Consider the following 81,128-nt stretch of genomic DNA (forward strand, 5'->3'; position numbering starts at 1 on the left):
TCCCGGAACCTTCGGTCTGCATTCAGTACCCCAGATGATTTATGAAACAGGATAATATTCCTGACAGATGGGTCGGTGTTTTCCTTTGGCTTTTGTGCAGAACTGAACAGTATTCCATCGAGATCGTAGCGTTCAGAAGTTGAAAGATAATCTGCGATAGCTTGTGTCAGCAGGTAATTTGCTTCTTCAAGTTCAGGAACTACCGGCATAACAAGCTTTCTGGAGAGATTCTTAATAAAACTACTGCGTTCATATCGAAGAAGATACTCAGGGTCAAAACGGCTAAACCCATTAACAGCCAGCCCTCTGAGACTGGACAAGTCGAGTAATCGGACTGTCCGCAGCAAAGCGAACTCTGCAACTGCTACATAACTCCCTACAGGTGGTCGCACTTCGGATATGGCATTTTTTTTGGACGTGGCGCCATAGAAGACTGAGATACCTCTTGCATTCATTCTACCAGATGGAGTCAGTTCGGGGGGAGGAGGACCAAAACTCGACTCGGGCATTCTTAATGCAGCTTCAAGTGCCTCTTCTGACTGAAAAATTCGGCCACGGAAAATTGATGTATTTGGCTCAAAATCAATAAATGCTGAGGGATGATTTTCATGAAGATAGCCAAAAACCTCTTCAAAAGTTGCCATCGCATCCATATTAAAGAATCGATTACTCTCCCGAAGTTTCCTTTCCATTGAATTCCATTTCCTGGACAGGTTTCCTGAGATGGTTACAGCTTCAACAAAATGCGGCTCATCACCATATGTTCTTTCATGTGAGCTCCAGTCAAACCATAACTCGTCGAGCAGTTCCGCTAAGTCATTGATGATATTATCATTGACTGTGACCTCTTGCTCCAGAACAGAGAAGAGAGGTTCACCTTCATACTCTTCCAGATAATGGTTATATTCTCCGCCCCGATAATAATTTTCAATCAACCAGTTGACCTTTTCAGCCAGTGTTTCCATCGACATCGTCATCTCTTCGGAGTCACAATAATCGCATGCTTCTGAGGCATCAGGATCGCTTGCGATGATGTTGTTCAGATAACGGTCATCGTTCAGACACTGCCTGCAAATTCTCTTTGAACCCGGCACTCTGTTTATTCCTTAGGTTAGACAGATTTCGCATGCGAAATCTTTTGATTTAATCACGTCGATGCAGCTGTATAAGAGCCTCAGAAGGACGATAGTGCTGCTTTGCCCACCGCCCGTAATTATTAACGGACTCATACTGACGTTCTGCAGCACCATCACGGTAATACAGTATATGGATAATTCCATGAAGCTGCAGGTAACTGGCTACCGTGGTTACATTATTACGAACGAAGCGCGTGTGGCTCTGGAAGGTATCAAGATCAACTCCATCCTGTCCGTCATCAAGCGCATCAAGAATAAAAGCGATTAATGCAGAAGCAATAGAACGTCTGCCAGAGCCTGCGATACAAGCATCAAGCTCTTGAAAGGTCATGTGGATTTCCTGTTGTAACGGTAGCTGGCATCCTCTTCAATTGCTGCCACGAACCATCCGGTAGCAGTTTGCCTGTCTATGCTATCAGGCAAGGAAGCGACTAACTGCTCAAGTGGAAGTCTACGATTAGCTCTGAATATCAGCGCCGACATACCACACCAGTCCTGGTTACTTTCGGGCTTCCAGCCGATGCTGAGCATCAATGTTAACGCCGTCTGAGCTGCCCACAACGGAGTTTCAGCTGGGTTAGAGGTCCATGAAAGTAACGCCGCGCCGGGTACGGGCCTGCTTCTTGTAACGTATCCTAGATTGATAGCCGCTTCTGTTAATGCGGCAGCTGCTTCGGATTGCGTTCCGGGATAACGAAGCGCCCAGTGGCGGACAATTTGGCCACGGAATGCCGTGGCCATTTCGGTGAACGGGGTTGATTTCATCACTGAGAGCGCATCCCTTTGACGCGTAGTTCAGAAGCCTCAACTGAAATCTCACCAATGTCCATTTTCACCCACACATACCCCGCTTTGTCTGGCGCACGGTCAGTCATTATTACCCCTTGCTGACCGTCTATCTCGACAACGACCTGCCAGGTTTTTACATCTGAATTGCTGTCCAAAGGCTTGGTAGGCTTTTTGTTCCGAGCCTTAGATTTCGCATGCGAAATCTCACCTTTGCTTTTGTTCTTCACTTCATCAAGAACCGCTTTAACCTGCGCGCGTGAAATACCAGACACCCGCGCAGCTGCAACAAGCTTCTCGGCCTCTTCGGGAGACTTTTCATTTACCTGTATCAGTGTGTATGCCAGATCGACATCGGATGTGACTTTATCCCGGAGAAGGGCGGTAACATTTTCTGGTGCATCAATGAGACGAAGGTGTTTACTGACAAATGAGGTAGGCTTACCCATTGTTTTTGCGATTTGCTCACCCGTCATATTGAACTCATGCTTGAGCTCATAGAACGATTTTGCAGTCGCTAATGGTTTCAAACCAGACTGCTGCAGGTTTTCAATGAGCTGACCGATAATGCGTTCTTTTCTTTCCCGTGGTGGTTTACCAACATAAATATCAATGTGGGTATCACCACGTTTGCGGGCAGTGCGAACACGCGTTTCGCCTAACCATATTTGGTAGCCACGTCTGTCACGAGGATAACAACGAGGTGGGGTAAGCATCCCTATCGTTTCGAAGGTATCAGACATACCATCAATGATATCTTCCTCGAAGTCTTCTTCAGGTCGCACTTGTTCTTCAGCATAAACCAGATTTATATCTACGCGGATTATCTGTCCATCAGGTTCGATATCCGGGCGGGCAATATCCGCCATAATCTTGTGCGCAGCTATATCATGGCTCTGCTCATCTGGCTGTTTATTTGCAATGACCTGTTCAATATCAGAAACAACGGCAGCATTTTTTTTCATTTCCTGCTGCGCCTGGAGTCGCTTCATAAAAGGTTTCTTGGCCATTACTTACCTCCTGCGAGCATAATAATTTTCTGGGTAAGTTCTTTATACTGAATTGCAGGAAGACACTTAGGGTCATATTCATCAAAGGAGAGACCAAGTTCGATCGCTTCTTTTGCAGCAGCAGGTACAAATGATATATAGGCGAGAATGTATTCTTCGGAATAGCCTTTTCCTTGAAGAATCTCGATGAGGAGATTTAGATTCAGTGTATCAATGGGCCCCAGATATCCTTCTTTAAGCGGTTTTTTATAATTTTTCACCTGCGTCTGAGTCACATAAGTCCCCATGAATTGCAGCGAAGGATTATAGTTCCGCTTAATTTTCTGCATATAAGTAAGTTGTTTACCAACTGCATTACGGGCCTGCTTCTCCAGCAGGGTAGGTATAAGAAGGTAATCAGCTGACATATGCGCTGCGATCATAACATTTGAATATGATGGCGCTGAATCAGCAATAATAAAATCAAACTGTTTCTTCAGTTCTTCAATACGGTCCCTGAAGTCGAACATGCAGTCGCTGTTGCGGTAGTTAATTTCATTAAGTTCACTGGTTGCACCGATAAAGAAACGCCCGCCAGGAAGTTCAATCGGTCGAACCTCTGTTTCCGGAAAGAAAAGCTGATATGTATTCGCCTCGCCGGGTGAAAAACTGTTACTTAAAGGTTCGCGTTCTATCTCGTAAGGTAAGTCATCGGGGAAAGCTCTCTCCGTCAGACCAGTTGTCCAGTCCATATCAATTTCAAGCACGCGGAAACCAGCTTTACGAAGATCATGTGCAATTTCACTGGATGACTGCGATTTAACGATTCCGCCCTTCTGACTACATACAACGATCAGTTTTCCGATAGGTCCAATTTTCAGTGTCATGTAACAGTCCTTAAGATTTCGCATGCGAAATGTTTGAGAAGGGGCGGCACGGCTTGAAAGAGTATTTCAATAATGAAATGAATTCATTGCGGGATTTCATACACACTCCTGTGAGTCAGGCGTTTCGCCAGGTGCAGAAGCAGCTATCTGCCACTGCGTTTGTTGTCGAGCTTTCATGACGACATAAACAGTATACAGACAAACATTAGAGTATCAATAATGATATGCAATAGATTTCGCATGCGAAATCACATTTTGATTATTTCTGGTGATCGTAATTGATTTTGTTGACCCACTACGCAAACCGTGAGTCTGTTCAGAGCTTGCATCTGAGCAGGCGAAGGGTTGGACAAGCCCGGTGGGCGCGTCAGCATGTCACATTTGGGTATACTCTATATATACCATCCAAAAAAATACCAGCGAATGTTATTGTTACCACATAAGTGATACCATCATAAGCAAGACCACTTAAAAGTTACCAGAAGGACAAAATATGTTCGTTTTTGGTTACCTCCGGGCATCCACTTCAGAGCAGGATGCCAGCCGGGCAAAAAATGCACTGAAGGCATTTGCAAACCAAAATGGCCACCGTATTGCTGGCTGGTATATCGATAATGTCTCCGGTACGACAATGAACCGTCCTGAACTGATCAGGCTTCTTGGTGATGCGGAACCTGGTGATGTGATTCTCATAGAACAGGTCGACAGGCTTACCCGCCTGGATGATGCAGGCTGGGAGACACTCAGAAAGCAAATTACCGATAAGCAGCTGGCCATCGTCAGTCTTGATCTACCGACCAGCCATCTGGCGCTATCAAGCACAGTAAGTGATGACTTTACCCGAAGCATGCTGAAGGCCGTAAATGGCATGATGCTGGATATGCTCGCCGCTATTGCCCGAAAAGATTATGAGGATCGTCGCCGACGACAGAAAGAAGGTGTAGAAAAAGCCAGACAGGAAGGGAAATATGCCGGACGGCAACCTGATATGGCAAAACACGAGTTAATAACAACTTTACGGCTACATAACGGTAAATCCATAAATGAAACGGCGCGACTGGCAGGTGTATCAAGAATGACCGTTATTCGCGTATGCAAAACTAATAAAGGATGCTTAGAATCACAGTCGGAATCTGATGTTGCTTTAATATTAAAATGAAACCCCGAAATTAATCGGAGTTTCATTATTTTACGTTTAACAGGGTCCCGATCTCGGGAGTGATGTAAAAATACGCTTACAGAAGCGGTAATACAAATATTATTTTTGGCTGTCGAGCCATTTATTCATGTGCTCAATTTCACCTTTCTGAGCTTTTATGATGTCCTGCGCAAGCTTTCTCATTTCGGGATCTTTTCCGTATTTAAGTTCGGTCTCAGCCATGGCGATTGCCCCTTCATGGTGAGCAACCATACCTTTTGCAAACGCCTTGTCGGGATCGGACTCATTAACGGCGGCCATCATTTTGGCATGCATGTCTTTCATGCCTGCCATATATTCCTGTGACGATGCCGATGAGGACATATCAGACATTTTCATGTCCGAATGTTCGGCGGAAATGGCGGGCAGGGATAACATTAATATAACAAAAAGGCTGTTTCTGATTTTCATATAAAAATTCCTTTCAGGTAGGTACCGGTAAATTGTAGCTGAGTCAGTTAAAAAAGCCCCCTGGCGGGGGCAAAAAGAAGCAACAAATCCGGTAAAGGAATAATCTATCAGGGAAAAGGTAACAGCACGGATACTACCGTCGCATTCAGCCTGCATTGATCATGCGGCGGTGCGCTTCGGCCATGGCCTGATGTGGGCCGGATTGCCCGTTATTCATGAATTCATGGGCAACCGCTGCTCTTTCATGCTCATTCATCGCCGCGTAAGACGTTGACGGGACGGTCGTGGATACCGTGTTATTTCCCATCATCTTCTGATGACTTTCCACCATTTTCTGGTGCGCATCCGCCGAGCCGTTCGTCATGGTTTCATGAGCAATAATGGCCTGTTCATGCTGGTCCATACCGGTCATACGAGGAGCAGTCCCCTGGATCCCGACAGGAGCCGCAGCAGACTGCATCTGGTGAGCAGGAGCCTGTGCATTGTTGACGCGATCATGGATATTCACGGTTTCAGTGGCCCAGGCCGATGAAATTAAACCAAAGCCCAGCAAAGATGCTAATACGATATTTTTCATGATAACTCTCCATTTCTGAATTAGTGATGTCCGGGGAAGTACAACCGGTGTTTTCAGTTCCATAACTGAAACAAGTTCGGCAGCGTTTATTTCTCCGGAAGAGGGCTGGATATTCATTTCCTGGCGTACTCTGACGCCGGGTATTGATGAAGCAATCCAGCCTTCCTGATAAGTTGCACTAATTATATCGAATGGCTTCTGTTTGCTGCATGACAGGCTAATGACATCTTTGTCATTTACATCTTTATTTTCAGCATTGGGTTTCCGGGATCATTTTCTCCAGTCTGGGCACGGATAAGATAAAACGCGTGGAGCGTACGTCTGATTCCACCTGCACTCTTCCGTGATGTGCTTCCACGATTGACTTCACAATCGCAAGGCCGATGCCGCTGCCTTCTCCTTTTCGTTGTCTGGATGGATCCACCCGATAAAAACGGTCAAACAGCCTTGATAAATGTTCTTCAGGGATCGGTTTCCCTGGATTTTCAATCACAAGGTCAAAAAAGCTCTCCTGCTTTCTTATTGAGACGGTGATGGCCTGTCCCTCCGGGGTATAACGCAGGGCATTGGATAACAGATTATTGATCGCTCTTCTGAACATTTGTGGATCTCCCTCGACCAGACAGGGCATCCCGTTAAATTTGAGCGTGATATTGCGTTCTTCGGCCCAGGCTTCGAAAAACTCGAAGACTTTCATGACTTCCGCTCTGAGGTCAAACATGACCCTGTCAGGTATCAGCTGATTATTATCTGCCTGTGCCAGGAACAGCATATCGCTGACCATTTTGGTCATCCGGTTATACTCTTCAAGACTGGAATAGAGGACATCCTCAAGTTCCCTCTGTGTTCGATCCTGACTCAGTGCGATTTCAGTCTGCGTCACCAGATTGGTGATGGGCGTTCTGATCTCATGCGCGATATCGGCAGAGAAATTGGCCTGGCGGGTAAAGACATCCTCAATCTTTCCAATCATATGATTGAACGAGATAACCAGTTGCTCCAGCTCAATGGGAACGCGTGTCGGTTCCAGTCGCGCATCAAGATTCTCGGAGGTGATGTTTTTAATGGCATTGCTGACATTACGAAGGGGCAGGTGCCCCTGACGGACAGCGATTCGAATGATCAGAACAATCAACAGGCTTATCACGACGGCAATCGCAATCAGGTTCTTTTTCAGCGCATCGAGGTAATGGAGATGGAAATTAATGGATAGGCCAGTCAGCATGACATAGTTCTGCTGTTTGCCCTGAAATATCGCCTGACCAGAGGAGGCGATAATCCTGTATGTTTCCATCTTCATTTCGGACCCGGTATCCATCGGTCCCGCAGGATCCTCCACCGTCCAGAGAAAGACATCCCGTGCGCGGCTGTGCTCGCTAAAATCTGCTGAATTCACTGCCGGGCGTAGTGCCGCCCCCTGAGCTGAGCTAAAGAGCACTTCACCCCTGGGATTGAGGAGCAAAAGGGCAACGTTGCGGTAGCTGGCAATTGATTCCTTTATTTTGCTTATTTTTTTATCATCCGGATCCACCGGGGACTGCAGTATACGGTTCAGTGTGGTGCTGATTTGTTGAAGATCGCTGACATCCTGCTCGGCAAAATGATTTTCAACAGAATGCAGCATAAACCAGGTGAAGGCGATAAAAGCCAGTATCGTGGACAGGCTGATAAAAAAGGTCAGCCGCAGAGCGAGTGAGAAAGGGCGTCTGGAAGGTTTGCTATGCATCCGGGACCTCCAGCATGTAGCCCACGCCCCGGACTGTCTGGATCAGCTTTGTCTCGTAATCGTTGTCTATTTTAGCGCGGAGTCGCTTTACTGCGACATCGATCGCATTAGTGTCGCTGTCAAAATTCATGTCCCAGACCTGAGAGGCAATCAGGGAGCGGGGAAGAACCTCTCCCTGATGGCGAATGAAGAATTCCAGCAGGCTGAACTCTTTACTGGTGAGCACAATGCGGTTTCCGGCGCGACTGACTTTTCTGGAGACGAGATCAATCGAGAGGTCAGCCACCTTAAACTGGCTTTCCGTGATCATCGTGTTTCCCCGCCTCAGAAGGGTTCTCACCCGGGCGAGCAGTTCGGCAAACGCAAAGGGTTTAACCAGATAATCGTCCGCACCCAGTTCCAGTCCTTTGACCCTATGCTCGATCGTGCCGAGGGCTGTCAGCAGTAAGACCGGCATACCCTTTCCGGCAGTGCGCAGCATGCGGATGATATCCCAGCCGTTCACATCAGGTAGCATGATATCCAGAATGACTAAATCATACTCGGCTGTCATGGCGAGATGATATCCGGTAAGACCATTATCAGCGTGATCCACTACGAACCCTGCCTCTGTAAGCCCTTTGCTGAGATATTCACCTGTTTTAATTTCGTCTTCGACGATCAATATTTTCATCTTGCTCCCCGGCTGGCTGCTAATGTCATTCTATTGCGCCCACGATCGTTATCAACGGATTACAGCAAAAATGACAACATTGTCATTATCCTGTCACTCGGCAAACAGAGAGCGTTAGGTAAAGTACCCCTATCAATACTCTGGACTTCATTTGAACCATTTACCAGGTCTGCCTGGACGAGAAGCGTTATGTTCAAATTAAAATTACTCAGCATTAGCACGATATTCATCCTGGCAGGCTGCGTGTCGCTTGCGCCTGAATATCAGCGGCCCGCAGCACCGGTACCCCAGCAGTTTTCACTGTCCCATAACAGCCTGACGCCAGCGGTAAATGGCTATCAGGATACGGGCTGGCGTAACTTTTTTGTCGATCCCCAGGTTACCCGGTTGATCGGTGAAGCTCTGACTAATAACCGTGATTTGAGAATGGCTGCCCTGAAGGTTGAAGAGGCCCGAGCCCAGTTCAACGTCACGGATGCAGATCGTTACCCCCAGCTGAATGCCTCATCCGGGATAACATACAGCGGTGGTCTGAAAGGTGACAAGCCGACCACACAGGAGTACGACGCGAGACTGGAGCTCAGCTATGAGCTCGATTTTTTCGGCAAACTTAAGAACATGAGTGATGCTGACCGCCAGAACTACTTTGCCAGCGAAGAAGCCCGTCGGGCCGTACACATCCTGCTGGTCTCCAACGTTTCACAGAGCTATTTCAGCCAGCAACTGGCGTACGAACAACTCCGTATTGCGCGGGAAACGCTGAAAAATTATGAACAGTCCTATGCTTTCGTTGAGCAACAGCTCGTGACCGGGAGTACGAACGTTCTGGCACTTGAACAGGCGAGAGGACAAATCGAAAGTACCCGCGCCGAAATAGCCAAACGAGAAGGCGATCTGGCTCAGGCAAACAATGCCCTGCAACTGGTGCTGGGAACGTACCGCGCACTTCCGTCAGAAAAAGGGATGAAAGGCGGGGAGATCGCACCAGTAAAATTGCCACCAAATCTATCTTCACAAATTTTGCTGCAGCGACCGGATATTATGGAAGCGGAATATCAGCTGAAAGCGGCTGATGCCAATATTGGCGCAGCGCGAGCGGCCTTTTTCCCCTCCATTACCCTGACCAGTGGTCTTTCCGCAAGCAGTACGGAGCTGTCAAGCCTGTTTACGTCAGGAAGTGGAATGTGGAATTTTATCCCTAAAATTGAAATTCCTATTTTTAATGCTGGCAGGAATAAAGCCAATCTGAAGCTGGCTGAAATTCGCCAGCAACAATCGGTGGTTAATTACGAACAAAAAATTCAGTCAGCCTTTAAGGATGTTTCCGACACGCTTGCGCTGCGCGACAGCCTTAGCCAGCAACTTGAGTCACAGCAGCGTTATCTTGATTCACTTCAGATAACTCTCCAGCGTGCCAGAGGATTATATGCAAGTGGTGCTGTCAGTTACATCGAAGTGCTGGATGCAGAACGTTCCCTCTTCGCTACGCAGCAAACCATTCTCGATCTTACCTATTCCCGACAGGTTAACGAAATTAATCTGTTTACCGCGCTGGGTGGCGGTTGGGTAGAGTAAATTTATTTAATTAATCAGGAAATTAAAAATGCGTAATTCACTTAAAGCCGTTTTATTTGGTGCCTTCTCTGTCATGTTTTCTGCCGGTCTTCATGCTGAAACACATCAGCATGGCGATATGAATGCTGCCAGTGATGCTTCGGTACAGCAGGTTATCAAGGGCACCGGTGTCGTTAAAGACATTGATATGAATAGTAAAAAGATTACCATTTCGCACGAAGCAATCCCTGCTGTGGGCTGGCCTGCAATGACCATGCGCTTCACTTTTGTTAATGCAGACGACGCTATCAATGCCCTGAAAACCGGCAACCATGTCGATTTCTCGTTTATTCAGCAGGGCAATATCTCCTTACTCAAAAGCATTAACGTTACGCAATCCTGATTATCAGTCCGGAGCGAATACATCCAGTGCGCCTGAACATTCATTAAGGGATTACTGTGAATGAATGATCGGGCGCATATGCCAGGTGTTTTGATTTTTCAGCGAGAAATTGTATGGCTTCTTTAAAGATAAAATATGCTGCAATAATTATCAGCAGCCTCATAGCAGGAGGGCTGATATCGGTTACTGCCTGGCAGTATGTAAACTCATCACAAAAAACAGTACAAACCGAACAAAAGGCACCGGAGCGAAAGGTACTTTTCTGGTATGACCCGATGAAACCGGATACCAAATTTGATAAACCCGGAAAATCTCCCTTTATGGATATGGACCTGGTGCCAAAATATGCTGATGAAAGCGGCGATAAAAGCAGTGGCGGGATCCGTATCGATCCAACGCAGGTTCAGAATCTGGGATTAAAAACGCAAAAAGTCACGCGAGGAATGCTGAATTATTCTCAGACAATCCCGGCTAATGTCAGTTACAACGAGTATCAGTTTGTCATTGTGCAGGCGCGCTCTGACGGTTTCGTCGAAAAAGTGTATCCCCTGACGATTGGCGATCATGTGAAGAAAGGTACTCCGCTTATCGATATCACCATTCCTGAATGGGTTGAGGCACAAAGTGAGTTCCTGCTGTTATCCGGTACAGGCGGTACGTCAACCCAGATAAAAGGGGTTCTGGAGCGACTTCGTCTGGCTGGTATGCCGGAAGAGGATATTCAAAGGCTGCGTTCAACCCGCACAATCCAGACCCGTTTTACCATTAAAGCACCTATTGATGGTGTCATTACTGCGTTTGACCTGCGCACCGGAATGAATATTTCGAAAGATAAAGTAGTGGCTCAGATTCAGGGGATGGACCCGGTCTGGATCAGCGCTGCAGTGCCAGAATCTATCGCATATCTGCTGAAAGATACGTCGCAGTTTGAAATTTCGGTACCGGCTTATCCGGATAAAACATTCCATGTCGAAAAATGGAACATTCTTCCCAGCGTGGATCAGACAACCCGTACGCTTCAGGTCCGTCTCCAGGTTTCTAATAAGGATGAGTTTCTCAAGCCGGGCATGAATGCCTATCTGAAACTGAATACCAAGAGCCAGGAGATGCTGCTGATACCAAGCCAGGCCGTTATCGATACCGGCAAAGAACAGCGCGTGATTACTGTTGATGATGAAGGCAAGTTTGTGCCGAAACAGATCCACGTTCTGCATGAATCACAGCAACAGTCCGGCATTGGCTCCGGCCTGAATGAAGGCGATACCGTGGTGGTCAGTGGCCTGTTCCTCATTGACTCCGAAGCCAATATTACGGGCGCGCTGGAACGTATGCGCCACCCTGAAAAAACAGAAAACAGTATGCCAGCAATGTCTGAGCAGCCTGTAAATATGCATTCAGGGCACTGAGGAGACGACGATGATTGAATGGATTATCCGGCGCTCTGTCGCCAACCGTTTCCTGGTCATGATGGGCGCACTGTTTCTCAGCATCTGGGGCACATGGACGATAATTAACACGCCGGTCGATGCGCTGCCTGACCTGTCAGATGTGCAGGTCATTATTAAAACCAGCTATCCCGGACAGGCCCCGCAGATTGTAGAAAACCAGGTCACCTATCCGCTTACCACCACCATGCTGTCCGTACCTGGCGCAAAAACCGTGCGTGGCTTTTCACAGTTCGGTGATTCGTATGTGTATGTCATTTTTGAAGACGGCACCGATCTGTACTGGGCCCGTTCGCGCGTGCTGGAATACCTGAATCAGGTTCAGGGCAAACTGCCTGCGGGTGTGAGCTCTGAAATCGGCCCGGACGCCACGGGAGTGGGCTGGATATTTGAATATGCCCTTGTCGATCGCAACGGAAAACACGACCTTTCAGAACTGCGCTCTCTGCAGGACTGGTTCCTGAAATTTGAGCTGAAAACCATCCCGAACGTGGCTGAGGTCGCTTCGGTTGGCGGCGTGGTGAAACAGTACCAGATTCAGGTCAATCCGGTAAAACTGTCCCAGTACGGTATCAGCCTGCCCGAAGTGAAACAGGCACTTGAATCGTCTAACCAGGAGGCCGGTGGCTCATCCGTTGAAATGGCCGAAGCGGAGTATATGGTCCGTGCCAGCGGTTATCTTCAGAGCATTGATGATTTTAATAACATCGTCCTGAAAACAGGTGAGAACGGCGTGCCGGTTTATCTGCGGGATGTTGCCCGCGTGCAGACCGGGCCCGAAATGAGGCGTGGTATTGCCGAGCTGAACGGCCAGGGAGAAGTCGCTGGCGGCGTGGTGATCCTGCGGTCGGGTAAAAATGCGCGCGACGTTATCACGGCAGTGAGGGATAAACTGGAGACGCTGAAGGCCAGCCTGCCGGAAGGCGTTGAAATCGTGACCACCTACGATCGCAGCCAGTTAATCGACCGGGCGATTGATAACCTCAGTTCCAAACTTCTGGAAGAGTTTATCGTGGTGGCCATCGTCTGTGCTCTGTTCCTGTGGCACGTACGTTCTGCCCTGGTGGCGATTATCTCTCTGCCGCTTGGCCTGTGTATCGCCTTTATCGTCATGCACTTCCAGGGACTGAACGCCAATATCATGTCGCTGGGAGGGATAGCGATTGCCGTCGGTGCGATGGTGGATGCCGCCATTGTGATGATTGAAAATGCGCACAAACGGCTTGAGGAGTGGGATCATCAGCATCCGGGTGAGCAGATTGACAACGCCACCCGCTGGAAGGTGATTACCGACGCCTCCGTGGAAGTGGGACCCGCGTTGTTCATTAGCCTGCTGATCATCACCCTGTCCTTTATTCCTATCTTTACCCTGGAAGGGCAGGAAGGTCGTCTGTTTGGCCCGCTGGCATTCACGAAAACGTACTCCATGGCGGGAGCGGCCGCACTGGCCATCATCGTCATTCCTATTCTGATGGGATTCTGGATCCGGGGGAAAATTCCTGCCGAGACAAGTAACCCCCTGAACCGGGTGCTGATCAAAGCGTATCATCCTTTGCTGCTGCGGGTCCTCCACTGGCCAAAAACAACCCTGCTGGTTGCGGCCTTGTCCATTTTCACGGTTATCTGGCCACTGAGTCAGGTGGGCGGTGAATTTCTGCCGAAGATTAACGAGGGCGATCTGCTGTATATGCCGTCGACCTTGCCTGGCGTCTCTCCGGCAGAAGCTGCAGCGCTCCTGCAGACAACAGACAAGTTAATCAAAAGCGTTCCTGAAGTGGCTTCTGTATTTGGCAAGACCGGTAAAGCAGAGACCGCAACGGATTCCGCGCCGCTCGAAATGGTGGAAACCACGATCCAGCTCAAACCTGAGGATCAGTGGCGTCCCGGCATGACAATTGACAAGATTATTGATGAACTCGACAGGACAGTCCGTTTACCGGGTCTGGCAAACCTCTGGGTGCCGCCTATCCGTAACCGTATTGATATGCTCTCAACCGGGATCAAAAGCCCGATAGGTATCAAAGTGTCCGGGACTGTTCTGTCCGATATCGACGCGACGGCGCAGAGTATCGAGGCGGTAGCCAAAACCGTGCCTGGCGTGGTGTCTGTCCTGGCTGAGCGACTTGAGGGCGGGCGCTACATCGATATCGATATCAACCGGGAGAAAGCCTCCCGCTACGGGATGACGGTAGGTGATGTCCAGCTGTTCGTCTCTTCAGCAATCGGAGGTGCTATGGTGGGTGAGACGGTTGAAGGGGTGGCCCGGTACCCTATTAACATTCGCTACCCGCAGGATTACCGGAACAGTCCGCAGGCGCTGAAACAGATGCCGATCCTGACCCCGATGAAGCAGCAGATCACGCTGGGCGATGTCGCGGATATTAACGTCGTTTCTGGACCAACCATGCTGAAAACCGAAAATGCCCGGCCAGCCAGCTGGATTTATGTTGATGCCCGCGGCAGGGACATGGTGTCGGTGGTTAACGACATTAAGACGGCCATCAGCGAGAAAGTGAAACTGAGACCGGGAACCAGTGTGGCATTCTCCGGACAGTTTGAACTGCTTGAGCATGCCAACAAGAAACTGAAGCTGATGGTGCCGATGACGGTGATGATCATTTTCATCCTGTTGTATCTGGCATTCCGCCGGGTTGACGAAGCCCTGCTGATCCTGATGAGCCTGCCGTTCGCCCTGGTTGGCGGAATATGGTTCCTGTACTGGCAGGGCTTCCATATGTCAGTGGCGACCGGAACCGGGTTTATCGCCCTGGCCGGGGTGGCAGCAGAGTTTGGCGTGGTCATGCTGATGTATCTGCGTCATGCCATTGAAGCGCACCCGGAATTGTCCCGTAAAGAGACGTTCACACCGGAAGGTCTTGATGAAGCCCTCTATCATGGTGCCGTACTGCGTGTCCGGCCGAAAGCCATGACCGTGGCGGTGATCATTGCGGGTCTGCTGCCAATACTCTGGGGAACCGGCGCAGGTTCAGAAGTCATGAGCCGTATTGCTGCGCCAATGATTGGTGGGATGATCACGGCTCCGCTGCTGTCCCTGTTCATTATTCCTGCCGCCTACAAATTAATCTGGCTGCGCAGACATAAAAAAAGCGTGTCATAACCCTGAAAGGGCGCCCCCAGTGGGCGTCCTTCTGCACTGATTCACCCTGACGTCAGGGTTTATATCGATAATATACAGAGGTGAGTATGAAAAAAGTGGTTCTAATGGCCCTGGCTCTCGGCCTGTCACTGCCTGCAATGGCGAGTGAAAAAGTCATTGATATGTACAAATCTGAAAACTGTGGCTGTTGTTCCCTGTGGGGCAAAGCGATGGAAAAAGACGGGTTCGAAGTGCGAACTCACGTCATGAATGATCAGGCGCTGTCAGCCCTGAAAGAAAAGCATGCTGTTCCTGCTGGACTACGAAGTTGTCATACCGCGGTTGTAGGTAATTTGATCATTGAAGGCCATGTGCCTGCGGCAACGATACATAAGGCCATGCAGTCTGGTTCGGGTATATACGGTCTCGCCACCCCCGGTATGCCAGCAGGAAGTCCGGGAATGGAGATGGGGGCCCGAAAAGAGGCTTACGATGTTATCGCATTCTCACCGGAGGGCAGTAAAAAAGTCTTCCAGCGAATCGAATAGTCAGCGGAACGGCTGATAACGGGACGCCGGCAGCAGGCACTCTTATGCCGGCGGCATTCGTGGTAATCGCATCCATGACATATCCTGAAGACAGAAAATGCTTCAGATATGCATAAGGAGAGTTACTGTGAAAAATGACAATGCAGTGGAACATAACAACCAGACTGCTTCTGAGCAGACATCATCCCCGGACGAGAGTCACGCATTGCATAAGGTGAGAGATCCCGTGTGCGGGATGGTCATCCTGCCTGACAAGGCGCACAGCAGCATTCGATACCAGGACCATCAGCTTTATTTCTGCTCCGCCAGCTGTGAGAGCAAATTTAAAGCCCATCCCGATCATTATTTTACCGAAGATGCCAGTGAACATCACCATCACCACGACCACCATGAAGTCAGCCCTGATAAGATAAAACAGTCTCACCGCCAGGCGGAGAAAGAGATTTCTGAAGGTGTGTGGACATGTCCGATGCATCCGGAGATACGCCGTAGTGGTCCCGGAAGCTGTCCTGTCTGTGGAATGGCACTGGAGCCGCTCGTAGCTACGGCATCCACGGGGACGAGTGATGAACTTCGCGACATGACAAGACGCTTCTGGCTGGGGTTGTTGCTGGCGTTTCCGGTTCTGATACTCGAAATGGGTTCTCATCTGTTTCCCGCTTTGAGGAATACAGTACCGCCACAGTACAACACATGGCTGCAGTTACTTCTGGCCTCTCCTGTCGTTTTGTGGTGTGGCTGGCCATTCTTCGCCCGGGCCGGAATGTCGTTACGTAACCGCTCCCTGAATATGTTTACCCTTGTTGCAATGGGGACCGGCGTAGCCTGGGTTTACAGCGTCATTGCAACCGTCTTCCCCTCCTGGTTTCCTGCATCGTTCAGAAACATGGATGGCCTGGTGGCCATTTATTTTGAAGCCGCAGCTGTTATTACGGTGCTTGTTCTGCTGGGACAGGTCCTTGAATTGCGGGCAAGGGAACAAACCTCAGGTGCCATTACTGCGCTTCTTAACCTTGCCCCCAAAACCGCCAGGCGGCTGGATCAAGACGGTCATGAAACGGATATTAATGCGGAAGATGTCCTGCCTGGCGATAAGCTCCGCATCAGACCTGGAGAGAGTATTCCGGTCGACGGTATCGTGGTCGAAGGCAAAACAACCGTTGATGAATCGATGGTGACCGGGGAATCTATGCCTGTTACCAAAACGGAGGGTGACCCTGTCATCGGGGGGACCATTAATCAGACAGGTAGTCTTATCATCCGTGCAGAGAAAGTCGGTGATGAAACGATGCTCTCACGAATTGTTCAGATGGTCGCTGATGCACAGCGTTCGCGGGCCCCCATCCAGAGAATGGCTGACAGCGTTTCAGGCTGGTTTGTTCCTCTGGTGATACTTATCGCGGTTGTTGCTTTCATGATCTGGTCTGTCTGGGGGCCCGAGCCCAGGATGGCGCACGGTCTCATTGCGGCTGTGTCGGTCCTGATTATTGCCTGTCCCTGCGCGCTGGGGCTGGCCACGCCGATGTCGATAATGGTGGGGGTGGGCAAAGGAGCCCAGGCCGGGGTGTTAATCAAGAATGCCGAAGCCCTTGAGCGTCTTGAAAAAGTGGACACGCTGGTTGTCGACAAAACAGGCACGCTCACGGAAGGTTCGCCGACGGTGACAGGGATTATCAGTCTCAATCCGGGTGGGGAAACATCTCTTTTGCGTGTAACGGCCGCAGTGGAAAAAGGCTCGCAGCATCCGCTGGGTATGGCAGTAGTTAAAGCAGCACAGGAAAAGGGGATCGCAATACCCGCAGTCACTCATTTCAATGCGCCGTCGGGTAAAGGTGTCTCAGGCGATGTCGAAGGTCAACGGGTTGTTATTGGTAATGAACTGGCTATGCAGGAAAACAGTATCGTTATTGATAATCAAAAGGCCGTTGCGGATACGTTGCGGATGGAAGGCGCTACCGTTATCTATGTGGCCACAGACGGGCACCTTGCAGGCCTGATAGCTATCTCGGATCCCGTGAAAGCAACCACGCCGGATGCGCTTAAAGCTTTGCGTCAGGCGGGGATCCGCATCGTTATGCTCACCGGGGATAACCAGCTTACCGCTGAAGCAGTCGCACGGAAACTGGGAATAGATGAGGTTGAAGCCGGGATTCTGCCGGATGGCAAAAAAGCAGTGATAACCCGACTGAAAGCGTCTGGCCATGTGGTTGCGATGGCCGGAGACGGTGTGAATGATGCCCCGGCGCTGGCAGCGGCTGACGTGGGTATAGCCATGGGAACGGGTACAGATGTGGCAATTGAAAGTGCCGGAGTCACCCTTCTCAAAGGCGACTTGATGATACTGAACAGGGCCCGTCATCTGTCAGAAATCACCATGAAAAATATCCGACAGAATCTGTTTTTTGCATTTATCTACAACGCACTTGGCGTGCCTGTGGCTGCAGGTCTGCTTTATCCTGTGTATGGAATACTGCTGTCGCCAGTTATTGCGGCGGCGGCCATGGCTCTTTCCTCCGTCAGCGTCATTGTGAATGCGTTGCGTCTGAAAAGTGTCAGGCTCGGGAAATAACACTGAGTGAAGGGGCTGTTACGAACAGAAGGAGTCCAGTATGAAAAGTACCACCTATGCGCTTATTGCTGTCGCCGCGATCGCGGCATTTGCCCTCCTGCGCGAACACTGGTCACATGTGGCAGGTTACTGGCCATATCTGTTATTGCTGGTCTGCCCGCTAATGCATCTTTTCCACGGCCACGGAGGGCATGGAGATCATCAACATCAAGGAAGTGAAAACGATAAAAAAAATTAATCCGGCAGACGGGGCCGCGTCGCGGCCCCGTTATCAGTCCAGGTATCGTTCGTAGTCTCTGGCATGCGCAAAGGCATGCTGTTCAAGTTTGTTATCAGCGGGTGCCGCTGCCCGGAACGCCAGTGAGTTAACAGGATTGTTATTGATGACCAGCTCGTAATGCAGATGAGGACCGGATGAACGTCCGCTGTTACCGGATAACGCAATAGCGTCTCCCCGGGTAACCCTGGCCCCTTTAGTAACGAGTATTTTATTGAGGTGGAGATAGCGAGTTTTAACACCGGCTTTTCCCGTTACTTCAACAAAATATCCCATGGTACTGTTGTATTCGGCCCGGGTGATTTTTCCGTCGATGACGCTGACTATTTTCGTGTTCATGGGCATGGAATAATCAATGCCATTATGGGGACTCACTTTTCCCGATACCGGGTTAAGTCTTGCAGGATTGAAAGGCGAACTGAGTCTTGCTGTGGCCGGTAACGGATAATCGAGACTGCCTTTCCCGGAAGTATCGGAAAGGTTATAGAACTTTTTATCTGATATACGATACGCCGTGTAATTAAATGAACCGGACGTAAATTTATAGGCCACGACACGTGATTTTCCCGCTTTCTTTTGCAGTACGAGTTTTAATGATTCATTTTTTTTCAAATGCCGCAGATTAAACCGGGAAGGCAAGGAGCGCTGAAGAGTAGCGATCTCGTTCGATTCCAGCCCCGAGCGGGTGGCTGAAAGGTAGGCATTTTCTTTTACGACATCGGTAGAATACATTTACTGGAATTCGCCGTTAGCATGAACACTGCGGCGTATGCTAGGGGTTTTCAGGAGGCGTGTCATCTGTCAGTTAATCGGGAGCACCGTTGATGGTCGTCATTTTTGTAACATATCTTGTTTCCCGTTTGCTCCTGAAGCTCTGGGAACTGTATGACCAGCCCGACGGTGATGATTAACGGGACTGAAACAGGTTACGGCAGAGCAATATGGGGCTCATGTCCTGCTACGTAACCCGTCAGTAAAGCCCTGCTGCGCACCTGACGCTAAGCACTAACCCGCCTGCAGTTACCTGGTCGAATACAGCCCGCGAAGCTTTCTTGCCTGCGTCTGATGTGCTTCCGCACCGGCATTATTGACCTGCTCATGCACGAGAGCGGCTTTTTCTCCGGCATTCAGTTCGTTAAAAGAAGAAGACGAGGTCTTTGAATTTGCATCACTGCCGGACAGCATTTTTTTATGTTCCTCAATCATTTTCTGATGCGCATAGGACGCGCTGTTGTTCATAAATGAATGAGCAACAATGGCCCTTTCATGTTCATTCATTTCAGAGAATGAGGGCGTGTTGTTTTTATTAACCCTGTCCGGTAAGTTTTCATGCGTCGAGGAATTCACATGACTGACGGCTGAGGCATTATTAACAAATCGATGTGCTTCATGGGCAATATCACTGGACTGAGCAAAAGCTGCCCCACAAAATAAAGCTGTAAACGCAGTGGTCGTGATTAATATATTCATGTGTAATTACCTTCTGAGGTACATAAAAGATGTCCTTATGATCATATATAAAAATAATCAACCTGTGGGGAAGATGACGTAAATGTAATACAGCTATGTACATTACACGATTGTAATGAATTTGTTTCTTAAGGTGTGCTAGCTTCATTTCATTGTAAGTGGATGAACCAGTAATTTAATTTAAATCGGTTCTCGAATTCTGTCAGTAACCATACTTTAAATAAGGGAATGCGCATGCTGTTGAAAACGTCTCGACGAACTTTCCTGAAGGGGTTAACCCTCTCTGGCGTAGCCGGAAGTCTTGGCGTATGGAGTTTCAATGCGCGTTCCAGTCTGAGCCTGCCAGTTGCCGCATCCCTGCAGGGTACTCAGTTTGACCTGACCATTGGTGAAACGGCCGTCAATATCACGGGCAGTGAGCGTCAGGCCAAAACAATCAATGGAGGCCTGCCGGGGCCCGTTCTTCGCTGGAAAGAAGGTGACACCATTACCCTGAAGGTCAAAAACCGTCTTAATGAACAGACGTCCATTCACTGGCACGGCATTATTCTTCCGGCCAATATGGATGGTGTTCCGGGGCTGAGTTTTATGGGCATAGAGCCTGATGATACCTACGTTTACACCTTTAAGGTTAAGCAGAACGGGACTTACTGGTACCACAGCCATTCCGGTCTGCAGGAACAGGAGGGGGTATACGGTGCCATTATCATCGATGCCAGGGAGCCAGAACCGTTTGCTTACGATCGTGAGCATGTGGTCATGTTGTCTGACTGGACCGATGAAAATCCTCACAGCCTGCTGAAAAAATTAAAAAAACAGTCGGATTACTACAATTTCAATAAACCAACCGTTGGCTCTTTTTTCCGCGACGTGAATACCAGGGGGCTGTCAGCCACCATTGCCGATCGGAAAATGTGGGCTGAAATGAAAATGAATCCGACTGACCTCGCGGATGTCAGTGGCTACACCTACACCTATCTCATGAACGGGCAGGCCCCGCTGAAAAACTGGACCGGACTGTTCCGTCCCGGTGAAAAGATACGCTTACGGTTTATCAACGGCTCGGCAATGACCTATTTCGATATCCGTATCCCCGGGCTGAAAATGACGGTCGTGGCTGCAGATGGCCAGTATGTAAACCCGGTTACCGTTGACGAATTCAGGATTGCCGTTGCCGAAACCTATGATGTCATTGTGGAGCCTCAGGGTGAGGCCTATACCATCTTCGCACAATCCATGGACAGGACCGGTTACGCTCGAGGGACACTGGCCACGAGAGAGGGGTTAAGTGCTGCCGTTCCCCCCCTCGATCCCCGTCCTCTGTTGACCATGGAAGACATGGGTATGGGGGGAATGGGACATGATATGGCAGGAATGGACCACAGCCAGATGGGAGGCATGGATAACAGCGGAGAGATGATGTCTATGGACGGTGCTGACCTTCCGGATAGCGGGACATCCTCCGCGCCCATGGATCACAGCAGCATGGCCGGTATGGATCATTCCCGGATGGCCGGAATGCCGGGTATGCAAAGTCATCCTGCGTCAGAAACGGATAACCCACTGGTTGATATGCAGGCGATGAGCGTCTCTCCGAAATTAAATGATCCGGGTATTGGTCTTCGAAATAACGGAAGAAAGGTTCTCACGTACGCGGATTTGAAAAGCCGCTTTGAGGATCCTGACGGACGTGAACCTGGCCGTACCATAGAACTGCATTTAACCGGCCACATGGAAAAGTTTGCCTGGTCATTTAACGGAATCAAGTTTTCAGATGCCGCACCGGTGCTGCTGAAATACGGTGAGCGGCTCAGGATCACGCTGATCAACGATACCATGATGACTCACCCCATTCACCTGCATGGTATGTGGAGCGATCTGGAAGATGAAAACGGTAATTTCATGGTTCGTAAACACACAATAGATGTTCCCCCTGGTACAAAACGCAGTTACAGAGTGACAGCAGATGCGCTTGGCCGCTGGGCGTATCACTGCCATTTGCTCTATCACATGGAAATGGGAATGTTTCGTGAAGTCCGGGTGGAGGAATGATGCGAATGAAGAGAAATTTGAAGGCCATACCTGTTCTGGTCGCCGGTTTGTTTACCTCACAGCTTTCTATTGCGGCGGGCTCCGTCTCTGCAGATCCCCACGCCGGGCACGACATGTCTGCCATGCAGATGCCAGCAGATGAGAATTTCACTGAGATGACGTCAATGGAGCCCATTGTAACTGAGAGCAGAACGCCAATTCCGCCTGTTACCGATGCCGACCGGAAGGCTGCATTCGGCAATTTACAGGGGCATGCGATTCACGACAGTGCGATTAATTATCTGGTTCTGCTGGATCAACTGGAATGGCAACGGTCGGATAACACCAACAATTTCAGCTGGAGTGTTAACAGCTGGATTGGAGGCGACACAGATCGGATTTGGCTAAAGAGTGAAGGTGAACGAAGCAATGGGGAAACGGAGGCGGCTGAAGCGCAGTTACTCTGGGGACATGCGGTTGGCCCATGGTGGGATTTGGTTGCGGGTGTCAGGCAGGATTTCAGACCTGCTTCTGCCCGGACCTGGGCTGCTGTCGGTTTTCAGGGGCTGGCACTCTATAATTTTGAGTCTGAAATTACGGGTTTTGTCAGTAATGGCGGAAAAGCAGCCCTTCGTCTGGGAGGAGAATACGACGTTTTACTGACTAACCGGCTCATACTCCAGCCATCCTATGAGGTGAATTTCTACAGTCAGGATGATGAATCGCGGGGTCGCGGCAGGGGACTGACTGACACAGAGCTGGGGCTCCGGCTGCGCTATGAAATACGCCGTGAGTTTGCACCCTATATAGGCGTTTCCTGGAATCAACTTTACGGGAAAACATCCGATATGGCGAAAAGAGAAGGTGAGAAAGACCATCAGGTAGTATTCCTGGCGGGAGCCAGAATCTGGTTTTAACGCACTGATATAAAACACTCAACTAAACAGGTAAATAAAATGTCGATTTTACATAAAGCCATTCTTACAGGTGGCCTCGTTATGGGCGTTGCTTTCTCTGCTATGGCCCATCCGGAATTAAAAAGCTCTGTGCCACAGGCTGATTCAGCCGTAGCGGCCCCGGAAAAGATTCAGCTTAATTTCTCGGAAAATCTGACCGTGAAATTCTCAGGTGCAAAATTAACGATGACGGGTATGAAAGGCATGTCATCACATTCTCCGATGCCGGTCGCGGCAAAAGTGGCGCCAGGCGCTGACCCTAAATCGATGGTCATTATTCCGCGAGAGCCTTTACCCGCTGGCACTTATCGTGTTGACTGGCGCGCGGTTTCTTCAGATACGCACCCTATTACCGGTAATTACACCTTTACAGTGAAGTAATATTATGAACGACCTGATTATGATTGTTATTCGTTTTCTTCTTTATCTGGATTTGATGGTAATATTTGGATTGCCATTTTTTCAGATATATGGAATAAGCGGTGTCAGACATGAAACCTATAACCTGACTAATTTCAGGTCGTTTATAACCTTTGCTGTTGTTACAGGCATCATTCTTACTGGCATTAATATGCTCCTGGTATCTAATGCCATGAGTGGAGTAACTGACCTCAGAGAATTATCCATCCATGTTATCGAGATGGTGATAGAAGAAACTGATGTGGGTATTAGCTGGATTGTCAGGCTCTGTGCCCTGTTTACCACACTCGGTGCTTTGTTCCTTTACACTAATAAGAGAGTATTGTCCTGCCTGCTGATGACGATGAGTGGGGGCGTGGCGCTGGCTACACTTGCCTGGGGAGGACACGCCGTTATGCATGACGGTCTGCATTACTATCTCCATTTACTGAGCGATCTGACCCATCTCGGCGCTGCAGGTGCCTGGACAGGTGCTCTGGTTGCATTTGCTATCCTGCTGATGCGCAGAAACGAGCATAATGCACAGAGCGTCATTGTGATATCTGACTCCCTGGCAAAATTTGCCACGGCAGGAACGGTGATTGTTGTAGCCCTGATCCTGAGTGCGCTGGTCAACTATCTGTATATTGCTGAGGGTAACTTAACTCCCTTATTCAACAGTTCCTGGGGGAGGATATTGCTTGCCAAGACGGCTCTGTTTGTTCTGATGCTTCTTCTGGCTGCAGCAAACCGGTTTCACCTGGGTCCCCGGCTTGAAGTTATGGTCAGGGAAGGGAATTATGATCGCAGCGTTGCCCTGATGCGAAACAGCATCCTGACAGAATTCGTTGTTGCGATTATCATTCTGGGCGCCGTAGCGTGGCTCGGAATGCTTGCTCCGTCTCAGGTCAGCTAGGGGACAGCCAAAGCTCATGCGTGAGATTTTTACTTTCATATCAGCGAGTTGACCATGCAGCGTATTTTAATCGTTGAAGACGAACAAAAAACAGGTCGTTACCTGCAGCAGGGACTGGTTGAGGAAGGCTATCAGGCCGATCTCTTTAATAATGGCCGCGATGGTCTCGGGGCCGCGTCGAAGGGACAGTATGATTTGATAATACTGGACGTGATGCTGCCTTTCCTCGACGGGTGGCAAATCATCAGCGCACTGAGGGAGTCCGGGCACGAAGAACCGGTCCTGTTTTTAACCGCAAAGGACAACGTGCGGGACAAAGTGAAAGGACTGGAGCTTGGCGCAGATGACTACCTGATTAAGCCCTTTGATTTTACGGAGCTGGTTGCACGTGTAAGAACCCTACTGCGCCGGGCACGCTCGCAGGCCGCAACAGTCTGCACCATCGCCGATATGACCGTTGATATGGTGCGCCGGACCGTGATCCGTTCGGGGAAGAAGATCCATCTCACCGGTAAAGAATACGTTCTGCTTGAGTTGCTGCTGCAACGCACCGGAGAAGTGTTACCCAGGAGTCTTATCTCGTCCCTGGTCTGGAACATGAATTTTGACAGTGATACGAATGTGATTGATGTCGCCGTGAGACGTCTGAGAAGTAAAATTGATGATGACTTTGAGCCAAAACTGATCCATACCGTTCGCGGTGCCGGATATGTCCTGGAGATCAGAGAAGAGTGAGGTTCAAAATTTCCCTGACCACACGCCTGAGCCTGATTTTTTCTGCGGTGATGCTTACGGTATGGTGGTTATCAAGTTTTATCCTGATTAGCACCCTTAATGGCTATTTCGATAATCAGGACCGCGATTTTCTGACAGGTAAACTTCAGCTCACCGAAGAGTTTCTTAAGACAGAAACGTTCCAGAACAAGACGGATATAAAATCATTAACTGAAAAAATAAATGATGCGATGGTGGGGCACAATGGTTTATTCATTTCTATAAAAAATATGGAAAATGAAAAAATCGTGGAGCTGTATGCTAAAAACTCTGTTGTCCCTGCGATCCTGCTGAATAAGTCGGGTGATGTTCTCGACTATATGATCCAGACTGAAGAAAATAATACCGTGTATCGCAGTATCTCGCGGCGGGTTGCTGTGGTTCCGGAACAGGGTCGAAGCAAACATTTCATCATTACGGTTGCCACGGATACCGGGTATCACACCCTGTTTATGGATAAGCTCAGTACCTGGCTGTTCTGGTTCAATATCGGTCTGGTCTTTATTTCTATTTTTCTGGGCTGGCTGACCACACGTATTGGTCTGAAACCGCTACGGGAAATGACCAGTCTGGCTTCCTCCATGACCGTACACAGCCTGGATCAGCGTCTTAATCCCGATCTGGCTCCGCCGGAAATATCTGAGACCATGCAGGAGTTCAATAATATGTTCGATCGCCTGGAGGGGTCATTCCGGAAACTGTCAGATTTCTCTTCTGATATCGCACATGAGTTGCGTACCCCGGTCAGTAATCTGATGATGCAGACGCAGTTTGCACTGGCAAAGGAAAGGGATGTTTCGCATTACCGTGAAATTTTATTCGCGAACCTGGAAGAACTGAAAAGATTGTCACGAATGACCAGTGACATGCTTTTTCTGGCACGTTCAGAGCATGGTCTGCTGCAACTGGATAAACATGATGTGGATCTGGCCGCCGAACTGAATGAATTACGTGAGCTGTTCGAGCCTCTGGCAGACGAGTCAGGAAAGACAATCACGGTTGAAGGAGAGGGCGTTGTTGCCGGAGACAGCGATATGCTGCGACGTGCTTTCAGCAACCTGCTTTCCAATGCAATCAAGTATTCTCCCGATAAGACCTGTACTGCTATACGCCTTGAGCGTGACAGTGACTTTGTAAACGTGATGATTACGAATGCGATGTCTGGCTCAGTTCCCGCCAATCTTGAACGTTTGTTTGACCGGTTCTATCGCGCAGACTCATCACGGGTTCACAACACCGAAGGCGCGGGGCTGGGATTATCAATAACGAGGTCAATCATTCTCGCTCACGGTGGCGAATTGTCAGCAGTACAGCGGGGGCGGGAAATTGTGTTCAAAGTGCGTTTATTAAGGGATTAATCCCGTTATTCAGGAGAAACATGGAAGGTGACAAAATTGTCATCATTCAGTCACGCGATAAACAGAGGCGGTTTTTTATAATCATTCATAAATCAGGAGCAGAGTGATAATTCAATCGCCTGGTTCCTGGAGTGATGAATAACCCGCCCTGAGATCAAATGCTTTCTCTGTTATAAGCCGTTGATTGTTTGGGTATGAAAACACCGGAGACCCAACCATGAAAAAGATCCTTGTATCATTTGTTGCCATTATGGCTGTCGCTTCATCCGCCATGGCTGCAGAGACAATGAACATGCATGACCAGGTAAATAATGCCCAGGCACCCGCCCATCAGATGCAGTCAACCTCTGAAAAAAGCGCTGTTCAGGGAGACAGTATGACAATGATGGATATGAGCGGACACGATCAGGCTGCAATGTCCCATGAAATGATGCAAAACGGCAACGCTTCTGCCCACCAGGACATGGCGGAAATGCATAAAAAAATGATGAATGGCAAATCAGGAGCCACCAACGAAACCGCAAAGTCATTTTCTGAAATGAACGAGCATGAAAAAGCCGCAGTTGTGCACGAGAAGGCGAATAATGGTCAGTCTTCAGTGATTCATCAGCAGCAGGCTGAAAAGCATCGCAGCCAGGCCACTCAGAATTAACCCGCAGCCCCACTTGTTAGACCCTCTTTTGACGCCGATTTCACTGGCTTACGCTCCCGTCCGGGAGCGTTTTTTTATTCACTTATTTATCGTCAACTATCATGGTGACTGTATTTTATTGTGCTGTCCTACATGTCTGAGAAATTACCAAGGCTACCTCCTTGTAAACCAACGCAGGGGGACGTGATAAGATATGTCGGTTATTTTGCAGGCTCAGGACAGAGACAGATGAAGAAAAAAAACATGACGCCAACACCTCACGATGCGACGTTCCGACAGTTTCTGACACAGCCGGATGTGGCCCGTGATTTCATGGAAATCCATCTGCCCGCAGAGCTGCGCGCAGTCTGCGATCTCAGCACGCTGAAACTGGAATCAGGCTCGTTCGTTGAGGATGATCTCCGCCAGTATTTCAGCGACGTTCTCTATAGCCTGAAAACCACAGCCGGCGACGGCTATATTCATGTGCTTGTCGAACACCAGTCAACGCCCGACAAACATATGGCTTTCCGCCTCATACGCTATGCGGTGGCTGCCATGCAGCGCCACCTGGAGGCAGGGCATAAAAAACTGCCACTGGTGATACCGGTGCTGTTCTATACGGGTAAACGCAGCCCGTATCCGTACTCCACCCGGTGGCTGGATGAGTTTGACGATCCCGGGCTGGCAGGCAAACTCTACAGCAGCGCTTTCCCGCTGGTAGACGTTACGGTCATTCCGGATGATGAAATCGCTGGCCATCGCAGCATGGCCGCCCTGACTTTACTGCAAAAGCATATTCACCAGCGAGACCTGGCAGAACTGGTTGACCGGCTGGCGCCCATCTTGCTGACGGGATACTTGTCTTCATCGCAGGTGATATCGCTGGTACACTATATAGTGCAGGCAGGCGAAACATCCGACGCCGAAGCCTTTGTACGCGAACTGGCACAGCGTGTGCCGCAACACGGAGACGCACTTATGACCATCGCACAACAACTCGAACAAAAGGGTATTGAGAAAGGTATCCAGCTTGGAAGACAGGAAGGTCGTTCAGAAGGTGAGCGCGAAGCGACTCTGAAAATAGCCCGTACCATGCTGCAGAACGGCATTGACCGCAATACCGTCATGAAAATGACCGGTCTGACCGAAGACGACCTAGCGCAGATCCGCCACTAATCACCCTTTCCTGGCACTCCCTGTCCGGCCATCAGCGAATACTGGTGGGGCAGGGAGGCACCAGACTCAGGCTCTGCCTGCCAGCCACAGCGATTAAACAGCTTCATCACCCCCGCTACGTTCCCAGTCAGACGCGCTGTCAGCGGATTTATCTGTCGGCCGCTGTCGTCAAAAGCAACATCGAGGTTGGCCCGTGAGAGATAAATGCCGTTCACGCCTGCACTGAACGCCACAGCATTCCGGCCGGACCATTCCCGATCGCTCAGCAGACGGTAGTTCCAGTGCATATCTTTGGCTGTTTCCAGCGCATAGGTCAGCCGGAACAGATCGTTCTGTTCAGTCAACTCGCCGGTGCAGGAACGCCAGAGGTAATTCAGCTTGCTGACCAGCTTCGCGCTGACGCCCAGCTGACGTCCCTGTTTCAGAAGCCACTCGATATCGGGGGCAACATCACGCGAAAAACGCCGTTGCTTCAGCGCGGTCGCCAGCCATCGGGTGAGAAAGAGATTTTCCTGAGCCGGTGACAGCACATCGCCGTTCTGTCTGGCCAGCGCAAGCGCCACCAGGGCGCACCATGCCAGATGGCCTGATTTTTCTGTCAGCGTCACTGCTTCTCCCGTGAGTCAATAAACTGATGTAATTCATCGAGCATAATCAGCACACGTCGGCCAGTCTTGCGGGGAAACATCCTCCGCATCTCACGCGTCAGCTGCTTCTTCTCCCATCCGTAAGGGAAAATAATGCTGTATTCCCTCCTGTCAGGGAGGATATCAGGGCCCGCGACGATGCGCGCCACTTCCTTATTCAGGCGTTCTCCTCGCCAGCCATAAGCCGCCAGTCGCTTACGGATACGTGCAACGGGAAAACGTTTATCGGAGTGACGGGGGAAGAGTAACGTCCCGTCCTCATTTCGTTTGATACCAAACATATCCAGAGACTGTTCGATCACCACTTTTCGCGCAGAGAAATGCTCACGCATAGTTTTCATCATATTTTCCATTCCAGACTCCTGAATTAATACCTGCAGCTGTCTGACCAGCCAGAGAGCAGCGTTATGCTGGCTCACTCCCTGCGTCATCATTTATTTCACACTGGAGCTCATGCCAGTATCCGGCAATATTGTTTACCACCTGTGCCGTCATAACCGCGTCAGTGACGGCGGAATGAACCTCCCCGATCCAGCTCAGGCCAGCCTGACTGACAGAACCGGAAAGCGATATAGTAGAGTCTCCGCTCTGCCCACGGATATTCAGCAAACAGCATCCGGTCGAGCCGTAATTCCCAGTGACGCATATTTTTTCGCAGGTGCTCTTCAGTCACAGGTTCAGCCAGCTCACGGCATCTCAGTACAGGAAACTCATCGATGTCCCGGATATCATGATCCATAGATTTCGAGGCCGAAATCCCCCGAATATCTGTGATATCGCATGAAAAATGAGGGATATTTTCTTTTCTAATCAGTTGCTGAACCTCAGGAACAGCAAGTGAATGGCTTTCGAGCCGGCGCTGGTAGCCCGGTTTGCGGTAGTCGATCGTCCAGGGACGGGAATGATGACAGAGAAAAAGACATCCAGTCCTGCCAGTAGACCACCGACCGTGTCCAGAACGTGTCGACAGGGGCGATGATCGGACAGGGAATTAGCTGCCCGGAAGCAATCGCACCCTCCAGGCGGGCGGGCCGTCCCAGAGAATGGAGAATCTCCTCACGTATCCAGCCAGCTGTTCTGCGCCAGACAGAAGGCCTGGCTTCTGCCGCCTGATCGACAAATTTACCTCTTCCCGGTTCATCGCTCATATGCTTTCCCTGATGGTCATATTAGTCCTGATCACGTCCGGCCAGCCTTAGCATAGCTAAGGATAATCGCGAAAATATACTACGGCAGAGGCTTAACGTCAGTATTTCTACTGCTGAGCATAAGCTGTGGTCACGAATGCCGCCAGGCGGCATGGAGGCGCCAGCAGGTGGTAAACAGAATACTGATGGTGAGTGGCGCCGGGACCCGGCGTAGCCGGAAATGCTGCTTCAATATTCGGGTTAAGAATGCCGAGCAGCGCGCAGGCATTCCGGGAATGCGCCAAAGGCGCATAGAGGCGCCCTCAGAAGTTGACCAGAACATGGTTGTTAATGGCGCCGTAGCCCGGCGCAGCCGGTTACGCTGTTGATAGGTTCCACCAATCCATCCCTTCGCCCTGCTAAGCCATAACCCGCTTATAACCATGATGTGGTTTCATTAAGCCCTTTTAACTCCGGTGAGCGGGCTGTACGGCGCTTGCGACGTACAGGGCGTGATTTCCGGAGCCGTGGCGCCGGCAAGGCCGGTGCCCGGGGGCTGTATTGAGAACCTGCCGCGATGTTACTGGCAGCCACTCAAATGTTTAGTTACATCATCCAGCATTAAAAGCGATGTTGTTCCGGCCCTTTGGGCCGGGGCGGCCTCGCTTTTCAGTGGTGGGGATGGGCTGTGATGGTTCAGGTGTGCATGGTTCACGTCTTTGCGTAAATATTTTGGATGTTGTAACTATTTACTTCTGACTGATGCCCGCCGCGTAGTGGCGGGAGGTACATTTGCTGTTTTCGAACCGGCGCGGACGTAGTCCGTTGCAAGGGCGGACATTATCCCCGTTTTCCACAGGAAAGCGGGACTGAATAAGATCCGTTTTTAATTGAATGTTTAAAAAGGGCAAAGGCGCGTAAGCGTTCGTTGGTAAGAAAGAGTCCAGGGCTACCAGAAGATTAAGAAAAACTTGCGGGTAACACTTCCAGTCATTGCCGGTAAGAAGTCCTCTATATTTGCGGATATTTGTGCATAACTACAGGGACATGACCAGGTTGCATCATCAAGGGGTTTTTCGCCGGTAATGCGTGTCGTAACGGCAGGCTTTATTGATGGTTTTTTAGCCTGTTTTTAAACGTGGGGAAGCACAAAAACCGCCAGCGGCGGTAGAGGAAAAACGTGGAGTGAGCGTTAAGTTAGCCTGGTGGCTCAGCGTCAAAATTGAGCTTGATCTGACGCAGATAATGGTAGACCAGCAACTCGAAATCATCCGGAGTCATACCTGAGACTTCCGGCCGCGTGTTGATCAGCCAGGCGGCAATCTGGAACTGCCGGTCATCGAGCCGGGTAGAACGCGCAATTCTGGAAAGACGCTTCTGTTCTATCGCTCGTTCGCGGCGAACCTTCAGGGCCTGCGCCACTTTCTCGTCAAAGAAGCGCTGTCGGGCCGCTTTTACGGACATCACTTCGCCAGGAGCAAGAATCCCCTCAGCCATCGCGCGCAGACGTTCTTCACGCTCTTTGAACAGCAGATCGAGATTGACCTGGAGGAGTTTGAAAAACTGCTCTGTTAACGTGACATGACGCGGGAGGTATGTTTTTGTGTACGGGTCCAGGCGACGCATATACGGCTCGATAAGGCCGTAATTTTCTAACAGATCGAGTGCGCGGCAAATGCGGGAAGGCGTGACCTCTTCACCAGGTATTACCTCACCCCGGGAATCTTTTGGACTTAATGCCTTGCATATCTGTGAACTGTTGAGGGCGACGTTAAACGTGGCAATGTCGCAACCGCTGACCAGCAGAACGGCCAGTGCATCGAGGAGATGCTGGCGTTCCTGTCGGAAATCGCGCTCACGGCCAGCATTTGTGCGCATATGCACGAAATACGGATGCCGCGAGAAACGGCGTTTCTGGGCACGATGATACCCGTCCCGAAGTACTTTCGGAAGCTCGCTAAAGTTCGCAGGTCGAAGATATTTAGGATCAGCACACTTACACGCCGTCGAGTGTGTTCCGCGACGACGGCGAGTACGCTTCGGAGAAACAACAGCAGAATCGCGTGCTTCACGCAGATTCGCTAAGTCGTATTCCGACCAGTCGAAATAGGTAGAATCGGAAAATGTTCCGCTATTCAAACCCGCCCGCACTTATGTTGCACGGAAGGAGCAAATGGCGCAGAAACAGGTGTTGAACTTTTCTGAGCATAAAACTATACTCCCTGCATAGAGCAACAGCTTCTATACAGTTTAAGTAGGCCCCGTTAATCTTACCGTCCCGCCAAGAATGGATGAGATTATCGGGGTTTTTGCTTTTCTGGTCCCAGGTTGATACCTATCAGAACCAGTTCCCTGCCACCTTACGGCGTGGCCAGCCATCAAAATTCTTTATACGAACAGGAATTTAGCATTCAAAGACAGTTCGATCAAGGAATGTGACTACTCACCTAACAATTCTCGTTTTATGAGCAGCTCTATCGCTTCTGCCTGAGTTAACCCATTCTCCTGACAAAATGCGTCCAGTTTATCTTTGTGAGAATTCTGGATGAACACATTTACAGGTTTATGAGTCTCCCTTTTACGGGATACCGAACGCATTTTCCTCTCACTTACACTAAGAGGCGTACCCTTTCGGTAAGCTCGTTTCGATGAGGAAGTTACTGCATTATCGATCTGCGACATCTCTGCCTCCTCAAGGATCAAACTTGGATCGTTTGCAGAGAATACTACAGATTCCTGAAATCAGCGACTTACTTTATGAACGTAACCTGTGTTGGCGCACGGTTTACGTTTCAGGATCGTTTCCTAGGATGTCAGTACGTCTGTTTCCAGTCCGTTCCCTGCGCCCAGCGGGATGTCCAGTGGTTCAGGTAGCTGCGGGCTAAGACTGGGTCATCCCAGACGACAAGCACGTTCTCCGAATTCGAGCGGTCTGCAGCCCGGCTGAAGTTAAATGAGCCGACCTGGGTGTTGCGACCATCAGCGACGATCACTTTGTCGTGGAGAATTTTGTAAGCACTGACTGTACGAACCGGGATGCCGGCACCAACCAGAAGGTTCATGGCTGCTTTACTGGCTTTGTTGTTGTTCCCGGCATTAGCTTTCCAGTCCAGAACCACGCCCACATCGATCCCCCGGTGTTTTGCCCTGACAAGCGCCCCGACCACCTCCGGGGAGGTGAAGGAGTAGCCCATCAGACGGATTTCCTGTTGCGCGGTCTCAATTGTCTTAATAACAAGCTGGAGAGCTGTACCTTCCGGAGAAAATCCTGCCTCAACGGTGGCAGCGTAAGTATTCGGTACTGGCGCGCACAGAACCAGACCGAGCAGGCCGGGCAGAAGCCATCGGCACATATGTTTTTTAGGCATTGTTTGCATGGTATTTCCTTCGCTGGATGTATTCAGAAACGCCGGAATCGGGGGAAACTCGTTTTTCCCCGATTGCCGGGGTTGGACAACGACGCCCTGCGGAGGCGTCAGGCCGTTTAGTTGAACAAACCAGGATCAGACAGAAGTGTTTTCGCTCTCAAGCTTTGTCCCCCTCGATCCATTGCGGGTAATCCTTGGCAATATCACAACGCAGCTTTTTATTGCCAACGCTGATGATGTAGCCCGGGGAATACTTCTTTTCACCATCGCTACAGCGTTTATCTTCCTTCAGGCTATTTGTCTTTATCACCTCCGCCAGAATCTGTCGCAGAAGCACGTTAGTCGTGACCTGCTCAGGCACCGCGGTAGGCTCTGCCATAATCTGTTCAGGTAGTTCTGAATGGATAAGTACAGGCCCTTTTGACGAAGCAAACGTCGGCCCGCTTAATAACAGGCAACCAGAGATAACCGCTGATAAAGCGATTTGCTTATTTTTCATGTGAATTCCTTTTGTTTGATTAAAGCAACAGTAAAGACAGGTCAGAGAACACTGACCAGAAAACCAATACACAGCAGATGGAGGGCATACGCTGGTGCAAACCACCGTCCGGCCTGCAGGCGTCGTCCGGGAGCCGGTACCAGCCCGTGCACGCAAAACAGTACAGTCAACGTCAGCAGTACACCGGAAAGCGTCATCACATCACCATGTCGGGCATTAAGCAGTCCGACCAGCAACAGCCAGACAGCAAACAGGGCTGGCCGCAGTGAGTCCCGGACTTGCCAGATAAGAAGCGCGCCGGCGAGCATCAGCAGACCCGGTATACCGTAACTGGCAGAGCTAAGCGGCAGATACCCCACCAGGGCCGTGAACGCTGCAACGCCATTAAGCACGGTCGTCGCCTGCAGGAAGCGGGTCACCTGCATGACAACAGCGAAAGCGAACAGGATATTCAGTTGCCACCACATGAGTCCGGCTTCCCTGAAGGCCAGCCAGTAACCCGGCTGGGCCAGGAGTGCCATCAGCCACAGGCGGTTGAGGCTGTGCTGACGCAGGGTTTTGCCTGCCATGTTGCAGCCACTGACCAGCGCAAACAGGGGGAATGCACAACGCCCGGCCATGTTCAGTAAGGGCATATCCAGCTGGAAGGCAGTGGCGATGTGGTCCCCCACCATTGCCATAAACGCGGCCATCCGGATGACATCGCGCTGCAGCGTGGAGAAATTCAGAGCCAGCCTGAAAGGATGCAGGGCAACAGATTTCCCCGGACTCATGCCGCAGTCTCCGGTCGTTGTGCACAAAGGTGTGCCCTGACGCGCTCAGCCAGTAGCTGCTCATCATCGCCACGCAGCAGCGGGATACCCGCCTGTTTCAGCACCTCTTCCAGCAGCAGGTCACGTCGCTGACGTTTCGGCGCCTGATGGGAACGGTCGTCCAGCTCCACTGCCACAATGATTCTTCCGGTGCGGTCCGTGATAACCACATCGCAGTGCCACTGCGATACCAGGCGGAACAGTTGCCACCATTCACGGCTCCCGGACTTACGATCGGGCGCCACTCTGACGATATCGGCCACACGAACCTGCGGACACAGCCGCCACTGGCGGGTATCGGTCACCCTGTCGAGCCGGCGCAGAAAACGCTGCTCCCGCTCCGTCATCAACTGACCGGCACTGACGAACGACGGTCGGCGGCACAGCAACAGTTCAGTTCTGCCCGGCCGAATCCCTTTTTCACGCAGCATCTGCAAAAGCGGATGCCGGGCCGAACCGGCCTGCCTGAGCAATACCACAAATCCGGCGAGCAGAACGGCAATGATGAATATTCCGGTAAACATACACATATCCTCCCTGAATCAGTCCCCACCGAGCGTTTTTTCCAGCTCAATGTCTTTTTCCGGTACATTCACCACCCACTCACGCTCGGTACGCAGCATCTGTTCGCGCACCTGCTGGCGGATACCCCGACCGTCAGCCACCGCTTCCTGAATAGCCTCTTCCAGCTCACGTTCTCCCCGTGCTGTACCGTCACGCAGCCGACGTTCTTCATCGGCAGACAACCGTGTTTCGGGTCTGGTGCTCTCCTCACCCGACACTGCCGGCAGCAGTTCCTGCCGGGCCTGCTCCGCCAGCTCCCGGGCAGCTTTTTCCTGTGCCTCTGCCAGTTTCTGCTGCTCATCCGGAGGCAGCGTAATGGGGTCTTCCGCTTTCGCCGCCGATTCAGCCTCCGCCACACTGCGCACTGTTCGTGCAACCTCATCTTGTTCCGTGATTCGTCCCCCGGTCAGGCGGGCTGCATTGAGCAACCGTTCTTCACCGTGCAGGCGTATCACCACCCCGCTCTCCGGGTTCTCCTGTGCCAGGCGCAGCGCCGTCTGTGCATCATCAGCAATGAGTGTCTGTCCGTTACGGCTGGCCTGCAGGCCGGCAAACTGCGCATCCTCCCCACCACGCAGCCGGGACTCATCACTGAGCACCACGCGCATCCCGTCATCCTCAATCCGGATTTCGGTCAGCAGTGCCCCGGCTTCTTTTCCGTGACGGGTCCACGCCGGCAGGGCTACATAAGGTGTCGGGTATTTCCTGCCGGCAGCAATGAAGCGCGCCATTGTTTCACCCTCAAGGCCGTTTTCCGCCAGAACCCTGCGTCCCAGTGCTGTTTTATCCAGTCGTGAGGCGGTGGCCAGCAGTCGGTTGCCGGTGTCGGATTCGTGGTCACTTTTCTGATGCAGCAGGTCGTGAGCGGTCTGTCCGGCATTTGAGTGCCGGGCATCGGTACTCCAGCCAGCCAGATCGTCGGTATAGACCTGCACATGCTCTTTTGCTCGTGACAGCGTCACATAAGTGGACTCCAGAGACGCCATTCTTTTCCTGCCACCTTCGGTACCGGTCAGGGCAATGGCAAAGCGTTCACTGGCCCCCTGCACGCCATACACCGTCAGGGCATAGGCGAGGTCAATATGACGGTCCTCCGTCATGGCCTGCGGGTCGACAATTTTCTCCTGATCTCCCTGGCGAAAACGGATGGCCCCGTCGTCAGTGAACCCGGCCACCTCCCACAGGCTGTTGGCCACATAGCCGCGGTCGATGTCCGAGCGGGTAAAGCGCACCCTGTCCCCCTGACTGATCGTCAGATCGCGGGGTGTGAAGAGGGAAATATCCTGTGCAGTGTTCTGCTGAGGAGAGATCAGCACCGACTCCCCGTCAGCATTACGCAGCGTGACCACGGCGTCCTGCATATCCACCTCCGCCACAGTCCAGTAGCGCTCGTTCATCATGGCCACGGCGCCGGTGTACTCAGCAAAGGTTTCAGCCGCACGCAGGGCGTTGTCAGGCACCCGGAGCGGCTCCAGGACGGTGAACGTGCGTTCTTCAGCACCTGTATCGCCTTTCTCATGCCGGGCGGCATGTATGGCATCATTGATGGCATGACGGTCGGCGTTGAGTTCTGCCACAACCAGCGTCTGCTGCTGCGCCTCCGGGGTGCGCCCCATCCAGTCATCCCGGATGGCTTCAATGATGTCGGTCCGGACCAGTGACAATTGCTCTGGTGTCAGTGTCTGTTCATCGGCAGCGGGAGTATCCTGCTCCTGGCCCTTTTTCGGCGCACGGATTTCCATGACGGAATTCCCGGGCACCCAGGCTCCTTCCTGACGTGGTACCTGTTGCGGGCTGACGTCATCCACCTGGCGCAGTGATGTATCAACCTGACCGGCGATGATGCTTTCAATCGCCGGGCGCAGCGCCGGGGTCTGGCGGACAATCTCCTGCATCACCACCGTATCGATGGCACTGCGCTGCTGCACCAGGCGGAACGGCAGACCGGTTGAGATGGCCTGCAGCTGCGCGGTATCCCCGCTGGAGACCATTCGTCCGCCGCCTGCGGCAACCAGCTGATAGAGCTCGGCCATATCACGGTTACCCACCATCGAGCTCTCATCGGTCAGGAACAGGACATTGCGGAAGTCCGGTGTTTCCCCGGCTTGTATGGCCAGCCGGGTTTCACTCAGAAAACTGGCGAGCGTTCGTGCCTCCACCCCGGCCTCACGCATCTCATGCACGGCCCGGTGCGTGGGTCCCAGGCCAATGACCTGCGGGCGCACGGATTCAGACAAGGTGTTCAGGGCACCCATCACCGCCCGGAACTGGGTGGTTTTCCCCACCCCGGCGTAGCCCTGAATGGCCATAAAGCGGTCGGTGTTTTCCAGCACTGTCCGCGTGGCCTCCCGCTGGCCTGCCGTCAGACCGGCCAGCACTGAGGCTGGCGTCAGCGCCATCAGGGGTTGTACCGCATCCTTACCCTCAGCAATATGGCGGATGATGGTCTTTTCCATCTCATACGCCACTCGCGGAACCAGCACCCTGTTTCCCGCCCCGGAAACTGAATCCAGTTGTATCAGCTCCCCGCTGTCCACCTGCCGGGCGATTTCAGTCCGGACATCAGTCAGCGGCTGGCCGGATTTTACCGCTTCTGACAGCAGGGCAATTTCACTGAGGTGTACCTGTCCCTGCTGCGCGCGCGGGATGGCCAGACTGACGGCCTGCTCTGCATCCGACATCAGGCGGTCACGACTGGCCTGTATGGCGGTATCCAGATTTGCCTCGCCGGTCGACTGACGGACCTGGTCACTGGCCAGTCGCACGGCAGACACACTCTCCACTTTGCGTGCTGCCTGCAGGCCTTCCAGCGGCGTATAAATCCGGATGTCGCTGCCGCTCTGCGCCAGCGCGTTCAGGGTCTGTTTATTAAGCCCGCGCGGACCGACGGCGGCCAGTACCGTGCGCGACGCGCTGGTACCCGCTCCGGTCCCTTCCACATAGTCATGGGCCAGCTTCACGGCCCGTTCAGTGGGCAGGCGCAGTTCCCGGTCGCCGCTGCGCAGCCGTACCACGCCATTTTCCAGCCCCGCCACGGTGAACTGCTCTTTCGCTTTGATGGCTCCCTTCAGCTCTCGCCCCAGCGCCCTGACGCGGTCCCCTTCAGAAACCTCCAGTGTCCGGCTGCGGTACAGGCTCCAGCTGCCGTCCAGTTGCGTCACCTTCAGGGTCAGCCTGGTGCCGTCTTCCCCCTGCAGCACCAGGCTGTTAGTGGCCTCAGCCACCCGGTCAATGGTGTGCCGGGTCATCGTTTTCTTCTCAGCGTCCCACTGCTCCATCACCATCCCGGGCCGGTAGTTATCACGCTGATGACGGGTCTTACTGTCCAGCCACACCGGCTCCAGTACCCGGAGTGTCACCTGCTCCCGGCCCAGCTCACCCGCATCACGGCGCATATCCCGGATAACCTCCGTCAGCTGCTGCTGTTCCCGGGCACCGGTCACCTGGGCCACGACATCCCGCCCTTCAGCAGACAGGCGCACGTACTCCTGCGCCAGCTGGCCATAACGGGTACGCTTGTCCGCCTCGCTGACCAGTCGTACCTCCGGCAGTTGCGTGCCGTAAAACCGGTACTGTGGAATATCCGCCTCTTTCAGCACAGACAGCGCGTTCCCCGTTCCCTGTCGGTTTTCCGTATCCATAAAAATCAGCTGCGCACCGGCGCTGAGCGCCTTTTCCTGCAGCAACACGGTTTCTTTCAGCGACAGTCTCTCCGCCCGGTCAACGATAACCGTGCCCTGCACCGGCAATACGGTGTCTGCATTCATCTGCGAGCGCAGCATTACATGGCCTGCCAGATGCGGGCTTTCTGACAGAAACTGGCCACTGCGACCGTCGGCTGCAATCACCATCACCTCACGGCCCTGTGCGCGGGCCATCATGGCCACGTCTTCCGTGCGCTCACGTAAGGTTTGCGCGCCTCCGCGACCGCTGAGAATAGCCACCGGGCTTTTATCCTGGGTCAGCACAGAGACAGCATCACCTGCCGGCATATCGCGCTCTTTTGCCCGTTCAGGAAAGACCAGCACGGTTTGCTCCTGAATGGCGGTGCGCGCCAGCTGATGGACACTGAGTTCGTTCAGCAGGTGAATATCGGAAGTAAAAATACCCTTTTCACGGTCAAGCGGGATAAGTCGCTGCCCTTCAATCGCGGCATCAATGCCGGCACGGGCCTGCTCAAACAGGCCTGACGCTGACGGCAGACGACTGACCGTGCCGGCCAGCATTTCCGACCATGTAAACTGGACCTTCTTCTCCGACAATGCCGAAATCGTGTCACTGACGGCTTTCTGCACGTCTGACTCAGAAATCTGAGCAGAAGACGCACCACCAGGCTGGCCTGTAGCCCGAATGTCCTCTGTACCGCCGACAGCAGAGCCTGGTGGCTCCGCCCGCGTCTGCGCCTGGCCGATGTAGTTATCGATATCGAATTTTTCATCGGTCAGCCGCCGGCGCCAGTCAGCTTTCAGCAGATCCGGGTCGGCCCATGCTTTAGCCTGGCGGGTATCGAGTGCAGCAACGTCGCGGGATTTTTTGGACGCATCTGGCCCTGCCGCTTCGCTGATAGCCTGACTGCGGGTCGAAAACGGCGCAACAGGAACATCCTTTAGCTCCCAGAGACCATTTTTACCGGCTGCAACCGTTTCATAACCGAGTTTTTCCGCCTCCTGTCTGAATGGTTGCAGTACGAGGTTTCCGATCGCCACCTGCAGCGCATACAGATTTTCACCGAATCCGGTTTTCATACGTGTATCGCTGGCCAGCGCCCGCCATTTGTCTTCCGCAAACGTGGTATTGAACACCAGCGCATGTGTATGGATCTGCGGATCTAAAGCACGGGAGGTATCATGGTTGTACAGTGCGGCCACCATGTTTCCCGTCAGAACTGTGTCGGTTTTTCCACTGTCTGTGATGCGCGCGCTGATAAGCTTCTCTACTTCTTTCATGCCGTTTTCCACACTGCGGTTCCACGCATCAAGCAGGCGGGTATCACCACCAATGAGGATCATCATCGATACACTTTTGGGGGCTGAAAAAGTCAGGTCGTAGCCGCTGCGGTGTTTATTCACGCCATTGACCATCCTGGAAAGGTCAGTGCCATCAGGAAGTTTTCCCTGACGTATCGCATCCATATCGGCGTTGGCGACTTCGCCCTTCAGGCCCAGTTTCTCCGCGCCATCTCCCAGCCAGCGTGACTCCAGCGAGCCGCTGGCATAGTAGTTGTCTTCATGGCTGTAATAGGCCGAATCACCCTTTATAGACGAAATTGAGAGCATCAGAACACCTCCCTGTCGTCATCAAAGTCATGCGTTTTATCTGTCGCATGATTGATGTTGACCTCTTCCCTGCGGGTCATATCGCGAGTCTGGTGTGAGGTCTGAGCCCATGCCTCATACGCTGCGAAATCCACAACCTCACCGTCGCTGTTCAGGCCCGGCGGCATATCCTGAGGTAAATCCTGTTCGATATCACGCTCAGTCCCTCCGGTGGAGGCTGAGCTACCTTCAGCGGTAACTGCAGTGGAAGCCGTGTTTTCGGTATCTGCATCGACGGAACCGCCCTCTGTCTGCAATGGCCACGTCGCAGGAGGCGTGTTCGCTTCCGCGAGGACAGCAGCCACCAGGTCGGCAGAAGGGGGAGGGGTATTCGAAAGATTACCCTTCGGTATAAACGCACCGCCCGGAACAGCCTGAATTAACGATTCTCCCTCGAATAATCCGGCAAACTTGTGCCGTTCTTCTTCACTACGGCGCCGAATTTCATCCTCAAGCGTCTGATCAAGACTTGTCTGTACGTCACGCAGCAACAGGGCATCTGCCACTTTGGGCATTGCCTCATAGCTCATGGAGAGTTTTACAACGGGATAGTCACCGGGCAGGGTGACATAACACTGCAGATCGTTAAGTTTCTGGACGTCTGAATAGGTCACCACCGTGACACGCTCTTCCTCCTTGCCGAAAGAAATCCCGTCACGGACCTGCTCATGGCCGAAGCTGGTCTGTTCACTGAATTTTTTACGCCGGGTTTCCCCCAGATCTTTTTCTACAAACTGCGCAATTTCCGCACTCGGGGAACGAAAGAAGAATTTGGTGTTCAGCAGGTCAAACAGTCCCGCAGCGGCTTTAGGACCATAGATTTCTTCCATCTGTGCGATGTTCTGAAAACCCAGCACAAAACAACCGCCAAATTTACGGGCTTCTGAAATAATCCGCGGTAATGAGGACAATTTATGCAGCGACGCCAGTTCGTCATAGAAGAACCAGACACGCCGCTGCCGGTTCGGCCCCATAGCGAGAAGACTGGTGGCGGCAATGCTGAGCCACAGTGAAATAAGCGGCTTGAGGGACTCATGGTTTTGTTCATCGGAGGTAATGAAAAGCCAGCCATTCTTCGATTTATCGGTCTGGCCTTTCATCCATTCCCGGATGGTAAACTTCTCCCGCCCCGGACGATCAATGCCCTGCAAGTAGCGCAGAGCTTTAACGTAGTTTGTCAGCACGCTCCGGATAGAGATGGCTGTCTTCTCTATTTTTCCGTCAACCAGTGTGGAGGCTGGCGTACCGGCCAGGAAAGCCCGCAGCTGGTCCAACTTTATGGCCAGAAGTGTACGCAGGAATTTGTTGTAGCTGCGATCTTCGTCCTTACGCATGCGCTCAGCACCTTCCGCGAAGATGGTGCGCGCACTGCCCTGCCAGAAAGGATCTTCACCACTACTGGCCGGGATCAGGGTCGTACTGGCATTCTCCAGTTCGGCGATAGAGCGGCATTCCTCCCACAAATCCCAGTTCGGGCAACGGGAATCCAGCGCATTAAGCACTTTATCCCGGGATTCGTCGTAGAAATCCTCAACGAAAGTACAGCCTTTGTCGTAGATAATGACCAGATCGCCCCTGTCACGCAGCTGTTTTAAAATCTTGCGCATCAGGGTGGATTTACCGGTTGATACCGTGCCATGCATAGCCATATTCTGAATTTCAGAATCCAGCTTCAGCGGCAGGTCATCAATACGAATATCAGATGCTTCCCCGCGTTTTTTCATCATCCGGGCAACTTCTTTTGGCGATTCGCAGAGTACCCGGCCCCCGATAATTTCATCCTCACTCTGTTTACGGCCAGCACGCCCGAGATACCAGTACACGGCCAGTGTGGCCAGAAAGGCGATCAGCAGCGCGGCACATCCTGCAATAACCAGTTCCTGTTTCAGCAGTTGGCCGCAGTACATGGTGTAACTGTCACTCAACACCTGCCTGGCGCTGTACTGCAGGTTATGTTCGTAATAACGGATGGTATAGACAGGCTGACTGACCATTTTTTCAGTAAAGGGCGTCATTACCCGAACAAACCAGTAAATAATGCCGTTGGTCAGATTCTGAATACTCATTCGCATAAGCAGGACGGCGATGCCAAATAAAACCGTCCCCATAATAACGTAATAAGAAATCAGGTTATTTATTTGCAGGAACATTTTCAGGCGCATGAATGCGACCTGACCGCCCTGCGTTAAGTCGCGAGGATTCAGGCTCATTATATTCCCTAGAAACAGGTTGATTACAGAAACAAAAAATTATGCTTCCGCAAGTTAATTAACTTAGATAGTAAAAGGAGAGGTCACTAAAATTTTAAAACATTGAGTCTTATACTTACAAGTAAAGACCAGAAAATGTGAATTGTTCTAGACAGAAAGAAAACAGCCATTCAAATTCAAACACACTGCTCACCGCCACAGGTGAGCATTTACCGGAAATAATTTTAAATACCTCTATCCCTATAGCTCAAATCCACTCCGTATGGGTTGCCACCCACGTCAATACTTTTGCTTCCACTTACCATTGGCAAGCCAGTAGCAGGATTTACTTCAAATGAATTGTTCGATAGTTCATCGTCTAACAACTGCCCTCCCTCTGAAACATGTTCAGTGATAATTTCCCCACTTAATATTCGATAACAGATAATATCGATATTTCTAGCACCATCCTTTAATAAAAGCTCCTTAACAGCAATAATATCCTTCCTTTTAATCTTAGAGAATCCAATAAAAGACACTACCACCCCAATTAAAAATATAAATGGGTACGCAATCAAAGGTGATAACTCTGCAATGAGTGCAGAAAACAGAAATATAAAAACCGCAACTATTAGCTTGAAGTTAATCAATGGATTTATATACCCACTTCCCAAATCACTTAACACTAACATCCGTTCCATTCGGTAAAACCACAACGTTATAAACATCAATACAAACAATATTAATAGCGCAGGCGCGGCATACACCCAACTGTAAGAGCAAAAAACAATGACGCAACGTAACCACACTAAAAAATAGAGTACTGGCAAAAGCATAAAGCGTTTTTTTAATTTATTTTTTACCATAATATGTTGAACCTCTCTCCTGAGCATCTTGCGCCATCTTAGTTAACTCATCATTATCAATACCGGCCAATGATTTCTGTGATGTTTTTTCATTTGCAATTCCTTGTGTATGTTTATCTAGAGTTTTTTGATGTTGCGACTGCAATTCATCTCTTGATTTGACTATAGCCTCTTTAGAATCAGCAATATCTTGTCCAGAGTCACTCAGTCTCCGGTTTGAATTAACATATCGTTGTTCTACGATTTGAGGAACATTTTCCTTTATAAACGCATTGTTTTCGTGATCACGGATAGCATCTGAATTCGTATTCCAGTTATTAGTGATGCTATCTTCGCCTGGAACGCCCGCAACATTACTCATTCCGCTGCCCAGATTAGCTTTATGTCCATGATATTCAGCCTGAATCTGCGGTAACACCTTATCCTGCACAAATGATTGAGCCAGCTTCTGACGTTCTGCTGCCACTTCTGATGAAGATGTGTCACTCAAGATGGCTTCAGCATTACCAGATTTCTGCATTACATAGTTAGCAAACTGTTGATCAAAGTTGCTGTTAATCTGAGCACTATTACTCTGGACATAAGCAGCCATTTCACTGTATTCATGGCTTCGGGTCATACTGTCAGAATATTGCTGATAGCTATTCTGTGTGTCAGTGAGTGTAGCTGACAATTGCTCCAATTTATTGGATGATGCAGCGTCGGTATGACTTCCTCCTGCATTTACACGGCTGCTTTTGACTATATCTAGCCCTTCTCTGAAATCTTGTGCAAGCTGCGAGGTTCTATCACTTCTAACATCCTTAGTCTGAGTATTTGTTTCACTTGTACCATGTGACGAACCCGAACTACCGGTTAATTCTGCTCCTACATGAGCCTCCACACCTGTCCCAAAAAACTTAGCTCCCGCACTCGCTTTAGTGCCAGTACTAACAGTACCTCTAGAAGATTTATCCAAAAGTCGGTTATAAGCTTCTGTTTCTGAGATACCGAGTGTTTGTGCCAACGTTTTCGTTGCACTGAGCATCTTGTTAATCCCACTGCTGGCATTACTGCCAGTACTTTGGTCAAAACCTTGTACAAGAGAGTCACTGTTCCCACGCTGGCTGGCAAATTGTTGCAACTGCATCCAGCTACTGGCTCGCCCGCTCTGATATCCGCTAAGTGCGGTTTGTGCACGTTGTTCCGACTCTCTTGCCTGTTGAGTCAGGCTGCTGCTTGTGACTTCAGCACCATTGAGACTGACAGGCAACTTCGACATTGCTCCAGTGGTATCAAAAACATTCTGCCCGGAAGAGGTTAGCGTTCTGGTAGCACCACTCTCCAGCTGACTGGTCATATGCCCTTCACGATGACTGTAGTTGGTGTCCCACTTGTTTCCCTGTACATTCCCGGTCGTCATATTGTTATAGGACCAGTTACCGTCAATCGCCTGCGAGGACGACTGTGTGGAGGCTGACTGCAGGGTCTGTCCCAGATAGTTCCCCGCCTGCGACACCACCTGTCCCAGGCCTTTCACCATCCCCCAGGCGATAAACGGGATGGACAGCGCCAGCCAGCCGGCTGTGGTGCCGATATCTGAATAGGTATTCTGCACCTGGTCAAAGGTGGCCAGCGTCACCGCCGTCCCGTTGAGTTTGCCCTGCAGGTAGAAGTTCATCGCATGGTTCAGTATGGAGAACAGAATGGGCCACATCTGCAGATAGGCAATGGTGTAGATATAGCCTTTGATAATGGTCCAGGACAGGGAACTCACCACGGCCAGGACAATCAGCACCGGAAACAGCGCCATTGTCATGCCCAGCAGCACGCTGTGCATCACCGGCAGCGTGTTGGCAGCGATGGACGCACTGGTCGCCTGAGACAGGCGCATTTTTGCCATCGAGGTCTGCGTGGCGGTGTTCACCAGCCCGGCAGTATCGCCATTCTGCGCTGAAAAGCTCTCCAGACCACTGCGCAGGCCATTCATCACCACGTTCTTACGGATGATTTCGGTGGAGGTCATGGAATTGCCGTGAAAATAGTTATAGCTGTCGCCCAGCATTTCGGTGAACAGTGCCGTACTGGCACCGTTTGTCGGACCAAAGACCTGGTTCGTGAAACCGTGCATCCGGTTAAGCACCTGCTGGAGAAACGGGGACATATTCCGTCCACTGATATCACTCGAATCAGTGTTTATTTTGGTTATGGCCTGCTCGCAGGTCAGAAAATTGCGGTTTTTGTCATACAGACCACGCAGAGGACTGGGTTTACTGAATATCAGCGCGTAGGGGTCTGTAGAATTCATCAGGTCGCCAATGCTGTACTTATTGTTCAGCATAATGTCACCCACCACGCAGTTATGAACGTAATCAGAGAACATGCGCTGAATTTCCGGCTCAGAGAACCGGAAATCACTGCTCCCAGCCGCCAGCTGCGCGCCGAACAGCATCCCGGTTTTGCTGTAAGTCAGCGCGTCCGGCCGGGCAAACACAAAATCGTAAACCTGTGCCATACCTGCACCAATACGGGTGATCAGGCTGGCCGGGGCTGCAAGGCCGGTCGGGACATTATCCACCTGATAGATGGCCGCTGGTTCAGACAGGTCAATAATCTGCACGTTCCGCTTGTCCCCGACCAGAACGGCAATCACCAGGACATAAAACCCGGCCCATTTGACCAGGTCCATAATATTGCGTGTCCGGATATAGGTTGCCGCCCCGACAATCACCGATACGGCGGTGGCCATAGCTATCAGTGAGTCTCCGGCCCTGCTGTTAAAAAATGCCGCCACGCCATTGAGCGTATCCTGAAACCACGCCCCGCCGGCAACGGTGTAAATCGTATCAACGGCCATATCAATTCACCCTGCTGAACTGGTAGTTACCCAGCACACGATCGCTCATCTTTGAGGAGACCTGCTGGCGGATAAAGCGGATTTGCTGCTGCGCGGAGATAAGGGCATCTTCTTTGATCTGCACTTCCATACGCAGCGAGTTAAGCGCCTGACGCGCGTCGGCCAGCCCGCTTTTCAGCTCTTTCATGTTGGCACCCGGATAATCTTTGGTGGCAAGCGATCCGTTAACCACCTTCATCACGGCTTCCAGATACTGCAGATAGATGTCGACCGCGATGTAATCCGTCAGCTGGGCAAACAGGGACTGAGAGACACTCAGTGACGACTGGTCCACAATCCAGGAGAGAATGGGGATGGAGGTACTGTTGATGAACTGCTTCTCTTTTTCCGTCAGCGGCGTGTCGGTGATGGCCTTGTTCTCGATGCTGGTCAGCATGTCCTGCACCATCTTAATAAGCGATTTGTCTGCGGAAATCGTCACGTTATTCAGAGTCGGGGACAGGCATTTATTCTGGTTATCGCAGACGTATACCTTTGCCGTCCCCCCGCTCATCATCGCTGTCAGCAGGCTGCGGTCCGATGCCATTGAAGACAGTATCCGCAATTCGCCGTTGCTGCCGAAAATCACCGAACCACTGATGCTCATGGCGAACTGACGCAGCTCAGCGTTGCTGCTGAGCGAGCTGTTGCCAAGCGCATCCCACATCAGGTTGATATCCTTCAGTACCTGGTCCTTTTCCGCGCCGGTGGCTTTATCAGCGACGGAACCGTATTTGCCTCCGGAGGTACAGCCCTGACGGGAAGCCACCCAGTCCGAAAACACGCTGGTTTGCCCGCCAACAGACTGGCAGACGTTCTGCTGGCTCTCGCCCCACAGCGATGCCACGCTGTCGACCATCGCCTTTGCCGCCTGACAGCTGGACATATTGAACCGGTTAATATCAGCGGCCATCTTCTGCAGAAAGTCTTTCGCGGCCTTGAGTTCCGGTACGGTGGTTTCCAGCGCAAGGTCAAAGAAGTAGCCTGCCGCGTTGGCCATCGTCTGTTTCACAAACGCCATAATCTGGTCGGAGTTAATAAAGGAAAACGCCCCCAGATACACGTCAATCCCGCCGCACCCGGCGTTGATGGATGGCAGACTGATGGAAACCAGCTGAATGTTCTTGTTGCCGGTGCGCGCGTAGAACGAGCCTCCGGAGACATAACGTGCGGCCTGCCCCTGCCAGGCTTTTGCCGAGGTGGTGTTGCTGGCATAACTCATGTCATTAAAGAATGAATTCATGTCATCCTGCAGCGCGGCATGCGCCGTTCCTGCGCTGTACAGGCCCAGCGCAAAGGCCAGGCAGAGCGGTTTCAGTCGCATTATTGTTGTCCCTGAGCGTTGAGTGGAATGCTTTTCCCGGCCTGACGATCCAGCGCCATCCGGAGTACTTCATCGAGGCGGGCGCGGAATTCTCCAGCCCCTGCGGCACCCTGCAGCAGCGGCCAGGTTTCCATCGTATTGACGTTGGTCAGAAAGGTGGTTGGCGTGGCCACCGGCAGGCCGCTCTGGAAATATTCCACCATCACATCCGGCGTTGCCGGCAGAACATCGGGGAATTCGGCATCGCCCTTCCCGTCAAGACTGACGGGGAACACGTCAAGACCGGTTTGCTGAGAAAAGGCTTTCAGGACTGGTGCAAACTGGCGGCAGTACTGGCAGGTCGACTGCATGAACAGCACCACCTTCCAGTCCTGCAGGTTAACTTTCCTGCCATCGCTCAACGGATACCAGACGGGTGACGTATTCTGAACAGCACGGTCTGTGGTTGTTGTCGCCCTGTTATCTGGCAGACTGAGCGAATCCATCGCGGGTGCGCTCCGGCCCGTTTTTCCGGCTTCCAGCGCACGGATATCATCCAGTGTCCCGGCGTGCAGGCAGCCGGACAGTATCGCCGCCATCAGGATGGCGGTCCGTAATACAGTAACAAGCATGAGGAACCTCAAAAGACGGGGGTTATCAGTAATCCGGCGCAAAGTGGGTCAGCACGCTGACCATCTGCCTGTCCAGGTCGTCGTGGCTCATAAAACCCCATGCAAGGGGTTGCCACTGGTGAGTTTTCGGGTCGACCAGAAACGTGGCCGGGAAGTGGGTGACACGCATTTTTTCAGCCTGTCCGCTGTCAGGGCGACTTTGCGGCAGCTGGTCGCTGAGTTTACCGTCCACGCTGACGGCCATGAGCGTAATGCCCCGGTCTTCACAGAAAGCCCGAATCACCCCGGCCATCAGGTTGTCGACGGCGTTATTACCCCGGTAGAAGAAGAACAGGCCATAACGCTGTGCCACCTGGCTGATAACCGCATTCTGGACCTTCTTCTCTTCCGTCAGACGGGCTTCCACCGTGCCGTTGTAATGGGAGCGCTTCACGTTGTAATCCAGCTCCGGATACTTCAGCCGGGCCAGTTTCGCCGTCTGGGTGAAGTCCGTTGCCCGGTCAGTCCAGAAGTTCTGCAGTGTCATAAAGCGGCGGAAATTCTCCGCTGATGGATACAGGATGGCGGTATCCAGCGCTTCACGGGTTGCCTGCTGGAGCACCTTTTTCTGCTCTGATGGCGTCATGCTGGCCAGGCGTTCCCGTAGTGTCGGCTGCGGCGCCGGTTCGGGCTTGTTCTCTTCCGCATTAGGGTTGTACCACTGCCATCCCTCTTCCCGGGCGTAGTTGGGCGCCAGCACATCCTCGGGAGCAGCATGCAGCGATGCTGCCATCATCAGGGCAAACGCACCGGCAATACATCTCATGGCGCGTTCTCCTTCATTTTCTCTGCAATGATGTCCTGCGCTTTTTTCAGCAACGCCTGGTCTTCCGGAATGTCACTGCCGGCATCAAGATCGCTGTAAAAATCACTGAAGTTCATCACCCCAAAATCGAGGCGCTGCAGTTCATCCACTGTTATGCCACGACAGTCCGGAGACTTTCCGCTGCCGAAACCGACACCCAGCTGGTCACGACGTCCCTGCTCCTGGACAATACGGGCCAGTTTTGAATCAAACTGGCAGTAGCCGCGCTTTTTCTCGAGGCAGACACCGAGGACCTTTTTACTGCAGTATTCCCCGACATAGACCGTCAGTTTTTTCTCTTTGGCCTTGCCCAGCGCTTTTTCATCGCTGCTGCAGCTGGACAATCCCACATCCTGGCCCCAGCCGGAATCCTTGCAGCAGTTGTTAAATCCCGCCGCAAATTTCTTGCAGGACTTCCCTTCTCCGGTAAAGGCGCGGACGTTCTCGCCGTTCAGTTCAGCCACGTCTTCGCCCGCTGCGGCAACGGCGGCGAGAGCAGAGACGGCCTGACCAAACATATTGCTGGTTCCGGTCTGGCCCTGCGCACAGCTGCCGTCTTTACAGAAAAACTCTCCGCCGCAGATCTGACCGTTACCTTCTTTTTTACGCTCACAGGAGTATGTGACCAGCTGGCTCACACAGAAACCATCCACGGTATCCGCACACTGGCTGCGCGTCACCGTACAGGCCGAGTCCTTCATGTACTCCCCACAGGTCCCTTCTGTCTCGGTCTGGGTGAGGTACGTGTCCTGCCATTTCCAGCAGTCCTGGTGGATACTGTAGGTTTTTCCCTCCACAACGACGGTCCTGACTCCGCCTGGCTCCACACACTGAGAGCCGGTCATTGCGCCTTCAGACTTGCTGAACGGGCAGCTTTCCGACCACTCCACCCGCGGCACCCACTCCCGACTTTTCACCTGCATCACCAGCGTCAGCGTGAAACGTGTGTTTCCACCGGTCAGCTCTTTAAAAATGATGTCATCCAGCGAACCGGTACAACTGCCGTTCCCGCTGCAGCTTGTCCCGCTGAGAACCTGTTCTTTATTCAGCGTCATCCCTGTCGCGCCCCCCAGCGCAATGGTGTCATTCCAGGTCAGATTGAACGTGGTATTCATAAAGCTGGCGCGGGAGTTCCAGAGATAATTTTGTGTGGTCACGTTCAGACTCGCGCTGTGTATGACGCCCGCTTCAGGCGCGGCCACACTGAAAACAACCTGCTTTCCGGAACGGCTAAAGCTGAAAGCGGTCAGGGTGTAGGTTTTAATCTCTGTCGTTTCTTTCCAGTCGCCAGCAATGGTCGCGGTGCGGGTGCAGTACTGTTCAATCTTCGTGTCCCGCAGACACTGATGTGTGGTGATCTCGGTAAAACTGGCTGGCTGGTCCACACATCCGTCAAATCCACCGCCGGTAATGGTCTCAGCTTTGTCCTTCATCGCCAGCCCTTCGGCAATAAAGGGCGCATCCAGTGACGGTTTGTTGTCTGGTGGTGTATTAAGGATGGATTCCGTGATGGCTTTTCCGGCCTCAGAACTGTTCATCGCGGCAGAACCCGGTGATGTCATATCCACACCCGATGAGGTCACCCCTCCGTAATATCCACTCTCTGCGGGGGAAGTCGTATAGCCCGGGATGACCTCCGCAGGCTTAAATCCCTGAATGGCATCAGCACCCTGCCCTTTGCTCGCCTTACCCTGCTGCATTCCCTGATTAAACTGCTCGTTAGCGAGGAGCGGTTGCACCAGAAAGACCGATGCCGTAGCCACCAGTAAAGGGAGTATCCTTTTCATTCGCCCTCCTCCTCGCCCAGCAGGCTTTTAGCGGTCTGCGCGCAGTCACCTTCTTCTGCCACGCGCTTTAATGCCTGATGCAGTGTGAGATCGCCCTGAAGACGGTCTACTTTATCTCCCTGATTACCGCAGGCGACAATCAGTACCGGGACGGCGGAAATGTTGTATTTACGAAAGGTGGTCGGGTCTATCTGCACGCCGCCTGTATTACTCTCTTTCACAAGCCCGGCAACAGCATTCGCCGTGGCCCGCATGTCGCCGTTCACCATCCCCCGGATAACCACCGGTATATTCAGCGCTGCCGCGTCCTGTACGCGCTGTTTCAGTTCATCAGGTGGCATCGAGAAAGAAACAAAGACCAGTGCGGCCTCAACCGGGCGCTCCCCGGGCTGCATGGATTGCCGGAACTGCTGTGCCTGCGCGTCGAGGAACGACTGATCCTGCGGCGCTACCGGACGGGCCTGCTTCAGGAACTCAGGGGTCTGGAGTGAGTTAAATCGCTGACGATCCAGTTGAAGCTGCTCATGGATAAACTGGCGATTTTCCGTGTGTTCTGTGGCCTGAGCCAGCCCTGTGGTCAACAGAGCAAGCAGAAAAATCAGTGATTTGCTCACAGGGTTTCCTCCTCCGGCTGTTGGGCTACCGGGCCATAAGCCGTTGCAGCAGAACGCCCGATCAACATGTCGTTCCACATCAGCCTTTCTCCGTCCGGCATATGTTGCGTCAGGAAAGGCAGCAAATCGCTTAATCTTCTGTCGATAAAGGCCAGTCGCTCCGTGGTCAGTTTTGTGCTTTCCCGACCAGGTTGAGTCACGGCCATTGCCGCTTCACGGCATTCGAGAATGCACTTGTAAAGCCCGCCATATTTCAGCGCCATACTGTAAAGTTGTGCGAGAACCTGTTCCGCCTGGTCGGCGCGGGAGGCAGCCATTTCATAGCGGGCGAGTACAAGCTCATACTTTTTTTTGCTCACAAACATACTGTGCTTCCTTAGAGAAAAACGCAGTTGCGTTTACGCCAGAAGAGATAGCCAAAGTTTCGACGGTCGTTGGGCATGTTCTTACCGGTTTCCCAGCGGGTCACGCTGCGGCCCAGCGGATGACACTGCCCGGCATCGGGATATTTATTGACCAGGTGATAGCGCCAGCGGCTTTTCGGCATGATGGGGGACGGATATTCAAAGCAGACTGACGTGTTTTCACCGATTGAGTTCATGATCATGCCCTGCCGGTGCAGCTTGAATGCCATACGTTCACTGAGCAGTAATGAGGTCTGCAGGGGGCTGAATTCATTGGAAACCCAGCCGTTAAACGGGTACATACTTCCCTGACTGCCGGCGCACCAGAACAGGGCGTCCAGCGGCATATGCGTCAGGCTTGCAGCGGCATCTGCCGCACAGGCCGCCTGCGCAATCACATTGCCGAACAGGATCGCTTCAGGCTGGATAATCATGCTGAGCGAACTGCTGTCCCACATCGGATCCAGTTCGGACAGATAGGCGATATCCATATCGCCGGTCTGCAGGCAACCCACTGACGTGATTATATTAAGCCAGTATGTCAGGGGATATTTGTACCAGTGGACATGGTAGAACGCACCGGGATTGGCCCGGTTCTCCTGCCCGCCGGTCCCGCTGCCGACATTACCAATATTGATGTTGAATCCCCCCAGATTCACCATGCAGTACGGAGAGCGCGTCACATCGGTCAGGGCCATCGGCTCCCAGTAACCGATGGCCAGTCCTACACGCCAGAAAATACCCATCGGGCAGAACTGGATGGGCATCGACGGGTTGGCGGTGTCCGGCTGGCGTCCTTTGGCCACCGGCACATTGCCAATGGTGACCGGGAAAATGCACTCCCAGCAGACATCGGTGATCGGATTGACAAAATTACCTTCACATTCAGCGGAGGCTGCCTGTGCCGTTCCGGTTATCCCGGTCAGACACAGCAGCGCCAGCCCCAGAGCAGCCAGATATCGCTTCATGGTGTCACCTCCGGCATATCCAGGGCGAAGGTGTCCACCCGCAGACGACGGCGATCTTCCGCCAGCGTCACCCGGGCCGGAATGGTTTTGAGTTCAAACTTCCGGCTGAGAGAACCATCCTGGTCGAAGTAGATCCGGGTATTCAGGGCACTGGTGGCTTCACGGACATCACCGTTGACGAGTATGACGCGGTACGTCAGCGTCCCGGGCTTTTGCTTCTTCATCCACGCCAGCTGCTGCGGATTATCTGCATCGATAAAATACAATGTGTCGGTGAAGGGCACCGTATCCAGCGGATTAATAACCTGCCCCTTGCGGGCAAACACCTGTCCCTGATGGTCCTTCATATCTTCGCTGACCGTCAGCGACGGATCGATATAGTGCGTGGTGTTCTCCTGCGCCAGCGTCAGTCCTTCAACCGGTTTAGGACGTAGAGTGTTTTCAATGACACGCTGTTTGAATGCTTCCTGCTCCCGGGCCATCTCACCGCTGGCCTCCATTGCCTTCAGGCGGGTCTGGATGGTGGTGAGCATGTCCTGCTCAGCAATGGGGTACATCTCCCCCCATGTCCCCAGATTTTTTGCCTGTGCTACGCCGGAAATCAGCAACAGCGCCAGCAGCCCTTTTTTCATCAGTTGCCGCCCCCCGCCGCCATTCGGTGTGCCACCCCTGTCTGAATTTCATCAGTGATGTCGGCCGCTCCGCTGACCACTGCGGGCGTCACCAGAATTAGTGCATCATGGCGGCGCTGCCAGTCCTGCAGCTCCGTATTGAGGCTGGTCATAAATCGTTCGGTAAGTGCCTTAGTCTGAGGCTCATCCAGTGACTGAGCGCCGGCCTGTTCAGTGAACTGATCCAGCGTTTTTTTCATATCAAATGACACCACAGCTGGCATACGCCAGCTAATCAGCAGCGACGTGACGGCGGCGTTAATACACAGGATGGTGGCGGCAACCAGCAGCAGGCTGCGCAGACAGCGACGCCTCTGGCGTTCGCGTTGGGTCAGGGCCTTTCTGGCAGTTGTGGGTTTTGACTGAGTGTCGTTAACCTGTTTTTCCGTTTTCATGCGGCCTCCGCAAGCGCTTCCAGTTCGCGCATCTCATCAGGAAAGTTACGTTGTGCCAGCTGGTATACGGCGTCATGGATATCCATGTTCTGTTCCCGGCACTGGCGGATAAATTCGAAGTCATCACCCTTTGAACTGAACATCGCGCGACTGAGCGGATCGACAAAGAGACGATGGAAACTGCAGGTATCGTTGATGCGCAGCATAAAGGAGGAGAACCACTGGTCTTTGGCATCACCGAACTTGCCTATAACACTGCGCTCCAGCTCGCTGAACTGGTTGGGACGGTTCTGGTTATACTGCTTAAACTCAGAGGCATCCTGCTTGAGGACCACCTTGAAGGCAGAGTTACCCCAGGCCGCTTTTGCTGCGCCGGAGGCATCATCAGCGTCAAAGTCTTTGATATTCTGGCTGATGGTGATGAACGCGCCACGGTGCCGGCGAACCGTACGGTAGCCGGTTTCAATAAACTGACCGACCTTCTCATTTTTAAAGTTGAGCAGTTTCCAGCCTTCGTCGATGGTGCAGCACTTCTTCAGGCTGCGCGGCGTGCGGTACATTTTGTCTTCGATGTAGATGATGAGGGAGAACATCACCGCAACCAGCAGGTCTGGCTTGTCCTGCAGGCCACCCAGCTCCAGGACAATAAAGCGGGCGTCATCGGTCAGTGACGGCTCGTCGCTGTTGAAGTATTCGCCGTAAATCCCCCAGGAGCAGTACTTCCCGAGCAGTTCGATAATTTCATCCAGCCGGTTGGTGATACCCGGCGAGTTCTGGTATTTCTCATCCTCACGGATAGCCGTCAGTTTCTGGACGACGTGGTCAATACGGGCTTTTTCCTTGTGCGCTTCCCAGGCCTCCTGAACCCCGCGCAGCAGCAGACTGTGGTGAACTTCATCCAGCGTGCCGTTCGGGCTTGCCAGTACCGCAAGCTGATCACGGATGCGTTCTCCGGACTCATTGATACTGGAGATGTTGGCAAACGGATTGAATTTGAGTGATTTACCGTCAAGGTATGTCCCCCCCACGTTCTCGCAGAACGATTTGTAGCCGTCCCCCATGTCAAACACCCAGGCGATACCGCCGGAGTCCAGCACGCTGCGCAGGATAGGCTGTACCAGACCGGTCTTTCCCGCCCCCGAGGTGCCTGTAACCGCCATGTTGTAGTTGGTGTTACCCATCCCGTCCCCGTAGATATCGAGGAACGCCAGCTGGTTGCGGTAGGACGGCGTCAGCAATCCTCCCTGACACAGCCGGTTGTCGGCCACCACCGGCAGCAGATTCACGGCCTGGATACTCTCAGCCCGGCAGGTGGCCCCGCCCATTTTTATATCTTCCCAGAGCCCTTCCGCATGAATGAAGGGGATCATCGCTATCCAGTTACGGAACTGCATATAGGTCGGGGAAAACAGATCTATGCCGTTCTTCTTGAAGGTATTAATGACCTGCTGTTCGCAGACAAGCGCATCCTCATCCGTATCCGGACAGAACGTAGTGACGTTATAGTAATAGCGGACAATACAGGTCTGATTACTGTTGAGATGCTCGCGGATCTCCTTCCACTCTTTAGCCTGTTTGGCCACGCCGGGAAACAGGGTGGCATAGGGAGAGTTCGCTTTTTTGTCCCGGTCGAGATACTTGCGCGTGGCTTCGCCCTGTGTCGCCACCTGGTCTTCGGCCTCCATCACCATCGTGATAACGAACGGGCTGGCGATTGTCAGATCGGGGCTGAGCAGGTTGGACAGGTTATCGCCGCCCATCCACAGCATGAACATATCCGGATTGTTCTCCAGCATGAAGTTCATGGCCCGCGTGGAGGTAACGCTGCCCTGACGGTCGGCAAGACTGATGAGGACATCATCCGGACGCACATCGATACCAATACGCTGGTCAACACAGCGCTGATGCAGCTCATCAAATTTGCCGACACGAACCTCATCGGGGTACAGCTGGTCGTGTCGGGCATTCAGCATCCCGTGAACCAGCGTGGCCAGCTCCTGGTCATCTGCCGCCTGCGTATAAATTTTTGCCGCATCCAGTGAGGAGCGAAGGACTTTCAGGGTGTGAGCGACTTCCGTCATCACAGCTGCCGTCCGCTTCTTCGCCTTCACGCAGTAAGAGATATACAGACGGTAGTCACGCAGGGTCAGCGGCAGACCGGTCGGGCTGTTGAACTGCTGCTGCGCCGCGCGCTGATAATACGCCCGGGTGATACGGTTAAATTTGTCAGCATGCTTCCCCTGCCAGCGGAACTCAGACAGGCCCCGGTCAAGCTGATCGCCGATCAGTTTGCTGGACACCAGGTGGAATGATATTGGGGTCTTACGCGGCAGCTTGCTTTTGATGAGATCTTCCAGCACATACACAATCTGTTCGTTAGCGCCGATAAGGGGCTCTGCACGCAGCAGAAAGCCCACCGTACTACGGTTCACAAACAGCCCGCTGTCACGGTCATAGTCACGGTACGGCAGGACGCTGGTCAGCTGCGGAAAGTCCAGGCTGGCCAGATTGCGCGTCATCTCCGACGCGCCATCCGGCATCCGGAAGGCGTTCTGCAGATTTTCCAGTACGTTCAGAAATTTTTTCACCCGAACTCCTTAATTTACCCGGGACGGAAGAACCCAGTCGGCAGGGCTGACCACAAAGGACACCCGACCGGGCTGATGAAAGGCGTTATCGCTGTCCACCCAGGGTGCAATCCAGACCGTGGCTATCTGGTCCTGGCTGCGTTGTGGATGCACCGATCCAGGATGGTCACAGCGCACGCTCTGACATGACGGTGCCGGAGTGACTGCGGACACATTTGTGCGTGAAACAGGTGTTATCGGCGTTACGGCAATCGGACGTGGCGTCAGTGTTGACGCTGCGGCGTTCGTGTTTATGCCTGTCGGTATGCCAGTTGATACTGCGGGTGTGTTGCTGGTTACCCGCGCACCTGAGGGGACACTGACGACGGCACGGGATGCTGACGGAACCGCCGCCGCAGAGGTGGCCGGAAGATTAACCAGGGAAGGCAGTCCGCCCGCAGCCGGCTTTCCCGCCTGTTTTGCCGCCTTGTCACGGGCCAGTTGATTGGCCTTCGTCATGGTCATACAGGTATCAGACGTTGTGGCATCGCAGTCGAAACTGCTTTTGACACCGGCACAACCGGATAACAGCAGGGCGCAGCCTGCCAGCAAAAGTGTGATTTGTTTCATCGCTGTTTCCTGAAAAATTATGCGCTGAAGGGTCTGGCTGGCTGCGAAAGCGCGGAGTAAATAAGCTGGATTTCAGCAGCCAGGCAATAAGAGGCGTAATGCCAGTCATAATGGGCATCCGCTTCATCCATCTGACGAAGCGGAGAACTTCGAAGACTCTCGAACCGGGAGATACCGTCTTTTAGCTGTGTGTGCCATGTCATGGGTAACCGGGAATAACGCAGTACCCCAATGAGTGTGACCAGGCAGGTTATGCCGCTGAAGATTAAGGAATCGGTTAATGCATAAGCCATGACCAGAAGGAGGATGGCCAGGGCGAATGCCTTTAGTTGCCGGGGAGAAAAGTTGTCACGGGTGTACTCCACTCGTGCCTGAAGGTTCTTCAGGCGCCTCAACCGTGCAATTAACTCCGGCCTGCTCAGATCGCTAAAATCTCGTAGAAGTAATGAAGAAATATCCATCATCATTTCTCGCTTTCGTTTTCGGGCCATTTAGCGTTTTTGTTGACAGTCAGGGAGGACAGAGAAGATGCATACACATCGCACCCCTGGTGTTTTTCGGATTTCTTTTTCACCGGGAAAATTGCCAGAACTCCCATCCCCCGCTCCGGACAAGATCGGGATGAAGCACAGCGGATACCAGATGTTGCAGTTCTGACGGATAGCCTCCGCCAGCCTCTCCCCGTCATCACCGGAATACAGTTCCCTGAGCTGGCTTACGTCAGACTTTGCCAGGAAAATTCGAGTGACCTGACTGAGTGTCGTAGTTTTGCCAGTCCCGGTTTCCCCCACGACCATCACATTGACTTTTCTGCTTCCCATCGCTCACCTCTGATAATTTTTTTCCCGAATTTCCAGTACCCGCTGACACTCCGTGCAGGTACGCACGCCAGGTATCGCTTTTTGACGCCGTTCCTGAATACGGTTTCCACAACATTCACACCGGGTAAGGCTTTCACCTTTAACGCTTAACTGTTGTCTGACCGCCTGAATGTGCAGCCTGTGAATCAGGTCTTCCTGCTCCTGCAACTGGTCCAGTACGTCTGCCATCACTCTTTCCTGTGTATACTGCCCGGACACGCTACCGCCCATCCCTTTCTCGTCTTCCAGGGCACTGACTATTCCGGATTGTGTTGTTGTGGCCGGTTTCCCGGCCCCGTTTACTGTGTGACGACCTGGCCAGTCGTCGGATCGACGGTGTCTCCTACCCTGAAGTCCTGCAGCTGCTTCAGCATGTCCGGCGTGTTACCCGGCATGGCAGCAGGCATGGATGAGGCAGAAGGTGGATTTTGTTTTTTACGTGCAGCCGCTTTCGCGCGCGCCTCTTCCAGTGTTTCGAGCTGGAAGCCATCCTGGAAAACAAGCGTGACTTCATTGCCCGCGCCGATTGGAATGACGGGGTGGTACTGTTCAGCGCGTTTGATGTAGTAATCGGAGAGTGTTTTAGCTGCAGAACTGACGCCACCGCCGAGCCCTGCCTGGCCGATATCGCCGGCGCTCATGCTGGCAGTCGCGCCGACGCCCACGGTAGTGGAGGAGGCTTTCTCAATGCCCTTCCCGATCCCGTCCAGGAAGCCCGCGCCGCCCGCGTACAGCAGGATCTGGCCATTACGCATAACCACTTCGCCCTTGATACCGTTCTTGCCCATAAAGGACACATGACCGGCAATCTTCTGGTCGATGTTTTCGTCACCCAGCTTGCAGCTGATTGAACGGGTACGAACGATGGCACGCTCACTGGAGACATCCCCCCACGCCTCCAGTGTCACAAAGCAGCCTGTCAGATCGAACTCTTCATCGTTAGGCATCTGAACTTTGCCGGTGAGACGCAGCTGCATCGGGGCGGTATTTTTATCGCCAGTTACGGACGCATTGGCATCCGCCCCTTCCACGACGATGGCTTCAGCAAAACTGCCGGAAGAAATCCACGGGAAACGGGGCTTTTTCGGCCCGGTATCCGGCAGACTGAACTCCTGACTGTCCATCATTCCCGGGCGCTGAACAGGGGTCATCACCGGTGCTGCCGGAGCCTGTCCGCCACTGGCTGGCCAGAAGCTGGTCGGGGGTGGGACATTACCAGCGGGTACAGGTTTCCCCTGAGAGGCCAGCGCCCCCGGCAGTGGTTCAGCACTGAGGGAGTCAAAATTCTTCCCGGCCTCAAGCTGTGTCTGCAGCAACTGGTTCTGGTCTTCCAGTTCACGAATACGATCCTGACTGCCTTTAAGGTCGCGACTGACAAGTCCCATTTCGGTACGCAGCTTTTTAATCTCTGTCTGCGTTTCCTTGTTAAGCCGCTGAGCTTCCGCAATGGCGGAACGCTGGACTTTGTTATCGAAGGACTGATTGACCACTCCGGTCATATCCGGCGCGGGTTCGCCTTTTGGCGCTTTTGCGGGCGGCGCTTTCTTCAGGTTCATCTCTGAGACCATCCAGGTCCCGGCACCGCCAGCACCAATCCCGAGAACAAGAGCTATAAGCAGGGCAACCTGACGACGGCGGACGACTTTATTAACGTTGGCCATCTTCACCCTCCCCGTTTTCACGGATAACGGTGACGGTCATTCTTCCTCCGCCCATCAGAGTCTGTGCGTTGTTATCAAACATCACGGCACGAACGCCGGGCTTCCAGAAGTCCTGCTCCCGCAGCGCTACCCCCCAGGTATTGGCATTACGCAGTTCATAACGATCGGCACGCAGCTGGTCGCCCGCCCAGGCTTTCAGGGGGGTAACAGAAAAACCACCGGGGAGACGAATACCGTCAGACAGCGGTTTTACTTCACCGTAGCCGTCAGGTATGTCGCCCGTCAGCACGGCGCGATTAAGGCTGATCAGCAGCTTTTCGTAAGCCTGAGCAGTTTCCCATTTACGGGTTTCAGGCCGTACAGGCGGTTCTGCGCTCATCAGTCGATAGACGCGACCTTCACCTTTTACGGGAGTGGCCACGACTGAGAAGGTCTGGCCCAGCGCAGTTTCTACAAAAAAGGTGAAAGTACGGGTGGCCACAGAGGTGAACAACACACCTCCTGCCGTTGTCAGTCGCTTGTCTGCCAGCATGCCCTCGGGTGCTGTGATGGCGGTGACTTTGTCACCAGGGATAAAAATCATGTTGGGATCGGTACTGCTGATACTCAGCCGGAACTGTCCGCCCTGTGGGAAGCTGATCGTGGCAGGTGACTGTGCCTGCGCAGCCGGGGGCACAACGACCATCATGGCTGTACCAAACAATAACGCCGGGAGGTTATTTTTCATTGGTCACCTCATAGAACCGGCCGATACGGGTAAAACCTCCGGTATACTTCAGACGAAGCCGGTAGGTTTTTATTTCCGTGGAAGGCTTGGAGTTGCCGATCCACATTTTCAGCACGCCACGAACATCGATGCGGCCGTCAACGGGATAGACATTGATTTCTGTGGTGTAGAACGTGGAATTCACATCATTGGCTTTAATCTGAGCAGCCTCTTCATCCAGGACTTTTACAAAGTCCGCCCGGACATCAGGTTCTACAAAGGTCATCAGAAAGGCGTGGTTGGAATCGACCGTTTCAGGAGCGACATTGAGACGCAGGGCCAGGAAGGACAGCGTCATCATCCGGAAATACTCGGTATCGGCTTTCGTTTCGGATACCACAAAAGGCGCGTTGTAGGTCATCGGTGTGACGACTGTACGTTGCTCGTGGATGAGTGCTCTGTTGGTCACAGCCAGCCATGCCACGGCAAAGCCCAGAATAAAGACCAGTGTCGTGAGCGACAGAATAATAATGGCAATAATTTTGGTGGATGAATTACGAGCGCTGATTTCCATAATATGGCCCTGCGGTAATTTATTTTATCCATTTCCTGAAACTGGAATCGGGAATAACGCGGTAGACAACCCGGAATAATTCAGTGGGCAAATACCAGTAACACCAGTTGTATAACCAGCGGGAACTCTTTCCGCGTTTCGCCGCCCTGATCAGTTGCCAGATAACTGCCGCAATAATCAGACTGAATAAATATTTCTTGGTGAAAAATCCCCACAGCAAAACAACCGCTGCGGGGATAGCTTCATCAAGGGGCAGTCCAATAATGCGGTTCTGCTCTGACAGGGTTTTCGGGAAACGGTATTTGTCTAAATCGTTTCCCTCCATATCAGTTGATGAAGGTAAGGCCGACGGTGGTGAAGACGATAACCACAACCAGTCCCAGCAGGATCAGCAGGTTCTTGGTGCGGATATACATCGCAACACCGACAATCAATTCGGCGATGATGATACACATCATGACGAATGAGTCGGCCCCGAAGGTGGCTTTCACATCATCCTTGCCTCCGGCCAGCAGGTCGGTTGCATTGGCCATCTGTCCCACACCGAGTAACAGCAGCGGAGACAGTGCAGCCAGACGGGACAGCGCTTTTTTACTGGTCACACCACGCCATGCCATCTGGCAGTACTGCCATGCACGGTTTTGTACAGACGCGGGGAGGCCGCCTTTTGATAAGGATAAATTCATAGAAACTCCATTTATATTATTTACAAAACAACCCAGAGCGGTATTGACGGGCTAAGTCAATCCGGCACAGAACCATTAACCACAAAAAAATGATTCTGTACCGGAGTCACTCCTTCAACCCTAATGCCTCCTCAATAATAAGAATTGCTGTCTTTTGTACTGGCTTGGCATTTTTTTTGGCTTTCTTTCTTAGCTCCTCATAAACAACACCATCCAGATAAAGTCGGATAAATTTCCCTGCTGGACGTGGTTTCAGGGGGATATCTTGAATCATTTCCAATGCTCCGCTAAGTCATAAAAACTACGTATATGATGACGTGAAAAAATAGGGGCTGTCCAATTGGAAATGAAACTATTTTTGATACCTTCAACATCTTGATTTAAAAATAAAAAGGACAAAAAAAAGAAAAGTCTGACAACCGCATTTTGATCTAAATCAACAGGAAAAACGTGATGTAGATCACATCACGTTTTTCCCGAAAATAGGCGAGTTACTCCTCTGGCTGAAGTTCTATTCTGAGTTCAAGGAAGGAGTGCAGAGCAAGTCGCGTAATGTACAAAGTCTTAAGGGCCTCATTGGAGGGTGAGCTATATTGTTCACACAATTCCTTAAGGGTCTTATAGACTGCCTGTGTAGTCGTATGTCTGTAATCAGAAATTTCTCTAATAGCCATTCCAAAGGCAAAAAGAGTAAATACTTCAATTTTGACATCATTAATTTCAGGAAAGATCTTGCGTAAAATTTCCATACGGATAGGATCGATGATAACCATCGTAACCTCCTGTTAAAAGTGCTTGGGTTATTGTGGCCAGCGGTGACAGGGGGGGCCAACCCCTGCCATCGCGACAAAAGCAAATCAATTAAATTAACGCATTCTTCTCCCTGGGAATAATTGATTTACCTTAAATCGAATATACAACATCACAGATCAGCGCTCAATAAATACCAAAGTTACGCATTAATTTATGATTAAGCTCACAAAAAATAGCGTAAAATTAGAATGCAAAGCAAAATCAGATAAAGAAATAGCGTGAGTAGTTCGGGAAGGAATAGAAAGAAAGATGAGATGCTTCCTGGTAATTTATAAGAACTTTCCCACGAAAGAAAACTGACAGCAAGATGCGTCAGATAAAGGCTAATAGTCTGATAGCTCTTTTCATACTGAAAATTGAATATGATCACCAGAAAACGATCATTACTTGAAGATACCTAGTTATCTAAACTAGCAACATGAGAAGAGATAATTTCAGAGACACCGGGCTTCTCTGATCAAAGCTGCTATCCATTCGGACTCAGCCCCATGAATGATAATACTCAGACAGTTATTTCAGCGTGCAACATTTCAACCTGACTAACTAAGAAATACAGTACTCCGCAAAGCCTCCTGTAAAAGGATATGGGCAGGAGGCCAGATAAATAAACTGTAGGCTTAGTCCGTTTCTTCTTCTTCAGGAAAGAAAATACTTACCTGGTCTTCTGCAAATTTTGCTATGGATCTTTTGATGACTTCATTATCAAAGTTACCGTTGCTTATAACTTCATGACTTAGCGCGCCCATCTTCATTATCTCTGAACACATTGCCCGGACTCTGGCCATGTTATCCAGCATGATCTTGTTATACTCCATCTGGTTAAAGCCCCCTTCCTTTTTTTCTCTCTGAATCCGGTATACTCTGAGCCCCAGCTCTATAAGCATTGAAGTAACAGACGATACCGTGGCATCATGTTCCGTTGCACCTTCCTGCCTCCTTTCTGTAACCAGAGATTCAATTTCTTCACGAACCTGATTGCTGACAAAAGTTTGTATACGTGGCATCGTTGATCCTTCTTAAACCAATAATCATGATTAATTAGAAATATTACCTGAATACTTTTATCCATAGTATAAGGCGAGTATACCATTAAAAAAAGCAGAGTATAGATGCGAGTATGGAAGGTTGTTAAAGACGAGTACACTCGCGAGTACACTCTATCTAACAAACTGAATTTATTGAAATACTCTAATAAGAGTATACCCGACACTCTAATTAGAGTGTCATAAGAGTATAGTTATACTCTATATCACAACCCTTTTTCTAAAATACGGCATAAAAATAAATCTAACCGCATGTTTTTAAAGGCTTATCATGCAAGATGAAATCTTGCGAGGTGTGTGGGACTTTGATGTTAAGGAGCAGGCATATAAAAATTAGCGGGCCGGGCAGGATTCAGTATTAACGGGCATTGCCGTTTTTATTAAAAAATGGCACTCTGGCACAGGGAAAGATAACAATGGAATTTTGCAGATGAAGAACGTTCTGCTTGTTGGATTACTCGCGCTGACCTCTTCAGCCATTGCTCAGGACTGTTTTGAAATGGCGGGAAGGGATTACCATATTGAACCTGATTTATTACGGGCAATCTCTTTCAGAGAGTCATCATGGCGGCCTGATGCAATGAATGTTGTCAGCAATGAAAGTTACGCCGTCGGAATGATGCAAATTCACTCGCAGAATTTTTCACATCTGGCTCAGTATGGTATCACGCCTGGTAATCTTTACAGAGATCCCTGCATGAATGTCTATACTGGAGCCTACTATCTCGCAATTGCATTTAAACGTTGGGGATACTCCTGGCGGGCAGTCGGCGCTTATAACGCTGGCTTTCGTGAAACGGAGGCACAGGAAAGGAAACGCCAGAAGTACGCGCAAGAAATTCAGGCAATTTATATTGGCATCAAGAAAAATGCGCCACCAGAGTGACGCATTTACTATCAATCAATCGCGCGAAATATTAATTCCCTCTCTGGATGTTGAATAAGGCTGACATAATCCTTCAGGGCATCCTGGCGAGCGACAAGATGTTTGCAGACTCTGGCGTATTCAGGCCCCATATCAGCTACCTGCCATGATAACCAGTTCATTATCATTAGTGTCGCAATAATTCCGGCAGCGTCGGCACTGATCTCTGATTCAAAATAATTACCAGGAATGCACATGTTATAGCGTTGTTCACCTTCAGGGGCAATATATCCCGTTTGTGTGGTAGTGAAGATAATCCTGTTTGGAGCCACATTACCGCCGACACCCTGCGGAATAATCCAGTAACTCCAGAAGCCACCATCGTAATCTGAATGCTGGCGTAACCAGCTGGCGATCATGTTGTCAGCTGACGGTGTAAAAAATAGTGCAGGAATAAAATCAAGTCGTTCATCACCATCTGTTACACAATAGCGCTGAAACTTATCTGTTTTAAATTGTTCGGCTGATTCACGAGTGGCGGTTTTGACGTTAATTGTGTGCATTCTGGTTTTCTCCTTATTGGTTATTACATCGTTCGACTTCATCACTGAGCGGCGAAGGGCAATGAGCAGCTGGCAGGAAGGAAATAAAGGGGCGCGCAGCGTTTATATACCCCTTTATTTCCTTCCTGACTGATGCTAAAAGCAGCCCTCCGCGAATTGATGAAATCGGGAGATATACATAGGGAGAATGCACACAACCCGGAACGGAAAATCGGCGCAAGACGAATTACCGTTCCGGCCATTAAAGTGGCGGAAATTTATTACCGCCACGGTTAAAGCGGCGCATCCTTTCAGGATGCAGCAAGCGTGAATTTGAATTGCGTCAGGATGGAAGCCCGACAGGGCAGAGACAGCGAAGCTGGCTCTGTTCACGACAGCCGTGTCCCGCCAGGGACGACGCCCGGGCCGTTATATATTTTATTATTTACAAAAGATAAATACTGATGAAGATAAACAGCAGGATGCCGGATGAAATATAACAGTGACAAATAAATAATACTGAAGAGAGAAACCCGCGACGGACTAATACGGGCGGCGCGTAGCGCAGCTGGTATTAGTCAGCACCGCAGGTGCGCGGCCTTTTTTCCGCAGTCGGGCAGGTTATCCCCTGCCCTTCTGGTTATTTACGCGGCCTCCGGTATTCTGCGCATAAAGTCCCGCATCGCACGGTATCGGTTCAGGTCTGCCAGACGTTTTTCAAAGTCGTTGAGGTAATACACTGGCGTATACCGTACCCGGTTAAACTGCATTGTGAGCGTATTCCCGGTTACGACTTCGGCGGCAATCCCCAGCAGTGACAACTGGATGAAAGCCATATCTGCCGCCACAGGATCGATATCGATGCAGCTGCCGAACATGTGCATGGAAGGGTTGATATCCGCATCAAGCAGACACTCCGCATAAGCAATCAGCATCCCGGCAGCCCCGCAGGCCGGATCGCTGACGGTGGCAATGCCTTCCCGGCGGATAGTGTCCCTGGCACCCGGCATCAGCATCCGGGCCATCAGGCACTGGACCGAATACGGCGTAAAATACTGCCCGCGAAAGTTATCGCCGAGTTCAAGCTCCATGAAGATCGCGCCGAGGAAGTCATGGAATTTAGCTTCCAGTGCGCACACCATCAGGCAGAACATCTCCTGCATGTTCGCAATGTCTGAAGCCTCATATCGCGCACAGATTTTCCGACAGTGCGCCATGCTCTCCGGCGTTCTTATCCGCACCATATCCAGTTCACTGGCGGCGAGTGACAGAAAATCACTGAACACTTCCCAGCGCCCCAGCTGGCGGCCTGTGGACCTAAACACGCTGATAAAGCGGCTGCGGCTGTACTGCGCACTCATCAGCCGCTGAACAGAGGGATATGATTCGCTACCCGGCTGCGTGTCCTGGGTATTAATTTTACTGCCAGCGCTCTCTCTGGCCATATTGAAGACATCGGCAAAGCTCAGTTGTGACATGAAAGTATCTCCGGTAATGCCGCCCCACAGGGGGCGGCAGGTTTCACATCACGCGAGGCCGAGGCCAGCGTAGACAACGGTCATAAACTGCTGCCAGTATTTCAGCTTTAAGGCCGGAACACGGGCGCGTTTACCACTGCGCAGGGCATTTACAAACGCGTTCGCCTGTGCGACGATTTGCGGGTCAAATTGCATGGTTTAATCTCCATGTTGGTTTTGCGAATGCCGGATGCAAACTTTTGCGGGTGTGTCATCCGGCGTGGAATGAGCAGGCTTATGCCTGCTTTTTTCATTTCTGGCTCTTGTCTGATACCTCCTTAACGCGGGCCAGAATTTCCGCGTGGTCAAGGTTGCTGTAGTCACGCATCCGGTAATAACGGATACCGATCCGTGCATAAATTTCGGTCACGTTGCCGCAGATCATTTCTGCCAGCATGAAGGTTTCACACTCACCATTTTCGCTGCTTCGCCAGTTCATCGGGTACATCAGCCCCAGCGCATCATGGAATGCGTGTACGTCGATTTCAGTGGGGACTCTCACCGCTGCTTTCTCACGGCTCAGCCAGTACGCCCGCTCGGCCTCAGCGGTGGCCTGCATTCCCGGAAGGGCCGAGGATTCTTTGAGGTGTAAGTGCATGTGTTTCTCCTTCTGATTGTGAAGTGGCAGCAACGCGCCGCCACACGTATTTATTCGTTTGCTGCCAGTTCACTCATCAGCGCATCTTTCGCTTCCAGCGCGTGCTCTTCTTCTGCAAGTGTCAGGATGTAGCCGCGTTTTGCTGCCGCGCCCATCAATGCCGGGCGATCTTTCAGTGGAAGGACGCCCAGATAATCCAGCGCATCGCCCAGCACTCGCGCCTGATACAGTTCGTAATGCATCCCGCAGCACCGCCCCGCCTCTTTCTCAATACGCGCCAGCACCACGTCCGCGCGGATAACATCGAACCGATTACGGGCGTGGATATTGCGTACAAAGCCATCAGTCCGCAGGGCCGTGTTTTTCACCCATCTTTCGGAAGATTCTTTGGTGGCGGTTTTGACGTTGACGTTCTGTGTGTTCATCCTGCTTTTCCTCTTGTCTGGTGGTTAATCCATCTCTCGGTGAGTTCCCTGGCGGCAAAGGGCAAAGGAGCAACGTCGCAAGGAGGAAGGAAAGGGGCGGAGACAAAAAGTTTTTGCATCCCTTCGCAAAAAGTTTTTGGCGGAGTTCATTTCACCCCTTGGATGACGACGCGACGGTGCTACGACCAGCCCTCCGCCCGGGAACGGACGCGAGATGGCTCACCAGAGGTATGAGAAGAGGATGAACACACCCGACACGGCGGAACGACGTGGCGTCACCTGAGTGCCGGCGGCTTTATCGCCGGCATGGTGAAAGCGGCGTGACCGGAACGGTCACTGCGAGCCGGTGTTGACGTTGCGACAGTGGGATGGAAGCCCGTCAGGGCGGAGACGGTTTACCGGCTCCGTTTACGACAGCCCCGGTTCCCGTCAGGGAAGTCGCCTGACAGCTGGTAAGTTTGAAAAGGATACAGAAAACAGCCACAACAATTCGCAGCGTCCGTTCTTCAGAGAAAATCCACAGCAGGGTATTACAAAGCATAAGGGGCATAAAAAAGAGCCGCTATACCGCAGGCATAACCGCTCTTTTTACTTTCCTGCCCTCACGCTGGCGTATTCTTTGTTACCTTCGCCTCCAGTACACCCAGCCACTGACCAGAATCAGAACACCGCTCAGCACCGCCAGATTCGGCAAGATGGTGTCGAACGCGCTGCTGAAGACTACATCGGGGTTATGCTCCCCCCAGAATTCCAGCTTGTATCCGATACCCCAGATAAAAAACGCCAGTCCAGAAGCCACAATTCCCCACTTAAGGAGAAACAAGAGCACGTTGTCCAGCATACCAGGGGGATCACGCCAGGTGATAACCATCGCTATCAGAGCACAGATCCCTGCGCCGACATAATACTCAGTACTTCCGAACATTTCCGGCGCAGCAAAGTGCATGACCAGCGCAAACAAACCGTTTAGCAGAACAACCAGTATCCAGTATCTCATTATTTTTTCCGCATCCATATGAAATGGTTGAATCCCAGAATCCACTGCACTCCCAGACCAGCCAGGAAGATAATTCCGCCCGTGATAAGGTAAAAATGGTCACCTTTAATCAGTGCAATAATGGCTAAAATGATGCCTGCAACAGCAATCATTACCGGTGCCCGGTAATACCAGCGAAGCTCATGCTCCAGTAGTTCAACCACCTCATTTTTTTTAGTCATAGTAGCCTCCGAGCAGTAAAACTATAAAACCGAGGAGATGAAAAAACACAAACGTTGCAATACAGATGCCTATTAATAAAGGCAGGCTCATGAATCCAGTCAGGAAGCATCGTATGAAATAGTTTTCCGGATAATCATGATATTCAAATTCATTCAAAATTTGTGGATAAAAATCAAAATATTCATAAACCATACCTATTGGCGTGATTATCACTATCAGCAAGGCTAATATGGCAACCAGACGAACACTTCCCTTAAGCAATGCCATGAAAAATAGTCTTTTTTCGTCAATAATCATTCGTCATCCTCCCGGTAGCCACTCCCGTCAGCCCATTCCTGAAGTTGTTCTTCCAGTGCCTGCAGATGCTGACCGACTTCTCTGGCCAGCCGGTCGCTTTCTGTCTCCAGCCAGCCGCTGAGTCCGTCCCACTCACTGGACATATCAGTCAGTTTTTTCTCAATGGTACGCAGCCGGTTACGCTGGCTTCGGGCAACCTTAAGCTCCGTTTTGCAGGGATTGTTTCTCATCAGCTTGCCTCCTGATGCATCAGCTTGTTGGGTACCATCCAGCGCTCCAGTTGCCGGACAGATTCCGGGCTTTCTTTTGCGAGGGCATCAGATTCGACCATCACACTCCAGAAAGGCTGGTTCGCCATCATCCAGCGCTCCATTGGCTCAAGTGACGGGAAACGCTCGCTCCAGCGCCAGAACATATCCTCCAGGTCATACTGGCGCAGTTCAGTACCCGACCAGCGAGCGCTCCAGCTGCTGACTGTTTGCGGGGTATGAAAAGCAAGCTCTATTTCCGCCTGTCCCGCCAGCGCCTGATACGCGGTTTCGCGCTGGCACGCCTCTTTCCGGCGCTGGCGGGTGTATTTTTCGGCGCTCAGTTCACTTTGCCTGCGACGACGTTCCGACGTCTGAAACTTCGTTTCCGGGAACAGTCGCCAGCCGTCCGACACCGACAGGGGTAACCAGCAACATGCGCCACGGCTCTCAATCAGCCGATCAATCGCCGCCAGCCAGTCCTGCTTTTTCCCCCGCAGGTCCTGTGCTGTCAGCCCCGGAGAAAACCAGCCGATATCTTTAACGGTGACACGTTTGCTGCCGTTCAGGATGCGGAAGAAGGCATGGGCGTAGGCAAACTCAGCGATATGAACGCCACGCTCATATTTCTTCTCCACCTCTGCGATGGCCTCCATTGCAGCACGACGTTCATGACTCAGGGGGACCAGTGACAAATTCGCCGGGATCATTGTGCGCCCTCCATCGCCAGAACACTGATAATGCTGGCCTGACTGTAGCCATCGGCATCGAGGCGCGCTGTCAGACTGAGTGTGTGAGAAATAACCTCCGGCGAATATGCAGGCAGGGTGCTGATAACAGAAAACGGACGACCGCTGGAAGGAATGAACACCACCATCCATGACGGGGTGATGTCGCCGGGACTGCATACGGCGATATGGAAGTTGCCGTGTGACGGCGTGAAGCGAACCTGTACTGGGAAAAATCCACCGAACTCGCTGCGGTACTCTCCGTTCATGTCCCAGTCAACCGGGCAGGTCAAATCGCGCATCACCGCATGTGTCAGTTCCCGGCGCAAATCTTCACCCGCTTCGCGCCAGTCTTCGAATTCCTGGGGGATCATGGTTTTCAGTACGTCGGGAGTAATAATGTTTCGCATAATGGTCTCCTTATCGCCGCCCCTCGGGGCGGCGTTTCCGTTTTCAGGCTGCGTGTGCCGTATTGTCATCAGAGTCTGTCGCCTCACCCTCAGCGACGTCAGGTTGCGCATCAGCTGACCGCATCCAGGCAGGAACCCAGCGCGTTCCGGAGAGCCATTGTTCAGCATGGCTAGCGGCATCTCCCTTCTTCATGTTCCCGGCATCTGATGCAGCGCCTGACAGTCCGGCCTCTTTCAGCGCCCCCACAATCTGGTTCTTACTGAGCAGACCGAGGAAGTTTTCTGCAGTTGGCTGCCACCAGTCGCGAAGGTGGAACCCGAGCGCCGTTTCCACGCCATCGAGGTCGCTCTGTGTGGTATGCCCCATTGTCCGGGTCTGCACCCCGTCCACCGAACAGGCCGTGCAGAACACCATCAGACTCATCAAAGTCTGTCCGTCGAGCGTAAAGAAGGTGGTGAAATCCTTCTTCCAGCCATCCGGCAACAGCGCTTCCAGACGGGCTTTCTCCTGCATCAGACTCAGCCATGCCTGACCACTCTTTCCGGTCGGCGCTTCGCTGGTAAGCCCACTGTGGTGCACCTCAAGACGCATCACGAACGGATGACGGGTGGTATTGCAGTAATCGAAAACACAACTGCACAGCCGCCATACCATCAGGGCCACCGCTTTTTCGGGCTGCTGTACCAGAGCGGCCTGTACTGCCAGCGTTCTTTCTGAAGACATCTTTTTGAGCAGCGGGGCGCTGATACCCTCCGTCACATCCGGCTTGCTGCTGACCACATGGAGGGAGCCGCTACTGCCATTCTCTCCCTGCCCTTCTTTCGCCTCGTTCTGAGGCTTCTTCTGCACCCCTCGCTGGACACAAAGCTCACCGTCATACAGGCTGACCACCACGCCACAGGTTGATTTCTGCTCCGGTGTCCACGCCCGGATCGATGCTGCATTTTCAATTTCGTCAATCAGCACCTGAATCGCGGCTTCATCTTCAAACGTTTCAGTGGCCTCCTGAGTGGCGTACAGTTCATCGAGACGCTGCTGCTCGTCGGTGGTGTACTGTGCTTCCGGCTCTGGTAACAGCAGATAATGTTCGCGGTCGTCACCGTAGTTTCTGACCGCTCCCTCCCGGGCCAGTGACCATGACCACCCCTCCTGCAGTTCGATTGCCAGTGCGGCGGACTCCAGCTTCTCCTGCACCAGTCGCTCGACCAGCACACCGTCTGCCGTACCGTCCCCTTCCTGGGCGCTGAACAAATCCTCACGCACCACGCCACCTGCAGACTCATACATCTCACGCCCGATAAACACGAAGCGGGAGTGGTTCACACCGATTTCGGTATCAGTGATAGCGCGTTTAAGCATGTGCGCGGGGGCATAGCTGTGCTGCGCCTTCACACGCTGGTAAATCTCCACCTGACGCACAGGATCGTTCTCCAGACTCAGCGCCTGACACTGCTCCACGTCGAGCTTGTTCTCAGCCAGTAGGGCGAGAAGTTCCGGGGCGAGATTCGCCAGCTTCAGCATGCGCTGGACGTGACGGGAGCTGTACCCCAGCTGGTCACCAATCTGCGCCGGGGTCTTACCCTGCTCAGACAACGTGCGGAACCCGCTGATTTGTTCTGCCGGATGCATCGCCGCCCTCTGGTTGTTCTCCACCATTGAGGCGACCACAGCCAGGTCGTCGCTGACGCGCTTGACGACAACGAGATACCCGGCATCGATGCGCTGTTCACTGACCAACAGTTGCAGGGCAGCAAGACGACGACCGCCCGCTGCAACGCCTGACAGGCCATCAGGCAGCGAGTGAACCACCAGATTCTGGATCAGGCCGACCGCGAGAATGGAGTCTGCCATTTCCCTGACACTCTCAACCGGGTACGGAATAATACGGACGTTCAGCGGGGATTTGACGAGCGCCGACAGCGGCACCATTTCAATCTGAGCGGCCTCAAGCGCCGCCTTAAGGGCTGCGGCTTCGGCAGGTTTAACTGCTTTTTTGCTGGTTTTCGCGGGGGTTTTTGCTTTAGACTCGGTTACTGACATAGTTGATACTCCTCACAGATATTGATTACTGTCCGGCCCTGCGGAGTGACAGCTCCGGCAGGGCACCTTTTTACTGCTGTTTACGGATGCCATAGTCCCGGATATAACGGTTCATCAGGTACTCACCACCCGGCTCAAAATTCCATACCCGCCAGATCATTTCGCCGTTCTTACGAACCACCAGGCGAAAGTGCGTTCCCTGATCGTCTTCAATCGCGACATTCCGATACTGCGCTGCGACCGCTTCAGCCTGTTCGCGGGTGAATGTGCCATCAGGCAGTGACTGAAGGGGCGGTATAACGTTGTTGGTCATGTCTCTCTCCTTTCCCTGCCCCGCAGGTTGCGGGGCGTTTTCATCATGCTGGTCAAAACGGGGCATCATCATCCATCGGCAGATAATCGTCCGGTAACGGCTGCGGCACCTGCTGAGACGGCGCGGTACTCTGACGGGGTTTTCTGCCACCCTTCTGTTTCGGGGATTTAGCCGGGGCTTCAGCAGGTTGTGCCGGAGCGGCAGGATTCTGCGGTTGTGCGGGCTGCTGCGGAGCAGTGCTCTGGGGCTGACCGCCGTCACGACGACCGCCCAGCATCTGCATGGTGCCGTTCTGTCCGACGACGATTTCAGTGACATAGCGCGTTACGCCGCTGTCGTCCTGCCAGTTTCGGGTACGTAACTGGCCTTCGATGTACACCTGAGCACCCTTGCGCAGATACTCGCTGGCGATTTCCGCGAGCTTGCCGAACAGCACCACGCGATGCCACTCTGTGTTTTCACGCATCTCCCCGGTCTGCTTATCGCGCCAGGACTCAGAGGTAGCGAGGCTGAGACTGGCTACCGCGCCGCCATTGGGCATATAACGGACTTCCGGGTCCTGTCCCAGATTACCCACGATGATGACTTTGTTGATGCCACGTACTGTCATGATGAATCTCCTTAATCTGTTGTTTTGCTTTTAAAACCCGTCATCCGTTGAGTTTCGGGAGCCGCGGTTTTGACGTTTGCGGGAACCTGCTGTTTTGTTCCCCCGGGTAACTTCCTTCATCCGTTTGAGAACCTTCGCCGCGAGGGCGTAAACGGCCACGGCCCGGTGCAGGTGTCCGGGGTGAGCGGTCAATTTTTTACGGTCTAATGAAGCGTGCGGAATGGCCGGAAAAAATTTATCGCGAAAGGCTTCGCCGTCCCTGGACAGCCAGGCGGGTTGTGGCGGTATCAGCCCCGGCGAAAGGGACTTAAACGGATGAATGTCACCAGGTGCGACAATGAGCAGGGACCCGCCGCAACGTCGGAGAAGCGGCAGCGAAACGACGTTGCGCCTTACAGCCCGGCGTCAGTTTGCCGGGGTGCAGAAAGCGCAGGATACGGCGCGTAAAAGGGGCGGCGCATCCGGAACGGAGGCTGCAAGCCCTGGTGTTGCGTCATGGGATGGAAGCCCGAAGGGCGGAGACGGTTTACCGGCTCCGTTCACGACAGCCCGCCCGGACGCCCGCAGTAAAAACGGGAACGGGCAGAAAACAGAAAACGGGAGGATAAGAATGGATTACATGCGGCTTAAGAGATGGCTGACAATTATCCGGCGTGATGCCAGCCGGGAGCATCAGGAGCGAAAATGCTTTTCTTTTCTGTACTGCACAATGCTGTACCAGGCCGATGCAAGAAAAGCAAAAACGGTGATCAGCACTCTTAATTCGTCACCCGGCTCCTTCCCCTTCAGCATCAACGTTATGATGATGCCGGCAACGATAATCCATGCAACGCCACTCCAGAGACGCAGTTTATCCGCCACGACATTCATCAGGATAAAAGCAATGGACAGGCCAGCTCCCCACAGAGCCGGTACAGGCTGAAACGGAATAAAAAACAGGTTAATACCGGTAAAAAGAGTCACGGCTGCAAACATCAGAGACATACGCATAGAATTTCCTCCCTGGGCAAACTGACGATAAGAATCACTTCTGCTGCTCATCTCCGGGTTTATTATATTCGGGCGCATTTGCGCGCGGCAGCTGCTGACTGTTCTGCCGATGAACTTCAAGCCGTTCAAGGAAATACGGGCGAAGATGTTCAGGCTGTTCCCGTTCAACAAGCTCAGGCACCACAGGCTTGTTCATCCTTTCCTGCCAGGCAACGGCAGCGGCGGCTTTATCGACCGAGACCTTATCCTGATCTTCTTTTGAGAAAGAGGCGATATTCCACTTCGACATATGCATCACCGGTCTGCTTTACAGGAAGATATCCCTGATAATACGCACATTCCCGGGCAACAGCGACTGACAATGGAGAGGAGAGTGCGCGGCGCCGGAGGCGCGGCGAAGTTTCTCTCCGGCAGGCGCAGCCTGCCCGGGTTTTCGCGCGGGCTGACAGGCGCCCTCCGGCCGGACGCCTGCCATCATGTTTACTGGCCGTATCCGTCCTGTCGTATAAACTGGCCGCAAAGGTAAACAGCGCTCTGACAGGTCATGTAGTAACATATTTCGTCGATCACCTGTTCAGTCCGAAGCGCCGACTGCCCATTCTCACGGCGGCGGGCATTAATAAGCGCTTTGTACTGTCGCAGGATCTCGCGGGTTTCCGGTGCAAGTTTCATACGTTTTCTCCCTGACAGGCGGGTTTCCCCGCCGGACATTAATCAGTTGCTGAAGACATAGCCGTCATGGAACACATAGCCGCTGCTGAACAGGTCACGCGCCCAGGCTTCAAAATCGAAATAGCTGCGCAACGGCTCCGGCACCTCATTTAACAGGCCGTTGTCCTCCACCATCTCCCGCGCATAGTCTTCCTCGCTTTCCGCCTCGCCGCGGTACGCATCATCAAACGCGTCATAGTCACATTCGCCGGTATACTCCGCCCAGGCGATAAAAGCGGCTTCCCTGCCCTCTTCTTCGGCGCATTTGTAAGCGGCGATAAAATCCCAGTCAATGGAGCATTCAGAGACGAACTGCGACGGAATGCCTTCCCAGTCCTGGAACATAAACTCGGCATCCCATTCATCGGCATGCAGTGCCTGACAGGCCTCGTAAAAATCCTCCCTGCCGTCAAACTCCGTCAGATCAAACCATTTGCCGAAAATGCTGCCGCAGTTGTATTTGTGATACGTACCCACGTAAACAGCCGGTGTGGTGGTCGTAGTGCTCATAAAAAATCCTCCATAGTCGATGTCGTCTGAGTTCCGGCTTACGCCGTGCCGACACGACAGCCGGGCGGAAAGCGGAGGATGCAAGGGCGTCACCGAAGCCGCAGCGCAGTAAAAAAGCAGGAGCAGGCTGGACGGTTTGACGGCGAAAAATGAGCCGGAAAACGACGGGAAGACGGCGGATAACGTATGAAATAAACTGCGACCGGGTGAAGGTGACGGCGTTTACGCTTCCCTTGCATCAGCCGCGGCCCGGCTATAGTAGAGGCACGGCGTTTGCCGCAGGCCGCACGGGACGTTACTCACCGCGAAGCCGGAACAACGTGGAGGAAGAGCCGTAAAAGCGGAGCCGGCGACATCCTTATCCTTCGTGGTAGATTCAGGGGGCCGCCGCCCCCTGCTGTTCGCTACACTGGCCGGATTGCTGACAGGGCATTGCGGACAAGACTGATTTCTGCACGCGCTTCTGCCATGACCTCATGTAACAGGGTTAAATCCATCCACCGGCGCGGAGGCTCGCCCGGAATACGCAGCACATCGCACATCTGGCCACATGCCAGGATTTGATCCACTTTGTCGCTGATAACAAAGAACTCGACGCTGCTGTAGCGTGCCCCTTTGTTCAGGATGGCATCGAGCACCACCGGCAAATTGTCATCATCGTCCAGCCAGCAGGGCATATCATTTTCCTTCACAACCAGACGGAAGTTTCGGGTCTGGCGATAAAACAGCGTTTCCCCGCGCGTGGTCAGCGCCGCCTTTATCCGGCGCGCATCCTCCCATACCTGCCGGGAGACATCCCGCACGGCGCGGGACAGGCAATCCGTTACAGCCTGAATCTCCGGCTCCGTCAGCCATTCCCCGGCCCAGGGGAAAGCTATCTGTGTTCCGTCCTCCGGAAACTGCGGCGCGTCGGCATAGCGGCTGCCGGATAAAATAATCTGCGCTGGCGTCCCGGCTATTTTTGTCATGGCACTTTGCAGCTCTGCGGGTACGTCACCGGTACAAAGCAAAGGAAGCAGATGAGCAATATTTGCCGCATCCAGACGGACATAAATGCTTATCCATCCCGGTTTATTGACCGGATCACGCTGATCAACATCGGTATGGTCAGGCCATCCATAATCAGCAATCAAATCGCGCGCACGGCGCATGACAAGGGCGGTTAACGTGGTGATTTCCTGCATAATGGGTTCCTCTGAACGGGTTCAGTACACGCCGCCCGGGCGGCGTGTTGATTTCATTTTTTCAGTAAGGCGCGAACTTTCGCCGCATCAGCCAGGCGACGGGTTACGCTTTCCGGCACCGGATGGTTCTCATCCCGGGCGGACCACTCCCTGTGCCACAACGCCTGTTCAGCGGTTATCAGCAGGGTTTCAAGCAGATCCGCCGGCACCATCACCGCCGGAACGGCCTCTTTCACCTGTTCAATCAGATCCATCACCGCACCGGCAGACACGCCCGACTCAAGCCGTTGTTCCTCCGGAATGGCGTCCATACGCGCCAGTACCGCCCTTGTGTCCTGCTCCGAAACGGCATATTCCATTCCGTCGGCCAGCGCTTCGATATCCGCCGGGGACCAGACAATGAGGTTCAGCGGGGTTTCTGCGGGATACTGTTCACGCAACAACCGGCAGAGGGTTTCACAGGTTCCGTACATGTTTTTCTCCTTAGTCCTTAAAGCAGGCATCCAGCTCAAGAATTTCGTTGTATGCCGCCATAAACAGGGCATTGATGCGAAAAAGGGTCTGACGGGCCAGGCGTTCGGCCAGCACATCGGAGTCAAAGCGATAGCGGTGCTCCATCCCGTTCAGCGTCGCCCGCAGGTCACACATGTTGTTAGCGACGTCCGCCACTTCTGCGCGGAGTTTCTCGTGTCCGGCATAGTTCATTACGCGGCCTCCGGGAACTCGTCGTTGGCGGCCGGGTACTGCATGGCGCGCCGGACGGCGGCCAGACGTTGCTGTCCGTTCCGGTGGTACTGTTCCAGCAGTTCGATACCGATGTAGCGACGGCCAGCCTGGAGGGCAGCTACACAGGTGGAGCCACTGCCGGCAAAGGGGTCGAGCACAATCGCACCGGGATGTGTGAAGGACTCAATCAGCGGTTGCAGGCTGGCTACGGGTTTTTCGGTAGGGTGATGCCGGTTGCCTGAATATTTCCACGCAATCACGTCATTCAACGGGTTTTGCGGCAGGGGCGGACGGCCTTTTGCAAGGATGTAGGCGCATTCGTGGCGGTAGCCCACATATGCGGCCTTCGATGTGTAGGTTTTAGGGAAAACCAGATGACCAACAACGCTGAACCCGGCCTGTTTCCACGCAGCCATAAAGCGATCGACGCGGTTCCATCCGTAGAAGCTCACCATCAGCGCGTCTTTTTTGAGGACGCGATACATCTCATGGCAGGCGGGTTGCAGCCATTCATCGGTTTTATCGCCGGCGATGGTACGCCCCTGACGGTCACGAAAACCGACGAGATATGGCGGGTCGGTCAGAATGAAATCGACAGCATTATCCGGAAAGCCGGACATGATATGGACGCAATTACCCTGGATAAATCGGGACATGGTAGTTCTCCTTTCTCAAATGCGGCGCCAGTTACGCCGTGCCGATACGACAGCCGGGCGAAAAGCGGAGAATGCAGGGGCGGTGCCGCAAGCCGCAGCGCAGTGAAAAAGCCCACGCTGGCTGAACGGTTTGACGGCGAAAATTGAGACGGAAAACGACGGGAAGACAGCGGGTAATGCCTTTGAAATTAACTGCGACCGGGTGAGGACACCGGCAGAGCGAACCCTTGCATTCGAAGCGGCCCGGCTACAGTAGCGGCACGGCGGTCACAGGATGGCAGGAACCTGAAATACAGCCTATGTTCTGAACTGAAGAAAACACAGATTTCGCATGCGAAATCTTCACCGGAGAAACGATAATGTGCGGTCGGTTTACGCAGTACAACTCCCGCGAGGAGTACCTGGCCTTTCTCGGAGAAGAAGCAGAGCGGGACATCCCGTATGATCCGGAGCCCGTCGGCCGCTACAACGTTGCGCCCGGAACCCGTGTATTACTGCTGAGTGAACGCCGCTCGCAGCTGCATCTTGATCCTGTTCACTGGGGTTATGCGCCGGAGTGGTGGAACAAGCCCGCTCTCATCAACGCCAGAAGTGAAACTGCGGCCGGCAGCCGGATGTTCAGGCCACTCTGGGAGCACGGACGGGCCATTGTTTTTGCTGACGGCTGGTTTGAGTGGAAACAGCAAAACGGCGTGAAACAGCCGTTTTTCATTTACCGCAAGGACGGAAATCCACTCCTGCTCGCTGCCATCGGGAAACCTCCTTTTGAGGATGGCAATGACCAGGAAGGATTCCTGATCGTCACGGCAGCTGCGGATGAGGGGCTGCTGGACATTCACGATCGGCGACCGCTCGTGTACTCACCGGCTGCTGCACGTAAATGGCTCAGCGAAAACACAACCGGTAAAGAGGCGGAAGACATTGCCAGTGAGGGCAGTCTTTCCGCCGAAGATTTCACATGGCACCCCGTCAGCCGGGCTGTTGGCAATCCACGGAACCAGGGCCGGGAACTGATAGAGCCACTGGCATAGCAGACGATGAGATAACCGGTATCCACTCACAGGGTTATGCACCGTTTCTGTGGATAACCCGGAGCCTGTTTTATCCGGCAGAACAATAACCTGGCAGGAGCCGGTAAAATTCTCCTTGCAGGACGGGAAATATCTTAAATAATACTGTATATAAAAACAGGCATTTTAAGAGGTATGCCATGATCCTTTTTGTCACTCCCGCATCTGAACCAGCACTGTCCACCGCACCACTTTTCACAGAGCGCTGTCCGGCAGGTTTTCCGTCACCTGCCGCGGACTATACCGAAGACGAACTGGATCTGAACGCCTACTGTATCCGTCGCCCCAGCGCGACCTACTTTGTCCGGGCCATTGGCGACTCGATGAAAGATATGGGCCTGCACTCCGGCGATTTAATGGTTGTCGACAAAGCCGAAAAACCCATGCAGGGGGATATTGTCATCGCGGAAACAGATGGCGAGTTCACCGTTAAACGCCTGCAGCTTAAGCCCCGTATCGCCCTGCTGCCGATGAATCCCGCCTACCCCACCCTCTACCCGGAGGAACTGCAGATATTCGGCGTGGTGATGGCATTCATCCATAAGACGCGGGGTATGGACTGATGTTCGCTCTGGCTGACGTCAACAGCTTCTATGCGAGCTGTGAAAAGGTGTTTCGTCCGGACCTGCGTAACAGGCCCGTTGTGGTGCTCAGTAACAACGATGGTTGCGTCATCGCGCGCAGCGCCGAAGCGAAACGGCTGGGCATTAAGATGGGCGTCCCCTGGTTCCAGCTGAAGACGGCACAATTCCCGGAGCCGGTCATCACGTTCTCGAGCAATTACGAGCTTTATGCATCGCTGTCGAACAGGGTTATGTCTCATCTCGAGGAGCTGGCGCCGCGCGTGGAGCAATACAGCATTGACGAGATGTTTCTGGACATTCGCGGTATAGACAGCTGCATCGATTTCGAGGATTTCGGCCGGCAGCTGCGTGAGCACGTTCGTTCCGGCACAGGGCTGACCATCGGCGTCGGAATGGGACCGACCAAAACGCTGGCTAAAAGCGCACAATGGGCGTCTAAGGAATGGCGGCAGTTTGGTGGCGTGCTTGCTCTGACTTCTGGCAATCCAAAACGAACGGAGAAACTGTTGTCACTGCAGCCAGTAGACGAAATCTGGGGGGTTGGCCGCAGGATCTCAAAGAAACTGAGCACAATGGGGATAACAACTGCACTGCAGCTGGCGCGCGCGAACCCTGTATTTATCAGGAAAAATTTCAGCGTTGTGCTGGAGAGAACCGTCCGGGAACTCAACGGAGAAAGCTGTATTTCGCTTGAAGAAGCGCCGCCGCCAAAACAGCAGATTGTCTGCAGCCGGTCCTTTGGGGAGCGTGTCACGACGTATGAAGCCATGCGCCAGGCAGTTTGTCAGTACGCTGAGCGTGCAGCTGAGAAGCTGCGCGGCGAGCGTCAGTTTTGCAGGCATATTGCTGTATTTGTGAAAACGTCACCGTTCGCGTTGAACGAACCGTATTACGGGAATGTGGCCAGTGAAAAGCTGATGACTCCCACGCAGGATACCAGGGACATTATAGCTGCAGCGGTGAAAGCACTGGATAGGATCTGGGTGAATGGGCATCGATATGCAAAAGCGGGTTGCATGCTTAATGATTTCACTCCTACCGGGGTTTCGCAGCTGAACCTCTTCGATGATACTCAGCCCCGGAGCAACAGTAACCAGCTGATGAAAGTCGTGGACGGCATTAACCATTCAGGACTGGGAAAAGTGTGGTTTGCGGGACGAGGCATTGCTCCTGAGTGGCAAATGAAACGAGAAATGCTTTCCCCTGCGTACACAACGCGCTGGAATGATCTCCCGGTGGCAATGATAAGATGATCTGCCACCGAAAGATTTCGCATGCGAAATCTGGGTTATATCTACCAGTCAGAATTCGTCATCCAAATAGCCAGATTTCGCATGCGAAATCACTTCTTTTGTTCGGCCTTCCGTTAAATAGTGCGTGACTGTTGTTTCTGATGTGGAGTAATCAACACCCTCTATTTTATGAACTTCTATGCCATCGAGTTTTAACTCAAGTATATCTTCCCTATTTTTCT

Annotated in this window: 90 protein-coding genes and 2 pseudogenes; 22 read left to right on the forward strand and 70 right to left on the reverse strand. The window is 52.4% G+C overall.

The window, feature by feature from the left end; all coding sequences use genetic code 11:
• From A936_RS05035 to A936_RS05055, 5 genes are all read right to left on the reverse strand, one after another.
• Nucleotides 1–1,094, reverse strand: a 1,094-nt coding sequence (locus tag A936_RS05035) for an RES family NAD+ phosphorylase (RefSeq protein WP_008455267.1), incomplete at its 3' end; no start/stop codon positions are given.
• Nucleotides 1,095–1,143: 49 nt separating this feature from the next.
• On the reverse strand, nt 1,144–1,467 hold the full coding sequence (locus A936_RS23580; RefSeq protein ID WP_000143877.1) for a hypothetical protein: 324 nt from the start codon (nt 1,465–1,467) through the stop codon (nt 1,144–1,146).
• Nucleotides 1,464–1,901 carry a hypothetical protein gene (locus A936_RS05045; RefSeq protein ID WP_008455270.1) on the reverse strand — a complete coding sequence of 146 codons (438 nt, stop codon included), beginning with the start codon at nt 1,899–1,901 and terminating at the stop codon, nt 1,464–1,466. The genes A936_RS23580 and A936_RS05045 overlap by 4 nt, the downstream gene beginning before the upstream one ends.
• A complete protein-coding gene (locus A936_RS05050) occupies nt 1,901–2,932 on the reverse strand; it encodes a ParB/RepB/Spo0J family partition protein (RefSeq protein WP_008455273.1) in 1,032 nt (343 codons plus the stop codon). The genes A936_RS05045 and A936_RS05050 overlap by 1 nt, the downstream gene beginning before the upstream one ends.
• Nucleotides 2,932–3,798: a ParA family protein gene (locus A936_RS05055; protein ID WP_008455275.1), complete on the reverse strand. Its 867-nt coding sequence runs from the start codon at nt 3,796–3,798 to the stop codon at nt 2,932–2,934. The genes A936_RS05050 and A936_RS05055 overlap by 1 nt, the downstream gene beginning before the upstream one ends.
• A gap of 493 nt (nt 3,799–4,291) precedes the next feature.
• Here A936_RS05055 and A936_RS05060 point away from each other — a divergent pair, with 493 nt between their 5' ends.
• Nucleotides 4,292–4,957 carry a recombinase family protein gene (locus A936_RS05060; RefSeq protein WP_008455277.1) on the forward strand — a complete coding sequence of 222 codons (666 nt, stop codon included), beginning with the start codon at nt 4,292–4,294 and terminating at the stop codon, nt 4,955–4,957.
• Nucleotides 4,958–5,056: 99 nt separating this feature from the next.
• Here the strand turns inward: A936_RS05060 and copM are convergent, their stop codons facing one another.
• The 4 genes from copM to silR all read right to left on the reverse strand — a co-directional run bounded on the left by copM (nt 5,057) and on the right by silR (nt 8,383).
• On the reverse strand, nt 5,057–5,407 hold the full coding sequence (gene copM / locus A936_RS05065; protein WP_008455279.1) for a CopM family metallochaperone: 351 nt from the start codon (nt 5,405–5,407) through the stop codon (nt 5,057–5,059).
• A gap of 145 nt (nt 5,408–5,552) precedes the next feature.
• Complete coding sequence (silE, locus tag A936_RS05070; protein WP_000790483.1) at nt 5,553–5,984, reverse strand: silver-binding protein SilE; 432 nt, start codon at nt 5,982–5,984, stop codon at nt 5,553–5,555.
• Nucleotides 5,985–6,234: 250 nt separating this feature from the next.
• Nucleotides 6,235–7,710 carry a copper/silver sensor histidine kinase SilS gene (silS, locus tag A936_RS05075; protein ID WP_008455281.1) on the reverse strand — a complete coding sequence of 492 codons (1,476 nt, stop codon included), beginning with the start codon at nt 7,708–7,710 and terminating at the stop codon, nt 6,235–6,237.
• A complete protein-coding gene (silR, locus tag A936_RS05080; protein ID WP_000697968.1) occupies nt 7,703–8,383 on the reverse strand; it encodes a copper/silver response regulator transcription factor SilR in 681 nt (226 codons plus the stop codon). Before silR ends, silS begins: the two co-directional genes overlap by 8 nt.
• Before the next feature lie 189 nt (nt 8,384–8,572).
• Between silR and silC the strand changes: the two genes are divergently transcribed.
• From silC to A936_RS05115, 7 genes are all read left to right on the forward strand, one after another.
• Entirely contained in the window at nt 8,573–9,958 is a 1,386-nt protein-coding gene (gene silC, locus A936_RS05085) for a Cu(+)/Ag(+) efflux RND transporter outer membrane channel SilC (protein ID WP_000475503.1), read from the forward strand.
• A gap of 28 nt (nt 9,959–9,986) precedes the next feature.
• Nucleotides 9,987–10,340: a cation efflux system protein CusF gene (gene cusF / locus A936_RS05090; RefSeq protein WP_001246153.1), complete on the forward strand. Its 354-nt coding sequence runs from the start codon at nt 9,987–9,989 to the stop codon at nt 10,338–10,340.
• Nucleotides 10,341–10,453: 113 nt separating this feature from the next.
• Entirely contained in the window at nt 10,454–11,746 is a 1,293-nt protein-coding gene (silB, locus tag A936_RS05095) for a Cu(+)/Ag(+) efflux RND transporter periplasmic adaptor subunit SilB (protein WP_001485328.1), read from the forward strand.
• A gap of 10 nt (nt 11,747–11,756) precedes the next feature.
• Complete coding sequence (gene silA, locus A936_RS05100) at nt 11,757–14,903, forward strand: Cu(+)/Ag(+) efflux RND transporter permease subunit SilA (protein WP_000574021.1); 3,147 nt, start codon at nt 11,757–11,759, stop codon at nt 14,901–14,903.
• Between the two features lie 86 nt (nt 14,904–14,989).
• Nucleotides 14,990–15,430: a DUF411 domain-containing protein gene (locus A936_RS05105; RefSeq protein WP_002436620.1), complete on the forward strand. Its 441-nt coding sequence runs from the start codon at nt 14,990–14,992 to the stop codon at nt 15,428–15,430.
• A 97-nt stretch (nt 15,431–15,527) separates the two neighbouring features.
• Nucleotides 15,528–17,999, forward strand: coding sequence for an Ag(+)-translocating P-type ATPase SilP (gene silP, locus A936_RS05110; protein ID WP_129244003.1), 2,472 nt, complete (start codon nt 15,528–15,530; stop codon nt 17,997–17,999).
• 40 nt (nt 18,000–18,039) lie between these two features.
• Nucleotides 18,040–18,237: a DUF2933 domain-containing protein gene (locus A936_RS05115; protein WP_000843497.1), complete on the forward strand. Its 198-nt coding sequence runs from the start codon at nt 18,040–18,042 to the stop codon at nt 18,235–18,237.
• A 33-nt stretch (nt 18,238–18,270) separates the two neighbouring features.
• On the opposite strand, the gene A936_RS05120 is transcribed toward A936_RS05115, so the two are convergent.
• Nucleotides 18,271–19,008: a peptidoglycan DD-metalloendopeptidase family protein gene (locus tag A936_RS05120; RefSeq protein WP_004118669.1), complete on the reverse strand. Its 738-nt coding sequence runs from the start codon at nt 19,006–19,008 to the stop codon at nt 18,271–18,273.
• Between the two features lie 288 nt (nt 19,009–19,296).
• Nucleotides 19,297–19,746, reverse strand: coding sequence for a PcoE/SilE family metal-binding protein (locus tag A936_RS05125; protein ID WP_001023257.1), 450 nt, complete (start codon nt 19,744–19,746; stop codon nt 19,297–19,299).
• Between the two features lie 234 nt (nt 19,747–19,980).
• Here A936_RS05125 and pcoA point away from each other — a divergent pair, with 234 nt between their 5' ends.
• From pcoA to A936_RS05165, 8 genes are all read left to right on the forward strand, one after another.
• On the forward strand, nt 19,981–21,798 hold the full coding sequence (pcoA, locus tag A936_RS05130; protein WP_000925242.1) for a multicopper oxidase PcoA: 1,818 nt from the start codon (nt 19,981–19,983) through the stop codon (nt 21,796–21,798).
• Nucleotides 21,799–21,803: 5 nt separating this feature from the next.
• Nucleotides 21,804–22,694 carry a copper resistance outer membrane transporter PcoB gene (gene pcoB, locus A936_RS05135; RefSeq protein ID WP_001378118.1) on the forward strand — a complete coding sequence of 297 codons (891 nt, stop codon included), beginning with the start codon at nt 21,804–21,806 and terminating at the stop codon, nt 22,692–22,694.
• Between the two features lie 39 nt (nt 22,695–22,733).
• Nucleotides 22,734–23,114 (forward strand): copper resistance system metallochaperone PcoC, encoded by a 381-nt coding sequence (gene pcoC / locus A936_RS05140; protein ID WP_008455296.1) that lies wholly within the window; start codon nt 22,734–22,736, stop codon nt 23,112–23,114.
• A gap of 55 nt (nt 23,115–23,169) precedes the next feature.
• Nucleotides 23,170–24,048, forward strand: coding sequence for a copper resistance inner membrane protein PcoD (gene pcoD / locus A936_RS05145; RefSeq protein WP_229692861.1), 879 nt, complete (start codon nt 23,170–23,172; stop codon nt 24,046–24,048).
• Nucleotides 24,049–24,102: 54 nt separating this feature from the next.
• Nucleotides 24,103–24,783 (forward strand): copper response regulator transcription factor PcoR, encoded by a 681-nt coding sequence (gene pcoR / locus A936_RS05150; RefSeq protein WP_001188930.1) that lies wholly within the window; start codon nt 24,103–24,105, stop codon nt 24,781–24,783.
• Nucleotides 24,780–26,180, forward strand: coding sequence for a copper resistance membrane spanning protein PcoS (gene pcoS / locus A936_RS05155; protein ID WP_008455299.1), 1,401 nt, complete (start codon nt 24,780–24,782; stop codon nt 26,178–26,180). Before pcoR ends, pcoS begins: the two co-directional genes overlap by 4 nt.
• Before the next feature lie 217 nt (nt 26,181–26,397).
• Nucleotides 26,398–26,832: a PcoE/SilE family metal-binding protein gene (locus tag A936_RS05160; protein ID WP_008455301.1), complete on the forward strand. Its 435-nt coding sequence runs from the start codon at nt 26,398–26,400 to the stop codon at nt 26,830–26,832.
• Between the two features lie 228 nt (nt 26,833–27,060).
• Nucleotides 27,061–27,990: an Rpn family recombination-promoting nuclease/putative transposase gene (locus A936_RS05165; RefSeq protein ID WP_008455303.1), complete on the forward strand. Its 930-nt coding sequence runs from the start codon at nt 27,061–27,063 to the stop codon at nt 27,988–27,990.
• On the opposite strand, the gene A936_RS05170 is transcribed toward A936_RS05165, so the two are convergent.
• The 6 genes from A936_RS05170 to tap form a co-directional block, all read right to left on the reverse strand.
• A complete protein-coding gene (locus A936_RS05170) occupies nt 27,987–28,598 on the reverse strand; it encodes a DUF2913 family protein (protein ID WP_008455304.1) in 612 nt (203 codons plus the stop codon). The genes A936_RS05165 and A936_RS05170 overlap by 4 nt on opposite strands.
• Nucleotides 28,595–28,990 carry a hypothetical protein gene (locus A936_RS05175; protein WP_034807919.1) on the reverse strand — a complete coding sequence of 132 codons (396 nt, stop codon included), beginning with the start codon at nt 28,988–28,990 and terminating at the stop codon, nt 28,595–28,597. Before A936_RS05175 ends, A936_RS05170 begins: the two co-directional genes overlap by 4 nt.
• A gap of 149 nt (nt 28,991–29,139) precedes the next feature.
• Entirely contained in the window at nt 29,140–29,376 is a 237-nt protein-coding gene (locus tag A936_RS23685; RefSeq protein ID WP_237717567.1) for a DUF6685 family protein, read from the reverse strand.
• A gap of 999 nt (nt 29,377–30,375) precedes the next feature.
• Entirely contained in the window at nt 30,376–30,513 is a 138-nt protein-coding gene (locus A936_RS24045; protein WP_502685430.1) for a replication-associated protein RepA4, read from the reverse strand.
• A 448-nt stretch (nt 30,514–30,961) separates the two neighbouring features.
• Nucleotides 30,962–31,915 (reverse strand): plasmid replication initiator RepA, encoded by a 954-nt coding sequence (gene repA, locus A936_RS05180; RefSeq protein WP_286130842.1) that lies wholly within the window; start codon nt 31,913–31,915, stop codon nt 30,962–30,964.
• Nucleotides 31,896–31,973 (reverse strand): RepA leader peptide Tap, encoded by a 78-nt coding sequence (tap, locus tag A936_RS23945; protein ID WP_071530466.1) that lies wholly within the window; start codon nt 31,971–31,973, stop codon nt 31,896–31,898. The genes repA and tap overlap by 20 nt, the downstream gene beginning before the upstream one ends.
• 78 nt (nt 31,974–32,051) lie before the next feature.
• On the opposite strand from tap, the pseudogene A936_RS24050 reads away from it, so the two are divergent.
• A pseudogene (locus tag A936_RS24050) lies at nt 32,052–32,203 on the forward strand (replication protein RepA).
• Here A936_RS24050 and A936_RS05185 read toward each other — a convergent pair.
• The 30 genes from A936_RS05185 to traM all read right to left on the reverse strand — a co-directional run bounded on the left by A936_RS05185 (nt 32,204) and on the right by traM (nt 63,371).
• Nucleotides 32,204–32,446, reverse strand: a complete 243-nt coding sequence (locus A936_RS05185; protein ID WP_000078032.1) for a replication regulatory protein RepA — start codon at nt 32,444–32,446, stop codon at nt 32,204–32,206.
• 131 nt (nt 32,447–32,577) lie between these two features.
• Nucleotides 32,578–33,141, reverse strand: a complete 564-nt coding sequence (locus tag A936_RS05190; protein WP_008455311.1) for a phospholipase D family nuclease — start codon at nt 33,139–33,141, stop codon at nt 32,578–32,580.
• Nucleotides 33,142–33,289: 148 nt separating this feature from the next.
• Nucleotides 33,290–33,631, reverse strand: a complete 342-nt coding sequence (locus A936_RS05195; protein ID WP_008455313.1) for a hypothetical protein — start codon at nt 33,629–33,631, stop codon at nt 33,290–33,292.
• A 41-nt stretch (nt 33,632–33,672) separates the two neighbouring features.
• Entirely contained in the window at nt 33,673–34,404 is a 732-nt protein-coding gene (gene traX, locus A936_RS05200) for a type-F conjugative transfer system pilin acetylase TraX (RefSeq protein ID WP_008455316.1), read from the reverse strand.
• Nucleotides 34,401–34,967 (reverse strand): DUF2726 domain-containing protein, encoded by a 567-nt coding sequence (locus A936_RS05205; RefSeq protein ID WP_008455319.1) that lies wholly within the window; start codon nt 34,965–34,967, stop codon nt 34,401–34,403. Before A936_RS05205 ends, traX begins: the two co-directional genes overlap by 4 nt.
• A gap of 18 nt (nt 34,968–34,985) precedes the next feature.
• Nucleotides 34,986–40,283, reverse strand: a complete 5,298-nt coding sequence (traI, locus tag A936_RS05210) for a conjugative transfer relaxase/helicase TraI (RefSeq protein ID WP_008455322.1) — start codon at nt 40,281–40,283, stop codon at nt 34,986–34,988.
• Nucleotides 40,283–42,532: a type IV conjugative transfer system coupling protein TraD gene (traD, locus tag A936_RS05215; RefSeq protein WP_008455324.1), complete on the reverse strand. Its 2,250-nt coding sequence runs from the start codon at nt 42,530–42,532 to the stop codon at nt 40,283–40,285. Before traD ends, traI begins: the two co-directional genes overlap by 1 nt.
• A 224-nt stretch (nt 42,533–42,756) precedes the next feature.
• Entirely contained in the window at nt 42,757–43,377 is a 621-nt protein-coding gene (locus A936_RS05220) for a hypothetical protein (protein WP_008455326.1), read from the reverse strand.
• A complete protein-coding gene (traG, locus tag A936_RS05225; RefSeq protein WP_008455328.1) occupies nt 43,364–46,213 on the reverse strand; it encodes a conjugal transfer mating-pair stabilization protein TraG in 2,850 nt (949 codons plus the stop codon). Before traG ends, A936_RS05220 begins: the two co-directional genes overlap by 14 nt.
• A 1-nt stretch (nt 46,214) precedes the next feature.
• Entirely contained in the window at nt 46,215–47,576 is a 1,362-nt protein-coding gene (traH, locus tag A936_RS05230; protein WP_008455329.1) for a conjugal transfer pilus assembly protein TraH, read from the reverse strand.
• On the reverse strand, nt 47,576–48,187 hold the full coding sequence (gene trbB / locus A936_RS05235) for a type-F conjugative transfer system pilin assembly thiol-disulfide isomerase TrbB (protein ID WP_008455333.1): 612 nt from the start codon (nt 48,185–48,187) through the stop codon (nt 47,576–47,578). Before trbB ends, traH begins: the two co-directional genes overlap by 1 nt.
• Nucleotides 48,188–48,212: 25 nt before the next feature.
• Nucleotides 48,213–48,992, reverse strand: a complete 780-nt coding sequence (gene traF, locus A936_RS05240) for a type-F conjugative transfer system pilin assembly protein TraF (RefSeq protein ID WP_008455335.1) — start codon at nt 48,990–48,992, stop codon at nt 48,213–48,215.
• Nucleotides 48,989–50,818 carry a type-F conjugative transfer system mating-pair stabilization protein TraN gene (gene traN, locus A936_RS05245; protein ID WP_008455337.1) on the reverse strand — a complete coding sequence of 610 codons (1,830 nt, stop codon included), beginning with the start codon at nt 50,816–50,818 and terminating at the stop codon, nt 48,989–48,991. The genes traF and traN overlap by 4 nt, the downstream gene beginning before the upstream one ends.
• Nucleotides 50,815–51,432, reverse strand: coding sequence for a type-F conjugative transfer system pilin assembly protein TrbC (trbC, locus tag A936_RS05250; RefSeq protein ID WP_008455339.1), 618 nt, complete (start codon nt 51,430–51,432; stop codon nt 50,815–50,817). Before trbC ends, traN begins: the two co-directional genes overlap by 4 nt.
• Complete coding sequence (locus tag A936_RS05255; protein ID WP_008455341.1) at nt 51,429–51,797, reverse strand: hypothetical protein; 369 nt, start codon at nt 51,795–51,797, stop codon at nt 51,429–51,431. The genes trbC and A936_RS05255 overlap by 4 nt, the downstream gene beginning before the upstream one ends.
• 11 nt (nt 51,798–51,808) lie before the next feature.
• On the reverse strand, nt 51,809–52,804 hold the full coding sequence (traU, locus tag A936_RS05260; protein WP_000833230.1) for a conjugal transfer pilus assembly protein TraU: 996 nt from the start codon (nt 52,802–52,804) through the stop codon (nt 51,809–51,811).
• Nucleotides 52,801–53,436: a type-F conjugative transfer system protein TraW gene (traW, locus tag A936_RS05265; RefSeq protein WP_008455344.1), complete on the reverse strand. Its 636-nt coding sequence runs from the start codon at nt 53,434–53,436 to the stop codon at nt 52,801–52,803. The genes traU and traW overlap by 4 nt, the downstream gene beginning before the upstream one ends.
• Nucleotides 53,436–53,870 carry a type-F conjugative transfer system protein TrbI gene (gene trbI / locus A936_RS05270; RefSeq protein WP_000845835.1) on the reverse strand — a complete coding sequence of 145 codons (435 nt, stop codon included), beginning with the start codon at nt 53,868–53,870 and terminating at the stop codon, nt 53,436–53,438. Before trbI ends, traW begins: the two co-directional genes overlap by 1 nt.
• Nucleotides 53,867–56,458 carry a type IV secretion system protein TraC gene (gene traC, locus A936_RS05275; protein ID WP_008455345.1) on the reverse strand — a complete coding sequence of 864 codons (2,592 nt, stop codon included), beginning with the start codon at nt 56,456–56,458 and terminating at the stop codon, nt 53,867–53,869. The genes trbI and traC overlap by 4 nt, the downstream gene beginning before the upstream one ends.
• A 9-nt stretch (nt 56,459–56,467) precedes the next feature.
• Complete coding sequence (gene traV / locus A936_RS22605) at nt 56,468–57,067, reverse strand: type IV conjugative transfer system lipoprotein TraV (RefSeq protein ID WP_008455346.1); 600 nt, start codon at nt 57,065–57,067, stop codon at nt 56,468–56,470.
• Nucleotides 57,068–57,084: 17 nt separating this feature from the next.
• Nucleotides 57,085–57,534: a hypothetical protein gene (locus A936_RS05280; protein ID WP_008455349.1), complete on the reverse strand. Its 450-nt coding sequence runs from the start codon at nt 57,532–57,534 to the stop codon at nt 57,085–57,087.
• Nucleotides 57,535–57,891: 357 nt separating this feature from the next.
• Entirely contained in the window at nt 57,892–58,116 is a 225-nt protein-coding gene (locus A936_RS05290; protein WP_008455352.1) for a TraR/DksA C4-type zinc finger protein, read from the reverse strand.
• 110 nt (nt 58,117–58,226) lie between these two features.
• Nucleotides 58,227–59,588, reverse strand: a complete 1,362-nt coding sequence (gene traB, locus A936_RS05295) for an F-type conjugal transfer pilus assembly protein TraB (RefSeq protein WP_008455353.1) — start codon at nt 59,586–59,588, stop codon at nt 58,227–58,229.
• Entirely contained in the window at nt 59,575–60,315 is a 741-nt protein-coding gene (gene traK / locus A936_RS05300; RefSeq protein ID WP_008455355.1) for a type-F conjugative transfer system secretin TraK, read from the reverse strand. The genes traB and traK overlap by 14 nt, the downstream gene beginning before the upstream one ends.
• Nucleotides 60,305–60,868 carry a type IV conjugative transfer system protein TraE gene (traE, locus tag A936_RS05305; protein ID WP_008455357.1) on the reverse strand — a complete coding sequence of 188 codons (564 nt, stop codon included), beginning with the start codon at nt 60,866–60,868 and terminating at the stop codon, nt 60,305–60,307. Before traE ends, traK begins: the two co-directional genes overlap by 11 nt.
• A gap of 19 nt (nt 60,869–60,887) precedes the next feature.
• The gene (gene traL / locus A936_RS05310) at nt 60,888–61,193 is read right to left on the reverse strand and encodes a type IV conjugative transfer system protein TraL (RefSeq protein WP_000398849.1); all 306 of its coding nucleotides are present in this window, start codon (nt 61,191–61,193) and stop codon (nt 60,888–60,890) included.
• A gap of 1 nt (nt 61,194) precedes the next feature.
• A complete protein-coding gene (gene traA / locus A936_RS05315) occupies nt 61,195–61,554 on the reverse strand; it encodes a type IV conjugative transfer system pilin TraA (RefSeq protein WP_008455360.1) in 360 nt (119 codons plus the stop codon).
• Between the two features lie 106 nt (nt 61,555–61,660).
• Complete coding sequence (locus tag A936_RS23410; protein ID WP_157141380.1) at nt 61,661–61,828, reverse strand: hypothetical protein; 168 nt, start codon at nt 61,826–61,828, stop codon at nt 61,661–61,663.
• A 217-nt stretch (nt 61,829–62,045) separates the two neighbouring features.
• The gene (locus A936_RS05320) at nt 62,046–62,327 is read right to left on the reverse strand and encodes a hypothetical protein (protein ID WP_008455362.1); all 282 of its coding nucleotides are present in this window, start codon (nt 62,325–62,327) and stop codon (nt 62,046–62,048) included.
• Nucleotides 62,328–62,984: 657 nt separating this feature from the next.
• Entirely contained in the window at nt 62,985–63,371 is a 387-nt protein-coding gene (traM, locus tag A936_RS05325; RefSeq protein WP_008455364.1) for a conjugal transfer relaxosome DNA-binding protein TraM, read from the reverse strand.
• A 469-nt stretch (nt 63,372–63,840) separates the two neighbouring features.
• Between traM and A936_RS05330 the strand changes: the two genes are divergently transcribed.
• On the forward strand, nt 63,841–64,296 hold the full coding sequence (locus tag A936_RS05330; protein WP_008455366.1) for a transglycosylase SLT domain-containing protein: 456 nt from the start codon (nt 63,841–63,843) through the stop codon (nt 64,294–64,296).
• Between the two features lie 11 nt (nt 64,297–64,307).
• Here the strand turns inward: A936_RS05330 and A936_RS05335 are convergent, their stop codons facing one another.
• The 15 genes from A936_RS05335 to A936_RS24055 form a co-directional block, all read right to left on the reverse strand.
• The gene (locus tag A936_RS05335) at nt 64,308–64,838 is read right to left on the reverse strand and encodes an antirestriction protein (protein ID WP_008455368.1); all 531 of its coding nucleotides are present in this window, start codon (nt 64,836–64,838) and stop codon (nt 64,308–64,310) included.
• 623 nt (nt 64,839–65,461) lie between these two features.
• Nucleotides 65,462–66,295 (reverse strand): N-6 DNA methylase, encoded by an 834-nt coding sequence (locus tag A936_RS05340; RefSeq protein WP_008455371.1) that lies wholly within the window; start codon nt 66,293–66,295, stop codon nt 65,462–65,464.
• Between the two features lie 48 nt (nt 66,296–66,343).
• Complete coding sequence (locus A936_RS05345; protein ID WP_001159047.1) at nt 66,344–66,490, reverse strand: hypothetical protein; 147 nt, start codon at nt 66,488–66,490, stop codon at nt 66,344–66,346.
• 94 nt (nt 66,491–66,584) lie between these two features.
• Entirely contained in the window at nt 66,585–66,932 is a 348-nt protein-coding gene (locus A936_RS05350) for a hypothetical protein (RefSeq protein WP_008455374.1), read from the reverse strand.
• Nucleotides 66,933–66,982: 50 nt separating this feature from the next.
• Nucleotides 66,983–67,357, reverse strand: coding sequence for a hypothetical protein (locus A936_RS05355; protein ID WP_008455376.1), 375 nt, complete (start codon nt 67,355–67,357; stop codon nt 66,983–66,985).
• A gap of 622 nt (nt 67,358–67,979) precedes the next feature.
• Nucleotides 67,980–68,354 carry a hypothetical protein gene (locus A936_RS05360; protein ID WP_008455378.1) on the reverse strand — a complete coding sequence of 125 codons (375 nt, stop codon included), beginning with the start codon at nt 68,352–68,354 and terminating at the stop codon, nt 67,980–67,982.
• Nucleotides 68,354–68,575 (reverse strand): hypothetical protein, encoded by a 222-nt coding sequence (locus A936_RS05365; RefSeq protein WP_008455380.1) that lies wholly within the window; start codon nt 68,573–68,575, stop codon nt 68,354–68,356. The genes A936_RS05360 and A936_RS05365 overlap by 1 nt, the downstream gene beginning before the upstream one ends.
• Nucleotides 68,568–68,873: a hypothetical protein gene (locus A936_RS05370; RefSeq protein WP_008455383.1), complete on the reverse strand. Its 306-nt coding sequence runs from the start codon at nt 68,871–68,873 to the stop codon at nt 68,568–68,570. Before A936_RS05370 ends, A936_RS05365 begins: the two co-directional genes overlap by 8 nt.
• Nucleotides 68,870–69,103 (reverse strand): hypothetical protein, encoded by a 234-nt coding sequence (locus tag A936_RS05375; RefSeq protein WP_008455385.1) that lies wholly within the window; start codon nt 69,101–69,103, stop codon nt 68,870–68,872. The genes A936_RS05370 and A936_RS05375 overlap by 4 nt, the downstream gene beginning before the upstream one ends.
• Nucleotides 69,103–69,831 (reverse strand): plasmid SOS inhibition protein A, encoded by a 729-nt coding sequence (locus A936_RS05380; protein ID WP_008455387.1) that lies wholly within the window; start codon nt 69,829–69,831, stop codon nt 69,103–69,105. Before A936_RS05380 ends, A936_RS05375 begins: the two co-directional genes overlap by 1 nt.
• The gene (gene psiB / locus A936_RS05385) at nt 69,828–70,262 is read right to left on the reverse strand and encodes a conjugation system SOS inhibitor PsiB (RefSeq protein ID WP_085938885.1); all 435 of its coding nucleotides are present in this window, start codon (nt 70,260–70,262) and stop codon (nt 69,828–69,830) included. The genes A936_RS05380 and psiB overlap by 4 nt, the downstream gene beginning before the upstream one ends.
• A gap of 40 nt (nt 70,263–70,302) precedes the next feature.
• Nucleotides 70,303–72,300 (reverse strand): ParB/RepB/Spo0J family partition protein, encoded by a 1,998-nt coding sequence (locus A936_RS05390; RefSeq protein WP_008455391.1) that lies wholly within the window; start codon nt 72,298–72,300, stop codon nt 70,303–70,305.
• Between the two features lie 70 nt (nt 72,301–72,370).
• A complete protein-coding gene (locus A936_RS05395; RefSeq protein WP_008455394.1) occupies nt 72,371–72,613 on the reverse strand; it encodes a DUF905 domain-containing protein in 243 nt (80 codons plus the stop codon).
• A 52-nt stretch (nt 72,614–72,665) separates the two neighbouring features.
• Complete coding sequence (gene ssb, locus A936_RS05400; RefSeq protein ID WP_008455396.1) at nt 72,666–73,223, reverse strand: single-stranded DNA-binding protein; 558 nt, start codon at nt 73,221–73,223, stop codon at nt 72,666–72,668.
• Between the two features lie 30 nt (nt 73,224–73,253).
• Nucleotides 73,254–73,445, reverse strand: coding sequence for a hypothetical protein (locus A936_RS24055; protein ID WP_369719204.1), 192 nt, complete (start codon nt 73,443–73,445; stop codon nt 73,254–73,256).
• 97 nt (nt 73,446–73,542) lie between these two features.
• Between A936_RS24055 and A936_RS23695 the strand changes: the two are divergent.
• A pseudogene (locus tag A936_RS23695) lies at nt 73,543–73,778 on the forward strand (hypothetical protein); the annotation flags it as partial.
• 117 nt (nt 73,779–73,895) lie between these two features.
• On the opposite strand, the gene A936_RS05405 reads toward A936_RS23695, so the two are convergent.
• From A936_RS05405 to A936_RS05440, 8 genes are all read right to left on the reverse strand, one after another.
• Nucleotides 73,896–74,213, reverse strand: coding sequence for a hypothetical protein (locus A936_RS05405; RefSeq protein ID WP_008455398.1), 318 nt, complete (start codon nt 74,211–74,213; stop codon nt 73,896–73,898).
• A gap of 34 nt (nt 74,214–74,247) precedes the next feature.
• Nucleotides 74,248–74,502, reverse strand: coding sequence for a DNA polymerase III subunit theta (locus tag A936_RS05410; RefSeq protein WP_192810969.1), 255 nt, complete (start codon nt 74,500–74,502; stop codon nt 74,248–74,250).
• A gap of 191 nt (nt 74,503–74,693) precedes the next feature.
• A complete protein-coding gene (locus tag A936_RS05415) occupies nt 74,694–74,885 on the reverse strand; it encodes a hypothetical protein (RefSeq protein WP_008455403.1) in 192 nt (63 codons plus the stop codon).
• Between the two features lie 42 nt (nt 74,886–74,927).
• Nucleotides 74,928–75,434, reverse strand: a complete 507-nt coding sequence (locus tag A936_RS05420; protein ID WP_008455405.1) for an antirestriction protein ArdA — start codon at nt 75,432–75,434, stop codon at nt 74,928–74,930.
• Nucleotides 75,435–75,838: 404 nt separating this feature from the next.
• Nucleotides 75,839–76,618 (reverse strand): YubG family protein, encoded by a 780-nt coding sequence (locus A936_RS05425; RefSeq protein WP_008455406.1) that lies wholly within the window; start codon nt 76,616–76,618, stop codon nt 75,839–75,841.
• Nucleotides 76,619–76,671: 53 nt separating this feature from the next.
• Nucleotides 76,672–77,091, reverse strand: coding sequence for a DUF1380 family protein (locus A936_RS05430; RefSeq protein ID WP_008455408.1), 420 nt, complete (start codon nt 77,089–77,091; stop codon nt 76,672–76,674).
• A 10-nt stretch (nt 77,092–77,101) separates the two neighbouring features.
• Nucleotides 77,102–77,323, reverse strand: a complete 222-nt coding sequence (locus A936_RS05435; protein ID WP_008455410.1) for a YubE family protein — start codon at nt 77,321–77,323, stop codon at nt 77,102–77,104.
• Nucleotides 77,323–78,000, reverse strand: a complete 678-nt coding sequence (locus A936_RS05440; RefSeq protein WP_008455412.1) for a DNA methylase — start codon at nt 77,998–78,000, stop codon at nt 77,323–77,325. The genes A936_RS05435 and A936_RS05440 overlap by 1 nt, the downstream gene beginning before the upstream one ends.
• A 359-nt stretch (nt 78,001–78,359) precedes the next feature.
• On the opposite strand from A936_RS05440, the gene A936_RS05445 reads away from it, so the two are divergent.
• From A936_RS05445 to A936_RS05455, 3 genes are all read left to right on the forward strand, one after another.
• Nucleotides 78,360–79,031, forward strand: coding sequence for an SOS response-associated peptidase family protein (locus A936_RS05445; protein WP_008455413.1), 672 nt, complete (start codon nt 78,360–78,362; stop codon nt 79,029–79,031).
• Nucleotides 79,032–79,210: 179 nt separating this feature from the next.
• Complete coding sequence (gene umuD, locus A936_RS05450; RefSeq protein ID WP_008455414.1) at nt 79,211–79,633, forward strand: translesion error-prone DNA polymerase V autoproteolytic subunit; 423 nt, start codon at nt 79,211–79,213, stop codon at nt 79,631–79,633.
• Complete coding sequence (locus A936_RS05455) at nt 79,633–80,907, forward strand: Y-family DNA polymerase (RefSeq protein ID WP_008455415.1); 1,275 nt, start codon at nt 79,633–79,635, stop codon at nt 80,905–80,907. The genes umuD and A936_RS05455 overlap by 1 nt, the downstream gene beginning before the upstream one ends.
• The last annotated feature ends 221 nt before the right edge of the window (nt 80,908–81,128 follow it).

It is taken from the genome of Enterobacter sp. Ag1, from assembly GCA_000277545.1.
In the GTDB taxonomy this organism is placed as follows: Bacteria; Pseudomonadota; Gammaproteobacteria; order Enterobacterales; family Enterobacteriaceae; genus Cedecea.

What these genes read in the sequence shown, in the direction of transcription:
- A936_RS23580 (WP_000143877.1), bottom strand. Translation starts at nt 1,467, where the DNA reads ATGACCTTTCAAGAGCTTGATGCTTGTATCGCAGGCTCTGGCAGACGT.
- A936_RS05045 (WP_008455270.1), bottom strand. Translation starts at nt 1,901, where the DNA reads ATGAAATCAACCCCGTTCACCGAAATGGCCACGGCATTCCGTGGCCAA.
- A936_RS05050 (WP_008455273.1), bottom strand. Translation starts at nt 2,932, where the DNA reads ATGGCCAAGAAACCTTTTATGAAGCGACTCCAGGCGCAGCAGGAAATG.
- A936_RS05055 (WP_008455275.1), bottom strand. Translation starts at nt 3,798, where the DNA reads ATGACACTGAAAATTGGACCTATCGGAAAACTGATCGTTGTATGTAGT.
- A936_RS05060 (WP_008455277.1), top strand. Translation starts at nt 4,292, where the DNA reads ATGTTCGTTTTTGGTTACCTCCGGGCATCCACTTCAGAGCAGGATGCC.
- copM (WP_008455279.1), bottom strand. Translation starts at nt 5,407, where the DNA reads ATGAAAATCAGAAACAGCCTTTTTGTTATATTAATGTTATCCCTGCCC.
- silE (WP_000790483.1), bottom strand. Translation starts at nt 5,984, where the DNA reads ATGAAAAATATCGTATTAGCATCTTTGCTGGGCTTTGGTTTAATTTCA.
- silS (WP_008455281.1), bottom strand. Translation starts at nt 7,710, where the DNA reads ATGCATAGCAAACCTTCCAGACGCCCTTTCTCACTCGCTCTGCGGCTG.
- silR (WP_000697968.1), bottom strand. Translation starts at nt 8,383, where the DNA reads ATGAAAATATTGATCGTCGAAGACGAAATTAAAACAGGTGAATATCTC.
- silC (WP_000475503.1), top strand. Translation starts at nt 8,573, where the DNA reads ATGTTCAAATTAAAATTACTCAGCATTAGCACGATATTCATCCTGGCA.
- cusF (WP_001246153.1), top strand. Translation starts at nt 9,987, where the DNA reads ATGCGTAATTCACTTAAAGCCGTTTTATTTGGTGCCTTCTCTGTCATG.
- silB (WP_001485328.1), top strand. Translation starts at nt 10,454, where the DNA reads ATGGCTTCTTTAAAGATAAAATATGCTGCAATAATTATCAGCAGCCTC.
- silA (WP_000574021.1), top strand. Translation starts at nt 11,757, where the DNA reads ATGATTGAATGGATTATCCGGCGCTCTGTCGCCAACCGTTTCCTGGTC.
- A936_RS05105 (WP_002436620.1), top strand. Translation starts at nt 14,990, where the DNA reads ATGAAAAAAGTGGTTCTAATGGCCCTGGCTCTCGGCCTGTCACTGCCT.
- silP (WP_129244003.1), top strand. Translation starts at nt 15,528, where the DNA reads ATGCTTCAGATATGCATAAGGAGAGTTACTGTGAAAAATGACAATGCA.
- A936_RS05115 (WP_000843497.1), top strand. Translation starts at nt 18,040, where the DNA reads ATGAAAAGTACCACCTATGCGCTTATTGCTGTCGCCGCGATCGCGGCA.
- A936_RS05120 (WP_004118669.1), bottom strand. Translation starts at nt 19,008, where the DNA reads ATGTATTCTACCGATGTCGTAAAAGAAAATGCCTACCTTTCAGCCACC.
- A936_RS05125 (WP_001023257.1), bottom strand. Translation starts at nt 19,746, where the DNA reads ATGAATATATTAATCACGACCACTGCGTTTACAGCTTTATTTTGTGGG.
- pcoA (WP_000925242.1), top strand. Translation starts at nt 19,981, where the DNA reads ATGCTGTTGAAAACGTCTCGACGAACTTTCCTGAAGGGGTTAACCCTC.
- pcoB (WP_001378118.1), top strand. Translation starts at nt 21,804, where the DNA reads ATGAAGAGAAATTTGAAGGCCATACCTGTTCTGGTCGCCGGTTTGTTT.
- pcoC (WP_008455296.1), top strand. Translation starts at nt 22,734, where the DNA reads ATGTCGATTTTACATAAAGCCATTCTTACAGGTGGCCTCGTTATGGGC.
- pcoD (WP_229692861.1), top strand. Translation starts at nt 23,170, where the DNA reads ATGGTAATATTTGGATTGCCATTTTTTCAGATATATGGAATAAGCGGT.
- pcoR (WP_001188930.1), top strand. Translation starts at nt 24,103, where the DNA reads ATGCAGCGTATTTTAATCGTTGAAGACGAACAAAAAACAGGTCGTTAC.
- A936_RS05160 (WP_008455301.1), top strand. Translation starts at nt 26,398, where the DNA reads ATGAAAAAGATCCTTGTATCATTTGTTGCCATTATGGCTGTCGCTTCA.
- A936_RS05165 (WP_008455303.1), top strand. Translation starts at nt 27,061, where the DNA reads ATGAAGAAAAAAAACATGACGCCAACACCTCACGATGCGACGTTCCGA.
- A936_RS05175 (WP_034807919.1), bottom strand. Translation starts at nt 28,990, where the DNA reads ATGGAAAATATGATGAAAACTATGCGTGAGCATTTCTCTGCGCGAAAA.
- A936_RS23685 (WP_237717567.1), bottom strand. Translation starts at nt 29,376, where the DNA reads ATGGATCATGATATCCGGGACATCGATGAGTTTCCTGTACTGAGATGC.
- tap (WP_071530466.1), bottom strand. Translation starts at nt 31,973, where the DNA reads ATGCTCAGAAAAGTTCAACACCTGTTTCTGCGCCATTTGCTCCTTCCG.
- A936_RS05185 (WP_000078032.1), bottom strand. Translation starts at nt 32,446, where the DNA reads ATGTCGCAGATCGATAATGCAGTAACTTCCTCATCGAAACGAGCTTAC.
- A936_RS05190 (WP_008455311.1), bottom strand. Translation starts at nt 33,141, where the DNA reads ATGCAAACAATGCCTAAAAAACATATGTGCCGATGGCTTCTGCCCGGC.
- A936_RS05195 (WP_008455313.1), bottom strand. Translation starts at nt 33,631, where the DNA reads ATGAAAAATAAGCAAATCGCTTTATCAGCGGTTATCTCTGGTTGCCTG.
- traX (WP_008455316.1), bottom strand. Translation starts at nt 34,404, where the DNA reads ATGAGTCCGGGGAAATCTGTTGCCCTGCATCCTTTCAGGCTGGCTCTG.
- A936_RS05205 (WP_008455319.1), bottom strand. Translation starts at nt 34,967, where the DNA reads ATGTTTACCGGAATATTCATCATTGCCGTTCTGCTCGCCGGATTTGTG.
- traI (WP_008455322.1), bottom strand. Translation starts at nt 40,283, where the DNA reads ATGCTCTCAATTTCGTCTATAAAGGGTGATTCGGCCTATTACAGCCAT.
- traD (WP_008455324.1), bottom strand. Translation starts at nt 42,532, where the DNA reads ATGAGCCTGAATCCTCGCGACTTAACGCAGGGCGGTCAGGTCGCATTC.
- A936_RS05220 (WP_008455326.1), bottom strand. Translation starts at nt 43,377, where the DNA reads ATGGTAAAAAATAAATTAAAAAAACGCTTTATGCTTTTGCCAGTACTC.
- traG (WP_008455328.1), bottom strand. Translation starts at nt 46,213, where the DNA reads ATGGCCGTTGATACGATTTACACCGTTGCCGGCGGGGCGTGGTTTCAG.
- traH (WP_008455329.1), bottom strand. Translation starts at nt 47,576, where the DNA reads ATGCGACTGAAACCGCTCTGCCTGGCCTTTGCGCTGGGCCTGTACAGC.
- trbB (WP_008455333.1), bottom strand. Translation starts at nt 48,187, where the DNA reads ATGCTTGTTACTGTATTACGGACCGCCATCCTGATGGCGGCGATACTG.
- traF (WP_008455335.1), bottom strand. Translation starts at nt 48,992, where the DNA reads ATGAGATGTATTGCCGGTGCGTTTGCCCTGATGATGGCAGCATCGCTG.
- traN (WP_008455337.1), bottom strand. Translation starts at nt 50,818, where the DNA reads ATGAAAAGGATACTCCCTTTACTGGTGGCTACGGCATCGGTCTTTCTG.
- A936_RS05255 (WP_008455341.1), bottom strand. Translation starts at nt 51,797, where the DNA reads ATGTTTGTGAGCAAAAAAAAGTATGAGCTTGTACTCGCCCGCTATGAA.
- traU (WP_000833230.1), bottom strand. Translation starts at nt 52,804, where the DNA reads ATGAAGCGATATCTGGCTGCTCTGGGGCTGGCGCTGCTGTGTCTGACC.
- traW (WP_008455344.1), bottom strand. Translation starts at nt 53,436, where the DNA reads ATGAAAAAAGGGCTGCTGGCGCTGTTGCTGATTTCCGGCGTAGCACAG.
- trbI (WP_000845835.1), bottom strand. Translation starts at nt 53,870, where the DNA reads ATGAAAACGGAAAAACAGGTTAACGACACTCAGTCAAAACCCACAACT.
- traV (WP_008455346.1), bottom strand. Translation starts at nt 57,067, where the DNA reads ATGAAACAAATCACACTTTTGCTGGCAGGCTGCGCCCTGCTGTTATCC.
- A936_RS05280 (WP_008455349.1), bottom strand. Translation starts at nt 57,534, where the DNA reads ATGATGATGGATATTTCTTCATTACTTCTACGAGATTTTAGCGATCTG.
- A936_RS05290 (WP_008455352.1), bottom strand. Translation starts at nt 58,116, where the DNA reads ATGGCAGACGTACTGGACCAGTTGCAGGAGCAGGAAGACCTGATTCAC.
- traB (WP_008455353.1), bottom strand. Translation starts at nt 59,588, where the DNA reads ATGGCCAACGTTAATAAAGTCGTCCGCCGTCGTCAGGTTGCCCTGCTT.
- traK (WP_008455355.1), bottom strand. Translation starts at nt 60,315, where the DNA reads ATGAAAAATAACCTCCCGGCGTTATTGTTTGGTACAGCCATGATGGTC.
- traE (WP_008455357.1), bottom strand. Translation starts at nt 60,868, where the DNA reads ATGGAAATCAGCGCTCGTAATTCATCCACCAAAATTATTGCCATTATT.
- traL (WP_000398849.1), bottom strand. Translation starts at nt 61,193, where the DNA reads ATGGAGGGAAACGATTTAGACAAATACCGTTTCCCGAAAACCCTGTCA.
- traA (WP_008455360.1), bottom strand. Translation starts at nt 61,554, where the DNA reads ATGAATTTATCCTTATCAAAAGGCGGCCTCCCCGCGTCTGTACAAAAC.
- A936_RS23410 (WP_157141380.1), bottom strand. Translation starts at nt 61,828, where the DNA reads ATGATTCAAGATATCCCCCTGAAACCACGTCCAGCAGGGAAATTTATC.
- A936_RS05320 (WP_008455362.1), bottom strand. Translation starts at nt 62,327, where the DNA reads ATGGTTATCATCGATCCTATCCGTATGGAAATTTTACGCAAGATCTTT.
- traM (WP_008455364.1), bottom strand. Translation starts at nt 63,371, where the DNA reads ATGCCACGTATACAAACTTTTGTCAGCAATCAGGTTCGTGAAGAAATT.
- A936_RS05330 (WP_008455366.1), top strand. Translation starts at nt 63,841, where the DNA reads ATGAAGAACGTTCTGCTTGTTGGATTACTCGCGCTGACCTCTTCAGCC.
- A936_RS05335 (WP_008455368.1), bottom strand. Translation starts at nt 64,838, where the DNA reads ATGCACACAATTAACGTCAAAACCGCCACTCGTGAATCAGCCGAACAA.
- A936_RS05340 (WP_008455371.1), bottom strand. Translation starts at nt 66,295, where the DNA reads ATGTCACAACTGAGCTTTGCCGATGTCTTCAATATGGCCAGAGAGAGC.
- A936_RS05345 (WP_001159047.1), bottom strand. Translation starts at nt 66,490, where the DNA reads ATGCAATTTGACCCGCAAATCGTCGCACAGGCGAACGCGTTTGTAAAT.
- A936_RS05350 (WP_008455374.1), bottom strand. Translation starts at nt 66,932, where the DNA reads ATGCACTTACACCTCAAAGAATCCTCGGCCCTTCCGGGAATGCAGGCC.
- A936_RS05355 (WP_008455376.1), bottom strand. Translation starts at nt 67,357, where the DNA reads ATGAACACACAGAACGTCAACGTCAAAACCGCCACCAAAGAATCTTCC.
- A936_RS05360 (WP_008455378.1), bottom strand. Translation starts at nt 68,354, where the DNA reads ATGAGATACTGGATACTGGTTGTTCTGCTAAACGGTTTGTTTGCGCTG.
- A936_RS05365 (WP_008455380.1), bottom strand. Translation starts at nt 68,575, where the DNA reads ATGACTAAAAAAAATGAGGTGGTTGAACTACTGGAGCATGAGCTTCGC.
- A936_RS05370 (WP_008455383.1), bottom strand. Translation starts at nt 68,873, where the DNA reads ATGATTATTGACGAAAAAAGACTATTTTTCATGGCATTGCTTAAGGGA.
- A936_RS05375 (WP_008455385.1), bottom strand. Translation starts at nt 69,103, where the DNA reads ATGAGAAACAATCCCTGCAAAACGGAGCTTAAGGTTGCCCGAAGCCAG.
- A936_RS05380 (WP_008455387.1), bottom strand. Translation starts at nt 69,831, where the DNA reads ATGATCCCGGCGAATTTGTCACTGGTCCCCCTGAGTCATGAACGTCGT.
- A936_RS05390 (WP_008455391.1), bottom strand. Translation starts at nt 72,300, where the DNA reads ATGTCAGTAACCGAGTCTAAAGCAAAAACCCCCGCGAAAACCAGCAAA.
- A936_RS05395 (WP_008455394.1), bottom strand. Translation starts at nt 72,613, where the DNA reads ATGACCAACAACGTTATACCGCCCCTTCAGTCACTGCCTGATGGCACA.
- ssb (WP_008455396.1), bottom strand. Translation starts at nt 73,223, where the DNA reads ATGACAGTACGTGGCATCAACAAAGTCATCATCGTGGGTAATCTGGGA.
- A936_RS05405 (WP_008455398.1), bottom strand. Translation starts at nt 74,213, where the DNA reads ATGCGTATGTCTCTGATGTTTGCAGCCGTGACTCTTTTTACCGGTATT.
- A936_RS05410 (WP_192810969.1), bottom strand. Translation starts at nt 74,502, where the DNA reads ATGTCGAAGTGGAATATCGCCTCTTTCTCAAAAGAAGATCAGGATAAG.
- A936_RS05415 (WP_008455403.1), bottom strand. Translation starts at nt 74,885, where the DNA reads ATGAAACTTGCACCGGAAACCCGCGAGATCCTGCGACAGTACAAAGCG.
- A936_RS05420 (WP_008455405.1), bottom strand. Translation starts at nt 75,434, where the DNA reads ATGAGCACTACGACCACCACACCGGCTGTTTACGTGGGTACGTATCAC.
- A936_RS05425 (WP_008455406.1), bottom strand. Translation starts at nt 76,618, where the DNA reads ATGCAGGAAATCACCACGTTAACCGCCCTTGTCATGCGCCGTGCGCGC.
- A936_RS05430 (WP_008455408.1), bottom strand. Translation starts at nt 77,091, where the DNA reads ATGTACGGAACCTGTGAAACCCTCTGCCGGTTGTTGCGTGAACAGTAT.
- A936_RS05435 (WP_008455410.1), bottom strand. Translation starts at nt 77,323, where the DNA reads ATGAACTATGCCGGACACGAGAAACTCCGCGCAGAAGTGGCGGACGTC.
- A936_RS05440 (WP_008455412.1), bottom strand. Translation starts at nt 78,000, where the DNA reads ATGTCCCGATTTATCCAGGGTAATTGCGTCCATATCATGTCCGGCTTT.
- A936_RS05445 (WP_008455413.1), top strand. Translation starts at nt 78,360, where the DNA reads ATGTGCGGTCGGTTTACGCAGTACAACTCCCGCGAGGAGTACCTGGCC.
- umuD (WP_008455414.1), top strand. Translation starts at nt 79,211, where the DNA reads ATGATCCTTTTTGTCACTCCCGCATCTGAACCAGCACTGTCCACCGCA.
- A936_RS05455 (WP_008455415.1), top strand. Translation starts at nt 79,633, where the DNA reads ATGTTCGCTCTGGCTGACGTCAACAGCTTCTATGCGAGCTGTGAAAAG.